General features: G+C 65.7%; 106 protein-coding genes and 2 tRNA genes (1 of these 108 running past the window's edge). 77 read left to right on the top strand and 31 right to left on the bottom strand.

The annotated features are described in order from the left end of the window. The 3 genes from AC6CIE_RS13905 to AC6CIE_RS13895 form a co-directional block, all read right to left on the bottom strand. Positions 1-569, bottom strand: the 5' portion of a protein-coding gene (locus AC6CIE_RS13905; protein WP_175137074.1) for a COX15/CtaA family protein. 469 nt of this gene lie to the left of the window's left edge; only the first 569 of its 1,038 coding nucleotides appear in the window; the start codon lies at positions 567-569; its stop codon lies off the left edge, out of view. A gap of 21 nt (positions 570-590) precedes the next feature. Then, complete coding sequence (locus AC6CIE_RS13900) at positions 591-1,166, bottom strand: SCO family protein (protein ID WP_175123983.1); 576 nt, start codon at positions 1,164-1,166, stop codon at positions 591-593. A gap of 77 nt (positions 1,167-1,243) precedes the next feature. Further along, positions 1,244-2,056, bottom strand: coding sequence for an SURF1 family protein (locus AC6CIE_RS13895; RefSeq protein ID WP_175123884.1), 813 nt, complete (start codon positions 2,054-2,056; stop codon positions 1,244-1,246). Positions 2,057-2,092: 36 nt separating this feature from the next. Here AC6CIE_RS13895 and AC6CIE_RS13890 point away from each other — a divergent pair, with 36 nt between their 5' ends. Next, the gene (locus tag AC6CIE_RS13890; RefSeq protein WP_105236947.1) at positions 2,093-2,293 is read left to right on the top strand and encodes a twin transmembrane helix small protein; all 201 of its coding nucleotides are present in this window, start codon (positions 2,093-2,095) and stop codon (positions 2,291-2,293) included. A gap of 164 nt (positions 2,294-2,457) precedes the next feature. On the opposite strand, the gene AC6CIE_RS13885 is transcribed toward AC6CIE_RS13890, so the two are convergent. The 5 genes from AC6CIE_RS13885 to coxB form a co-directional block, all read right to left on the bottom strand. Beyond that, on the bottom strand, positions 2,458-3,333 hold the full coding sequence (locus tag AC6CIE_RS13885; protein ID WP_175123885.1) for a cytochrome c oxidase subunit 3: 876 nt from the start codon (positions 3,331-3,333) through the stop codon (positions 2,458-2,460). A 36-nt stretch (positions 3,334-3,369) separates the two neighbouring features. Continuing rightward, positions 3,370-3,594: a DUF2970 domain-containing protein gene (locus AC6CIE_RS13880; protein ID WP_056565538.1), complete on the bottom strand. Its 225-nt coding sequence runs from the start codon at positions 3,592-3,594 to the stop codon at positions 3,370-3,372. An 11-nt stretch (positions 3,595-3,605) separates the two neighbouring features. Beyond that, positions 3,606-3,731, bottom strand: coding sequence for a cytochrome oxidase small assembly protein (locus tag AC6CIE_RS13875; protein WP_217467855.1), 126 nt, complete (start codon positions 3,729-3,731; stop codon positions 3,606-3,608). A gap of 30 nt (positions 3,732-3,761) precedes the next feature. Further along, positions 3,762-5,369, bottom strand: a complete 1,608-nt coding sequence (gene ctaD, locus AC6CIE_RS13870) for a cytochrome c oxidase subunit I (protein ID WP_175123886.1) — start codon at positions 5,367-5,369, stop codon at positions 3,762-3,764. A gap of 104 nt (positions 5,370-5,473) precedes the next feature. Continuing rightward, positions 5,474-6,631, bottom strand: coding sequence for a cytochrome c oxidase subunit II (gene coxB, locus AC6CIE_RS13865; RefSeq protein WP_175137072.1), 1,158 nt, complete (start codon positions 6,629-6,631; stop codon positions 5,474-5,476). A 288-nt stretch (positions 6,632-6,919) separates the two neighbouring features. On the opposite strand from coxB, the gene AC6CIE_RS13860 reads away from it, so the two are divergent. After that, a complete protein-coding gene (locus AC6CIE_RS13860) occupies positions 6,920-7,732 on the top strand; it encodes an NUDIX hydrolase (RefSeq protein WP_286896958.1) in 813 nt (270 codons plus the stop codon). A 93-nt stretch (positions 7,733-7,825) separates the two neighbouring features. Here AC6CIE_RS13860 and AC6CIE_RS13855 read toward each other — a convergent pair whose 3' ends face one another. Further along, positions 7,826-10,657 (bottom strand): cation:proton antiporter, encoded by a 2,832-nt coding sequence (locus AC6CIE_RS13855; protein ID WP_498092480.1) that lies wholly within the window; start codon positions 10,655-10,657, stop codon positions 7,826-7,828. 197 nt (positions 10,658-10,854) lie between these two features. On the opposite strand from AC6CIE_RS13855, the gene cpdA reads away from it, so the two are divergent. Further along, positions 10,855-11,694, top strand: coding sequence for a 3',5'-cyclic-AMP phosphodiesterase (gene cpdA, locus AC6CIE_RS13850; protein ID WP_498092478.1), 840 nt, complete (start codon positions 10,855-10,857; stop codon positions 11,692-11,694). Between the two features lie 357 nt (positions 11,695-12,051). Here cpdA and rpoH read toward each other — a convergent pair whose 3' ends face one another. The 3 genes from rpoH to fghA all read right to left on the bottom strand — a co-directional run bounded on the left by rpoH (position 12,052) and on the right by fghA (position 14,730). Next, a complete protein-coding gene (rpoH, locus tag AC6CIE_RS13845) occupies positions 12,052-12,936 on the bottom strand; it encodes an RNA polymerase sigma factor RpoH (protein ID WP_175137069.1) in 885 nt (294 codons plus the stop codon). Between the two features lie 140 nt (positions 12,937-13,076). Beyond that, a complete protein-coding gene (locus tag AC6CIE_RS13840) occupies positions 13,077-13,766 on the bottom strand; it encodes a hypothetical protein (RefSeq protein ID WP_105236942.1) in 690 nt (229 codons plus the stop codon). A 97-nt stretch (positions 13,767-13,863) separates the two neighbouring features. Beyond that, complete coding sequence (gene fghA, locus AC6CIE_RS13835; protein WP_498092476.1) at positions 13,864-14,730, bottom strand: S-formylglutathione hydrolase; 867 nt, start codon at positions 14,728-14,730, stop codon at positions 13,864-13,866. A gap of 238 nt (positions 14,731-14,968) precedes the next feature. On the opposite strand from fghA, the gene AC6CIE_RS13830 reads away from it, so the two are divergent. The 4 genes from AC6CIE_RS13830 (at position 14,969) to AC6CIE_RS13815 (ending at position 23,298) form a co-directional block, all read left to right on the top strand. Continuing rightward, entirely contained in the window at positions 14,969-15,733 is a 765-nt protein-coding gene (locus AC6CIE_RS13830; protein ID WP_175123892.1) for a hypothetical protein, read from the top strand. 505 nt (positions 15,734-16,238) lie between these two features. Beyond that, positions 16,239-20,978 carry a glutamate synthase-related protein gene (locus AC6CIE_RS13825; protein WP_175123893.1) on the top strand — a complete coding sequence of 1,580 codons (4,740 nt, stop codon included), beginning with the start codon at positions 16,239-16,241 and terminating at the stop codon, positions 20,976-20,978. Positions 20,979-20,986: 8 nt separating this feature from the next. Continuing rightward, positions 20,987-22,453, top strand: coding sequence for a glutamate synthase subunit beta (locus tag AC6CIE_RS13820; protein WP_175137066.1), 1,467 nt, complete (start codon positions 20,987-20,989; stop codon positions 22,451-22,453). A 203-nt stretch (positions 22,454-22,656) separates the two neighbouring features. Then, positions 22,657-23,298, top strand: coding sequence for an OmpW/AlkL family protein (locus tag AC6CIE_RS13815; protein ID WP_175123895.1), 642 nt, complete (start codon positions 22,657-22,659; stop codon positions 23,296-23,298). Positions 23,299-23,337: 39 nt separating this feature from the next. On the opposite strand, the gene AC6CIE_RS13810 is transcribed toward AC6CIE_RS13815, so the two are convergent. Then, positions 23,338-24,210 (bottom strand): LysR family transcriptional regulator, encoded by an 873-nt coding sequence (locus tag AC6CIE_RS13810; RefSeq protein WP_239215077.1) that lies wholly within the window; start codon positions 24,208-24,210, stop codon positions 23,338-23,340. A gap of 65 nt (positions 24,211-24,275) precedes the next feature. Here AC6CIE_RS13810 and AC6CIE_RS13805 point away from each other — a divergent pair, with 65 nt between their 5' ends. From AC6CIE_RS13805 to AC6CIE_RS13680, 26 genes are all read left to right on the top strand, one after another. Further along, positions 24,276-25,484, top strand: coding sequence for a YbfB/YjiJ family MFS transporter (locus AC6CIE_RS13805; protein WP_498092473.1), 1,209 nt, complete (start codon positions 24,276-24,278; stop codon positions 25,482-25,484). Positions 25,485-25,510: 26 nt separating this feature from the next. Further along, the gene (locus tag AC6CIE_RS13800) at positions 25,511-26,488 is read left to right on the top strand and encodes a Bug family tripartite tricarboxylate transporter substrate binding protein (RefSeq protein WP_175123898.1); all 978 of its coding nucleotides are present in this window, start codon (positions 25,511-25,513) and stop codon (positions 26,486-26,488) included. A gap of 18 nt (positions 26,489-26,506) precedes the next feature. Beyond that, entirely contained in the window at positions 26,507-27,568 is a 1,062-nt protein-coding gene (locus tag AC6CIE_RS13795) for an NAD(P)H-dependent flavin oxidoreductase (RefSeq protein WP_498092471.1), read from the top strand. Positions 27,569-27,941: 373 nt separating this feature from the next. Beyond that, the gene (locus AC6CIE_RS13790; protein ID WP_175123900.1) at positions 27,942-28,778 is read left to right on the top strand and encodes an ABC transporter ATP-binding protein; all 837 of its coding nucleotides are present in this window, start codon (positions 27,942-27,944) and stop codon (positions 28,776-28,778) included. Beyond that, positions 28,775-29,563 carry a lipid asymmetry maintenance ABC transporter permease subunit MlaE gene (gene mlaE / locus AC6CIE_RS13785; protein WP_175123901.1) on the top strand — a complete coding sequence of 263 codons (789 nt, stop codon included), beginning with the start codon at positions 28,775-28,777 and terminating at the stop codon, positions 29,561-29,563. Before AC6CIE_RS13790 ends, mlaE begins: the two co-directional genes overlap by 4 nt. Before the next feature lie 12 nt (positions 29,564-29,575). Next, positions 29,576-30,076: an outer membrane lipid asymmetry maintenance protein MlaD gene (gene mlaD, locus AC6CIE_RS13780; protein WP_498092469.1), complete on the top strand. Its 501-nt coding sequence runs from the start codon at positions 29,576-29,578 to the stop codon at positions 30,074-30,076. Positions 30,077-30,158: 82 nt separating this feature from the next. Then, positions 30,159-30,968 carry an MlaA family lipoprotein gene (locus AC6CIE_RS13775; RefSeq protein ID WP_175123903.1) on the top strand — a complete coding sequence of 270 codons (810 nt, stop codon included), beginning with the start codon at positions 30,159-30,161 and terminating at the stop codon, positions 30,966-30,968. Between the two features lie 38 nt (positions 30,969-31,006). Beyond that, on the top strand, positions 31,007-31,636 hold the full coding sequence (locus tag AC6CIE_RS13770) for an MlaC/ttg2D family ABC transporter substrate-binding protein (protein ID WP_218342373.1): 630 nt from the start codon (positions 31,007-31,009) through the stop codon (positions 31,634-31,636). 175 nt (positions 31,637-31,811) lie between these two features. After that, on the top strand, positions 31,812-32,624 hold the full coding sequence (locus AC6CIE_RS13765) for an ABC transporter ATP-binding protein (RefSeq protein WP_175123905.1): 813 nt from the start codon (positions 31,812-31,814) through the stop codon (positions 32,622-32,624). Continuing rightward, entirely contained in the window at positions 32,621-33,433 is an 813-nt protein-coding gene (locus AC6CIE_RS13760; protein WP_175123906.1) for an ABC transporter permease, read from the top strand. The genes AC6CIE_RS13765 and AC6CIE_RS13760 overlap by 4 nt, the downstream gene beginning before the upstream one ends. Before the next feature lie 5 nt (positions 33,434-33,438). After that, complete coding sequence (locus AC6CIE_RS13755; protein WP_175123907.1) at positions 33,439-33,684, top strand: BolA family protein; 246 nt, start codon at positions 33,439-33,441, stop codon at positions 33,682-33,684. Then, a complete protein-coding gene (murA, locus tag AC6CIE_RS13750) occupies positions 33,684-34,952 on the top strand; it encodes a UDP-N-acetylglucosamine 1-carboxyvinyltransferase (protein WP_286938356.1) in 1,269 nt (422 codons plus the stop codon). Before AC6CIE_RS13755 ends, murA begins: the two co-directional genes overlap by 1 nt. Next, positions 34,949-35,623 carry an ATP phosphoribosyltransferase gene (gene hisG, locus AC6CIE_RS13745; protein ID WP_175123908.1) on the top strand — a complete coding sequence of 225 codons (675 nt, stop codon included), beginning with the start codon at positions 34,949-34,951 and terminating at the stop codon, positions 35,621-35,623. Before murA ends, hisG begins: the two co-directional genes overlap by 4 nt. Positions 35,624-35,688: 65 nt before the next feature. Beyond that, a complete protein-coding gene (hisD, locus tag AC6CIE_RS13740) occupies positions 35,689-36,993 on the top strand; it encodes a histidinol dehydrogenase (protein WP_498092466.1) in 1,305 nt (434 codons plus the stop codon). Next, positions 36,990-38,093: a histidinol-phosphate transaminase gene (gene hisC, locus AC6CIE_RS13735; RefSeq protein ID WP_498092464.1), complete on the top strand. Its 1,104-nt coding sequence runs from the start codon at positions 36,990-36,992 to the stop codon at positions 38,091-38,093. Before hisD ends, hisC begins: the two co-directional genes overlap by 4 nt. Before the next feature lies 1 nt (position 38,094). Further along, the gene (gene hisB, locus AC6CIE_RS13730; RefSeq protein ID WP_105236925.1) at positions 38,095-38,682 is read left to right on the top strand and encodes an imidazoleglycerol-phosphate dehydratase HisB; all 588 of its coding nucleotides are present in this window, start codon (positions 38,095-38,097) and stop codon (positions 38,680-38,682) included. A 48-nt stretch (positions 38,683-38,730) separates the two neighbouring features. After that, a complete protein-coding gene (gene hisH, locus AC6CIE_RS13725) occupies positions 38,731-39,429 on the top strand; it encodes an imidazole glycerol phosphate synthase subunit HisH (protein WP_175123911.1) in 699 nt (232 codons plus the stop codon). 56 nt (positions 39,430-39,485) lie between these two features. Next, positions 39,486-40,226, top strand: a complete 741-nt coding sequence (hisA, locus tag AC6CIE_RS13720) for a 1-(5-phosphoribosyl)-5-[(5-phosphoribosylamino)methylideneamino]imidazole-4-carboxamide isomerase (RefSeq protein WP_006224535.1) — start codon at positions 39,486-39,488, stop codon at positions 40,224-40,226. Beyond that, positions 40,223-41,044: an imidazole glycerol phosphate synthase subunit HisF gene (gene hisF / locus AC6CIE_RS13715; RefSeq protein ID WP_175123912.1), complete on the top strand. Its 822-nt coding sequence runs from the start codon at positions 40,223-40,225 to the stop codon at positions 41,042-41,044. The genes hisA and hisF overlap by 4 nt, the downstream gene beginning before the upstream one ends. 2 nt (positions 41,045-41,046) lie before the next feature. Next, on the top strand, positions 41,047-41,451 hold the full coding sequence (gene hisI / locus AC6CIE_RS13710; RefSeq protein WP_175123913.1) for a phosphoribosyl-AMP cyclohydrolase: 405 nt from the start codon (positions 41,047-41,049) through the stop codon (positions 41,449-41,451). Beyond that, entirely contained in the window at positions 41,448-41,798 is a 351-nt protein-coding gene (locus AC6CIE_RS13705; protein WP_498092462.1) for a phosphoribosyl-ATP diphosphatase, read from the top strand. The genes hisI and AC6CIE_RS13705 overlap by 4 nt, the downstream gene beginning before the upstream one ends. Before the next feature lie 16 nt (positions 41,799-41,814). Continuing rightward, complete coding sequence (locus tag AC6CIE_RS13700) at positions 41,815-42,183, top strand: histidine triad nucleotide-binding protein (protein ID WP_175123915.1); 369 nt, start codon at positions 41,815-41,817, stop codon at positions 42,181-42,183. Positions 42,184-42,197: 14 nt separating this feature from the next. Then, positions 42,198-42,425 carry a Sec-independent protein translocase subunit TatA gene (gene tatA, locus AC6CIE_RS13695; RefSeq protein ID WP_056320404.1) on the top strand — a complete coding sequence of 76 codons (228 nt, stop codon included), beginning with the start codon at positions 42,198-42,200 and terminating at the stop codon, positions 42,423-42,425. A gap of 75 nt (positions 42,426-42,500) precedes the next feature. Next, a complete protein-coding gene (gene tatB / locus AC6CIE_RS13690; protein ID WP_175137060.1) occupies positions 42,501-43,142 on the top strand; it encodes a Sec-independent protein translocase protein TatB in 642 nt (213 codons plus the stop codon). After that, on the top strand, positions 43,139-43,930 hold the full coding sequence (gene tatC / locus AC6CIE_RS13685) for a twin-arginine translocase subunit TatC (RefSeq protein WP_175123917.1): 792 nt from the start codon (positions 43,139-43,141) through the stop codon (positions 43,928-43,930). Before tatB ends, tatC begins: the two co-directional genes overlap by 4 nt. A gap of 99 nt (positions 43,931-44,029) precedes the next feature. Continuing rightward, a complete protein-coding gene (locus tag AC6CIE_RS13680; RefSeq protein WP_175137059.1) occupies positions 44,030-44,437 on the top strand; it encodes a helix-turn-helix domain-containing protein in 408 nt (135 codons plus the stop codon). On the opposite strand, the gene AC6CIE_RS13675 is transcribed toward AC6CIE_RS13680, so the two are convergent. Next, complete coding sequence (locus AC6CIE_RS13675; protein WP_498092460.1) at positions 44,434-45,591, bottom strand: trypsin-like peptidase domain-containing protein; 1,158 nt, start codon at positions 45,589-45,591, stop codon at positions 44,434-44,436. The genes AC6CIE_RS13680 and AC6CIE_RS13675 overlap by 4 nt on opposite strands. Positions 45,592-45,610: 19 nt before the next feature. Between AC6CIE_RS13675 and AC6CIE_RS13670 the strand changes: the two genes are divergently transcribed. Next, positions 45,611-46,387 (top strand): Nif3-like dinuclear metal center hexameric protein, encoded by a 777-nt coding sequence (locus AC6CIE_RS13670; protein WP_105236918.1) that lies wholly within the window; start codon positions 45,611-45,613, stop codon positions 46,385-46,387. A gap of 95 nt (positions 46,388-46,482) precedes the next feature. On the opposite strand, the gene mscL is transcribed toward AC6CIE_RS13670, so the two are convergent. Continuing rightward, entirely contained in the window at positions 46,483-46,929 is a 447-nt protein-coding gene (gene mscL, locus AC6CIE_RS13665) for a large conductance mechanosensitive channel protein MscL (protein ID WP_105236917.1), read from the bottom strand. 138 nt (positions 46,930-47,067) lie between these two features. Here mscL and petA point away from each other — a divergent pair, with 138 nt between their 5' ends. The 6 genes from petA to AC6CIE_RS13635 all read left to right on the top strand — a co-directional run bounded on the left by petA (position 47,068) and on the right by AC6CIE_RS13635 (position 51,418). Then, positions 47,068-47,709, top strand: a complete 642-nt coding sequence (petA, locus tag AC6CIE_RS13660) for a ubiquinol-cytochrome c reductase iron-sulfur subunit (RefSeq protein WP_063954111.1) — start codon at positions 47,068-47,070, stop codon at positions 47,707-47,709. Positions 47,710-47,780: 71 nt separating this feature from the next. After that, the gene (locus AC6CIE_RS13655) at positions 47,781-49,169 is read left to right on the top strand and encodes a cytochrome b (protein WP_105236915.1); all 1,389 of its coding nucleotides are present in this window, start codon (positions 47,781-47,783) and stop codon (positions 49,167-49,169) included. A 24-nt stretch (positions 49,170-49,193) separates the two neighbouring features. Beyond that, the gene (locus AC6CIE_RS13650; RefSeq protein WP_175123920.1) at positions 49,194-50,045 is read left to right on the top strand and encodes a cytochrome c1; all 852 of its coding nucleotides are present in this window, start codon (positions 49,194-49,196) and stop codon (positions 50,043-50,045) included. Positions 50,046-50,196: 151 nt separating this feature from the next. Then, on the top strand, positions 50,197-50,808 hold the full coding sequence (locus tag AC6CIE_RS13645) for a glutathione S-transferase N-terminal domain-containing protein (protein WP_006388039.1): 612 nt from the start codon (positions 50,197-50,199) through the stop codon (positions 50,806-50,808). 13 nt (positions 50,809-50,821) lie between these two features. Next, entirely contained in the window at positions 50,822-51,274 is a 453-nt protein-coding gene (locus tag AC6CIE_RS13640; RefSeq protein ID WP_175123921.1) for a ClpXP protease specificity-enhancing factor, read from the top strand. Positions 51,275-51,342: 68 nt separating this feature from the next. After that, a tRNA-Thr gene (locus AC6CIE_RS13635) sits at positions 51,343-51,418 on the top strand. A 96-nt stretch (positions 51,419-51,514) separates the two neighbouring features. Here the strand turns inward: AC6CIE_RS13635 and AC6CIE_RS13630 are convergent. Then, positions 51,515-52,903 carry a GntP family permease gene (locus AC6CIE_RS13630; RefSeq protein ID WP_191576268.1) on the bottom strand — a complete coding sequence of 463 codons (1,389 nt, stop codon included), beginning with the start codon at positions 52,901-52,903 and terminating at the stop codon, positions 51,515-51,517. 173 nt (positions 52,904-53,076) lie between these two features. Here AC6CIE_RS13630 and AC6CIE_RS13625 point away from each other — a divergent pair. The 4 genes from AC6CIE_RS13625 (at position 53,077) to AC6CIE_RS13610 (ending at position 56,049) form a co-directional block, all read left to right on the top strand. After that, positions 53,077-53,152, top strand: a tRNA-Asn gene (locus tag AC6CIE_RS13625). A gap of 162 nt (positions 53,153-53,314) precedes the next feature. After that, on the top strand, positions 53,315-54,226 hold the full coding sequence (gcvA, locus tag AC6CIE_RS13620; protein ID WP_498092457.1) for a transcriptional regulator GcvA: 912 nt from the start codon (positions 53,315-53,317) through the stop codon (positions 54,224-54,226). A 118-nt stretch (positions 54,227-54,344) separates the two neighbouring features. After that, complete coding sequence (locus AC6CIE_RS13615; RefSeq protein WP_175137053.1) at positions 54,345-54,818, top strand: RidA family protein; 474 nt, start codon at positions 54,345-54,347, stop codon at positions 54,816-54,818. A gap of 34 nt (positions 54,819-54,852) precedes the next feature. Then, entirely contained in the window at positions 54,853-56,049 is a 1,197-nt protein-coding gene (locus AC6CIE_RS13610; RefSeq protein WP_498092455.1) for an aminotransferase class V-fold PLP-dependent enzyme, read from the top strand. Positions 56,050-56,105: 56 nt separating this feature from the next. Here the strand turns inward: AC6CIE_RS13610 and AC6CIE_RS13605 are convergent, their stop codons facing one another. Beyond that, complete coding sequence (locus tag AC6CIE_RS13605; RefSeq protein WP_175185557.1) at positions 56,106-57,014, bottom strand: DMT family transporter; 909 nt, start codon at positions 57,012-57,014, stop codon at positions 56,106-56,108. A gap of 171 nt (positions 57,015-57,185) precedes the next feature. Here AC6CIE_RS13605 and AC6CIE_RS13600 point away from each other — a divergent pair, with 171 nt between their 5' ends. The 8 genes from AC6CIE_RS13600 to AC6CIE_RS13565 all read left to right on the top strand — a co-directional run bounded on the left by AC6CIE_RS13600 (position 57,186) and on the right by AC6CIE_RS13565 (position 67,963). Then, complete coding sequence (locus tag AC6CIE_RS13600; RefSeq protein WP_495602444.1) at positions 57,186-58,076, top strand: helix-turn-helix domain-containing protein; 891 nt, start codon at positions 57,186-57,188, stop codon at positions 58,074-58,076. Between the two features lie 97 nt (positions 58,077-58,173). Continuing rightward, complete coding sequence (locus AC6CIE_RS13595; RefSeq protein ID WP_498092453.1) at positions 58,174-59,619, top strand: DUF2868 domain-containing protein; 1,446 nt, start codon at positions 58,174-58,176, stop codon at positions 59,617-59,619. Continuing rightward, a complete protein-coding gene (locus AC6CIE_RS13590) occupies positions 59,612-61,000 on the top strand; it encodes a GTPase/DUF3482 domain-containing protein (RefSeq protein ID WP_498092451.1) in 1,389 nt (462 codons plus the stop codon). Before AC6CIE_RS13595 ends, AC6CIE_RS13590 begins: the two co-directional genes overlap by 8 nt. 355 nt (positions 61,001-61,355) lie before the next feature. Beyond that, positions 61,356-62,963, top strand: a complete 1,608-nt coding sequence (locus AC6CIE_RS13585) for an ABC transporter substrate-binding protein (RefSeq protein WP_175123932.1) — start codon at positions 61,356-61,358, stop codon at positions 62,961-62,963. 119 nt (positions 62,964-63,082) lie between these two features. Continuing rightward, positions 63,083-64,054 (top strand): ABC transporter permease, encoded by a 972-nt coding sequence (locus AC6CIE_RS13580; RefSeq protein WP_498092449.1) that lies wholly within the window; start codon positions 63,083-63,085, stop codon positions 64,052-64,054. A gap of 11 nt (positions 64,055-64,065) precedes the next feature. Beyond that, positions 64,066-64,992, top strand: a complete 927-nt coding sequence (locus tag AC6CIE_RS13575; protein WP_175137046.1) for an ABC transporter permease — start codon at positions 64,066-64,068, stop codon at positions 64,990-64,992. Positions 64,993-64,999: 7 nt separating this feature from the next. Beyond that, positions 65,000-66,727, top strand: a complete 1,728-nt coding sequence (locus tag AC6CIE_RS13570; RefSeq protein ID WP_191576257.1) for a dipeptide ABC transporter ATP-binding protein — start codon at positions 65,000-65,002, stop codon at positions 66,725-66,727. Between the two features lie 27 nt (positions 66,728-66,754). Beyond that, positions 66,755-67,963, top strand: a complete 1,209-nt coding sequence (locus AC6CIE_RS13565) for a metal-dependent hydrolase family protein (RefSeq protein WP_498092447.1) — start codon at positions 66,755-66,757, stop codon at positions 67,961-67,963. A gap of 3 nt (positions 67,964-67,966) precedes the next feature. Here the strand turns inward: AC6CIE_RS13565 and AC6CIE_RS13560 are convergent, their stop codons facing one another. Both AC6CIE_RS13560 and AC6CIE_RS13555 read right to left on the bottom strand, forming a co-directional pair. Further along, complete coding sequence (locus tag AC6CIE_RS13560) at positions 67,967-69,418, bottom strand: YdgA family protein (protein WP_498092445.1); 1,452 nt, start codon at positions 69,416-69,418, stop codon at positions 67,967-67,969. Positions 69,419-69,551: 133 nt separating this feature from the next. Further along, positions 69,552-71,024, bottom strand: a complete 1,473-nt coding sequence (locus AC6CIE_RS13555) for a YdgA family protein (RefSeq protein WP_218342388.1) — start codon at positions 71,022-71,024, stop codon at positions 69,552-69,554. A 304-nt stretch (positions 71,025-71,328) separates the two neighbouring features. Here AC6CIE_RS13555 and AC6CIE_RS13550 point away from each other — a divergent pair, with 304 nt between their 5' ends. The 4 genes from AC6CIE_RS13550 (at position 71,329) to AC6CIE_RS13535 (ending at position 75,969) form a co-directional block, all read left to right on the top strand. Then, complete coding sequence (locus AC6CIE_RS13550; RefSeq protein ID WP_498092443.1) at positions 71,329-72,864, top strand: DEAD/DEAH box helicase; 1,536 nt, start codon at positions 71,329-71,331, stop codon at positions 72,862-72,864. Between the two features lie 45 nt (positions 72,865-72,909). Next, positions 72,910-73,539, top strand: a complete 630-nt coding sequence (locus AC6CIE_RS13545; protein WP_175123938.1) for a LysE family translocator — start codon at positions 72,910-72,912, stop codon at positions 73,537-73,539. 110 nt (positions 73,540-73,649) lie between these two features. Beyond that, complete coding sequence (locus AC6CIE_RS13540) at positions 73,650-75,257, top strand: peptide chain release factor 3 (protein ID WP_056565700.1); 1,608 nt, start codon at positions 73,650-73,652, stop codon at positions 75,255-75,257. Between the two features lie 37 nt (positions 75,258-75,294). Beyond that, complete coding sequence (locus AC6CIE_RS13535) at positions 75,295-75,969, top strand: hypothetical protein (RefSeq protein WP_056565702.1); 675 nt, start codon at positions 75,295-75,297, stop codon at positions 75,967-75,969. 101 nt (positions 75,970-76,070) lie between these two features. Here the strand turns inward: AC6CIE_RS13535 and bfr are convergent, their stop codons facing one another. Together bfr and AC6CIE_RS13525 are read right to left on the bottom strand one after the other, a co-directional pair. Continuing rightward, positions 76,071-76,547: a bacterioferritin gene (bfr, locus tag AC6CIE_RS13530; protein ID WP_056327755.1), complete on the bottom strand. Its 477-nt coding sequence runs from the start codon at positions 76,545-76,547 to the stop codon at positions 76,071-76,073. Positions 76,548-76,923: 376 nt separating this feature from the next. Continuing rightward, complete coding sequence (locus AC6CIE_RS13525) at positions 76,924-77,835, bottom strand: DMT family transporter (protein ID WP_239215049.1); 912 nt, start codon at positions 77,833-77,835, stop codon at positions 76,924-76,926. Positions 77,836-77,969: 134 nt separating this feature from the next. On the opposite strand from AC6CIE_RS13525, the gene AC6CIE_RS13520 reads away from it, so the two are divergent. Then, positions 77,970-78,833 carry a LysR substrate-binding domain-containing protein gene (locus tag AC6CIE_RS13520; protein WP_498092440.1) on the top strand — a complete coding sequence of 288 codons (864 nt, stop codon included), beginning with the start codon at positions 77,970-77,972 and terminating at the stop codon, positions 78,831-78,833. Between the two features lie 29 nt (positions 78,834-78,862). Here the strand turns inward: AC6CIE_RS13520 and AC6CIE_RS13515 are convergent, their stop codons facing one another. Then, positions 78,863-79,141 (bottom strand): (2Fe-2S)-binding protein, encoded by a 279-nt coding sequence (locus AC6CIE_RS13515; protein ID WP_056327752.1) that lies wholly within the window; start codon positions 79,139-79,141, stop codon positions 78,863-78,865. A 121-nt stretch (positions 79,142-79,262) separates the two neighbouring features. After that, positions 79,263-80,696 (bottom strand): RNA polymerase factor sigma-54, encoded by a 1,434-nt coding sequence (gene rpoN / locus AC6CIE_RS13510; protein ID WP_498092438.1) that lies wholly within the window; start codon positions 80,694-80,696, stop codon positions 79,263-79,265. 16 nt (positions 80,697-80,712) lie between these two features. Here rpoN and AC6CIE_RS13505 point away from each other — a divergent pair, with 16 nt between their 5' ends. Continuing rightward, positions 80,713-81,351: a hypothetical protein gene (locus AC6CIE_RS13505; RefSeq protein ID WP_175123941.1), complete on the top strand. Its 639-nt coding sequence runs from the start codon at positions 80,713-80,715 to the stop codon at positions 81,349-81,351. A 445-nt stretch (positions 81,352-81,796) separates the two neighbouring features. Continuing rightward, positions 81,797-83,506 carry a 2-isopropylmalate synthase gene (gene leuA / locus AC6CIE_RS13500; RefSeq protein WP_218342391.1) on the top strand — a complete coding sequence of 570 codons (1,710 nt, stop codon included), beginning with the start codon at positions 81,797-81,799 and terminating at the stop codon, positions 83,504-83,506. An 88-nt stretch (positions 83,507-83,594) separates the two neighbouring features. On the opposite strand, the gene AC6CIE_RS13495 is transcribed toward leuA, so the two are convergent. Continuing rightward, on the bottom strand, positions 83,595-84,923 hold the full coding sequence (locus tag AC6CIE_RS13495; protein WP_498092436.1) for an amidase: 1,329 nt from the start codon (positions 84,921-84,923) through the stop codon (positions 83,595-83,597). 319 nt (positions 84,924-85,242) lie between these two features. On the opposite strand from AC6CIE_RS13495, the gene AC6CIE_RS13490 reads away from it, so the two are divergent. The 6 genes from AC6CIE_RS13490 (at position 85,243) to AC6CIE_RS13465 (ending at position 91,282) form a co-directional block, all read left to right on the top strand. Beyond that, on the top strand, positions 85,243-86,256 hold the full coding sequence (locus tag AC6CIE_RS13490; RefSeq protein WP_498092434.1) for a LacI family DNA-binding transcriptional regulator: 1,014 nt from the start codon (positions 85,243-85,245) through the stop codon (positions 86,254-86,256). A gap of 37 nt (positions 86,257-86,293) precedes the next feature. After that, a complete protein-coding gene (locus AC6CIE_RS13485; RefSeq protein ID WP_498092432.1) occupies positions 86,294-87,091 on the top strand; it encodes a phosphodiesterase in 798 nt (265 codons plus the stop codon). A gap of 116 nt (positions 87,092-87,207) precedes the next feature. Then, on the top strand, positions 87,208-88,263 hold the full coding sequence (locus tag AC6CIE_RS13480) for an ABC transporter ATP-binding protein (RefSeq protein WP_498092430.1): 1,056 nt from the start codon (positions 87,208-87,210) through the stop codon (positions 88,261-88,263). Between the two features lie 34 nt (positions 88,264-88,297). Further along, positions 88,298-89,593: an ABC transporter substrate-binding protein gene (locus tag AC6CIE_RS13475; RefSeq protein ID WP_498092428.1), complete on the top strand. Its 1,296-nt coding sequence runs from the start codon at positions 88,298-88,300 to the stop codon at positions 89,591-89,593. Positions 89,594-89,609: 16 nt separating this feature from the next. Further along, complete coding sequence (locus AC6CIE_RS13470; protein ID WP_498092426.1) at positions 89,610-90,485, top strand: carbohydrate ABC transporter permease; 876 nt, start codon at positions 89,610-89,612, stop codon at positions 90,483-90,485. After that, complete coding sequence (locus AC6CIE_RS13465) at positions 90,482-91,282, top strand: carbohydrate ABC transporter permease (RefSeq protein ID WP_076518055.1); 801 nt, start codon at positions 90,482-90,484, stop codon at positions 91,280-91,282. Before AC6CIE_RS13470 ends, AC6CIE_RS13465 begins: the two co-directional genes overlap by 4 nt. A gap of 106 nt (positions 91,283-91,388) precedes the next feature. Here the strand turns inward: AC6CIE_RS13465 and AC6CIE_RS13460 are convergent, their stop codons facing one another. Both AC6CIE_RS13460 and AC6CIE_RS13455 read right to left on the bottom strand, forming a co-directional pair. After that, positions 91,389-91,706, bottom strand: coding sequence for a hypothetical protein (locus AC6CIE_RS13460; protein ID WP_175137033.1), 318 nt, complete (start codon positions 91,704-91,706; stop codon positions 91,389-91,391). An 83-nt stretch (positions 91,707-91,789) separates the two neighbouring features. Next, a complete protein-coding gene (locus AC6CIE_RS13455; RefSeq protein ID WP_175123949.1) occupies positions 91,790-92,137 on the bottom strand; it encodes a DUF1840 domain-containing protein in 348 nt (115 codons plus the stop codon). A 270-nt stretch (positions 92,138-92,407) separates the two neighbouring features. Here AC6CIE_RS13455 and argS point away from each other — a divergent pair, with 270 nt between their 5' ends. The 3 genes from argS (at position 92,408) to AC6CIE_RS13440 (ending at position 95,531) form a co-directional block, all read left to right on the top strand. Then, complete coding sequence (gene argS, locus AC6CIE_RS13450; RefSeq protein WP_175137032.1) at positions 92,408-94,093, top strand: arginine--tRNA ligase; 1,686 nt, start codon at positions 92,408-92,410, stop codon at positions 94,091-94,093. Positions 94,094-94,102: 9 nt separating this feature from the next. Beyond that, positions 94,103-94,819, top strand: a complete 717-nt coding sequence (locus AC6CIE_RS13445; RefSeq protein ID WP_175185540.1) for an SPOR domain-containing protein — start codon at positions 94,103-94,105, stop codon at positions 94,817-94,819. A 79-nt stretch (positions 94,820-94,898) separates the two neighbouring features. Then, complete coding sequence (locus tag AC6CIE_RS13440) at positions 94,899-95,531, top strand: thiol:disulfide interchange protein DsbA/DsbL (protein WP_056565750.1); 633 nt, start codon at positions 94,899-94,901, stop codon at positions 95,529-95,531. A gap of 82 nt (positions 95,532-95,613) precedes the next feature. Here the strand turns inward: AC6CIE_RS13440 and metC are convergent, their stop codons facing one another. Together metC and AC6CIE_RS13430 are read right to left on the bottom strand one after the other, a co-directional pair. Further along, positions 95,614-96,807, bottom strand: coding sequence for a cystathionine beta-lyase (metC, locus tag AC6CIE_RS13435; RefSeq protein ID WP_175185539.1), 1,194 nt, complete (start codon positions 96,805-96,807; stop codon positions 95,614-95,616). A 58-nt stretch (positions 96,808-96,865) separates the two neighbouring features. After that, positions 96,866-97,585, bottom strand: coding sequence for a nitroreductase (locus tag AC6CIE_RS13430; RefSeq protein WP_498092423.1), 720 nt, complete (start codon positions 97,583-97,585; stop codon positions 96,866-96,868). A 105-nt stretch (positions 97,586-97,690) separates the two neighbouring features. Here AC6CIE_RS13430 and AC6CIE_RS13425 point away from each other — a divergent pair, with 105 nt between their 5' ends. Further along, positions 97,691-98,317, top strand: coding sequence for a LysE family translocator (locus tag AC6CIE_RS13425; protein WP_498092421.1), 627 nt, complete (start codon positions 97,691-97,693; stop codon positions 98,315-98,317). Between the two features lie 115 nt (positions 98,318-98,432). Here AC6CIE_RS13425 and AC6CIE_RS13420 read toward each other — a convergent pair whose 3' ends face one another. Continuing rightward, on the bottom strand, positions 98,433-99,500 hold the full coding sequence (locus tag AC6CIE_RS13420) for an MBL fold metallo-hydrolase (RefSeq protein ID WP_175137028.1): 1,068 nt from the start codon (positions 99,498-99,500) through the stop codon (positions 98,433-98,435). 73 nt (positions 99,501-99,573) lie between these two features. On the opposite strand from AC6CIE_RS13420, the gene AC6CIE_RS13415 reads away from it, so the two are divergent. Both AC6CIE_RS13415 and AC6CIE_RS13410 read left to right on the top strand, forming a co-directional pair. Beyond that, positions 99,574-99,954: a MerR family transcriptional regulator gene (locus AC6CIE_RS13415; RefSeq protein ID WP_175123956.1), complete on the top strand. Its 381-nt coding sequence runs from the start codon at positions 99,574-99,576 to the stop codon at positions 99,952-99,954. A gap of 5 nt (positions 99,955-99,959) precedes the next feature. Then, entirely contained in the window at positions 99,960-100,292 is a 333-nt protein-coding gene (locus AC6CIE_RS13410) for a YnfA family protein (RefSeq protein ID WP_175123957.1), read from the top strand. Between the two features lie 155 nt (positions 100,293-100,447). Here the strand turns inward: AC6CIE_RS13410 and AC6CIE_RS13405 are convergent, their stop codons facing one another. Then, positions 100,448-101,419: a Bug family tripartite tricarboxylate transporter substrate binding protein gene (locus AC6CIE_RS13405; RefSeq protein WP_498092419.1), complete on the bottom strand. Its 972-nt coding sequence runs from the start codon at positions 101,417-101,419 to the stop codon at positions 100,448-100,450. Between the two features lie 57 nt (positions 101,420-101,476). Continuing rightward, positions 101,477-102,652: a M20 aminoacylase family protein gene (locus AC6CIE_RS13400; protein WP_498092417.1), complete on the bottom strand. Its 1,176-nt coding sequence runs from the start codon at positions 102,650-102,652 to the stop codon at positions 101,477-101,479. 248 nt (positions 102,653-102,900) lie between these two features. On the opposite strand from AC6CIE_RS13400, the gene AC6CIE_RS13395 reads away from it, so the two are divergent. The 6 genes from AC6CIE_RS13395 (at position 102,901) to AC6CIE_RS13370 (ending at position 112,636) form a co-directional block, all read left to right on the top strand. Beyond that, positions 102,901-104,079 carry an isovaleryl-CoA dehydrogenase gene (locus AC6CIE_RS13395; protein ID WP_056327730.1) on the top strand — a complete coding sequence of 393 codons (1,179 nt, stop codon included), beginning with the start codon at positions 102,901-102,903 and terminating at the stop codon, positions 104,077-104,079. Between the two features lie 22 nt (positions 104,080-104,101). Further along, on the top strand, positions 104,102-106,006 hold the full coding sequence (gene aceK / locus AC6CIE_RS13390) for a bifunctional isocitrate dehydrogenase kinase/phosphatase (protein ID WP_498092415.1): 1,905 nt from the start codon (positions 104,102-104,104) through the stop codon (positions 106,004-106,006). Positions 106,007-106,041: 35 nt separating this feature from the next. Continuing rightward, positions 106,042-107,223, top strand: a complete 1,182-nt coding sequence (locus tag AC6CIE_RS13385) for an acetyl-CoA C-acetyltransferase (RefSeq protein WP_175137022.1) — start codon at positions 106,042-106,044, stop codon at positions 107,221-107,223. A 229-nt stretch (positions 107,224-107,452) separates the two neighbouring features. Continuing rightward, positions 107,453-109,060 (top strand): carboxyl transferase domain-containing protein, encoded by a 1,608-nt coding sequence (locus AC6CIE_RS13380; RefSeq protein WP_218342405.1) that lies wholly within the window; start codon positions 107,453-107,455, stop codon positions 109,058-109,060. Between the two features lie 181 nt (positions 109,061-109,241). After that, the gene (locus AC6CIE_RS13375; RefSeq protein WP_498092413.1) at positions 109,242-111,266 is read left to right on the top strand and encodes an acetyl/propionyl/methylcrotonyl-CoA carboxylase subunit alpha; all 2,025 of its coding nucleotides are present in this window, start codon (positions 109,242-109,244) and stop codon (positions 111,264-111,266) included. A gap of 134 nt (positions 111,267-111,400) precedes the next feature. Next, entirely contained in the window at positions 111,401-112,636 is a 1,236-nt protein-coding gene (locus AC6CIE_RS13370; RefSeq protein WP_452003553.1) for an MFS transporter, read from the top strand. Positions 112,637-112,649: the final 13 nt, after the last annotated feature.

Raw genomic sequence — 112,649 nt, 5'->3', positions numbered from 1 at the left:
AAGGTGACCTGCACCAGCAGAAGTCCGAATCCGACCGCCACCCACGGTTTCCAGCGCACGGCCTGCGCGCTCACCGGGAGGTGCGGACGCTCGCGCGAAGACAGCCAGGTCATCAGCGCCAGCACCGACAGGCCAAAGACCAGATGGGCCGTCACGACGGCGGGCATGAGCTTGTGGGTCACGGTCCAGGCGCCGAACGCGCCCTGCACGCACACGGCGACCAGCGTCGTGATGGCCAGCGCGGGCGAACGGCCCAGTTCGCGGCGATAGCGCCACGCCATGTAGACGATGCCGATGATGAGCATGCCCAGGATGGCGCCGACATAGCGGTGGATCATCTCGATCCAGGCCTTGGACAGCGTCACCGGCCCGAAGGGCATGGCCTGCGAGGCTTCGTGGATGTCGCCCATCGCGCCGATCGGCGTGACGCTGCCGTAGCAGCCGGGCCAATCCGGACAGCCCAGGCCGGAATCCGTCAGGCGCACGAAGGCGCCGAACATGATGAGGTCCAGCGTCAGGAACCAGGTAAAGAAGACGAGCTTGCGATAACGCGCTTTGATGCGTTCCATATTCAAATCAAAAACCTACATTCAACCAATGCGCGAGTTATAGACGAGCTTGCTGATGTCCTTGCGCACCCGCACGCCATCCGCCTCGGCGGGATACTGCATCATCAGGTTGCCCAGCGGATCGATCACCCAGATCGGATCCTGCAGGCCGGGCTGGCCGGCGGCCGTGTCGCGCGCTAGGAGGAACCGCGCCAGCTGATCCGGATCCACGCGCACCATCACCGTGCCCTTGTAGGCCTCCAGCACCTTGTCCGGCACCACCGCGTCATCCGTGATGAACCAGACGCGCGCCAGGCGATCCACGTTCTTGCCCTGGCTGGCGTGGCTGTTGCGCGTGATGAACAGCTTGCGCGCGCAGCTTTCGGGGCAGGCCGCGCCGTCGGCGGCCACCAGCAGCCATTTGCCCTTCAGGCTTTCCAGATCGAAGGGCTTGCCGTCCAGCGTGGTCAGACGCAGTTCGGACGCCGCGGGCATGGGCCGTTGGGGCGACAGCAGCGTACCGTAATTGCTGGAATCGGTGGGCCACCACTGCGGGTTCAGGTAGACCACGAACGCCGCCACGATGGGCGCCAGCGAGCACAGGAACACCAGCACCATGGGCGTCAGCGAACGCTTGACTGCAGGCTTGTTGGTTGGAATGTCGCGAGCCACTTTTTATCCTGGATTAGCGTTGGTCATCTGCGCGCACGCATGCGCGCCTGGGCCTGCTGGTCCACGCGCTGGCGTGAGCGGCGGATGGCGCCCCCCAGCACCACCAGCCATGCAATGGCGGCAATTGCGCCAAAAGCGAACCACTGTACCGCGTACGACGTGTTCTGCTGGAAATCGACAGAGGGCTGGGGCCAGTCGCGCACCAGGCCATCATCGGCCTGGCCGCCTTGGCTCAGCACCGTAGGCAAAAAATTCAGTCCGGTCGCGCGGGCATAGGCGTCCAGCGGCAGGTTCTGCACCTGCGGCACCGTGCCGCCCGCCACCGGCAGCGCCGCGGGCAGGGTGGAGGTTTCCGCGCCGCTCAGCGACCACAGCTCGAACATGCGCGGCACGCGGACCGACAGCTCGCCCTGCACGGTCTGCACGCCCTCGGGCGTGGCCGGCAGTTGCGGCTCGCCCTGGCCTTGGATGACGCGCGGCAGCCAGCCCCGCAGCACCAGCACCGCGCGATTCGTGGCCGCGTCCAGCAGCAGCGGCGTGGCCAGCCAGTAGCCCGGCCGGCCTTCATGGTTGCGATTGTCCAGCAGTACACTGAATTGCGGCAGCCACGTGCCGCTTGCTTGCGCCACGCGCCAGGGCGTCATGTCGGCGGGCGGCGTTGACGGCGTCAACGCCAGCGGCGCTTGCTTGCGGCCCGCTTCGATCGAGGCCAGAATGGCGCGTCGCTCATCGCTGCGGCGCAACTGCCATTGCCCCAGCGACACCAGGACCATCACGGCCAGGCCAAGCAGCAATAAGGCGGCTACCGTGTAGCGGGTGGAATGCGGTCGGGACATCTGTCGTTGCTGAATCTGAATAGTCGGGAGACCACAATGCGCGTTTTCGTCGTTCTGGCCTTCATCGGGATACTGGCCAGTCTGGCATCCGCCCTGGTCTACCTGATGCGGGACAAAGGTACCACCAACCGCACGGTCAACGCGCTGACGGTCCGCATCGGCCTGTCGGTCGCCCTGTTCCTGTTCGTGCTGTTCGCCCATCACATGGGCTGGATCGAAAGCACCGGTTTTAGATAGGCTGCACGGGTCCCGGTTCCCCGGGTCCTGCACCGCATTGCCGGCGCGCCCCTCCAAATAGCCTGAAAGCGCGATGGATGCCGGCTTGCCGCCCAGCCATCCCTTCGCGCTTTCCCGTGCTGCAACCGCAGCCGGCGCCGCCGGCCGCGATCAGAACCACGACGTCAGAACCAGTACACGAACAGGTACAGGCCCAGCCACACCACGTCGACAAAGTGCCAGTACCAGGCCGCGCCTTCGAACCCGAAGTGATGGTCCGGCGTGAAATGGCCGCGGATCAGGCGGATCAGGATGACGGTGAGCATCGTGGCGCCCAGGATCACGTGGAACCCGTGAAAGCCGGTCAGCATGTAGAACAGCGACCCGTACGCGCCCGAGTTGAACTTGAGGTTCAGGTCCTGGTAGGCGTGGATGTACTCAAACGCCTGACAGGCCACGAACACAAAGCCCAGGATGACGGTGGCCGCCAGCCAGAACTTCGCCTTGCCGCGGTGGTTTTCACGCAGCGCATGGTGGGCGATGGTCAGCGTGACGCCAGAGCTCAGCAGCAGGGCCGTGTTGATCGTGGGCAGCCAGAAGGGCCCCACGGTCTGGAACGGTTCCACCACGCCAGCCGGACCGAAGTTCGGCCACGCGGCCTGGAAATCCGGCCACAGCATCAGGCGGTGGTCGATGTCGCCCAGCCACGGCGTCGTGATCGTGCGCGTGTACCAGAGCGCGCCAAAGAACGCCGCAAAGAACATGACCTCGGAGAAGATGAACCAGCTCATGCTCCAGCGGTACGAACCGTCGATGCGCTTGCTGTTCAGCCCGGTCTCGGACTCGTGGATGGCATCGCCGAACCAGTAGTACATGACGATGACCACGCCGATGAACCCCACCAGCACGGACCACTTGCCCCAGTCCGCGCCGTTGACCCAGGCCGCGGCTCCCAGGCCCATGAAGAGCAGTGCCACGGCCATGCGCACGGGATGGCCCGAGTCGGCGGGGACAAAGTAGTACGGTGCCTCTTTACCTTGAACCGAGTGGCTTGCACTCATGGCTTTCTCCCTGGTACAGATTTAGATTTAGGTAATTCAAGTCAGGCTGGAAACGGCCCAACGAACAATTAAAACCAGCACAGTCACAAAGATTGCCGCTGCCAGCAGTCCGGCCACGATGACGTGGACCGGATTGAGCTTGGCGCTATCCTCACGGTAGCCCGCGCCCTTGCGCACGCCGAAGAACCCCCACGCCACCGCCTTCATCGTCTGAAGGAAACTCAGCTTGCGCTGAGACGTTTCGCGAAGGTCGTCGCTCATGGCCTCGGCTCCTAGCCGACGGCCTTGCCGGTCAGCAAGGCCGAACCGCGGATCACCGTCCAGGCAAACACGGCAACGACGAAAACCAGAAGAACCAGTCCTGCGATCTTGTTACGGCGGCGCTGCTCGGGTGTCATTGCTGTGCTACCTGGAACATGGATAGGGATTTACTTCACTTCGGGCGGCGTTTCGAAGGTGTGGAACGGCGCGGGCGACGGCACCGTCCATTCCAGTCCTTCGGCGCCTTCCCACGGCTTGGCCGGGGCCGGTTCACCCTTGCCCATGTAGCAGCGCAGGATCGCAACCAGGAAAATCAGCTGCGACAGGCCGAACCAGAACGCGCCGATGGTGGCGAGCTGATGGAACGTCGTGAACTGCGCGGCGTAGTCGGCGTAACGGCGCGGCATGCCGGCCAGACCCAGGAAGTGCATCGGGAAGAAGGTCACGTTGAACGAGATCAGCGTCGACCAGAAGTGCAGCTTGCCCAGCTTTTCGCTGTACATGCGGCCCGTCCACTTGGGCACCCAGTAATAGGCACCGGCAAACAGCGCGAACAGGGAACCGGCCACCAGCACGTAGTGGAAGTGCGCCACCACGTAATAGGTGTCGTGGACCTGGATGTCGATCGGGGCCACGGACAGGATCAGACCGGTAAAGCCGCCCATCGTGAACACGAAGATGAAGCCGATGGAAAACAGCATCGGCGTCTCGAACGTCATGGAACCGCGCCACATCGTCGCGACCCAGTTGAACACCTTCACCCCGGTCGGGATGGAGATGAGCATGGTGGCGTACATGAAGTAGAGCTGACCGGTCACCGGCATGCCCGTCGTGAACATGTGGTGCGCCCACACGATGAACGACAGCACGGCGATGGAGGCGGTGGCGTACACCATCGAGGCGTAGCCGAAGAGCTTCTTGCGGGCGAACGCGGGCACGATGGCCGACACGATGCCGAACGCCGGCAAGATCATGATGTAGACCTCGGGGTGCCCGAAGAACCAGAACACGTGCTGGTACAGGACCGGGTCACCGCCGGCGGCGGCATTGAAGAAGCCCGTGCCGAAGTGGCGGTCGGTCAGCACCATGGTGATGGCCGCGGCCAGCACCGGCATCACAGCCAGCAGCAGGAACGCCGTGATCAGCCAGGTCCAGCAGAACAGCGGCATCTTCATCAGCGTCAGGCCGGGCGCGCGCATGTTCAGGATGGTCACGATGATGTTGATCGCGCCCATGATGGACGAGGCGCCCATGATGTGGATGGCGAAGATGGCCAGGTCCATGCCAGGGCCCATCTGCAGCGACAGCGGCGCGTACAGCGTCCAGCCCGCGGCGGTGGCGCCGCCCGGCACGAAGAACGAGGCGGTCAGCATGATCGCGGCAACCGGCAGCAGCCAGAAGCTGAAGTTGTTCATCCGCGCGAACGCCATGTCGGATGCGCCGATCTGCATCGGAATCATCCAGTTCGCAAAGCCCACGAAGGCCGGCATGATCGCGCCGAACACCATGATCAGGCCGTGCATCGTGGTGAACTGGTTGAACAGCTCGGGGCGGAAGAACTGCAGGCCGGGCTCGAAGAGCTCGGTGCGCAGCAGGAGGGCGAGCGTGCCGCCCTCCAGAAGCATGACGAACGAGAAGATGAGATACATCGTCCCGATGTCTTTGTGGTTCGTTGCAAAAAGCCACCGGCGCCAGCCCGTGGGCACGCCGTGGTGGTGGTCATCGTGACCGTGGCCGTGGCCCGGCGACACGTGGTCTACAGTGACGCTGCTCATGATGGACTCCTTCCTGCTGAGTGCCAGCCCCGTTCAACGGGGCGGCAGGGTATCTCTGACTAAACGGAACCGGTTCTACCGGTGAAGGAACGGCCCACGCGCAATCAGCGCGCGGGCGTGATGTCCTTCGGAAGAACCGTCGGGTCCTGCCCCTTGCCGGCGTTGCTCCAGGCATGGCGCGTATAGCTGATGACCGCTGCGATCTCGACATCGTTGAGCTGCCCGCCGAACGCCGCCATGGCGGTGCCGGGCTTGCCCTTCAGCACGGTGTTGATCTGCTCCCCCTTGGGGCCCAGAACAACCTTGTCTCCGTCGAGCGGCGGGAAGGAACCGGGAATGCCCTTGCCGTTGGCCTGGTGGCAGGCCACGCAATTTGCCGCGAAAACCTTTTCGCCGCGGGCAACCAGTTCAGCTTCCGTCCACTCTTTATTGGGATCGTCGGCGTTTGCCGCCATCTTCTTCTTTTGGTCTTCAACCCACTTATCGTAGTCGGGCTGCGCCAGCACTTCCACGACGATGGGCATGAAGGCGTGGTCCTTGCCGCACAATTCCGCGCACTGGCCGCGATAGATGCCAGGCTTTTCGGCGTTGAACCAGGTGTCGCGCAGAAACCCGGGGATGGCGTCCTGTTTCACGCCGAAGTCCGGAACCATCCACGAGTGGATGACGTCGGCCGCCGTGAGGACGATGCGGATCTTCTTGTTGGCGGGGACGACCAGGTGGTTGTCCACTTCCATCAGATAGAACTCGCCCTTGGGCTCGCGGTTCTCGATCTGGGCGCGCGGCGTGGAAAGCGTGGAGAGGAACTTGATGCCGGCGGCCGAGCCGTCCAGATATTCGTAGCCCCACTTCCATTGATAGCCGGTGACCTTGACGGTCAGGTCCGCGCTGGAAGTGTCTTTCATGGCGACGACCGTCTTGGTGGCCGGCAGCGCCATGGCGATGACGATGATGAAGGGGATGACCGTCCAGGCGACTTCGACGCCCAGGTGTTCGTGGAAGGTCGCCGCCTTGTGGCCGCGGGACTTCCGGTGCGCCCAGATGGAGTAGAACATCACTCCAAAGACGCCGATGAAAATCACAATACAGATCGTGAGCAGCAACCAATGCAGCCACATGATGTCGCGCGAAATCGCGGTGACGCCTTCATGCAGGTTCAGCTGATTGACCTTCGGACCGCCGGGCATGTTTTGCACCTGGGCACCGGCCACGCCGCCAATCAGCATCGCACAAGCCCCCAGTATCCCTCTCCACTTCTTCATGCTTACCTCGAAATACGGCGCGAAGGCCCATTTGCTGGTGGCGGAAGTCACCGGAATACGGGCAACACGCAATTATTAGATGGCAGGGCGATGCAGGGAGATAGAGCGGCCCTGTCGTTCCCTCTCGAAATCACAAAGAAACTGGCGGATTATAGCGGACGCGCAAACAGATGTAATTTAGTGCTCTTGAATTCATGCGGCCCGCCCCCATGTGCGCTCGCCCCTTGACTACGGGCCGTAAACCGGGTGGCTTAAAATCGCCCGCAACCTCATCTCCTTGGCGCCACGATGCAAAAGCAGTTGCCCGATTTGTATGCCGCCCTGTGCGCCCGCGCGCAGGAGCCCGCCCCAGAAGGCGCGCGCGCTTTATATATAGCGGGGCGCCGCTGCGGCTGGGCCACGCACGCAGCCTGCGACGCGCTGCGCGATGCGCCGCAAACGCACGCGGACGACACGGCGCTGCGTATCGGCGAGGGCCTTGCCCCCGGCAATGCGCTGGACGCCGTGCTGGAACAGGCCGCGGAACTGTTGCGCCAAGCCAACTGCCTGCGCGGCTGGCGCGATGAATTGCTGGACGTTCTGGATGGCGACGAGCCGCTGGGCGTCATCGAACGCGCAGCAGTGCGGCCGCTCGGTCTGTTGACCAAGGCCGTGCATCTGAATGCGTGGACGCCCGACGGCAAGCTGTGGGTCGCCCGGCGCTCGCTCAGCAAGTCGACCGATCCCGGTATGTGGGACACGCTGGTCGGTGGACTGGCAGGAAGGGGCGAGGATCTGGAACTGGCGCTGGTGCGCGAATGCGGCGAAGAAGCCGGCCTGGACGAACCCGACCTCGCGCGCCGCACGCCGCTGCGCACGATTTTGCGCATCCACCGCCGGCTGCCCGAGGGCTATCAGGTGGAAGATGTGCTGACCAGCACGTGCATCCTGGCGCCGGACGCGCAGCCCGCCAACCGTGATGGCGAGGTCATGGAAATCGCCACCGTCGACGTCGCGACGGCCTTGCACCATATCGCCGAAGGCGAGTTCACGCTGGAAGCGGCCCTGGTGCTGGTCGAAGACATCATGCGGCGCCAGGCCGCCGGCGATATCAAGATCTGAATCGTTGAATCGGGCCACGCCCACGGGGCGGGCCCAGTCACCCTCAAATGAAACTGCCGGCACGCGCGCGGTGGCGCGCCCGGCAGAGTGCGGCTAGCGGGACGCTGGTTCCGGCGTTCCCAGCACGGGGTCGCCCGGCGCAGCGGCGCCCGACGCAGCGGCGCCCGGGGCGTTCGCGTCCGGGGCATTGGCGTCCGGCGCGCTGGCAACGGGTGCATTGGCAACCGGGGCCTTGACACCAGGGGCACCGGCGCCCGACGCATTGGCGCCCAGCACCTCTCCGCCGTCAGCCGGCTCGCCGCGCAGTTCACGCGCCGCCCGCAGGTCCTCGCCTTCCGGCGGACCGCCTGCGCCGGCCGCTTCCGCCGCTTCGGCCGCCTGCGCGGAGCTAGGCCCCGCCACCGGCGCGGGCGTGGCCGCCGCCGCCGCGGAAGCCTGCGAAAACTGCTTCCAGACTTCAATCGCCCGCAAACGCTGCTTGGCCACGACCTGAATGCGATCGCGCAGGTTTTCGTCGCGGGCCAGCAGCGCATGGAAATCGCGCGAAGACAGCATCAGCAGCTTGCTGTACCCCAGCGATGTCACGTCCGGCGTCAATTGCTCTTCGCCCAAAAGACCCAGTTCGCCAAAGAATTCGCCGCTGCCCAGCTCGATCATGGTGTTGTCGGGCAGATGGACCGCCACCGCGCCCGACGCCACAAAGCACATCTCCTCGCCGTGCCGCCCCTTGGTCAACACCCGCTGGTCGGGCAGGGCAAGGCGCGGCTTGAGCAGCTTGCTGATGGCGCGCAGGGAGTCGGGCGACAGGCCTTCAAAAAGCGGCACGCGCTTGATCAGTTCGGCCGCACTCATTTCGATGTCCAGCGGCGGATGCTTGTCGATGTGCGCCCAGCGGCTTTTCAGTTGCTCGGTCAGGTCGGCATAGACCTCGCCGCTGATCAGGAACTGCTCAAGCATGTCGCGGTAGCGGATGCGTTCAAGCTCGCGCGCCACGCGGCCCAAGTAACTCTCCTGCAGCCATTGGGCGTACGACGGATATTGCAGGTTCAGCGCCTGCATCGCGTTCTCGATCAGGTCCAGGCGGCGCTGATGCAGCGACACGATGCGCTGCGTGGCCTCTTCGCCCAGCAGCGGCGTGATCTGTTCGCGGGCAAAGCCGATCAGGCGCTGCGCGACCGACCGCTTGCTCATCAGGTTGGCAAAGCGCTGGCCGAGCTCGCGCGCCAGCCATCCCTGGAATCCGAATACGTAATGCAGCCGCAGCGCCAGCCGGAAGCCCGTCGAATAGCGGACGTCGGCAGCAATAGCGCGCTCAAAGCCCTCCACGCCGCCCAGCCGGATGGCGTCTTCCAGCCGCTCGGCCCGCGCCAGCAGCGTTTCCGCCATGCGCCAGTCCACGATCTGCGCCTTCAGGATGTCGAAGAACATTTCCTCTTCGCGCTGCGCCACGATCGCCAAGCCCACGGCCACGCGCTGCTCGTCGGTCATCTGGCTGACCCGGCCGTCGTGCACGCTGGCCAGGCTGGCGTCGAACACCGCACGGATGCGGTCGCGCACTTCGTTGCCGATATGTTCGGCCTTGGCCACTTCCTCGGTCTTGCCCTGCAGGTCTTCCAGCGCCACGGCCAGCACCTGGTTGCGGATGGTGCGCTCGACGGGCGACAGCTGGTTCAGCCCCAGCATCCGGATCAGCGGCCGCAGGCTGATGCCGTTGACGAACAAGGTCATCAGCACAAAGCCCGTGGTCGCCACGGCAATGAACTGGCGCGCCTCTTCAGGCACGCCGGTCTGTTCGGTCACCGCCAGCGCCAGCGCCAGCGACACGGCGCCGCGCAGGCCGCCCCACAGCATCACCACCTTGTACGGATTGCTGACCTTGGTGCCCAGCCGCGTCAGACCCAAGAGCGGCAGCAGCCCGAACACCACAATCGCCCGCGCCACCAGCGTCACCACGAACACCACGCCCACCAGCACCAGCTCCTGCCAATCGGCCGCGGCCATCAGCTTGGGGATCAGCATGGCCGCAAACAGGAAGATGAGGGAGTTGGCCCAGAAGCCAAACTGCTCCCACGCGCTGGACAGATGCTCGAAGGTGGTCGGCGACATGCGCGTGCGGCCGGTGGAACCCACCACCAGGCCCGCGATCACCGTGGCCACCACGCCCGAGACGTTCAGGTAATGCTCGGAGATGAAGAAGGACAGGTAGGCCAGCGTCAGGGTCAGCGTGATCTCGGCGGTAGGAAAGCCGCGCAGCCAGGCAAACAGGAAGCAGGCCAGACGCCCCATCGCAAAGCCGGCCACGCCGCCGCCGATGAAGTGCACGATGAAGTCGTTGAAGATGCCGCTGACGGACAATTCGCCCTTGCCGCTCAGCACCGCCAGCAGCACGGAATACAGCGCGATGGACGCCGCATCGTTGAACAGGCTCTCGCCCTCGACCAGCGTGGTCAGTCGCTTGGGCGCGCCCACTTCGCGAAAGATGCCAACCACCGCCACCGGGTCGGTCGTGGCCACGATGGCGCCGAGCAACAGGCACACCACCAATCCATAGGGCGAGATGGCGTCCAGCGTCACGCCGACCACAACCGTGCAGACAACCACCGCCACGATGGCCATCATCAGGATCGGACCGATGTCGTCCATCAGACGCCGCACGTTCATCGACAGCGCCGTCTCAAAGAGCAGCACCGGCAGGAACACCATCAGGAAGGTCTCTGACGAGATCTCGAAGCGCTCCAGCGAATCGAGAAAGTCGCCGATCCAGGCCGGCGCCCAGCCGTGCACGTGAATCACGATCCCGAGCAGACAGCCAACGATGGCGAGCAGCACCGAATAGGGCAGCTTGACCCGGCCGGCCAGGGGCGGCATGAAGCAGACCAGCGTGAGCAGGCCCGCAAGACCAAATACAAGAAAACCAACATCCATGGGTAGCGCCGCGTCCCGATCGTAGTGCGTGTGGAAAGTTCCACAAGAATAGCGGCTTTTTTCCGGCGCTCGCGGCCGGGACGTGACGGGAATCGAGGAGAATGCACGTTTCGTTACCCCAATGGACGCTTGCGAAACGTGCCGCGCCATGTTTTTTGGGTAATGTGGCATCACGCGAACTTTTGCAGGAGCGGCACGTGGCACGCATCCACACCTTGACCCGGCGCCACGACGCGCCCGCGATGCTCGTCCAGTTGACCGATAGCCATCTGTTCGGCGAGCCAGAAACGTCGATGCTGGGCGTCAATACCGACGCGAGCCTGCGCGCCGTGCTGCGCCAGATCGAGGCCGATGGCAAGCATCCCGACCTGCTGCTCGCCACCGGCGACCTGTCGCAGGATGGCGAGGCCGCGGGCTACCAGCGCTTTGCGCGCATCCTTTCCGAATCGGCCGCGCTGGATCGTGCAACGATCCGTTGCCTGCCGGGCAATCACGATCAACCGTCCGTCCTGCGCCAGGAATTGTCCGACTGGTCGATGCCCGTGACGGACGTGGGCGCATGGCGCGTCGTCACGCTGGACACGACGGTGCCCGGCTCGAACGCCGGCCATCTGTGCAACAGTGAACTCGACATGCTGGAAGCGGCGCTGGCCCAGGCGCCCAACCGCCACACGCTGGTGGCGATGCACCACAACCCGATGCAGATCGACAGCCACTGGCATGACTCGATGATGATCGACAACCCGCAGGCGCTCTTCAAGCTGCTGGCACGGTTTCCGCAGGTGCGCGTGCTGCTGTGCGGCCATGTGCACCACGAGTTCGACCGCCGCCGCCACAACCTGCGCATGCTGGCCACGCCGTCCACATGCTTTCAGTTCAGCATCCGCGACGGCAAGCACATCGTCGACAACATGGCGCCGGGTTACCGGTGGATCAAGCTTTATCAGGATGGATCGATGGCGACCGGCGTGCGCCGCGTGCAGGACGCGCTGTGGCACTCCGCGCTGCAACCGCCAGACAGCGCGCGCGCGGCTTGACCTATCCGAGGACGGCGTCGAAACAGGCGCCGTTTTTATGGGCGCTGCGTTCCGAGCGCGCATAAAAAACGGGGCACCGATATGCTAGGTGCCCCGCAAGCATCCGTCTCATAGGGGAGGGGAAAGAGGAGAAGCCGAGACGGATGACAAGACTGCTAACCGAAGTTCGCGGTCTACATGAAGTTAGGCGGCGCCTTCCTCATTAAGTTTCTGCGAACGCAGAAAATTTGCCCCCGAATTTGTATCAATTTATTGGCCGTCCTATTGTCATCGGCCGGCTGCTGAAAGCGGCGCGCAATGTCAGGCGCCAAAGAAAAAGGCCGCAATGTGCGGCCTTTTTCATGCGCGGGACAGCCATCACGAGGCGAGGTTGCCGCGCATCTTCTTGAGCGCCGCCGCTTCGATCTGGCGAATGCGTTCGGCCGACACGCCGAACTCTTGCGCAAGCTCGTGCAGGGTGGCGCCGCCGTCGTCCTGCAGCCAGCGGGCTTCGACGATGCGGCGCGAGCGCGGATCCAGCGCTTCAAGCGCGGTGGTCAGGCCGGCGCTTTGCAGGTGATCGCGCGCAGCGCGCTCCAGCACGCGCGTGGGTTCCTGGCGGCCTTCGTCGGACAGGTAGGCGATCGGCGCGTAGCTGTCGTCGTCGTCGTCCTGGTTTTCCAGCGACATGTCGCGGCCAGACATGCGGACTTCCATTTCGCTCACGTCTTCGTTGCGCACGTTCAGCTCGCGAGCGATGTGGTCGACCTGTTCGGGATCCAGGGTCTGGCCGTCGGGACGCATGCTGCGCAGATTGAAGAACAGTTTGCGCTGCGCCTTAGTCGTGGCCACCTTGACCAGCCGCCAGTTGCGGATGATGTATTCGTGGATTTCGGCCTTGATCCAGTGAACCGCGAAGGACACCAGGCGCACACCGCGCTCGGGGTCGAAACGCTTGACGGCCTTCATGAGGCCGACATTGCCTTCCTGGATGAGGTCGGCGTGGGGCAGGCCGTAACCCAGATACTGACGGGCCACAGACACCACAAGACGCAGGTGCGAAAGAATCAGCTCGCGGGCGGCGCCCAGATCTTCCTGGTCGCGCAGGCGACGGCCGAGTTCCGTTTCGCGATCCGCGGACAACACCGGCAGGCGGTTGACCGCGGAAATATAAGCGTCGATCGTACCGAGAGCGCCCGGATTGGCGATGGCCAACGCCAGAGCGTTGCCGGAGGCGGTCAACGAGGTACTGGGTTGCTTCATAGCGGGGGTCTCCGGATGGCGAGAAAACGACATGAATTCGATGTTAGCACTCAAGTAATAGGAGTGCTAATTCGACTGTTGCGACGCGTCAAAGTTTCATTTCCGCGACGCGTCCCCGTTTATTCGAGAGCCGGGGCGGTTCACCACCCGAGGCGCTTCAGCCCTTCGGCGGTGGCTTCGCCGTCCGGACGGATGAAGAGCGCGCCGCGCGGGTCCATGAAGACCTGGTAACGGGCCCCGTCGAACAGGGGCATGTAGGCGCCGCTGCCAAATTGGACATCGACAAAGGGGAACCAGTTCGGAAAACTTTTCTTCAGGGATCCGAGGTCCGGCGCGGGCCAGTCGTCCAGGGGATGCACCGAACGCGTGGCCGTCGCTTCGCGGGCGGCATCGCTGTAGCGGCCCGACAGGCGCTCCAGCCGATACAGGGGCGGCACGCCGGCCATGAGCGCCGGCAGTTTCCAGCGCACGACCCGGGCGTCGATCTGCCACTGGTCGCCGTAAAGTACATATTGCTTGTCGCCGATGCCCGGGGCATTGGCATTAACCTGGAACTGACCCTCGGCCTGTTGGCGGATGTCGATGCGGGCGACCGGCTGGTCGGTAGTCAGCCGAACGAACTGCACCAGCGACAGCGCGAGCAGGCCCGATACGCATCCCAGGCACACCAGCAGCAGGCCGCACGCGCGGCGCACCGGCCGGAACTGGAACATGCGGCGTCCGCGTTCGTCGCGGGGACCACCCCTGCCCAGCAGCATGACGATGCCGGGCAACAGGACGATGACGGCGCCCAGCAGGATCCAGGCGAAGGGAGCAATTCCGTTGATCAAATCAGGCGTTCCTATTCAAGCCGCCGCGTCGTACAGCGCGGCGGGCGCAGGAAGCCGCCACCCGCCGCGGCAGGCTTCCCAGTATAGAAGCGCGTCTTCAGGCGACCGGTTTTCCAAGCCGTTCGACGTGAAACCGGATGTGATCCTCGATGAACGTCGAGATGAAGTAATAGCCGTGGTCGTAGCCGGCTTGGCGACGCAAGGTGAGCGGCTGTCCGGCGGCGGCGCAGGCCGCCTCGAATACCTCGGGATACAACTGTTCAGCCAGAAACTGGTCGGCTTCGCCCTGGTCGATGAGGATGCCGCCGGGGAAGGGCTGCTGCAGTCCGCGCATCAGGGCGGACGCATCGTAGGCCGCCCAGTCTTCGGATTGCGCGCCCAGGTAAGCGCCGAACGCCTTTTTGCCCCACGGGCATTGGCTGGGCGCCGCGATCGGTGCAAACGCCGACACCGAACGGAACTTGCCGGGATTGCGCAGCGCCAGCACCAGCGCGCCGTGGCCGCCCATGGAGTGCCCGAAGATGCCGGTTCGCGAGGCATCCCCCGGCAGTGCGCCGCCGGTGACGATGCCGTGCAGTTCCTGCGTGACGTAGCTGTACATGCGGTAGTGATCGCGCCATGCAGTCGTGGTGGCGTCGACATAGAAGCCGGCGCCGGTGCCCAGGTCCCAGCTTTCGTCCTCGCCGGGCACGCCCGCGCCGCGGGGGCTGGTGTCGGGCGCCACCAGCATGACGCCCAATTCCGCTGCCAGCCGCTGCGCGCCGGCCTTAATCATGAACGTTTCTTCGGTGCAGGTCAGGCCCGCCAGGTAGAACAGCACCGGCACGGGGCCGTGCTCGGCCTGCGGCGGCACGTACACGGAAAACCGCATGGGCAGGCCGATCTCGGTGGAGTCGTGGCGGTAGTAGCGCTGCGTGCCGCCGAAGCACCGATGCTGCGAGATGAGTTCGAGGGACGCGGCCATGGGCTTGCTCCGGAGAAGAATAAATCGAGGTGGATAAAACGTCGGCGGGTTAGGGGAATCCACGGTGCGACGTTCCGTCGCCGAATGTTAACCTGCCCCTCAATGAGCGCTCGCCACAAAAAAATACGATTCCGCGCTCAGATTGTGATCACGGCACTTGACCAGCGCCCACCGTGGCACTATTTATATACCGTGTGTGAAGACAACCCGTTCTTCCTGATACGCAAGCCCTGACACTATGGCCCGTCTGCCCCGTTTGTATGCCCCTGGGCTGCCCCAACTGGTGCAGGCCAACTTTATTCAGCCGTTGGCGGCGCCATCGCAACCCGCGCCCGCCGACATCCTGAATCAGCTCGCCACGTGGCTGGGCGAGTCGGCCCAGCGGCACCGCGTATCGGTGCACGGCTGGCTCCTCGCCAACGACCGCATCCTGCTGCTTGCCACGCCCGCAGACGAAGAAGGCCTGCCGCGGCTGATGCAGACGTTGGGCCGCAATCTTGCGGCGCGGCTGCGCGGCGGGCGGGTGTTCGCCGGCCGATACCGGTCGGCGCTGCTGGAACCCGGCGCGTGGGTGCTGCCCTCGCTGGTCTGGCTGGAAACGTATCCGGTTCGCAGCGGGGCTTCGCAGGACCCCGATTCGTGGCCCTGGTCGTCCGCGTCCAGCCATACCGGCAACACCAGCGCCGCGCCGGCCCAATGGCAGTCCGATCACGCCGACTACTGGGCTTGCGGCAACACGCCGTTCGACCGGCAGGCCAATTACCGCAAGCGGCTTCAGGATGGGCTGTCGCGCGAGGAAACCCAACGCATCGACCAGGCGGTCTCTGGCCAGTGGGCGCTGGGCGGTCCCAGCTTTATTGCCAGCCTGGCTCATACGGCCAGCCGGCGTGTGGCGCCCGGCCAGCGTGGCCGGCCCCGCAAGAAGCCGGCCGCGGCGCCCGCGGACAATGAGTCCAGCCCGCCGACGCCACCAACCACCACGCCACCGGTCAACAACTCCTGACCCCCCGACCCGCCATCACGGCGGGTTTTGTTTGTCTGCGTCCGGGCATTGCGGTGCCGCGCTGCCGCCGCAAGGCATTCGGGCAGCCCGCGGAGTCGGCGCCGCAAAAACACGATCTGCTCGTGCGCTTGGCGACATCTGCGCCGCAAAAGCGCGATCCGCGCGTGCGCTTGACTCACATCATCGCGGGACCTGCGCGACGACAAGGTGCAATTTCGCCACACCTGACATTGATCGCGCACAGAAAAAACATTCTTTTAAATAGGGACGTATAGCGTGATTTTGCACCGCTTTGGACGCCCGAGTCACTGCGACAAAAGACCTGCTCCGGCGACAGCCAATAACGGCGCGGCCGTTGTTGTGTCCCTATATTCATGCACTATGACGGCGCACCTATTTAATTAGGGTCATACCCCGTTTGTTCCTGTTGCACCCTACTTGCGTCGGGGGTATTGTCCGACTCCTGCACTGCAACATTAGACGCAGGCCCACTGCGGAGCGCGCCATGCCCCAAATTACCCCGACCGAATCCTGTCCCACCTCCAAGGCAGTTGCCATCGATGCAACCCGCATCGGCCTGCCTTCGGCCCAGGGCCTGTACAACCCCAAGAACGAACATGATGCCTGCGGCGTCGGCTTCGTTGCCCACATCAAGGGCAAGAAAAGCCACGCGATCATCCAGCAGGGTCTGAAGATTCTTGAGAACCTGGACCACCGCGGCGCGGTCGGCGCAGACAAGCTCATGGGCGACGGCGCAGGCATCCTGATCCAGATCCCCGACACGCTGTACCGCGACGAACTCAGCCAGCAAGGCATCATCCTGCCCCCGCCCGGCGAGTACGGCGTGGCCATGGTGTTCCTGCCCAAGGAAACGGCCTCGCGCCTGGCCTGCGAACAGGAACTCGAGCGCTCCGTGCGCGCCGAGGGCCAGGTCGTGCTGGGCTGGCGCGACGTGCCGGTGGATGTCGACATGCCCATGTCGCCCACCGTCCGCGACTGCGAACCCGTGATCCGCCAGCTGTTCATCGGCCGCGGCGCCGACGTGATGGTGCCGGACGCGCTGGAACGCAAGCTCTACGTCATCCGCAAGACCGCCAGCCACGCCATCCAGAACATGCATCTGGCGCACGGCAAGGAGTACTTCGTGCCCTCGGCCTCGGTGCGTACCGTGGTCTACAAGGGCCTGCTGCTGGCCGATCAGGTCGGCCGCTACTACCGCGACCTGGCCGACACCCGCACGGTGTCCGCGCTGGCGCTGGTCCACCAGCGTTTCTCGACCAACACGTTCCCCGCCTGGCCGCTGGCCCACCCGTACCGCATGATTGCCCACAACGGCGAAATCAATACGGTGAAGGGCAACTTCAACTGGCTGCGCGCCCGCGAAGGCATGATGCAGTCGGCCGTGCTGGGCGACGATCTGAAAAAGCTGTACCCCATCGTCTACGAAGGCCAGTCGGACACCGCGACGTTCGACAATTGCCTGGAACTGCTGGTGAATTCGGGCTACTCGCTGGCCCACGCCATGATGATGATGATCCCGGAAGCCTGGGAACAGCACACGCAGATGGACGAAAGCCGCCGCGCTTTCTACGAGTACCACGCCGCCATGATGGAGCCGTGGGACGGCCCCGCCGCAGTCGCGTTCACCGATGGCCGCCAGATCGGCGCCACGCTGGACCGCAACGGCCTGCGTCCTGCCCGCTACCTGGTCACCGACGACGACATGGTCATCCTGGCTTCCGAAGCCGGCACGCTGTCGATCCCCGAAAACCGCATCGTCAAGAAGTGGCGCCTGCAGCCGGGCAAGATGTTCCTGATCGACCTGGAACAAGGCCGCATCATCGACGACGCCGAGATCAAGCTGCAGTTGGCCAACAGCCGTCCGTACCGCCAGTGGATCGAACGCCTGCAGATCAAGCTGGAATCGCTGCCCGCGCCGCGTCAGGTCGCCGTGGCCACGCAATCGGCCGTGTCGCTGCTGGACCGCCAACAGGCATTCGGCTGGACCCAGGAAGACTACAAGTTCATCCTGGAGCCCATGGCATCGAGCGGCGAGGAAGTCATCGGCTCGATGGGCAATGATGCCCCGCTGGCCGTGCTGTCGGACCGCGCCAAGCCGTTCTACAACTATTTCCGCCAGCTGTTCGCTCAGGTCACGAACCCGCCGATCGACCCGATCCGCGAACAGCTCGTGATGTCGCTGGTGTCCTTCATCGGTCCCAAGCCGAACCTGCTGGATATCAACAACGTCAACCCGCCGCTGCGCCTGGAAGTGTCCCAGCCGGTGCTGGACTTCGCCGCCATGGCGCAGATCCGCGACATCGACCAGGTCACGGGCAAGAAATTCCGCAGCTTTGAACTGGACATCACGTACCCCGCCGCCTGGGGTCCCGAGGGCATCGAAGCCCGCGTGGCGGCCTTGTGCGCGCGCGCCGTCGACGCGGTGCGCAGCGGCTACAACATCCTGATCGTGTCGGACCGCCTGGTCGACAGCGAGCGCGTGGCCATCCCTGCGCTGCTGGCCACGTCGGCCGTGCACCAGCACCTGATCCGCGCCGGCCTGCGCACCAACACGGGTCTCGTCGTCGAAACCGGTTCGGCCCGCGAAGTGCATCACTTCGCGCTCCTGGGCGGCTACGGCGCCGAAGCCATTCACCCCTACCTGGCGCTCGAATCGCTGGGCAAGATGAATGACCCCGAAAAGGCCGTGAAGAACTACATCAAGGCGCTGGGCAAGGGCCTGAACAAGGTCATGTCCAAGATGGGCATTTCCACGTACATGTCCTACACCGGCGCGCAGATCTTCGAAGCCGTTGGCCTGCAGAGCGCCCTGGTGAACAAGTACTTCACCGGCACCGCTTCCAACATCGAAGGCATCGGCATCTTCCAGGTCGCCGAAGAAGCGCTGCGCCAGCACCGCGCCGCCTTCAGCACCGACCCCGTGCTTGCCAACGACCTGGACGCCGGCGGCGAATACGCCTACCGCGTCCGCGGCGAAGAGCACATGTGGACGCCGGATTCGATCGCCAAGCTGCAGCACGCGTCGCGCGCCAACAACTACCGCACGTACAAGGAGTACGCGCAGATCATCAACGACCAGAGCCGTCGCCACATGACGCTGCGCGGCCTGTTCGAGTTCCGCTTCGACCCGTCGCGCGCCATCCCGCTGGACGACGTCGAGCCGGCCAAGGAAATCGTCAAGCGTTTTGCCACCGGCGCCATGTCGCTGGGGTCGATCTCGACCGAAGCGCACTCGGTGCTGGCCGTTGCCATGAACCGCATCGGCGGCAAGTCCAATACCGGCGAAGGCGGCGAGGACGAACTGCGCTACCGCGCCGAAATGCGCGAAGGCAAGAGCACCATCAAGGACGGCGACACGCTGGCCTCGGTGCTGGGCACGGACCGCATCGAAGCCGACGTCGAACTCAAGCGGGGCGATTCGCTGCGTTCGAAGATCAAGCAGGTGGCGTCGGGCCGTTTCGGCGTGACCGCCGAGTACCTGTCGTCCGCCGACCAGATCCAGATCAAGATGGCGCAGGGCGCCAAGCCCGGCGAAGGCGGCCAGCTGCCCGGCCACAAGGTGTCGGAATACATCGCCAAGCTGCGCTACTCGGTGCCCGGCGTGGGCCTCATCTCGCCCCCGCCGCACCATGACATCTACTCGATCGAAGATCTGGCGCAGCTGATCCACGACCTGAAGAACGTCAATTCCAAGTCCTCGATCTCGGTCAAGCTGGTGTCCGAAGTCGGCGTGGGCACGGTGGCCGCGGGCGTGGCCAAGGCCAAGGCCGACCACGTCGTGATCGCCGGCCATGACGGCGGCACGGGCGCGTCACCGGTGTCGTCCATCAAGCACGTGGGCACGCCCTGGGAACTGGGCCTGGCCGAAACGCAGCAGACGCTGGTGCTGAACCGCCTGCGCAGCCGCATCCGCGTGCAGGCCGACGGCCAGATGAAGACCGGCCGCGACGTCGTCATCGGCGCGCTGCTGGGCGCCGACGAATTCGGCTTCGCGACCGCGCCGCTGGTCGTCGAAGGCTGCATCATGATGCGCAAGTGCCACCTGAACACCTGCCCGGTGGGCGTGGCCACGCAGGATCCTGCGCTGCGCAAGAAGTTCCAGGGCAAGCCCGAGCACGTCGTGAACTTCTTCTTCTTCATCGCCGAAGAAGTCCGTGAAATCATGGCCCAACTGGGCATCCGCAAGTTCGACGACCTGATCGGCCGCGCCGATCTGCTGGACATGCGTTCGGGCGTTGAGCACTGGAAGGCACAAGGGCTGGACTTCACCCGCGTGTTCCACCAGACGGTGTCCGATGCCGAAGTGCACCAGACCGAAGAGCAGGATCACGGTCTGGCCGGCGCGCTGGATCACCTGCTGATCGAGCGCAGCAAGCCCGCGCTGGAGCGTGGCGAGAAGGTGTCGTTCATCGTGCCGGTGCGCAACCGCAACCGCACGATCGGCGCGATGCTGTCCGGCGCCGTGGCCTCGCGCTACGGCCATGACGGCCTGCCCGACGACACCATCCACATCCAGTGCAACGGCACCGCCGGCCAGAGCTTCGGCGCGTTCCTGGCGCACGGCATCACGATGGATCTGGTGGGCGAAGGCAACGACTACGTGGGCAAGGGCCTGTCCGGCGGCCGCATCATCGTGCGCTCGCCCAACGACTTCCGCGGCTTCGGCCCCGACCACATCATTGCCGGCAACACCGTGCTGTACGGCGCGCTGGCAGGCGAGGCGTTCTTCAACGGCGTGGCGGGCGAGCGTTTCGCGGTGCGCAACTCGGGCGCAGCCACCGTCGTGGAAGGCACCGGCGATCACGGCTGCGAATACATGACCGGCGGCACCGTCGTCGTGCTGGGTTCCACCGGCCGCAACTTCGCGGCGGGCATGTCCGGCGGCGTGGCGTACGTCTGGGATCCGGACCGCACGCTCAAGCACCGTGTGAACCTGTCGATGGTGGAACTGGAATCGGTGGTGCCGCACGCCGAGCAGCAGTCGCTGAACAACATCGACATCTGGCACAGCGCGCAGCGCGGTGGCGAACGCGAGACGGACGAGTCCATCCTGCGCCGCCTGGTGGAAGATCACTTCCGCTACACCGGCAGCTACCGTGCCCGCGAAATCCTGGGCGACTGGGAAGCCTCGCGCGGCAAATTCGTGAAGATCATGCCGACGGACTACCGCCGCGCATTGGGTGAAATGTGGCGTGCAGCCAACCCGCAACAACTGGCTGCGTGAGGGATACCATGGGAAAGATCACTGGATTTATGGAATTTCAGCGTCTGCAGGAGGCCTCCGAGGCCCCGCAGAAGCGGCTGAAGAACTGGCGCGAATTCGTCCTGCACCTGACGGACGATCAGGCCAAGCAGCAGGCGGCGCGCTGCATGGACTGCGGCATCCCGTTCTGCAACAACGGCTGCCCGGTCAACAACATCATCCCGGACTGGAATGACCTGGTGTACAAGCAGGACTGGCGCCGCGCGCTGGACGTCCTGCACTCCACCAACAACTTCCCGGAGTTCACGGGCCGCATCTGCCCGGCGCCTTGCGAAGCCGCCTGTACCTTGAACATCAACAGCGACGCCGTGGGCATCAAGTCCATCGAGCACGCGATCATCGACAAGGGTTGGGCCGAAGGCTGGGTCGCGCCGCAAGTGCCGGCGCGCAAGACGGGCAAGAAGGTCGCCGTCGTGGGCTCGGGCCCCGCCGGCATGGCATGCGCGCAGCAACTGGCGCGCGCCGGCCACTCCGTGACCCTGTTCGAAAAGAGCGATCGCATCGGCGGCCTGCTGCGCTACGGCATCCCCGACTTCAAGCTCGAAAAGCACCAGATCGACCGCCGCATCTCGCAGATGGAAGCCGAGGGCGTGGAATTCGCGCCGTCGACCTACGTCGGCGATCCGAAGGATCCCGTTGCCGATGGCCTGACGGTGCGCACGCCGAAATCGCTGATGGCCGAATTCGACGCCGTCGTGATGAGCGGTGGCTCGGAAACGCCGCGCGATCTGCCGGTGCCGGGCCGCGAGCTCGACGGCGTGTACTTCGCCATGGACTTCCTGCGTCAGCAGAACAAGGCCGTGGCGGGCGACCGCCTCACCAACCAGACGCTGGCCAAGGGCAAGCACGTGGTGGTGATCGGCGGCGGCGATACGGGTTCCGACTGCGTCGGCACCAGCAACCGCCACGGCGCCGCATCGGTCACGCAGTTCGAACTGATGCCCCAGCCGCCCGAGTCCGAAAACAAGGCCATGACGTGGCCGTACTGGCCGCTGAAGATGCGCACGTCGTCCTCGCACGAGGAAGGCTGCGACCGCGACTGGTCGGTGACCACCAAGCTGCTCAAGGGCGCCAACGGCAAGGTCGAGAAGCTGGTCGGCGCGCGCGTCGAATGGTTCAAGGACGACGCCACCGGCCAGATGAAGATGCGCGAAGTCGAAGGCTCGGAGTTCGAGATCAAGGCGGATCTGGTGCTGCTGGCCATGGGCTTCGTGTCGCCGGTGCAGAACGTGCTGGACGCGTTCGGCGTGGATCGCGATGGCCGCGGCAATGTGCGCGCCAACACCGACGACTACCGCACCAATGTGGAAAAGGTCTTCACCGCCGGCGACATGCGCCGCGGCCAGTCGCTGGTCGTGTGGGCCATCCGCGAAGGCCGCCAGTGTGCGCGCTCGGTCGACGCCTACCTGATGGGAAGCAGTGAATTGCCGCGTTGATCGTATTGCGACATATCAACGCCGCCGGTTGCCTCGCGCACCGGCGGCGTTTTTTTTGCCCTTGCGTTGCGGTTAACCGCAGTTGTTGCGACATAACCACTTTCTGAAAACGGTCTTTTCACGAATTGACACACGTCAAGAACGGGGACGGGGCGGTCTGAGAACCTGTCGTCTCACCCCACACGGAAAGATCGGAGAAGAAAATGTTTTCGCTGAACGGGCGTATCCGCGCCACCGCCATTGCCGGTTTGATCGCTGCCGGCGCCTTTGCCGCTCCCGCCCACGCCCACGAAGCGGGCGACGTGCTGTTCCGCGTCGGCGTCACGCAAGTCCGCCCCTCGCAAAACAATGGCACCGTGCTCGACGGCAGCGTCAAGCTGGACGTGAACAACAACGTGCGCCCCAGCTTCACCCTGGCCTACATGGCCACCCGCAACATCGGTATCGAACTGCTGGGCGCCTGGCCCTTCCAGCATGACGTCAGCGGCAGCGGCGGCCTGGGCAAGATCGGCTCCTCCAAGCAACTGCCCCCCACGCTCAGCCTGCAATGGCACATCCTGCCCGACAGCATGATCCAGCCGTACATCGGCGTCGGCATCAACTACACCCACTTCTTCGACACCAAGGCCGAGGGCGCGCTCAAGGGCTCGAACCTGAAGCTGGGCGATTCCTGGGGCGTGGCCGCGCAACTGGGCGCGGACATCAAGATCAATGATCGCTGGTTCATGAACGCCGACATCCGCTACATCGACATCAAGTCGAAGGTGACGCTGGATGGCGAACGCGTCGGCACCGCGCGCATCGATCCGTGGGTGGCCACGGTGGGCGTTGGTTACCGCTTCTGATCGCTGGCCTGACGATGCGCGCGGCCCCGCGCGCATCGCTCAATTCTGCGGCGGCGCAAGCCGGCTGCGCAGCGCCTGCAATGCCGGCGTGTCGTCGTCGGCGCGCCAGATCAGCTGGGTAAGCGCCTGCCCATGGGACCCGGACAACGCACCCACGCGCACCGAATGCTCCGCCCCCAGCACCGCCAGCACGGACCGCGGCACGATCGCCACCCCGGTTCCCGCTGCCACACACGCCACGATGGCGTGATACGACGCAAACTCCATCACCTTGCCGGGCGCAATGCCCTCCTGGTTCAACCACGACTCCAGGATGCGCCGGTATGAGCAGCCCGCCGCAAAGGCGATGACGCTGCGGTTGCCCAGGTCTTTCGGACTGCCGATCGGATCCCACGCCAACGGCGAGATCAGCGCCAATTCCTCCCTGAATGCATCCATCGCCGCCAGTCCCTCTGCGGGGAAGGGTTGCGCCACGAAGGCAGCCTCGATCTCGTAATTACGCACCTTCGCGGCCAATGCGCCCGAGGTGCCGGTGACCAGCTCGATCCGCACCTGCGGCCAGGCCGCGTGATAGGCCGCCAGGATGGGGGGCAGGCGGGCGGCGGCCGTGCTCTCCATGGTGCCGATGCGCAGCACGCCCTGCAGGGCGCCTTCCCGGACGGCCGCCTGCGCCTCATCGGACAGGCGCAGCAGGCGGTCGGCGTAGGACAGCAGCACGCGGCCCTGATCCGACAGCACCAGTCGGCGGTTCTGCCGCCGAAAGAGCGGTGTTCCCAGCGAGGATTCCAGCTGCTTCAGGCGCGTCGACACATTGGACTGCACCCGGTTCAGATGCGCGGCGGCGCGCGCCACGCCACCCTGATCCGCCACGGTCTTGAAGATTTGCAGCGCGTCGAGATCCAAGTTTCTCATTTTGGGAACTCACGTTCTTAATAATTCACTATTCAAGATATAAGTACAGCCGTAGAGTAGGCTCCATGTCAACGCCTGCTTACCCTTCCCCCCGCCCCTCGGCCAGCGCTACAAGCCTGGCCTGGCCCGCGGCGCTTGCGCTGGCGGCGGCCATGGGCATCGGCCGCTTCGCCTTCACGCCGGTATGGCCGCTGATGGCGCAGGAGTCCGGCCTGTCGCTGACACAGGGCGGCTGGATGGCGTCGGCCAACTACGCGGGCTATCTGTTGGGCGCACTGGCGGCGATCGTCTGGCCGGTGCGACGGCTGCGCGTCACGCTGGCGGCCAGCCTGGCCGCCGTGGCCGCGCTGACCCTGGCCATGCCAATGTTGAACAGCGTGGCGGGCTGGTCGGTGCTGCGGCTGGCGGCCGGCTATGCCAGCGCCAATGCCTTCATCTGCGTCGTCGCATGGCGGCCGGTGCCCGCCGGCGACCCGCGCGAGGCCGCGGCTTCGGCGGTGACGTATGCCGGCGTGGGCGCGGGCATTGCGCTGACGGGATTGGCCTGTCTGGCCTTGATGGCCTCGCACGCGAGCGCCGGCGTGACCTGGACCGCGCTGGGCGGCCTGGCGCTGGCGTTGTCCGTGGCGGCGTGGCCCGGACTCAGCCGGCAATCGCCTCCCGTGCGACGGACGGCTGCCGACGCGCCGCAAACCCGCCTGCCGCGCGGCATCGCCGCGCTGTCGCTGCACTACGGTGTCTTCGGGGTCGGCTACATCATTCCCGCCACCTTTTTGCCGGCCATGGCCAAAGAGATCTTTCCCGACCCGGCGATCTTCGGCTGGGCCTGGCCGCTTTTTGGTATGGCGGCGGCGCTGTCGTGCCTGCTGGTCCCGCGGCTGGCGCGCGGCCGAGACGACCGGCAGGTGTGGCGCGGAGCGCAGGCGCTGATGGCGGCCGGCATGCTGACCGTGGCGCTGTGGCACCACATCGCCGCCGTGATCCTGGCAGCGCTGCTGGTCGGCGGCACCTTCATGGTGATCACGCAGGCGGGCATGCTGACCGCGCGCCGCCTGTCCGGCCCGGCGGCGCCGCGGGCGGCGGCCATCATGACGGCGGCGTTTGCGGCGGGGCAGATTCTGGGGCCGTTGCTGGCCTCGTGGGCGGCGCGCTGGGGCGCCGGCCTGCCGCAGGTGCTGGCGGCGTCGGCCTGGGGGCTGGGAAAAGTCACGACAGACGGCAATGGCGCTGGGCATAATGCCATCGGCCCTTCGGGCCAACCACACAGCAATTAGAAAGCAGGTAACGAGGAGTCCCCAGCATGAAAGCACTACGCCCCCTGATCGCCGCCCTGGCCGCCACCGCCGCCTTTGGCGGCGCTGCCCAAGCGCAGACCGGCGAATGGCCCGCCAAACCCGTGACCATGATCGTGCCCTACGCGCCGGGCGGCTTTGCCGACACCCGCGTGCGCCTCTTGGCCCGCAAGCTGGGCGAATCGCTGGGCCAGCCCATCGTTGTCGAAAACAAGGCGGGCGCAGGCGGCGTGGTCGGCACCAACCTCATCGCCAAGGCGGCCCCGGACGGCTACACGATCGGCACGGGCAACCTGGCCCCGATGGCGGTCAACCCGTCGCTGATGAAGGAAATGCCCTACAACCCGCAAAAGGATCTGGCCCCGATCATCCTGATCGAGAACAGCCCGCTGGTCCTGAGCGTGAACAACGAACTGCCGGTCAAGACGCTGGCCGACCTGATCGCACTGGCCAAGAAGGAACCGGGCAAGCTGACCTTCGGCTCGTCCGGCGTGGGCGGTGCGCACCACTTGTCGGGCGAGATGTTCCGCGAGCAGGCCAACATCGACATCGTCCACGTGCCCTACAAGGGCGGCAGCCTGGCTGCGACCGATCTCATGGGCGGCCACATCGCGATGATGTTCGAAATGGGCTATTCCGCGCTGCCCGCCATTCAGGGCAAGAAGATCCACCCGATCGCCGTCACGTCCGCCAAGCGCCTGGACGTGCTGCCGGACGTGCCCACCATGGCCGAATCCGGCCTGCCGGGCTTCGAGTCCTACAACTGGCAGGGCATCGTGGCGCCCGCCGGTACGCCCGCGCCGATCATCGCCAAGCTCAATGCCGAATTCAACCGCATCCTGAAGGACCCGGATGTGCAGAAGGCCATTGCCGACACTGGCAGCCAGGCCGGCGGCGGCACGCCCGAAGAATTCGCCGCCTTCATCAAAACCGAAAGCGACAAGTGGGCGCACGTCATCAAGGCTGGAAACATCCAGCTCCAATAACCTCCCAGGAGTTTTCCCATGGCTACCCCTTTGATTGAACTGCTCAAGCTGACCCATCCCATCATCCAGGCGCCCATGGCGGGCGGCGCCACCACGGTGGACATGGTGGCGGAGGCATCGAAGGCGGGCGCCCTGGGATCGCTCGGCGGGGCGTACATGACGCCCGAACAGATCGAGGCGGCGGCCGAAGGGGTCCGCGCCCGCACGGATCGCCCGTTCGCCATCAACCTGTTCGCATCCGTGCCGCCAGAGCCCATGCAGGGCGATGCGAGCCGGATGCTGGCCCTGATGGCGCGCTATCACGAGCAACTTGGTCTGCCGGCGCCCGAGGCCCCCGGCCCGCAGGCCGATCCGCTGCCGGGCCAGCTCGAGGCCGTGCTGCGCATCCGGCCCGCCGTCCTCAGCTTCACCTTCGGCCGCCTGCCGGCCGAGGCGCTGGCCCGCTGCCGCGAACTCGGCATCCTGACCGTGGGCACGGCCACGACCGTCCGCGAGGCGCAAGCGCTGGAGCAGGACGGCGTTGACGCCATCGTGGCGCAGGGCGCGGAGGCGGGCGGCCACCGCGGCACGTTCCTCGACACGTTCGAGGCGTCCATGATCGGCACCATGGCGCTGGTCCCGCAGGTGGCGGACGCCGTCTCGGTACCGGTCATCGCGTCGGGCGGCATCATGGACGGGCGCGGCATCGCGGCCGCCCTGGCGCTGGGCGCCGACTTCGCCCAAATGGGGACGGCCTTCCTCACCACGGAAGAATCCGGCATCAGCGACGCCTACAAGGCGGTTGTGGCGGCCTCCCGCGCCGAACAATCCCGGATCACCCGCGGCTTCTCCGGCCGCCCGGCGCGCGGCATCGCCAATGCCTTCATGCGTGATGTGGACGCGATCGGCGGCGACATCCTGCCTTACCCGCTGCAGAACGCCCTGACCCGGCCCATGCGCACGGCGGGCGGCAAGAGCGGCAACATCAATGTCCTGTCCCTGTGGGCCGGTCAGGGCGCACCGCTGGCACGGCGGGAGTCGACAGCGGAACTGATCCAGCGGCTGGCCCGGGAAACGGTGGCGGCGCAGGCGCGACGTTGAGTGCTGGCGGCGGTCTGTCCGGAATGGGTGTCTGACACCCATGTAGGAGCCGCGTGTGCCGGGCCAGTGCCTCAAGGGTGTCAGACACCCATGGAGCATCGGCAAACGCCATCAGCACCGAAACGGCGACGACCCGATTGTTCCTGAAGCCGAAAACACTGTTCCACGGGCGGCCGCTCCAATTGTGATTACACAGCGTCGGGCTACAATGGCGCCTCGCCGCCGGGAGCGAACGCTTACGCTTGCCCCGGTATCTGAGTAACAGGGCGCTTCCCGACGCAGTCTGTCTTGCCCGCGCCGGCCAGGTCCTCGGTCCCGCGTGTCGACAGGACAGCAGGGCAAGCTCCGCCGCCGAAACTCCCTTTCGTTGCCCATGCCCGCTCAAACCAGCAGCACCCCGGAATTCGCCCTGCGCCTGGAAGGTGTGGCGCTTGGCTACGGTGATTTCACCGTCTTGCGCGATATTTCCATGGACGTCCGGGCGGGCCAGGTGGTGGCAGTCATGGGCGGCTCCGGTTCCGGCAAGACCACGCTCCTGCGTGCGGCCACCGGCCAGATCACCGCCCAGCAGGGCCGCGTGCTGGCATTCGGCCAGGATATCGGCGCCGCCTCCCGCGCCGAAGTGCAATCCCTGCGCAAGCGCATGGGCGTGCTGTTCCAGCAGGGCGCGCTGTTCACCGACCTGAACGTCTTTGAGAACGTGGCGTTTCCGCTGCGCGAGCACACGCGCATCAGCGAGGCCGAAGTCACCGACCGCGTGCTCGACAAGCTGGATGCCGTCGGCCTGCGCGCCGCCGCGCACCTGAAGGTCTCCGAAATATCCGGCGGCATGGCGCGGCGCGTGGCACTGGCCCGCGCCGTGGTGCTTGAGCCGGAACTCATCCTGTACGACGAACCCTTCGCGGGGCTGGACCCGATCTCGCTGGGCATCACCGCCCGCCTGATCCGCAGCCTTGCCGACCGGCTGGGCTGCGCCTCGGTGCTGATCACCCACGACGTGCAGGAATCCTTTGCCATCGCGGACCAGGTCTATCTGGTGGGCCGCGGCCAACTGGCTGCCGCCGGCACGCCGCAGATGCTGGCCGCCTCGCCGGACCCCTACGTCCAGCAATTCCTCAAGGGCCAGCCGGACGGTCCGGTCGCGTTCCAGTATCCCGAAACGCCCGCCTTCCAGAAATGGCTGTCGCAACAGAAAGGGCGCAAAGCATGAGCGCTTCCAATAACGCCGTCGCCGTACTGGGCCACTGGGTGCGCTCCCGCGTCGCCGGCATCGGCTACTTCACCCGCTTCTTCGGCGCCATGCTGGCGCGCAGCGGCATCGCGCTGTCGCGGCCGCGCCTGGTGTCGCAACAGGTCCACTTCATCGGCAATTATTCGCTGCTGATCATTGCCGTCTCCGGCATGTTCGTGGGCTTCGTGCTGGGTCTGCAGGGTTATTACACGCTGAACCGCTACGGCTCCGAAGAGGCATTGGGCTTGCTGGTGGCCCTGTCGCTGGTGCGCGAACTGGGTCCGGTGGTCACTGCGCTGCTCTTTGCAGGGCGCGCCGGCACCTCGCTCACCGCCGAGATCGGGCTGATGAAAGCGGGCGAACAGCTGTCGGCCATGGAAGTCATGGCCGTCGACCCGATCCGCCGCGTGCTCGTGCCGCGCCTGTGGGGCGGCATCATCGCCATGCCCATCCTGGCGGCCGTGTTCTCCATGGTGGGCATCCTGGGCGGCTGGGTCGTGGGCGTGCTGCTCATCGGTGTGGACGCAGGCGCCTTCTGGTCGCAGATGCAGAACGGCGTCGATGTATGGAAAGACGTCGCCAACGGCGCCATCAAGAGCGTCGTCTTCGGCGTCACGGTGACGCTGGTGGCGCTTTATGAAGGCTGGCAGGCCAAGCCCACTCCCGAAGGCGTTGCCCGCGCCACCACGCGCACCGTGGTCGTGGGCTCCTTGGCGGTTCTCGGGCTGGACTTCCTGCTCACCGCCTTGATGTTTGGAAATTGATACGGATCGATCATGTCACGCGAAAAAACCGACTTCTGGGTAGGCCTGTTTGTATTGCTGGGCGCGATCGCGCTTGGGTTCCTGGCGTTGCGCGCCGGCAACTTGAGCACGTTTTCCTTTGCCCCGACCTATACCGTGACCGCCAACTTCGATAACGTAGGCGGCCTCAAGGTGCGCGCGCCGGTCAAGAGCGCCGGCGTGGTGGTGGGCCGGGTCACGGGCATTTCCTTCGACGACAAGACCTTCCAGGCGATTGTGTCGGTCGATCTGGAGACGGCCTACCAGTTCCCCAAGGACTCGTCGGCGGCCATCCTGACCTCCGGCCTTTTGGGCGAGCAATACCTGGGCCTGACCGCCGGCAGCGAGGAAGATAACTATACCGACGGCGGAAAAATCCGCTATACACAAAGCGCCGTGGTCCTGGAGCAGCTGATCAGCCAGTTCCTGTACGGGTCGGCGGAAAAGCAAGGCACGACCGCCGCGCCGGAATCGGCACCCAAGGCCCAGGACTAAAGGCGCGGCGCCATCAGGCTGTTACAACGCTGCGTCTCGCCGTCGCGATAACAAAAGAATTGTTGATAGGGATACCCGGAACATGAATAAGAAAGCTATTTCCCGAATTGCCACTGTCGCCGCCGCGGGCGCGCTGATGGCTGGTTGCGCCGCCCCCAAGAATCCGGATCCGCGCGACCCCTGGGAAGGCTTCAACCGCGGCGTCTACCAGTTCAACGACACGGTCGACCGCGCCGTGTTCAAGCCGGTCGCGCAGGCCTACACGTTCGTGACGCCGCAGCCGGTGCGCAGCTGCATCCACAACATCTTCAGCAACGTCGGCGACCTCTGGTCCGGCACCAACAGCTTCCTGCAGGGCCGCGGCCACGACTTCGTCAACACGCTGGGCCGCTTCCTGTTCAACACGACCATGGGCGTGGGCGGCTGCTTCGACGTCGCTTCGGCCAATGGCGCGCGCAAGATCCCCAACGACTTCGGCACCACGCTGGGCGTCTGGGGCTTCAGCCAGGGTCCGTACCTGGTGCTGCCGTTCTTCGGCGCCTCCAGCGTGCGCGACGGCGTCGGCCTGGTCGGCGACCTGTACGGCACCACCTACGGCTACATGGGCGTGGACTCGATCGACAACGTGCGCCTGCGCAACTCGCTGTGGGGCCTGCGCATCGTCGACACGCGCGCCAGCCTGCTCGACACCACCGACACCATCGACCGCGTGGCGCTCGACCCGTACAGCTTCGTGCGCGACGCCTTCCTGCAACGCCGTGCCGCCATGGTGCTGGGCCACCGCGTGGACGAGGAAGGCTCGCTGCCCAACTACGAAGACGACGGCGACGACGACACCCCCGCCGCGCCCGCGCCGGCCCCCGTGCCTGCGCCGCAACCCGCGAACAAGTAAGCTGAGGCCTTGCGCTTTCGGTATTTGAAGGAGATTTGATGCGATTTTCCATTCCCTCTCTGTTGCAGCGGCTGGTGTTCACGGGCCTCGTCGGCCTGGCGGCCGCCACGACCGCGAACGCCAAGCCGGACCCCAACGGCCCGCCCGAGCAGTTCGTCCTGGCCGCCGCCAACGAGGCCCTCGCGGTCCTGAAGTCCGACGGCGCGCTGCGGGCCGGCAACACCGCCCGCATCAACGAAGTCGTTGACCAGCACATCCTGCCGTACGTCAATTTCCAGAAGACCACGCGCCTGGCCGCCGGCCGCTACTGGCGCCAGGCCTCCGACCAGCAGAAAACCGCGCTGGCCGACGCCTTCCGCGGCACGCTGATCCGCACGTACAGCGGCGCGCTGACCCGCGTCACGTCCAGCACCACCATCACCGGCCTGCCGTTCCGCGGCGATCCCAAGGCCGACGACGTGGTCGTGCGCACCCTGATCAGCCAGTCCAACAGCCAGCCGGTGGGCGTGGATTACCGCCTGGAAAAGACGCCCCAAGGCTGGAAGATCTACGACATGAACGTCGAAGGCATCTGGCTGATCGAGAACTACCGCAACCAGTTCGCCCAGCAGATCAACCAGAACGGTATCGACGGCCTGATCCAGGCGCTGAACCAGCGCAACAAGTAAAGATTCGCTCAGGCTTGCCTCGGCCCGGCGCGACCCCTCGGGGGTCCGCCGGGCCGATTGTTTTGGGGGACGCAACAGGGCGCCGCCCCCATCGCCACCGGGGCCATCCCCGGTTTCCGCCACATCGCGCTTATATAATGGTCAATTCGCTCTTTTCGGGCCATCTCCCCCCGTCATGTCCGCCGTCAGCCTAGAAAACGTCTCCAAGATCTACTCGCCGCGCCAGCGCGGCTGGCAGAAGCTGCTCGGGCGCACGCCCCGGCCCGGCTTCCAGGCGCTGGACAATGTCAGCCTGAATATCGAGCACGGCGAGTTCTTCGGCCTGCTCGGTCCAAACGGCGCGGGCAAGACCACGCTCATTTCCATTCTGGCGGGCCTGGCGCACGCCACCGCGGGCCGCGCCACCGTCTGTGGATACGACGTCGTGGCCGACTACAAGTCGGCACGGCGGGCGCTGGGCGTCGTGCCGCAAGAATTGGTCTATGACCCGTTCTTTACTGTGCGCGAAACATTGCGCATCCAGTCCGGGTATTTCGGCCTGCGCAAGAATGACGACTGGATCGACGAAATCCTGTTCAACCTGGGCCTGGCCGACAAGGCCAACTCCAACATGCGCGCGCTGTCGGGCGGCATGAAGCGCCGCGTGCTGGTGGCGCAGGCGCTGGTGCACCGGCCGCCGGTCATCGTGCTGGACGAGCCGACCGCCGGCGTCGACGTGGACCTGCGCCGCACGCTGTGGGAGTTCATCTCGCGGCTGAACAAGGCCGGCCACACCATCATGCTGACCACGCACTACCTTGAAGAAGCCGAGGCGCTCTGCAATCGCATCGCCATGCTCAAGGGCGGTCGCATCGTGGCGCTGGACACCACCCAGGCGCTCCTGGCCCGCGTCGGCGGCGTGGACCTGGAAGACGCCTTCGTGCGCATCATGCATCAGGACGACGAGCCCGGCGCACGCGCCCTGCAACCCGAAGAGATCTCATCATGACCCAGCCCGCCACGTCTGCCGGCCAGCCGCTGGTGCAGCCCCGCCTGGACGCGGGTTCCGGCTTTCCGACCCTGCTGCGCAAGGAATTGCTGCGCTTCTGGAAGGTCAGCTTCCAGACCATCGCCGCCCCCGTCATCACGGCGCTGCTGTATCTGTTGGTGTTCGCCCACGTGCTGGAAGGGCGCGTCACCGTGTACGGCACCGTGCCCTACACGTCGTTCCTGATTCCCGGGCTCATGATGATGAGCATGCTGCAGAACGCGTTCGCCAACCCGTCCTCGTCGCTCATACAAAGCCGCATCACCGGCAATCTGGTCTTCATGCTGCTGCCGCCGCTGTCGCACCGCGATATCTTCGGCGCGTACGTGCTGGCCGCCATCGCGCGCGGTCTTGCCGTCGGGCTGTGCGTGTGGGCCGTGGCGCTGTTCTTCGTGCCGCTGTCGCCCGCGCATCCGCTGTGGGTGCTGGTGTTTGCGGTGCTGGCGTGCGGCATCATGGGCACGCTGGGGTTGATCGCGGGCCTGTGGTCCGAAAAATTCGACCAGCTCGCGGCCTTTCAAAACTTCCTGATCATGCCGGCGACCTTCCTGTCCGGCGTGTTCTATTCCATCCATACGCTGCCGCCGTTCTGGCAAAGCGTCTCGCACTGGAACCCCATCTTCTACACCATCGACGGATTCCGCCACGGATTCTTCTCGGTGTCGGACGTCTCGCCCTGGCACAGCCTGGCGGTGGTGACGGCGGTGTTCCTCGCGCTCTCCGCTTACGCGCTGCGGCTTCTGTCCAGCGGCTACAAACTCAGGAACTGACGTCCATGCTTCCCACTCCCGCGCAAGTCCGCCAATACATCGCTGACGGCCTGCCCTGTGAACATCTCGACGTGCAGGGCGACGGTTCGCACTTTGACGCCGTCATCGTCAGCACCGCCTTTGAAGGCAAGCGCCTGATCCAGCGTCACCAGCTTGTCTACGCCGCGCTGGGCGACCGCATGAAGGCCGAGATCCACGCACTGTCGATGCGCACCCTCACCCCCGCCGAATACAACAAAGCGGGCGAATGATGGACAAGCTACGCATCACCGGCGGCGCGCAGCTGCACGGCGAGATCTCGATCTCCGGGGCCAAGAATTCGGCCCTGCCGATCCTGTGCGCGGGTCTGCTGACCGCCGACACGCTGGTCCTGTCCAACGTGCCGCGCCTGAACGACACCGGCACCATGCTGCGCCTCCTGGCCCAGATGGGCGTGCGCGCCGAGCGCGCCGACGACGGCGTGGTGACGCTGCAAGCCGGCAACGTCGACAGCCTGGAAGCCCCGTACGACCTGGTCAAGACGATGCGCGCCTCGATCCTGGTGCTGGGTCCGCTGGTCGCACGCTTTGGCGAAGCCCGCGTCAGCCTGCCGGGCGGCTGCACCATCGGCCAGCGGCCGGTCGACCAGCACATCAAGGGTCTGGCCGCGCTGGGCGCTGAAATCAGCATCGAACACGGCTTTGTCGTGGCGCGCGCCAAGCGCCTGAAGGGCGCCTCTATTCGCACCGACATGGTCACGGTCACCGGCACCGAAAACCTGCTGATGGCCGCCGTCCTGGCCGAAGGCCGCACCGTGCTGGAAAACGCCGCGCGCGAACCCGAGGTCGTGGATCTGGCCGAACTGCTCATCAAGATGGGCGCCCGCATCCAGGGCCACGGCACCGACCGCATCGTCATCGATGGCGTCGACCGCCTGCACGGCGCCGAACACCGCGTCATCTCCGACCGCATCGAAGCCGGCACCTTCCTGTGCGCGGTGGGCGCAGCCGGCGGCGACATCCTGCTCAAGAACGCAGATGCCGGCATCCTGGGCGCCACGCTCGACAAGCTGGCCGAAGCAGGCCTGACCATCGAGACCGGCCCGGACTGGATCCGCGGCGCCATGGACAAGCGGCCCAAGGCCGTGGGCTTTCGCACGCACGAGTACCCGGGCTTTGCCACCGACATGCAGGCCCAGCTGATGGCGTTGAACGCCGTGGCCGACGGCACGTCGGTCATCGTCGAGACCATCTTCGAAAACCGCTACATGCACGTGCAGGAACTGCGCCGCATGGGCGCCCAGATCGACATCGACGGCCACACCGCCATCGTGCGCGGCGTGCCGCGCCTGTCCGGCGCCACCGTCATGGCGACCGACCTGCGCGCCTCGGCCAGCCTGGTCATCGCCGGCCTGGCCGCCGATGGCGACACGCTGGTCGACCGCATCTACCACCTGGATCGCGGCTACGACCAGATGGAAGTGAAACTGCGCGCCCTGGGCGCGAACATCCAACGAGTTACCGGCAAGGAACAGCGATGAACGGTGCGACCGTCACCCCCCTGACCCTGGCGCTGTCCAAGGGCCGCATCTTCGAAGAAACCATGCCGCTGCTGGCGGAAGCCGGCATCGAAGTCCCGGAAAACCCGGAAAGCTCGCGCAAGCTCATCCTGCCCACCAGCGATCCCGGCCTGCGCCTGATCATCGTGCGCGCCTCCGACGTGCCCACGTACGTGCAGTACGGCGCGGCCGACCTGGGCATCGCGGGCAAGGACGTGCTGATCGAGCACGCCAAGGAACAGCCCGGCGGCCTGTACCAGCCCATCGACCTGAACATCGCCAAGTGCCGTCTGGCCGTGGCCGTGCGCAACGGCTTCGACTACGAGGCCGCCGTCCACCAGGGCGCGCGACTGCGCGTGGCCACCAAGTACGTGCACTCAGCCCGTGAACACTTCGCGAGCAAGGGTGTGTACGTGGACATCATCAAGCTGTATGGTTCGATGGAACTCGCACCGCTGGTCGGTCTGGCCGACTGCATCGTCGATCTGGTGTCCACCGGCGGCACGCTGCGCGCCAACGACCTGGTCGCCGTGGAAGACGTCATGCCGATCTCGTCGCGTCTGATCGTCAACCAGGCCGCCCTTAAGACCCGCGGCGACCGCCTGCAACCGCTGCTGGACGCTTTCGCAAGAGCCGCCTCCCGCAACGTCTGATTCCCGACCGTCCGCCGCGCCCGGCGTGGCGGACGTTACCGTTACCCGCTTTGCTCCATGACGCCATGGCCCTGATCAATCGTCTCGACTCCCGCGATCCCGGTTTCAAAACCGCCCTGTCCACGCTGCTGGCCTTCGAGGCCACCGAGGACGAATCCATCGACCGCGCCGCCGCCAGCATCCTGGCCGACGTGCGCGCCCGCGGCGATGCCGCGCTGGTGGAATACACTCAGCGGTTCGACCGCATGCCGGACGCGGCAGCGCATACGCTGGAGATCCCCAAGGCCGATTGGCATGCGGCCCTGGCCGCGCTGCCGGCCGCCCAGCGCAATGCGCTGGAAGCCGCCGCCGACCGCGTGCGCGCCTACCACGAGCGCCAGCGCGCCGAGACCTGGACCTACACCGAAGCCGACGGCACGCTGCTGGGCCAGCAGGTCACCCCGCTGGACCGCGTGGGCCTGTACGTGCCCGGCGGCAAGGCCGCCTACCCGTCGTCCGTGCTGATGAACGCCATCCCGGCCAAGGTCGCCGGCGTGCAGGAACTGGTCATGGTCACGCCCACGCCTGACGGCGCGCGCAATCCCATCGTGCTGGCCGCGGCCGCCATCAGCGGCGTGGACCGCGTGTTCGCCATCGGCGGCGCGCAGGCCGTTGGCGCGCTGGCGTATGGCACCGACACCGTGCCGGCGGTGGACAAGATCGTCGGCCCGGGCAACGCCTACGTCGCCGCCGCCAAGCGCCGCGTGTTCGGCGTCGTCGGCATCGACATGATCGCCGGCCCCAGCGAAATCCTGGTCATCTGCGACGGCAAGACGCCGGCCGACTGGATCGCCATGGACCTGTTCTCGCAGGCCGAGCACGACGAACTGGCCCAGTCCATCCTGCTCTGTCCCGACGCCGCCTTCATCGAGGAAGTCGAAGCGTCCATCGCCCGCCTCTTGCCCACCATGCCGCGCGCCGACATCCTGCGCGTCAGCCTGGCCAACCGCGGCGCGCTGATCCTTGTGCGCGATCTGGAAGAAGCCTGCCAGATCGCCAACGACATCGCCCCCGAACACCTCGAGATCTCCACCGAGCAGCCCGAGGTTTGGACCGCCCGCATCCGCCACGCCGGCGCCATCTTCATGGGCCGTTTCAGCTCGGAAGCCCTGGGCGACTACTGCGCCGGCCCGAACCACGTGCTGCCCACTTCGCGCACGGCGCGTTTCTCGTCGCCGCTGGGCGTCTACGACTTCCAGAAGCGTTCCAGCCTGATCCAGGTCTCGCACGCCGGCGCGCAGACGCTGGGCCGCATCGCCGCCGAACTGGCGCTGGGCGAGGGCCTGCAGGCGCACGCCGCCAGCGCCCAGTACCGGATCGACAAGTCATGAGCGTCGGACCGGCGGACGTCGCCGGCCGCATTAAAAGCACCGTCCGGGCGGACATTCGCGGGTTGGCGGCATACCCCGTCGCCCATGCCGAAGGCTGCATCAAGCTGGACGCCATGGAATGCCCGTACGAGCTGCCCGACGCCGTGCGCGACGACATCGCGCGCGCCGTCCGCGACACGCCGCTGAACCGCTATCCGTCCGCCGACCTGTCGGCGCTTGAGGCTGCCGTCAAGATGGCCTTTGGCGTGCCGGACGCCGCAGACGTGCTGTTCGGCAACGGCTCGGACGAGCTCATCCACCTGATGGTGCAGGCGTGCTGCAACCCGGGCGACGTGGTGCTGTCGCCGTGGCCGTCGTTCGTGTACTTCGACATGGCGGCCCGCTTCGATCATGCGCGCTTCGTGGGCGTGCCGTTGACGGCGGACCTGGCCTTGGATCTGCCGGCCATGCTGGCCGCCATCCGCGAACACCAGCCCCGGCTCGTGTTTCTGGCCACGCCCAACAACCCCACCGGCGGCCTGTGGTCGCCGGAAGACGTCAACGCCATCATCCAGGCAGCGCCGGGGCTGGTGGTGATCGACGAGGCCTACCAGCCGTTCGCCGACTACACGTTCATGCCGCGCGTACTGGATGCGCCCAACGTGGTGGTCATGCGCACCGTGTCCAAGATCGGGCTGGCCGGCCTGCGTTTCGGCTACCTGGCCGGGCATCCCGCGTGGATTGCCGAACTGAACAAGGTGCGCCCGCCCTACAACCTGAACGTGCTGACCCAGGCGACGCTGCGGGCCGTGCTGCGCCACAAGGCCGTGCTGGACGAACAGGCCGCACGGCTGCGCGCGGACCGCGAACCGCTGGCCGCGGGGCTGGCGCAACTGCCCGGCGTCAGGGTATTCCCTTCCGCCGCCAACTTCATACTCGCCCGCTTTTCCGGCAAGCTCGACGGCAACGCCGTGCATCTTGCCCTGAAAGCGCGCAAAATATTGATTCGCAACTTCTCCAATGCCCACCCGCTGCTGGCCGACTGCCTGCGCATTTCGGTGGGCGCCCCGGCCGAGAACGCCGCCTTGCTGGCTGCCCTGCAAGAGATCTTGAGTGCTTAACATGCGTACCGCAGAAATCACCCGCAACACCAACGAAACCCGCATCCGCGTGGCCATCAACCTTGACGGCACCGGCAAGCAGACGATCGACACCGGCGTGCCCTTCCTGGACCACATGCTGGACCAGATCGCGCGTCACGGCCTGATCGACCTGGACATCAAGGCCGAGGGCGATCTGCACATCGACGCGCATCACACGGTGGAAGACGTGGGCATCACGCTGGGCATGGCCATCGCCAAGGCCGCCGGCACCAAGGCGGGTCTGCGCCGCTACGGTCATGCGTACGTGCCGCTGGACGAAGCCCTGTCGCGCGTCGTGATCGACTTCTCCGGCCGTCCCGGCCTGGAATACCACATCCCCTTCACGCGTTCGCACATCGGCAGCTTCGACGTGGACCTCACGCGCGAATTCTTCCAGGGCCTGGTCAATCACGCGCTGATCACCATGCACATCGACAACCTGCGCGGCTTCAACTCGCACCACCAGGCGGAAACCGTGTTCAAGGCCTGTGGCCGCGCGCTGCGCATGGCCCTCGAAGTCGACCCCCGCATGGGCGACGTCGTGCCGTCCACCAAGGGCGTGCTGTAACGCTGTAACGTACGCATTCCACCTTCGCACCGCACCAGGCAGACAGAAGTGACCACTATCGCCATCGTCGACTATGGAATGGGCAATTTCCATTCCGTCGCACGCGCCCTGAAATACGCCGCGCCTGACGCCGACATCCGCATCTGCAACCAGCCCCAGGAAATCGCCGCTGCCGACCGCGTGGTCTTCCCGGGCCAGGGCGCCATGGCGGACTGCATGCGCACCCTGAACGAATCCGGCCTGCGCGACGCCGTCGTGCGCGCCGCCCGCGAGAAGCCCCTCCTGGGCGTCTGCGTCGGCGAACAGATGCTGTTCGAATCCAGCGAAGAGGGCGGCACCGCCTGCCTGGGCCTATTTCCCGGCGTCGTGCGCCGCTTTTCCGGCCCCGGCTTTGCCGACCTGATCCCCGCCGACGACGAGGCCTGCCTGGCCGACACGGGCGCGGCCGGTCTCGTGGACACCCGTCCCGAGCGCCTGAAGGTTCCGCACATGGGCTGGAACAAAGTCCGTCACACCCGCTCTCACCCGATCTGGGACGGCATTCCGGACGACTCGCACTTCTATTTCGTCCACAGTTATTACGCCGATCCGGCCGATCCGGGCCTGACGGTTGGTGAAACCGATTATGGCGTCGCCTTTACCTGCGCGGTGGCGGCAGCTAACATTTTCGCGGTGCAGTTCCACCCCGAAAAAAGCGCCGAGCACGGTTTGCGCCTGTATCGCAATTTTGTAGACTGGCAGCCCTAGGCCTCGAGCCGCGTGCGCCAGCCCGTTCAACCCCACTTTCTTACTCGCTGCCAACCATGCTGCTGATCCCCGCCATCGACCTCAAAGACGGGCGCTGTGTTCGCCTGCGCCAGGGTGACCTGGACGATGCAACGGTGTTCTCCGAAGACCCCGCCGCCATGGCCACCCGCTGGCTGGACCAGGGCGCCCGCCGCCTGCATCTGGTCGACCTGAACGGCGCCGTCGCCGGCAAGCCCAAGAATGAAGCCCCCATCAAGGCGATCCTGGACGCCGTCGGCGACGACATCCCCGTCCAGATCGGCGGAGGCATCCGCGACCTCGACACCATCGAGCGCTACCTCGACGCCGGCATCTCGTACGTCATCATCGGCACCGCCGCGGTCAAGAACCCGGGCTTCCTGCAGGACGCCTGCGGCGCCTTCCCCGGCCAGATCATCGTCGGCCTGGACGCCCGCGACGGCAAGATCGCCACCGACGGCTGGAGCAAACTCACCCGCCACGACGTGCTGGATCTGGCCAAGAAGTTCGAAGACTACGGCTGCGAAGCCATCATCTACACCGACATCGGCCGCGACGGCATGCTGTCGGGCGTCAACGTCGAAGCCACGGTCCGTCTGGCCCAGCACGTGCGCATTCCCGTGTACGCCTCGGGCGGCATCGCCGGCATCCAGGACATCGAGGCGCTGTGCGCCGTCGAGGAAGAGGGTGTCGAAGGCGCCATCCTGGGCCGCAGCATCTACGAAGGCACGCTCGACTTCCAGGCCGCGCAGGCGCGCGCCGACGAATTGGCAAAATGACCACATCCAGCAGCACCCCCGGGGCCGGCGCGTCCGCACAGAACGCGCTGACCCGCCGCATCATTCCCTGCCTTGACGTCACGGCCGGCCGCGTCGTCAAGGGCGTGAACTTCGTCAACCTGCTCGACGCGGGCGACCCCGTCGAGATCGCCCGCCGCTACAACGAGCAGGGCGCCGACGAACTCACGTTCCTGGACATCACCGCCACCAGCGACGGCCGCGACCTGATCCTGCCCATCATCGAGCAGGTGGCCTCGCAGGTCTTCATTCCGCTGACCGTGGGCGGCGGCGTGCGCCAGGTGTCCGACATCCAGCGCCTGCTCAACGCCGGCGCCGACAAGATCAGCATCAACAGCGCCGCGGTAGCCAACCCTGAACTGGTTCGCGCCGCGTCGGACTACCACGGCTCGCAATGCGTGGTCGTGGCCATCGACGCGCGCCGCGTGTCCGCGCCCGGCGAACCGGCGCGCTGGGAAGTCTTCACGCACGGCGGCCGCAAGGCCACCGGCCTGGACGCCGTGGCGTGGGCGCGCCGCATGGCCGCCTATGGCGCCGGCGAAATCCTGCTGACCAGCATGGATCGCGACGGCACCAAGTCCGGCTTTGACCTCGAACTGACCCGCACCGTCTCGGACGCCGTGCCGGTGCCCGTCATCGCCTCCGGCGGCGTGGGCAACCTGCAGCATCTGGCCGACGGCGTCACCACCGGCCGCGCCAGCGCGGTGCTGGCCGCCAGCATTTTCCATTTTGGCCAGCATACCGTCGGCGAGTGCAAGCACTTCATGGCCGAACAGGGCATCGCCGTACGATTGGACTGATTATGAGCAACGAACCCGCCTGGCTGGCCGACGTCGTCTTCGACGAAAACGGCCTGATTCCCGCCATCGCCCAAGACGCCGAAAACGGCCAGATCATGATGGTGGCCTGGATGAACCGCGAATCCCTGGCCGAAACGGCCGCCACCGGCCGCGCCGTGTACTGGTCGCGTTCGCGCCAGCGCCTGTGGCGCAAGGGCGAAGAATCCGGCCACGTCCAGGAAGTCCACGAACTGCGCCTGGATTGCGACGGCGACGTGGTGCTGCTGAAAGTGCACCAGGAAGGCGGCATCGCTTGCCATACCGGCCGCGCCAGCTGTTTCTTCCGCCGCCTGGAAGGCCAGACCGATCACGCGTCCTGGGTCACGGTGGATCCGGTGCTCAAAGATCCGGAACTCATCTACAAATGACCGATCAGACCCTGACCGCGGCCGACATCCTGGCCCGCATCGCAGACACCCTGGAAACCCGCCGTCCGCAGAATGGCGGCGACCCTTCCGCCTCTTACACGGCCAAGCTGCTGGCCAAGGGGCCGGATGCCTTCCTGAAGAAGATCGGGGAAGAAGCCACGGAACTGGTCATGGCCGCCAAGGACGGCGTGCCCGAGCGCATCGTCAGCGAAACCGCCGATCTGTGGTTCCATTGCCTGGTGGCGCTGACGCATTTCAACCTGCGGCCCGAAGACGTGCTGGCTGAGCTGGCCCGCCGCGAAGGCCTGTCGGGCCTGGTGGAAAAGGCAAGCCGCCCCAAGGACTGACCACGGAAACCACCCCATGAGCGACAACTGTCTTTTCTGCAAGATCGCCGCCGGCGAGATCCCGTCCAAGAAGGTCTACGAGGACCAGGACTTTGTTGCATTCCACGATATCAATCCGGCCGCACCGGTGCATTTACTGCTGATCCCTCGACGTCATGTCACATCCATGCAGGATATTACGGGCGAGGACGCAGATTGGTTGGGTAGAATGATGTCGTTGGCGCCGCGGCTTGCCGCCGAGAACGGTTGCCGTCCGGGCCCTGATGGCGGATTTCGCATCATGATCAATTCTGGCGTCGAAGGCGGCCAGGAAGTCCCGCATCTGCATTTCCACATCATCGGCGGCTCGCGTCCCTGGAAAGGGCGCGTGGCCCCCACTGCGTAATTCGGAGAATCATCATGGGTAGTTTCAGCATTTGGCATTGGTTGGTCGTCCTGGTCATCGTTGCGCTGATTTTCGGCACCAAGAAGCTGCGCAACATCGGCGGCGATCTGGGCGGCGCGGTCAAGGGCTTCAAGGACGGCATGAAAGAAGCCAACAGCGACAAGCCCGCTGAACCGGTCACGCAGCAACGCGTCGCCGGCGACACCATCGACGTGCAGGCCAAGGAAAAGTCCAACTCCTGAGCGCCAGCCAGTCTCCCTCCGGGCCAGCCCTGAACGGGCCGGCCCTTATTGCTTCAATTCCCGAGCGGCCGTCGAATGTTTGATGTCAGCCTCACTGAACTGATGGTGATCGGCGTCGTCGCCCTGATCGTCATCGGCCCCGAACGCCTGCCCAAGGTTGCCCGCACCGTCGGCCACCTGCTCGGGCGCGCGCAGCGTTACGTCAATGACGTCAAGTCCGATATCCAGCGCGAAATCGAACTCGACGAACTCCGCAAGTTCAAGACCGAAATGGAAGACGCGGCCCAGGGCGTGCAACAATCGCTGAACGAAACCGGGGCCTCGCTGCAGGAACCCGTGCAGCAGTTCCGCGCCGAACTCGACGAAGTCGCCCGCGAAGCCAGCGGCAAGGCGACGCCCGCGGTTGCGCAGGCGCCGGTGACCGCCCAGGTGGCTGATGCTGCACAAGCGCCTGCCGCAGGTTCGCCTGCCGCAGGATCGCCTGCCGCAGGATCGCCCGCTGCCGACGCGTCCGTCGCTGGCGCATCCGCTGAGCCTGCGCGCACGATCGCACCGCCCAGCCAGAACCACAATCTGGACCTGGACCTGCCTGCCGCCGAGCCCGCACCGCGTCCGGCCGCCGCCCCTCAACCACCCGCCCCGGCGCCCAGCGCGCCTGCGGCCGACGTCGCCGCGCCCGCCGCCAAGCCCGTCTCGCCCTCCGGAACTCCGTCGTGACCCAGGACGCAACCCAAGAAGAAGGCCAGCAAGAGACCTTCATCTCCCACCTGGTCGAGCTGCGCACGCGCCTCTTGCGCGCTGTCGGCGCCGTGGTGGCCGTGTTTATCGTGCTCTTCATCTATCCCGGCGCGTCGGCCATCTATGACGTGCTGGCCGCCCCGATGCTGGCCTCGCTGCCCGAAGGCACCCGCATGATCGCCACCGGCGTCATCACGCCATTCATGGTGCCAGTCAAGGTCACGATGATGGCCGCGTTCATCCTGGCGCTGCCCGTGGTGCTGTACCAGGCGTGGGCCTTCGTCGCGCCCGGGCTGTACCGGCACGAAAAGCGCCTGGCGCTGCCGCTCATCGTGTCCAGCACCTTTCTCTTCATCGCGGGCATGGCGTTCTGCTATTTCGTGGTGTTCCGCACGGTGTTCCACTTCATCGCCACGTTCGCGCCGCAGTCCATCACCCCGGCGCCGGACATCGAGGCCTACCTGAGCTTCGTCATGACGATGTTCCTGGCGTTCGGCATCACGTTCGAAGTGCCCGTGGCCGTGGTGCTGCTGGTGAAGATGGGCGTGGTCGAATTGTCCAAGCTGAAGGCGGCGCGCGGCTACGTCGTGGTGGGCGCGTTCATCATTGCTGCCGTCGTCACCCCGCCCGACGTGGTCAGCCAGTTCATGCTGGCGGTGCCGCTGTGCCTGCTCTATGAAGTCGGGCTGATCTGCGCCCGGATGGTCACACCGAAAGAAGGTGCGTCGACAGATGATGCCGCCGACTCCCTGACCGAACGCCACTGAAATCACGCAGACGGCAGGGTAGAAGGAAACCAGAACGGTCCGCACAATAGCGGACCGTTTTACCTTGTCGGCCCATGACTGCAGTCCTACATTGCAGTCATGTCGCTCTCACAAAGACTGCGCACCCTCATGCGGTGGCGCGGCATCCATAGCCAGAACCAGCTTTCGCGCCTGTCGGGCGTGCCGCAGTCCTGCATCCACCGCATCCTCACCCGCGAAGACCGCTATTCGCCAGCGCGCAACACGGTGGTGCGGCTGGCGCAGGCCCTGGGCACCAGCGCGTCGTGGCTGACGGATGGCGTGGTGCCCGCCACGTCCCCGGGATCTGGACCGCAGGACGCCGCCGCCAACGGCATCGACGGCTATTGCGCCGAAATCTGCGCGCGGCTGGCGCCGCAACCCGACAGCACCAAGCGCCTGATCCTGGCCCTGGTGCGTGAACTCTCCGACAAACCAGACACCGGCGCCACCCCCGCCACCCGTCCAGCGGCGCGCAAATGCGCCTAGCGCGGCTTGCCCGGCCGCGTCCCCACCACCACCGCCAGTTCCGCAGGTTTGCCGCTGCGCAAGATGCCCAGCGTGGCCCGCTGGCCCGGCGGCACCTGCGCAATCTCCGACAGCAGGCCGTTTGTGTCCGCCACCCGCTTGCCATTGACCGACTCGACAATATCGCCCACGCGCAGGCCGCCGCGCGCGGCCGGGCCGTCGCGCATCACCCCGGCAATGATCACGCCCGCCGCGTCGCGCGGCAGCTCGAAGGCCCGCGCCAGTTCCGGCGTCATGTCCTGCGGCTCCACGCCCAGCCAGCCGCGCTTGACCGCCCCGGTCTTGACGATGTCGTCCATGACCTTGCGCGCAATCTCGATCGGCGTCGCAAAGCCGATGCCCATCGACCCGCCCGACTCCGAATAGATTGCGGTGTTGATGCCCACCAGGTTGCCGTAGGCATCGACCAGCGCGCCGCCCGAATTGCCCGGATTGATCGCCGCGTCGGTCTGGATGAAGTTCTCGTACGTGTTCAGCCCGAGGCCATTGCGGCCCAGCGCCGACACGATGCCCTGCGTGGTGGTCTGACCCACGCCGAACGGATTGCCGATCGCCAGCACCACGTCGCCTACGCGCAAGCCTTTGTCGGACGCCAGCGTTGCCGCAGGCAAGTCGCGCAACTTGGACAGCTTGAGCACCGCCAGGTCCGTGTCCGGGTCCGCGCCCACCACTTTGGCGGTATCGCGCCGTCCGTCGCGCAGCGCCACCTCGATGGCGTCGGCGGCCTGCACCACGTGGTAATTGGTCAGCACGTAGCCGTCCGCATTCACGATCACGCCCGAACCCAGACTGGTCGACGCCTCGCGCCGGCTCACGCCGGGCACCTGCCCGAAAAGCTGGCGCAGCACCGGATCATCGGGCAGCGGAATCAAGGGCACGTTCACGTGCTTGGTGGTGAACACATTCACCACCGACGGCGCCGCCTTCGCCACGCCGTCCGCGTACGACACAGCACCCACATCACCCGCGGGCGCGCGGCCCGCCGCGGCAGTGGCTGGCGGGACCGTGCCGGGCCCGTTCACCCGCAGCAGGTCGGGCCGCAACGTCGTCACCACGAATAGAATAGCCAGGCAGACCGTGACGGCCTGAGCAAAGATCAGCCAATATCGGCGCATGTTTCTGATAGGACTAGCAATGAATAAAGTGGACTCCCGCGTCCTGGCCAACTGGCTGGACGACACCCTGCAGGCAGCCCGTTTCAAGGACTACTGTCCCAACGGGATGCAGGTGGAAGGCCGATCCGAGGTCGGACACATTATCACCGGTGTCACGGCCAGCGAAGCATTGCTGCGCGAGGCGGTCGACCGCGGCGCCGATGCGGTGCTGGTGCACCACGGCTGGATGTGGCGCAACGAAGACCGCCGCGTCATCGGCACCCGCCGCACGCGCATGGCGTTGACCCTCAAGAACGACTTGAACCTGTTTGCCTACCATCTGCCGCTGGATGCACACCCCACGCTGGGCAACAACGCGCAGCTGGCACGCGTGCTGGGTCTGACGCCGGCGCTACGCGACGACGGCGCCCCGCGGACCTGCGGGCAGGACGGGCTGATCTGGCTGGGCGAGGCCAGCGGCCTGCAGACGCTGGGCCAACTGGGCGACCAGGTGGCCCAACGCCTTGGCCGCCAGCCGCTCGTCGTGGGCGACCCGGACCAGCCGTTGGGGACAGTCGCGTGGTGCACCGGTGGCGCGCAAGGCATGATGGGCGACGCCGTTGACGCGGGCGCCAGCGTCTACATCACGGGCGAGGTCTCGGAGTCCACGGTACATCTGGCGCGGGAAACCGGCGTGGGCTTCATCGCCGCCGGGCACCACGCCACCGAACGCTATGGCGTTCAGGCACTGGGGCAGGCCGTGGCCGAGCGCTTCGGCATCAAGGTCGAATTCGTCGACATCGACAACCCGGCCTGAATCCTTGACGCCGGCGCGCCGGAGCGCCGGAGCGCCGGACCGCCGGCCATCGACCCGGCAGAAAACAAAAGCGCCCCGATGGGGCGCTTTGCTGTTTACGGCCGCTTCAGCAGGTCGCGAATCTCGCGCAGCAGGGCCACGTCTTCCGGCGTCTTGGCGGGCGCCGGCGCTTCCTCCTGCTTGTTGCGGGCCTTGTAGATGGCCTTGACCATCCAGAAGATCACGAACGCCAGCAAGACGAAGTTGATGATGATGGTGACGAAGTTGCCCCACGCGAACACGTTGGCGCCGGCCTTGGTGAGATCCGCGTAGGTCATCGGCCCGGCATAGCCTTCAGGCATCGACAAGACCAGGAACTTGTTCGAGAAATCGACCGATCCGCCAAGGATGAAATTGACGAGCGGCATGATGATGTCCCGGACCAGCGAGTCGACAATCCTGCCAAACGCCGCACCGATGATCACACCAACGGCCAAGTCGACCGCGTTGCCCTTGACCGCGAAATCTCGAAACTCTTTGACGAAACCAGTCGATTTGCTCATAAATCCGCTCCATTCGTGATACGCCTGGGGTAGGCTGGCCTATAATACGCGGTTGCTATGTTGTTACATATTCCCGCGAACCCGATGCCGCAGAAGTGATGCTACTCGTTGAGCGGGCGCATCAACAAGGATAGGAAGATGAGTCAGGATACGCTGGTGCATGACGATGACGGTGCGGTTGATCCCAACCTGCCACCTGATCCTTCGCGACGTTTCTGGGTTACCACCGCCTGTGCTGTGGGCGGCGTAGCAGGTGTCGCAACGGCAGTGCCGCTTGTGAGCACGTTTTCCCCCTCCGAAAAAGCCCGCGCGGCCGGAGCGCCCGTTGAAGTGGATATCGGCGACATTCCCGTCGGCGCCATGAAAACGGTCGAATGGCGCGGCAAACCGGTCTGGATCATCCACCGCTCGCCCGAGCAGCTGGCCGGACTGAAAGCGCTGGATCCCCAGCTCGCCGACCCGCAATCCAAGCGGCCCGGCTTCACGCCTCCGTATGCCGAAAACGAAGCCCGCTCGCGCAAGCCCGAGATCTTCGTCTGCGTCGGCATCTGCACCCACCTGGGCTGCTCGCCCACCGCGCATTTCGAAACGGGTGGCGGCGGCGGTCTGGGCGCGGATTGGCAAGGCGGATTCCTCTGTCCGTGCCACGGCTCCACGTTCGACCTGGCTGGCCGGGTCTTCAAGAACAAGCCTGCTCCCGATAATCTCGAAGTTCCGCCGTACCAGTACCTCACCGACACCCGCATCATCGTGGGCGTCGATGAAGACAACAAGGCCTGACGCTCGCGTCGCGCTTTTTTCCCGATCTACGTAAGTAAGAACAATACGCCACGTATAGAAGGAGCCGTTACATGGCTGGCGAGAAAACCGTCGAGACGACAGGCCTGTTGGGCTGGCTGGACCGGCGCTTTCCGGTGACCTCCACCTGGAAAGCCCATCTGTCCGAGTACTACGCACCCAAGAATTTCAACTTCTGGTATTTCTTTGGCTCGCTGGCGCTACTGGTGCTGGTGCTGCAGATCGTGACCGGCATTTTCCTGGTCATGCATTACAAGCCGGACGCCGAGCGCGCGTTCCAATCCGTCGAATACATCATGCGCGAGGTCCCCTGGGGCTGGCTGGTGCGCTACATGCACTCGACCGGCGCGTCGATGTTCTTCGTCGTCGTCTACCTGCACATGCTGCGCGGCCTGCTTTACGGTTCCTACCGCAAGCCCCGCGAACTGGTGTGGATCTTCGGCGTCGCGATCTTCCTCTGTCTGATGGCCGAAGCTTTCTTCGGCTACCTGCTGCCCTGGGGCCAGATGTCGTACTGGGGCGCCCAGGTGATCGTGAACCTGTTCGCGGCCATTCCGTTCATCGGTCCTGAACTGTCCATCTGGATCCGCGGCGACTACGTCGTGTCCGATGCCACGCTGAACCGCTTCTTCGCCTTCCACGTCATCGCCATTCCGCTGGTGCTGATCGGTCTGGTCGCGGCTCACCTGGTGGCGCTGCACGAAGTCGGCTCGAACAACCCGGACGGCATCGAAATCAAGCAGGGCCCGAAAGACAAGTACGGCCGCCCGAAAGACGGCATCCCGTTCCATCCGTTCTACTCGGTGCATGACCTGGTGGGCGTGGCGGGCTTCCTGCTGGTGTTCGCGGCCATCGTGTTCTTCGCCCCGGAAATGGGCGGGTACTTCCTCGAGTTCAACAACTTCATTCCTGCTGACTCGCTGAAGACGCCTCCGCACATCGCCCCGGTCTGGTACTTCACGCCGTTCTACTCGATGCTGCGCGCCACCACGGATGAATTCACGTGGGTGCTGGCGGGCGCGTCGGTGCTGGGCGCCATCGTGCTGTTCGCCAAGAGCAACCTGAAGGGCTTCATGCGCATCGCCGTCCCCGGCATCCTGATCGTCGTCGCCGTGCTGCTGCGCGTCATCGACGCCAAGTTCTGGGGCGTGGTGGCCATGGGCGGCACGGTCGTCATCCTGTTCTTCCTGCCCTGGCTCGATCATTCGCCGGTCAAGTCGATCCGCTACCGCCCCACGTGGCACAAGTGGATCTACGGCATCTTCATGGTCAACTTCCTGGTGCTCGGCTACATCGGTACGCAGCCGCCCAGTCCGCCGTTGAACCTGACGTCGCAGATCGGCACGCTGCTGTACCTGGCCTTCTTCTTCCTGATGCCGGTATGGAGCCGCCTGGGCACCTTCAAGCAAGTGCCCGACCGCGTCACGTTCCACGCCCACTGAGCCAACGAGAATAACGGACTAACCATGATCAAGAAGCTGATTGGTGCCGTGGCCTTGATGCTCACGTGTACCGCAACCTTTGCCGCCGGAGGCGGATTCCCGCTGGACAAGGCGCCTTACCGCGTCAACGACATGGCGTCGCTGCAAAACGGCGCCAAGCTGTTCGTCAACTACTGCCTGAACTGTCATAGCGCGTCTTCGATGCGCTACAACAAGCTCCGGGATATCGGTCTGACCGACGAACAGATCAAGGAAAGCCTGCTGTTTTCCGGCGAAAAGATCGGCGACATGATGCACGTCGCCATGACGCCGAAGGACGCCAAGGCGTGGTTTGGCACGACGCCTCCGGACTTGTCCGTGATCGCCCGCGCCAAATCCGTGAACGCCGGCCCCTCGGGATCCGACTACCTGTACACCTACCTGCGCACGTTCTACCGCGACACGTCGCGCGCCACGGGCTGGAACAACCTGGTCTTCCCGTCGGTCGGCATGCCGCACGCGCTCTGGCAGGAACAGGGTCCGCGCGAGCTCACCACCGTCGCCGTTCACGAAGTCGAAGGCAAGGAAGGCGCCCCCAAAACGTGGGAACGCGTCACAACGGTGTACGATGCACAGGGTTTTGCCACGGTGAAGGCCGAGCCGTTAGCCAATCACCATGGCCATGCCACCTTCGATGCCAAATTCAAGGCCGCCAACCCGGCCCAAACCGCAACATACGACAACGACGTCGCTGATCTGACCGCATTCATGTCCTGGATGGCCGAGCCCGTCCAGACACTGCGCGTCCGCATCGGCGTCGGCGTCATGTTGTTCCTGCTCCTGTTCTTCTTTGTTACGTGGCGCCTGAATGCCTCGTACTGGAAACACGTGCGCTAACCGTAACGCCCCGCCAGGTTCCCCAGCCACCCCGTCTATCGGGGACGGAAGAGGCGGATAGGGCTGTAAGCCTATCCTGCCTGGCAATTGGGGCCAGCGCCTGCTAGATTTAGGCGCTGGCCTTTCGTTTTTCAATAAAGGACTTACCGCCATGATGGTGCTCTATTCCGGAACCACGTGTCCGTTTTCGCAACGCTGCCGCTTCGTGTTGTTCGAAAAGGGTATGGATTTCGAGATCCGCGACATCGACCTGTACAACAAGCCCGAAGACATCTCGGTGATGAACCCGTACGGTCAAGTGCCCATTCTGGTCGAACGTGACCTGGTGCTGTACGAGTCGAACATCATCAACGAGTACATCGACGAGCGCTTCCCGCACCCGCAGCTCATGCCCGCCGACCCGGTCATGCGCGCCCGCACGCGTCTGTTCCTGTACAACTTCGAGAAGGAACTGTTCGTTCACGTCTCGACGCTGGAAGACCGCAGCGCCAAGCCCGACGAAAAGAAGCTCGCCAACGCTCGCCAGAACATCCGCGACCGCCTGGCCCAGCTGGCTCCCATGCTGCTCAAGAACAAGTACATGCTGGGCGAGGAATTCTCCATGCTCGACGTGGCCGTCGCTCCGCTGCTCTGGCGCCTGGACCACTACGGCATCGAACTGCCCAAGAATGCGGCTCCGCTGCAAAAGTACGCCGAACGCATCTTCTCGCGCCCGGCCTACATCGAAGCGCTGACGCCTTCGGAAAAAGTGATGCGTCGTTAAGGCTGGCTGTGTAATGGGTGAAACTTCGACCAAACCGTATCTGATCCGCGCGCTGCACGAATGGTGCACCGATAACGGCTACACGCCGTACATCACCGTGCAGGTCGACGAGCACACCATGGTGCCCGTCGCCCACGTGCGCGACGGCCAGATCACGCTGAACGTGGGCACGCTGGCCACCAACCGGCTGGTGCTGGGCAACGAATTCATCGAATTCCAGGCCCGCTTCAGCGGCGTGACCGAAAACGTCTACGTCCCCGTGGGCGCCGTCAGCGCCATCTATGCGCGCGAAACCGGCGCCGGCATGGGCTTCGAGGTACAGCCCTACGAGCCGCCCGAGGCAGGCGCCCAAGGCGCCACGCCGAACCCCGCCGCCCCCGAGGGCTCGGACGCCAATCCCGCCTCCGGCGACGATGACGGCGACGACGACGAACCCAAGCGCCCGCGCCTGACAATCGTCAAATAACGACCCCACAAGAGGGGCTGCATTTTTTTCATTACAATGCAGTCCCTGCGCGTGCCCCGGCACGCATCGCCGGTGTAGCTCAGTTGGTAGAGCAGCTCACTTGTAATGAGAAGGTCGAGGGTTCGATTCCTTTCACCGGCACCAGAGAAATACCCATCAAAAAGGCCGATTCCATGTGGATCGGCCTTTTTGTTTGCGGGGCAGTTCGTGCAAGGCGCGCATCCGCCCCCGCTGTCTTTGTCACCCCAGCGCCGGCAACAAATTAAACAGCAGCACCATCACCAACCCCACCACCGACACGATCGACTGCACGACCGAGATCGTCTTCGTGGCTTCGCCCATCGTCATGCCGAACGATTCCTTCACCATCCAGAAACCGGCGTGATTCGCGTAGTTGAAGAACAGTGAGCCGCAGCCAATCGACAGCGCTAGCAGCGGCAGGTTCAGGTTGGGGTCCGCGCCGGCAAGCGGCGCCAGCAAACCCGCGGCGCCCACGATGCCGACCGTGGCCGAACCAGTCGACACCGACAGCAGCATGGCGATCAGCCAGCCCAGGATCAGCGGCGGGAACGCGAACTGGTGGGTCAGGTGCACGATGGCGTCGCCGACCTTGGCGTTCGTCAGGACCTGTTGAAAGGCGCCCCCGCCGGCGATGATCAGCATGATGCCGGCAATGGGCTTCAAGCTTTGGCCCAGCGCGCCGCGCAGCTTTTCCGGGTCGCCGCCGCGCATGAAGACCAGTGTCACGGCCGCGAACAGCACGCCCAGCAGCATGGCGACGACGGGGTTGCCCAGAAAGCCAGCCACGTGCGTCACGCTGGAGTCCTTGGGCAGCAGCATTTCGGCCACGGCATGGACCAGCATCAGCAAGGCCGGCAGCAGTGCCGCCAGCACGCCCAGGCCGACGCTGGGCGCATTCTGGCCCGCGGGGCTGTCGGTGGAGGCGGTGAACTGTTCAAGCAGCGCCTCGTCCGGCCGCGTCGTCATACGCGGGGCAATGAATGCGCCATACAGCGGTCCGCCGAAGATCATGGCCGGCAGGGCTGCGATGAAGCCGTAGATCATGGTCGGGCCGACCGTGGTCTTGAGCGTGGCGATGGCCGTCAGCGGTCCGGGATGCGGCGGCACCATGCCGTGCATGGCGGCCAGGGCCGAAATCACCGGCACGCCTACGTAGACATAGGCCGAACCCTTGAAGCGCGCCTGGCTTTCCAGCTTGCGCGCCACGCTGAAGATCAGCGGCAGCATCACCACCAGACCCACTTCAAAGAACATGGGGATGCCGATCACGAACGCCACCAGCGTCATGGCCCAGGGAATCAGGCGCGGGGAGGTGTGGCGCAGGATTGCGTTGGCCAGGCGCTCGGTGGTGCCGGAGTCCGCGAGGATCTTGCCCAGCATCGCGCCCAGCGCGATCACCACGCCCACGGCGCCCAGCGTCTTGCCGGCGCCGTCGGTCAGGCTTTTGACGATGGCGCCCGGGGCCATGCCCGTTGCAAAGCCGACGCCGATCGACACGATCAAGAGCGCCAGCAGCGGATGCATGCGTATCCGCGAGACGATCAGTGCGACCAGGACCAGAACGCTCACCAGAGCGGTGAGCAGCAATTGAATGTCGAACGAAGACATATGAGAACCCAGAAAAATCGAGAGAGGTCGCGAGCCCTCTGCGCGCCATCATACGGGATCGGGTTGACGGCAAGCTTGAAAAAAAGGGCCGGTTTCGGCCGCCGAAACGCGCTTTTTCGGCCCCGCTTTGCATTCTTCCGTTTTTTTGTGCATAATTCGCCCCCTCTACCTGTTCCCCGATAGCTCAGTCGGTAGAGCGACGGACTGTTAATCCGCAGGTCGCTGGTTCGAGCCCAGCTCGGGGAGCCAAGAATTTGCAGTACCGCAGTACCCTTAAAAAAGCCCGCAACTTGTTTGCGGGCTTTTTGCATTGGGGCGCGGCGGCTTGCGCGGGATGGCGCACGAGTTGCCAACCCGCGCGCATCGCGTAGCATCACCCGGATCTGCCGCACCTTCCATCCCCGCACAACGATGCGTTCCTCGCGATCCCTGCCGCCCCTGGTCTCCCTGCGCGCCTTCGAGGCCGCCGCGCGGCGGTTGAGCTTTTCGCAGGCCGGAGAAGAGCTGTTCGTCACACAGAGCGCGATCAGCCATCACATCCAGCGGCTGGAAAGGGAATTGGGCGTGGCGCTCTTTGAGCGGCGCACGCGCGCCGTTGCGCTGACCGACGCGGGCCAGGCCTATTACGCCCACGTGCACGCGGCATTCGAGCTGCTGCGCCAGGGCACCGACGAACTGCGCGCGCCAGAGCCCGCGCGCCATACGCTGCGGATCGGCTTGCTGGCGTCGTTCGCCACGCGCTGGCTGGCGACGCGCCTGCCCGCCTTTGCCGCTGCGCATCCCCACATCGATCTGCAGTTGCAGCCCGACATCGCGCTGGCGGATGTGGCGGGTGGCGAGGTCGACGCGGCGATCCGCTATGGGCGCGGTGGCTGGCCCGGCGTGCGCAGCACGTTGTTGATGACGGAACGCCTGTCGGTCGTGTGCGCGCCCGCGCTGGTGGCGGGCAGGAAGCGGCCGAAAACGCCCGCAGACCTGCTGCGCCACCCGCTGCTGGTCTCGCACGCGCGGCAGCAGTTCGAATGGAACGCCTGGGCGCACCGGTACGGGCTGGATCTGGGCGCCGCGCGCACGGTGCGCCTGCACGACTACAACATCGTCGTCGAGGCCGCGCTTGCAGGGCAGGGCTTGGCGATGGGCCGGGAACGGCTGATCGCCGCGCACCTGGCGAGTGGGGCGCTGGTCGAGGCGCTGCCCGGTGCGGTGCTGGAAGATCCGCGCATCGGCTGGTGGTTCGTCACGCCGCGCGGTGCATTCAGCGAACCCGTCCAGGCGTTGCACGATTGGCTGGAGCAGACCGCGGCCCAATCCACCGGCGCCTGACACGTATTAGTTTTACTCATACATACCAAGCAAGAATTGATTGGTCATGCCGCCCCGCGGCCGATAGCATCGGGGAAGCGTCAAGACGCGCTTTCCCATTCTTCATAGGTGATCCGATATGACCCAAAGCATTTCCGCCCGCGTTGCCGAACTTGGCCTGGTCCTGGAAGCGGCCGCCGCGCCGGCCGCCAACTACGTGCCCTTCGTCCAGGAAGGCAACCTGCTCTATATCTCTGGCCAGATCTCGCGCAAGGACGGCAAGGCGGCCTATCTGGGCCAATTGGGCCATCAGGTGTCGGACGCCGACGGCGTCGAGGCGGCGCGGGCCAGCGCATTGGGCATCCTGTCGCAGATTGCCGCCGCCACGGGCGACCGTTTGGATCGCGTGGCGCGCGTCGTCAAGCTGGGCGTGTTTGTTGCCAGCGCGCCCGACTTCAACCGCCAGAGCGCCATCGCCAATGGCGCTTCGGACTTGATGGTCGAGGTGTTCGGCGACGCGGGACGCCATGCCCGCAGCGCCGTCGGCGTCGCCGCGTTGCCGCAAGGCGTGTCGGTGGAAGTCGAGGCCGTGATCGCGCTGACCCCGGCCTGATGCCGGCCGACTGAAAGCCACAACAGGAACCGCCATGACCGCCCCCCTGACCCCGAGCGCCGTCCAGGCGCTGCGCGCCCTCACGCCCGGCGCGCAAAGCACGGTGCACTTCAATCACGCCGGCGCATCGCTGCCGTCAGAAGCCACGCTGCTGGCCATTCATGCGCATCTGAAGCGCGAAGCGGCGCAGGGGCCGATGGAAGCGGGCGTGGCGGCGCGCGATCTCATCGAAGCAGCCCGCACGCTGGCCGCGCAGCTGTTCAATGCGCAGATCGAGGAGATCGCGCTGACAGGCGGCAACTCGCCGGGTTGGGGAGCCGCGTTTGCGGCCCTGCCGGCGTGGCGGCCCGGTGATCGCATTCTGGTCGGCCGCCACGAATGGGGCGGCAACCTGGCCGCCATGCGCCTGATTGCGCAGCGCGCGGGCGCGACGCTGGAAACGATCCCGTCGGACGACAGCGGCTGCGTGGATGCAGAGGCGCTGGAAGCCATGCTGGACGACCGGGTTCGGCTGATCGCGCTGACCTGGTTGCCCGCCAACGGCGGCCTCATCAACCCCGCCGCCGCCATCGGACGCGTGGCGCGCAAGCATGGCATTCCGTACTTTGTGGACGGCGCGCAGGCGGTGGGTCAGTTTTCCATCGACGTGCGCGAGGTCGGCTGCGACGTGCTGAGCGGCGCCGGCCGCAAGGCCTTGCGCGGACCGCGCGGCACGGGGTTGCTGTACGTGCGGCGCGACTTCCTGGATCGGCTCACGCCCGCCTTCGTGGACACGCATTCCGCGCCGCTGGGCACTGACGGCGAGCCCATGCTCCGCGCCGACGCCGCACGCCTGGAATCCGCGGAGAACTCGCTGGCGCTGCGCTGCGGCCTTGCCAATGCCCTGCGCGAAGCACTGGATGTGGGCCTGGACACGATCCGGGCGACCATCGACGCCAACGCCCAGGCGCTGCGCGCCGAACTGGCGGCCATTCCCGGCGTGTCGGTGCTGGACCAGGGCCGCGACAAATCCGGGCTGGTCGCCTTCAACCTCGCCGGACACGACGCGACCGACGTGCAACGCGCGCTGGCCGCGCAGGGCATCACCATCGGCAGCAACGGCGTGCCCTACACCCCGCTGGACATGCAGGCCCGCGGCCTGGACCGGGTCGCACGCGCATCGGTGAGCTATCTGACGAGCGGCAACGAGATCGACCGGCTGCTGGAAGCCCTGCGCAAGCTGGCCTCATAACGGGTGCTGGATCGAGCCGCCCGCGTACGACTGCGCGGCGGCGCCTCCGGCCCGCATTACGCGATCCTGCCCGCCACGCCCGCCCGCTTCGAAAACGGCGACCATTTCGTGAACACGAGCAGATTGCCCAGCATCACCAGCGCCAGGCCGGCGAACGCGTAGGGCGTCCAGCGGTAGCCTTCGACGACGGTCGATATGCTCAGCGCCACGACCGGAAACAGCACCGTGCAGTAGGCGGCCCGCGCCGGCCCCATGCGGCCGACCAGCGTCAGATAGGCGGTAAAACCCACGACCGACCCCAGCACGGCCAGATAGAGCAACGCGCCCACATAGGCCGGCGAGGAATCGAAGCCGAACGGCAGTCCGGCAACCACGCATCCCGCCAGAAGAATCGCCGCGCCATAAAGCATGCTGTACGCATTGCCCGTCAGCGGCCGGATGCCGGCGCGCTGCTGCAGGGACGACAGCATGTTGCCCGTGGAAAAGCAGAGCGTGCCGAGCAGCGCAAAGCCCAGCCCCAGCAGCGTCTCGTGACTGGCCTCCTGGCCCGCCAGTTCCGGCCAGAACAGCAGCACCAGGCCGCAGAATCCCAGCGCGCCGGCCACCATGATGCGCGGCGAGATGCGGGTGCCGAACCAGATCCGCGCGTTCAGCGCGTTCCACAGCGTGGCAGCCGAAAACACGACCGACACCAGGCCGCTCGGAATCCATTGCGTGGCCGAATAGAAGCACAGGAAGTTCAGGCAGAACAGGCACAGGCCCTGACCCACGCACAGCCAGTGGCCGCGCCGGTCCAGCTTCTGCAGCTTGCGCATCGCCAGCAGCGTCACGAACAGCAGCAGCCCCGCCAGCGCGAAACGGTAGAAGATCGACACGGGAATGGCCACCACGCCAAGCTGCAGCTTGATGGCGATCCAGGTGGTGCCCCAGATCAGGACGGTGAGCAGATACAGGAAAAGATTCATGATGCGAGGGGCGCGGTAAAGCAGCCCTGAGAGCCGATTCGGACACCGGCGGCCACCTGGCGCACCGTGCATCCAGTGTGCGCCCCCGAGCCACGCCGCAATTGCCGTTTCTTGCGCTTTTGTCCGGATCGGGCGCGTCACGCGCGCGCGAACGCAGTAGCATTCCTTCCCATGGGCAACACCGCTACGGCCCCGGCCGATTTCTCCGTATTCCGCACGCTGTCGCGCTCGACCGCGACGCTGCAGCGCGCCACGTCGCTGGGCGAGGGCATGGCGATCTCGCAGTGGTCGCGCACCGCCCGCGAAACGCTGGGCTACGAAACGCCCGGCCACCACACGCTGTCGCTGTACCTGCACGGCGGCGACCGGTCGTTTCGCGTGGGCCAGGACTCGCTGCATGGCGGTGCGGGCAAATTCTGCGTGCTGCCCGCCGAGCACCATTCCCGCTGGAGCATGAACGACAACGTGCGCTTCCTGCACCTGTACATCGCTCCGCAGCGGCTGGCGCGCGAAGCCGTCATGCGGCTGGACTGCGAACCGCGCACCCTCGAACTGCGCGACCGCACTTACATCCAGGACGACTCGCTGATCGACGTCTGCCGCCGCCTGCTGGGCGCGGACTGGAACGAACCCGCCGACCGGCTGGCCGCCAGCAGCGCGGCCGAGACCGTGCTGCACCATCTGCTGATGCAGGGCGTAGCGCGCAAGACGCCGCAGCCCGCGCGCGGCGGCCTGGCGCCGGGCGTGCGCCGCCGCGTGATGGACTACGTGGACGCGCATCTGGCCGATCCGCTGACGCTCGACGAGCTGGCTGGCGTCGCCGCGCTGTCCACGTATCACTTCGCCCGCATGTTCCACGCCTCATTCGGCGAGCCGCCCCACGGTTGGGTACGGGGCAGGCGTCTGGCCCGCGCCCAACACCTGCTGGCGGCCGGCAAGGGCGACCTCGCCAGCATTGCGCAGGCCTGCGGCTTTGGCAGCGCCAGCCACCTGGCCCGCGTCTTCCGGGACGCCATCGGCGTCACGCCGGGCCAGTACCGCAGTGCGCACGCCCGTCACTGACACCGCCCATCCGGCATCATGCCGGCCGCAGCGCGCGGTCTACAATGGCGCATCGCCCTAGCGGCTCACCCGCCCCCCTCCCGCCTGCTCCGACGCGATGCCGCTTCCGACCTCTCGCGATACTTCCCCCCTCATCGACAGCGCCGGTCAGCGCCCCTTGCGCGCGCACTGGCTGGCCGAACTCATCCGGTTGCGCGAAACGCACTGGGGGCCGCTCGAAGACGCGCAGGCGGTGCGCCAGGTGCGCCAACTCGATGCCGACCTGCCGTCGCGCATCCTGGCCCGCGCCGCGCTGCTGGCGCAACGCGAAAACCTCAATCCCCTCGTCGACGCCTGGCGCCGCAGCGCCACGGCCATGCTGGCCGCCCTGTTTGTGCTGGCGCTGGTTTCCGGCGCCGCGGCTGCCATGGGCGCGCTGGGCGATGGCACGCGGCCCGTCAACGTGCTGTGGGCTGTGGGTGCCCTGCTGGGGCTGCATGCGCTGACCTTTCTGCTGTGGCTGGCAAGCTTTCTGCTGCGGCCCGGGGCCGTAACCGGCTTTGGGCGGCTTTGGTTATGGGCAACGCGCAAGCTGGCGCGCGGACCCGATGGCGCGTTGGTGCCGCAGGCCTTCCTGAATCTGCTGTCACGCGCCGGCGCCTTGCGCGGCCTGTTCGGCAGCATCAGCCATCTGCTGTGGCTGACCGCGCTGTGCGCCGCGCTCGCGACGCTGCTGGCCGTGCTGTCCACCGCCAGCTACCGCTTCATCTGGGCCACCACGCTGCTCGCGCCCGACACCTTCGTCTGGCTGACGCAGGTCATCGGCTGGCTGCCCGCGCATCTGGGCTTTCCCATGCCCGACGCCGAAACGATCCGCGCCAGCGACGGCACGCAGGTCCTGCCGGCCGGCGCGCAGGCGCAATGGTCGCTCTGGCTGATCGGTGTGCTCGTGGTCTACGGCATCGTGCCGCGCCTGATCGCAGGCGCGCTGTGCGTCGCCGCCACGCTGCGCGCGCTGCGTCGCGTGCGCATCGATCCCGCGCTGGCAGGTTTCTCCCCCCTGCGCGACCGGCTTGAACCGCCCGCGCTGTCCACCGGCATCGACCGCCCCGTCGATCCGCTGCACGAACCGCGGGTGCGTGCGCAGGCGCTGGACGGCCTGGGCGGGCAGCCCGTGCTGCTGGCGCTGGAACTGCCTGCGGACCTGACGTGGCCGCCCGCGGATGTGCCCAGCACCATCCGCCAGGCCGGCAACCTGGATACGCGCGAAGAACGCAACCGCGTGCTCGATGCGCTGGCCCAATCGGCGGCCTCGCGTCTTTTGATTGCCTGCGACGCACGCCAGACGCCCGACCGGGGCACGCTGTCGCTGGTGGCGGACCTGTCGGCCCACGCGGGACAGACGCGTGTCTGGCTGATCACGCCGCGCGCCGGCGACGACACGTCTGCCGAAATCCGCGCCGGCCTCTGGCGCGATCGCCTGCTGGCGCTGGGCCTGCCGCCAGACGCCATCCTGCAGGCGCCCGTCGCACCGCTCGCGTGGCTGGAGTCCGGTCATGGCTGACCCGCTCATCAAGATCGCGCTCGTCGGTCACACCAACACCGGCAAGACGTCGCTCTTGCGCACGCTGACCCGCGACACGACGTTTGGTGAAGTGGCCGACCGCCCCGGCACCACGCGTCACGTCGAAGGCGCGCGCCTGCGCCTGGACGGGCGGCCCGTGCTGGAATGGTTTGACACGCCCGGCATGGAAGACAGCATCGCCTTGCTGGAATACCTGGAACGGCTGGACCGCCCCGGCGAAAGGCTGGACGGCCCGGCGCGCATCCGCCGTTTCCTGGACACGCCCGAAGCGCACGGCCGCTACGAACAGGAGGCGCGCGTCCTGACCAAGATGCTCGATTGCGATGCCGCGCTGTACGTCATCGACGCCCGCGATCCGGTGCTGGGCAAGCATCGCGATGAACTCGCCATCCTGGCCGCGTGCGGCCGGCCCCTGCTGCCGGTCCTCAACTTCGTCAACGCACCCGCGCACCGCGCCGACGAATGGCGCGATGCCATGGCACGACTGGGCCTGCACGCCGTGGTGGAGTTCGACACCGTCGCGCCGCCGCTCGACGGCGAACAGCAGTTGTACGCCAAGCTCGGCGTGCTGTTGGATCGCCACGCGGGCGCGCTGGCGCGGCTGTCGGACAGCCTTGCCGCCCAGCGCCGCGAGCGCCACGCCGCCGCCTACGATCTTGTCGCGGACCTGCTCATTGACGTGGCTGCGTTGCACCTGTCGAGCCCAAGCGATGAAGCCGCGCTGGCCGCCGCGTCCAGCCAGCTACGCGATCAGGTGCGCCAGCGCGAACAGACCTGCGTCAACGCGCTGCTCGCGCTGTACAACTTCCGCGCCACCGATTACACCGACGACGCGTTGCCCCTGCAGGGCGAACGCTGGGGCATGGATCTCTTTCATCCGCAGGCGCTCAAGGACATGGGCGTGCAGGTCGGCATGGGCGCGGCCGCAGGCGCCATGGCCGGCGCCGCCGTGGACCTGATGAGCGCGGGCCTGAGCCTGGGCACCGGCATGCTGATCGGCGCGGCCGCGGGCGGCTTGTGGCAAGGCGTCGAAAAGCTGGGCAAGCGGGTCGCGGGCAAGCTGCGCGGCTATCGCGAGATCAGCGTCGACGATGCCGTGCTGCGCCTGCTCGCCTTGCGCCAACGGCAGCTGATCGAGGCGCTGGAGCGCCGTGGCCACGCGGCCCGCGATCCATTGCGCCTGGACCTTCCCGCCGATGATGCATGGCGCAAGGGCCCGTTGCCCGACGCGTTGAAGGAAGCGCGCAGCCGGCCCGAATGGTCGGCCCTGGGTAAACACTATGAAGACAGCGACCGCCGCAAGCGCATGCTGCACGAATTGGCGAAAACCCTAGCAACCACGCCGCTCCCGGCCGAATGACCGGCGGCCCGCGTGCCCCGCAGGACGCACCATTCACGGCATCCGGCAAGCGCGTGATAACCCCAACCCAAAGCAATTGACGCTTAAACGAATGCGTCGATAAGATTCGATCTGCATCGGCGCGGGTCCGTCCCCGTCATGCCAATCACAAGGGGTCGGTCTATCGTGAAGTCGAAGTCCTGCGCAGTGATTACCGGCATCGCCAACCACGGCCTGCGCGCAGTTCGCGCCGCGCGCCGCCCGGCCCCCATCCTTCCATCGTCGTAAGCAGCAACGCCATGCCCCGGATCCCCTTGGGGCCGGGGCTCTGTCACTTCTGTCGCGCGATCCGCGCACCACACGGAGCATGAGGGCTATGCGTACTTTTCCCCACTTCAAGCAGGCGGCGCTGGCCGCTGCCGTGGCCGCCTCGCTGGCCTTCAGCGCCGGCGCAGCCGCCAAAACGCTGCACTGGTCGTATCAGGGCGACGCCACGTCGATGGATCCGATGGCCCTGAACGAGACCTTCACGCTGGGTTTCCAGGGCAACATCTACGAAACGCTGGCCGGCTACGACGGCAATCTGAAACTCACGCCGCTGCTCGCGGAAAGCTGGGAGAACCCCGAGCCCACCAAATGGGTCTTCAAGCTGCGCAAGGATGTGAAGTTCCATGACGGTTCGCCGTTCACCGCCGACGATGTGATCTTCTCGTGGAAGCGCAGCCTGACGCCCGGCTCGGACATGAAGGGCTACGGCGCCAAGGCCAGCGACATCAAGAAGGTGGACGACTACACCATCGAAGTCACCACGCCCACGCCCAACCCCATCCTGCCGCGCGAATGGGTGTTCCTGTACATCATGAGCAAGAACTGGGCGGAAAAGAACAAGACCACCGAGGCCACCAACGTCAAGGGCGACAACCAGGGCAACTACGCCAACCTGCACGCCAACGGCACCGGCCCGTTCATGCTGACCGAGCGCCAGCCCGACGTGAAGACGGTGCTCAAGCGCTACGGCGGCTACTGGAACAAGAACATCAAGACCAACATCGACGAAGTCGTCTTCCAGCCGATCACGCAGGAAGCCACGCGCGTGGCCGCGCTGATCTCGGGCGAGATGGACGTCGTGCAGCCCGTGCCGGTGCAGGACTGGAAGCGCCTGGAAGACGCCAAGGGCGTCAAGCCGCTGACCGCGCCCGAAGCCCGCGCCATCTTCATCGGCATGGACCAGGACCGCGACGAGCTGCTGTTCTCAGACGTGAAGGGCAAGAACCCGTTCAAGGATGTGCGCGTGCGCGAGGCCGTCGTGCTGGCCGTGGACACCAAGGCCATCAACGAGAAGATCATGCGCGGCGCGGCCAAGCCGCTGGGCTCGCTGATCGCCACGTCCATCAACGGCTACGACGAATCGTTCGGCGCGCCGTACAAGCCGGATCCCGAACGCGCCAAGAAGCTCCTGGCCGAAGCCGGGTATCCCAAGGGCTTCACCGTGACGATGGACTGCCCGAACGACCGCTACGTCAACGACGAAAAGGTCTGCCAGGCCGTGGCCGGCATGCTGGCGCGCGTGGGCATCAAGATCAACCTGCTGGCGCAGACCAAGTCCAAGTACTTCGGCAAGATCCTGCTGCAGGCCGGCAACCAGACCAGCATGTACATGCTGGGTTGGACGCCCAGCTCCACCGACGCGCACAACACGCTGCTGAACCTGACCTCGTGCCGCGACGCCAAAACGGCCGCCGGCCAGTTCAACCTGGGCGGCTACTGCAACAAGAAAGTGGACGAACTGACCAACAAGATCGGCGTCGAAACCGATCAGGCCAAGCGCAACGCGATGATCAAGGAAGCCTTCGGCATCGTGCGCAGCGACTTCGGCTACCTGCCGCTGCACCAGCAGCCCATGTCGTGGGGCGTGAAGGAAAACGTCACCGTCACCCAGCGCGCCGACGACGTGCTGGACCTGCGCGACGTCGTGCTGCCGTAAGCAGCGCGTGATGCAACCCCGGGCGGCACGCGCCGCCCGGACGCGCCCGGCCCAGCCCCCATTCCCGCATCGTGCGCGGAACGCGGCCCGGCGCCGTCCGAACCAGAGGGCTTCCTGACATGCTTTCCTTTATTGCGCAGCGGCTGTTTCAGTCGGTGCTCGTGATGTTGACGGTGGCGCTGATCGCGTTCTCCATGTTCCGCTACGTGGGCGATCCGGTCGCCAGCATGGTGGGGCAGGACACGACGCCCGAACAGCGCGCCCAGTTGCGCGAACAGCTCGGCCTGGACGACCCCTTCGTCGTGCAGTACGCCCACTTCGTCATCAACGCGGTGCAGGGCGACTTCGGCATGTCGTACCGGCACCGCCGCCCGGTCAGCGACCTGCTCGAAGAGCGCATGCCGGCCACACTGGAACTGTCGTTCGTGTCCGCCGTCATGGCGCTAACGCTCGGCATTCCCATGGGCATCTACACCGCGCTCAAGCGCCACGGTGTGCTGTCCAAGGCCTTCATGGCGATTTCGCTGGCGGGCATCTCGCTGCCCACGTTCCTGATCGGCATCCTGCTCATTCTGTTCTTCGGCGTACAGCTGCGATGGCTGCCCAGCTTCGGGCGCGGCGATGTCGTCAGCCTGGGATGGTGGACAACGGGCTTTCTTACCAAATCCGGATGGCTGGCGCTCATCATGCCCGCCATCACGCTGGCGCTCTTTCAGATGACGCTCATCATGCGTTTGGTGCGCGCTGAGATGCTGGAAGTGCTGCGTGCCGACTTCATCAAATTTGCTCGGGCGCGTGGGTTGCCAGAGCGGCTGATCAATTTCCGGCACGCACTCAAGAACACGATGGTGCCCGTCATCACGATCACGGGGCTGCAGCTCGGTTCCATCATCGCCTTCGCCATCATCACCGAGACGGTGTTTCAGTGGCCGGGCATGGGTCTCCTGTTCATCCAGGCCATCAGCATGGTGGACATTCCGGTCATGGCCGCGTATCTGGTTTTGATCGCCTTCATGTTCGTGGTGATCAACCTGGTCGTTGACTTGCTGTACTTCGCCGTGGACCCGCGTCTGCGCGTGCAGAGCAAATAAAGGAATAACGCATGATTGCTCGCATCGCTCCCTTCTTCACGCGCGCCGCCGACAGCGACCTGTGGCACAGCTTCAAACGCTCGCCCGGCGCGATCATCGCCGCGGTCGTCACGCTGGTCATCGTGCTGGGCGCGCTGTTCGCGCCGCTCGTGGCGCCGCACAATCCATTCGATCTCGCGTCCTTGAGCATCATGGACGCCAACACGCCGCCGGCTTGGGAAGAAGGCGGCAGCCCCGACTTTCTGCTGGGCACGGACGACCAGGGCCGCGACATCCTGTCGGCGGTGATGTATGGATCCCGTGTATCGCTGTTGGTCGGCTTTGCCTCGGTGCTGTTCTCGATGGTGCTGGGCGTGACGCTCGGACTCATCAGCGGCTACGCGGGCGGGCGTGTCGACAGCTTCATCATGCGCATCGCCGACGTGCAACTCTCGTTCCCGGCGATCCTGGTTGCGCTGCTGATCGACGGCGTGGCGCGCGGTTTGTTGCCGCGCGACATGCACGACCAGCTTGCGCTCTACGTGCTGATCTTTGCCATCGGGATCTCCGGCTGGGTACAGTACGCCCGCACGGTGCGCGGCTCGACGCTGGTCGAGCGCAACAAGGAATACGTGCAGGCGGCCAAGCTGATCGGCATCGGTCCCATCACCATCCTGCGCCGCCACATCCTGCCTAACGTCATGGGGCCGGTGCTGGTCATCGCCACCATTCATCTGGCAATCGCCATCATCACCGAGGCCACGCTGTCGTTCCTGGGCGTGGGCGTGCCGCCCACCGCGCCGTCGCTGGGCACGCTGATCCGCATCGGCAACAGCTATCTGTTCTCGGGCATGTGGTGGATCTCGATCTTCCCCGGCATCGCGCTGGTGGCGCTGGTGCTGTCAGTCAACCTGCTGGGCGACTGGCTGCGCGACGCGCTCAACCCCAAGCTGCGCTGAGGACGCCATGGCCCTGCTCAACATTGATGACATCCGAATCGAATTCCCCAGCCGCCGCGGCACGCTGGTGGCAGTGGACGGCGTTTCCCTGTCGCTGGAAAAAGGCGAGATCCTGGGCGTGGTGGGCGAATCCGGTGCGGGCAAGTCCACCATCGGCAACGCGGTCATTGGCCTGCTTGAAGCGCCGGGACGGCTGGCCGGCGGATCGGTGCTGCTGAACGGCGAACGCATCGACACGCTGACGCCCGCACAGAAACGCAAAGTGCGCGGCCGACGCATCGGCATGATCTTCCAGGATCCGTTGACCTCGCTCGACCCGCTGCAGACCGTCGAAAGCCAGCTGGTGGAAACGATGCTGGTGCATCTGGACCTGACGCACGACGCCGCGAAGAAGCGCGCCGTGCAGCTGCTGGCGCAGGTCGGCATCGACCAGCCTGAGCTGCGCGTGCAGCAGTATCCCCACCAGTTCTCCGGCGGCATGCGGCAACGCGTGGTGATTGCGCTGGCGCTGTGCTGCGAGCCTGAAGTCATCATCGCCGACGAACCCACCACCGCGCTCGACGTTTCTATCCAGGCGCAGATCCTGGATCTGCTCAAGAAACTGTGCCGCGAAGAACAGGTCGGCATGATCATCATCACGCACGACATGGGCGTGATCGCGGATGTGACGGACCGCGTGGCGGTGCTGTATCGCGGCAAGCTGGTCGAGCAGGGCCCCACGGCCAAGATTCTTGGCGACCCCGACCACGCCTACACGCGCAGCCTGATCTCGGCCGTGCCGCGTCCGGACATCAAGCTCAAGCGCTTTCCGCTGGTGACCTATATCGAATCCGTGCGCACGCCTGCGCAGCCGCTGGACCTGGCCACGCACTGGCTGGGCCAGCGCCGCGACTTCGGCAAGCGAACGGAAGGCCCGCTGGTGCAGGTGCGCGACCTGTCCATGCGCTTTGTGCTCAAGAGCGCCTTCTTCAAGCGCAACCAGCGCACGCTGGACGCGGTCAAGCGCGTGAATCTGTCCATCGGCGAAGGCGAGGTCTTCGGTCTGGTCGGCGAATCCGGCTCGGGCAAGTCGACCGTTGCGCGGCTGATATCCGGGCTGTACACGCCCAGCGAGGGCTCGGTCACGTTCGGCGGCACCGATCTCACGGCGCTCAAGGGCGAGAAGGAACTCAACCCGTTCCGGCGGCAGATCCAGATGATCTTCCAGGATCCGTTCTCGTCGCTGAACCCGCGCATGCGCGTGCTGGACATCGTGGCCGAGCCCATCCGCTTCCACAAGCTTGCCGCCAGCGAAGCCGAGACGCGCCGCATCGTGGCCGACCTGCTGGACGTGGTGGGCCTCGCGGACCGCGCCGCGGAACGCTTTCCGCACGAGTTCTCCGGCGGTCAGCGGCAGCGCATCTGCATCGCACGGGCGCTGGCCACGCGGCCGCGTTTTCTGATCTGCGACGAGCCCACGTCGGCGCTGGACGTCTCCATCCAGGCACAGATCCTGAACCTGCTGAAAGACCTGCAGGAAGAGCTTGGCCTGACCATGCTGTTCATCAGCCACGACCTGCCGGTGATCCGGCAGATGTGCGATCGCGTCGGCGTGATGCGCCACGGCGAACTGCTGGAAGTCGCTGAGACCGAAACCTTGTTCGAACACCCGCAGCATCCCTACAGCCAACATCTGCTCGGTTTGATGCCTCGTCTGCAATCCATGTCCCGCGAAGGGCTGGACGTGGTGGGTTGAGACCGCGCGCCAACGGAGTCCACTGACATGAGCGAGCCACGGCAAACCCTCTTCATCGGCGGCAAGGTTTTCGACGGGGAGGGCAAGACACTTCCCAACCACGGCGTGCTGGTGGAGGGCGCGCGCGTGGCCCGCGTCGCGCCTGCGGGCGAGTTCTCGGGCTACGCGGGTGCAAGGGTCGACACCACCGGCATGACGCTCATGCCCAGCCTGGCGGATTGCCACGTCCATCTGGTCTACACGGGCGGCGCAGACCCCAATGCGCAATTGAGCAAGCAGGGCCCCGCGCAGATCACGCTGACCGCGCTGGAGAACGCGCAGGCCAGCCTGCGCGGCGGCGTGACGGCGCTGCGCGACTGCGGCGGCAAGGATTATCTGGAATTCGGCGTGCGCGACGCCATCGCGCGCGGCGTGTTCCCCGGTCCCACGATCAAGGCGTCGGGCCGCATCATCTGCATGACGGGCGGCCACGGCAACCGCATCGGCCGCGTGGCCGACGGTTGCGAGGAAGTGGTCAAGGCCGTACGCGAACAGGTCCACGCGGGCTGCGATCTGGTCAAGATCATGGCCACGGGCGGCGTCATGACGCCGGGCGTCAGCCCCATGGATGCGCACTACAGCTTCGACGAAATGAAGGCGGGCGTGCACGAGGCCAAGCGCTTTCGCAAAAGCACGGCCAGTCACGCGCAAGGCACGCAGGGCATCCTGAACGCGGTGCGCGCCGGCATCGATTCGATCGAGCACGGCATCTTCATGGACGACGACTGCCTGCGCGAAATGCTGGAAGCCGAAACGTACCTGGTGCCGACCATCGCCGCCGTGCGCAACATCATCGCCAACGCCGACAACGGCATTCCCGCCTACGCGGTGGAAAAGGCCCGCGCGGTGGAGCAGCGCCATCGCGAGTCGTTCCAGATGTACTACAAGCCCGGCGGGCGCATCGCGCTGGGCACCGACGCGGGCACGCCGTTCAACCTGCACGGCGAGAACGCCATGGAACTGGCCTACATGGTGGAGTTCGGCATGACGCCGGTGGACGCGTTGATCGCCGGCACATCACGTGGCCATGACCTGATGGGCATGACCGATCACGGCGTGATTGCAGAGGGCAAGGTGGCCGACCTGCTGCTGGTGCAGGGCGACCCCGCCGAAGACATCATGAAGGCCGCGGACAAGCGGTTTCACGTCGCCGTGCTGCGCAACGGCGAACTTGCGGCGGGGGCCTTGCCGTTCTGACCCTCAGGGCGCCGGCGCGGCGCCCGGCGACTTGCGCATGAACATCTGGCCCAGGAACATCTCGACGGGGATGCGCTTGCCGTTGATGTCGACTTGACCATCGCGGTAGTCCGCCTCGAACTGGATCACGCCGTCCTCGATACGGGCCCAGGTCGTTGCGGCGACCAGGCCGCGCAGCCCTGCGGCTTCCCGCTCGGCCGCCGACCGGGCCGCCTCACGCGTGGCGCCCTTCAGTTCCGCCCGCGCCGCGATCACGTCGGCCAGGTTTTCCGGCGACAGCTTCAGCCGCACGCTCAGGTTGCGCACGACTTCCTTGGCGACGGCGATGGGGTCGTGTTTCCAGAATGACGGCGAATCCAGGCCGATATCCAGGCTGAGCGTCGATGTGCCACGCGCCGTATCGACCTGCAGCGTCGACAGCGTGAAGCTGGGACGGGCTAGAAGAAATTTCAACATTTGCGACGCGGCAAGCATCCCCTCGCCCGAAAGGGGATCGGCCTTTTTCGCGTTTAACGGCGTGCTTGTGGTGGCGTCCTGAAACGCCTTGAGCGCCGCCACGTCCATATCCTTGCCGCCCGCCTCCATCCGCAGCTTGGCCACATGCAAGTGGCGCACGCTGATGCTGCCGACATCGAGCGTCATTTTGCCGGCCATGCGCTCAGGTGTCCCTTCCGAACCCAGCGTCAGCGCAATGTCCTTCAGGCCCAGCGGCAGCTTGTCCATATCGGACGCCCAATGCTTGACCGTCAGCGTCGAGCTGCTCGTGGAGGACGCCGCGGTGCCGGACAATTCATGCGACACCGCCAGATCATCCAGGGTCAGCGTGTTGGGATTGCCCCTGATCACTTCGGTCAGCGAGGCCTTGTTGACGGCGAGTGACACCGTGTCGTGCGTGCCGTCGCCGGCATGTTTGACCTGCAGCTGCAAGCCCGAGAAGTCGAACGTGATCGGAGCGTCGGCATACTTCACCGGCGCCAGCGCCAGATCGCCCGAGAAGTCGCGGTCATATGCGATCAGGAAGTTCGCCGTCACCGGCGCCGACCCACCCGCGGCCGCGAACCAGGCGGCTGCGTCGGGCGTCTCCGTCATATGCAGCCGGCCCGCCGCCATCACGGGCGCGACAGCGCCAGACGCAAGCCGAGAGGCGGGAAACGGACCGTGCTCTATCTTGCTCGTGAACGCGAATGTCTTTTCGGCCGGCTTGCGTCCGGACTGCACGTTGACCTTCACCCCGAACCGCGCATCGGACGAAAACACGCCGCGTTCGAACGATTGCAGTTCGAGCGTCACGGGCACGCCCAGCTTTGCACTCAGGCGCTGCGCCTCTGCATTCAACGCCTGCACATCCTGCGCCAGCCGGGCTTCGATCTGCTTGCCGGTGTACCACGCGGTGCCGACCCACGCCGCGGCCACCACCGCCAACACCACGCCACCCGCCACGATCCGCTTGTTCATGATGCCTCTGTCCGTTTGAGATACGCCGTGATTGCCGCAAGGGGCGATCATAAAGAAAAACGGGCTGTCGCAAGGACAGCCCGTCGCAGGCGACGCCGAGAGAATCGCGGCGTGCCAATCGTGTTGCGGCAGCTTAGCGCATGCCGCCCAGCACGCCGCCCATCGCCATCATCAGGAACTGCTGCAGCGGCATCTTCTTGCCGTTGAAGTCGACCTGGCCGTCGGCGTAGTTCAGGTACGAGACGATGTTGTTGTTTTCGATCTTGCCCAGACCCATTGCCGTGGCCATGGTGCCGACCATTTCAACCTGGCCCTTGGCGGTCTGCGCGGCCTGCTCGGCCGCCACACCGCGCATTTGCGGTTCGATGGCCATCAGGTCCGCCAGGTTGCCCTTGGACAGCACGAGCTTGGCATCCAGCTTCTTCAGGGCCTTCACCGCCATGTCGGACGCGTCGCCTTCCAGCTGGGCCGGCTTGACCAGCGCCATGTCCAGGTTGAACGTCGACGTACCGTTAGCGGTGCGCACTTCAAGCGGCGCGACGGCCAGCGTCGGGTTGCCGGCCAGCAGTTGCTCGACGTTGGTCTGGATCAAGGCCTTTTCTTCGTCCGTGAATTGCGGCGTCTGCTCTTCGCCCTTGCTTTGCAGCATGCGGCGCGAGGCGGCCTCATAGATGTCGTTCAGCGACTTCAGCGCCTTGGAGTCCATGTTCTGCGCGTCGATGACCAGCTTCAGGCCGGCCATGTCCTTGGCCTGCACGTTGATCATGCCGAAGTCGACGGCCATCTTGGCGCCCATGGCCGCACCGTTCTCGGTCATGTCCACGGCGATCGACGTGTCCTTGAGCTGGACGGGCGGCTTTTCGCGCGACGTGATCGTCCAGTCCTTGAGCGTCACCTTCTGGCTGCCCACGTACATCTCATTGGCGGCCGGCTTCAGGTCGCTGGTCAGGGTGATGCCCTTGACCGCCATGGCGGTGATGTCGCTGTTGTCGGACGGGCCCGACAGCTCCAGGCTGTCGACGGCCACGTCGAAGATGCCGCGCTTGGTGGAAGTGGCGTAATCGAAGTCGCCCTTCATGCCCGAGAACACGAGCTTGGTGGTGTCCTTGGCGACTTCGACCGGGGCCATGTTGAACGTGCCGGTGATGTCCTTGCCGTAGCTGACGCTGTAGTGGCCCGACAGCGGCACCGCGCCCTTGGCGGCGGCGAACCACTCCTTGACCGTCTCGCTTTCTTCCAGCGCGAAGTCGCTGGCCACCATGGCCGGCATGAACTTGCCCGACTTCAGGTTGGAGAACGGCAGGGGGCCGTGGCTCAGGTGCTCGATGAAGACCACGTCGCGCTCTTGCGCGGGCTTGCCTTCGGCGGCGGGCGTGGTGAACTTGATGCGGTAGCGGGACGTCGAGGTGAAGACGCCGCGGTCGAACGAGACCAGCTCGGCGACGGCATTGATGCCCCATTTGTCGGCGACCTTCTTGAGCTCGACGTTCGAGTCCTCGATGGCCTGCTTGACGAATGCTTCGGCCTTTTGGCCCGTGTACCAAGCCGTGCCGGTCCAGACCGCGCCCAGCGCGACGACGATGCCAACCAATGCCGATTTCTTCATTGCATCCCTTTTATTTTGAATAGATGAAAGCCGACGGATTATAGGGAGGGCCGACTAGGGAAAACACTTATTTTGTTCTAATTTAATTCAAAATATTGCTTAATGATTCTATAGAGACCTTTTGAGCGCTTGCTGCGCCGCCACATCAGCTACAATCCGTTCCGTGCGCCAAGCCAATCTGCGCACGTCCGCTCGGCCCTTCGCCGCCAAGCTTCGCCCTGATGGGCGCTTCCCCTTTTCTCCTTATTCGACCGCCTGGATTGGAGTCTCTCAAATAGAGCGACAGGCTGCCGCTGGAGCTGTTTTGACTACCACTTCCCCTTTCGCCGACCTCGGGCTGGCTGATTCGCTGTTGCGCGCCATTGCCGACACCGGCTACACCGCGCCCACGCCCATTCAAGCCCAGGCCATTCCCCAAGTGCTGAAAGGCGGCGACCTGCTTGCAGCCGCCCAGACCGGCACCGGCAAGACCGCCGGTTTCACGCTGCCGATCCTGCACCTGCTGTCGCAGAAAAAGCCCGAGGCCCGCAAGCCCGGCCGCCCCCGTTGCCTGATCCTGACCCCGACGCGTGAACTGACCGCGCAGGTCGCCGAATCGGTGCAAACCTATGGCAAGTACACCTCGCTGACGTCCATGGTGATGTTCGGCGGCGTCAACATTAACCCCCAGATCTCCGCGCTGCGCAAGCCGCTGGACATCCTGGTCGCCACCCCCGGCCGCCTGCTGGACCATTGCGGCCAGAAGACGGTCGACCTGTCGGGCGTCGAAATCCTGGTGCTGGACGAAGCCGACCGCATGCTGGACATGGGCTTCATCCGCGACATCCGCAAGATTCTCGCGCTGCTGCCCAAGCAACGTCAGAACCTGCTGTTCTCGGCCACGTTCTCCGACGAGATCCGCACCCTGGCGCGCGGCGTGCTGAACAATCCGGGCGAAGTCTCGGTCACCCCGCGCAACACCGCCACCGAGCTGGTCACGCAGACGGTGCACATCGTCGAGCAACACCACAAGCGCGACCTGATCAGCCACATCATCCGTGAAAGCGGCTGGCACCAGGTGCTGGTCTTCACGCGCACCAAGCACGGCGCCAACCGCCTGGCCGAAAAGCTCGTGAAGGACGGCCTGACCGCCGCCGCCATCCACGGGAACAAGAGCCAATCGGCCCGCACGCGCGCGCTGGCCGGCTTCAAGGACAGCAGCGTGACCGTGCTGGTCGCCACCGACATCGCCGCCCGAGGCCTGGACATCGACCAGTTGCCGCAGGTCGTGAACTTCGAGCTGCCCAACGTGCCGGAAGACTACGTCCACCGCATCGGCCGCACGGGCCGCGCGGGCGCCACCGGCGCCGCGGTCTCGCTGGTCGACAACAGCGAAATCAAGCTGCTCAAGGACATCGAGCGCCTCATCAAGAAGACGATCGAACGCAAGCCCGTGGAAGGCTGGACGCCGCCCGCCACCAGCGCAGCCGCCTTCGAACGCCAGGAACGCGACGAAGACTCGCGCAGCATGCGCGGCGGTCCCCGTAATGGCGGCCGCGGCGGCAACGGCGGCTCGGGCCGCTCCTCGCGCCCCGCCCAAGGCCAGCCGCGCGCAGCGGCAGGCGGCCGAGCCCCCGCGCCGGCCCGCGCCGGCGAAGGCCGTGGCAACGGCGGTTCGCGCGATGGCAAGCCCGCCGACCGTCCGGCTCACGCCGGCCGCAATGAGGGCCGTCCGCAACAGAATCGCCGTCCCGAAGGGTCGTCGCGTCCGGCCGGCAATGCTGGTTCGGGCCGCCCGGCCGAGGGACGCGCCGGCCAAGGGCGCAGCGGCGCGCCGCGTGCCGCGTTGCTGAGCAAGTAATATCTCCCGCAACCCCGACACTGCGATCCACGGACCCGCGCCATCATGCCCTTATCCACCTGGTTGACGTTCTTCCTGGCCTCCTGGGCCATTTCGTTCTCACCGGGCGCCGGCGCCATCTCGGCCATGTCGTCCGGCCTGAAATACGGCTTTGCGCGCGGCTACTGGAACACGGCAGGCCTGATCCTGGGCATCCTGTTCCAGTTCGTCGTGGTCGCCGTGGGGTTGGGCGCCGTGCTGGCGACGTCGGAAATGGCGTTCAACGTGGTCAAGTACCTGGGCGTTGCCTACCTGATCTACCTGGGCGTGCGCCAGATCCGCACGGATGCCGCGCCGGTCGCGGTGGATGCCGGCGATCCGCGTCAGGCGTCCATTCGTGACCTGGTCCTGCGCGGGTTCCTGATCAACACCATGAACCCCAAGGGCACCGTGTTCCTGCTGGCCGTGGTGCCGCAGTTCGTGGATCCGGCGCTGTCGCTGACGCCGCAGTATGCGGCCTTGGCGGCCACGCTGGCGTTCACCGACCTGGTGGCGATGGGCGTGTACACGCTGCTGGCGGCGCGCGTATTGCGCCTCTTGCGCGACGCCAAGCACATCCGCTGGATGAACCGCACCTTCGGGTCGCTCTTCATCCTGGCCGGCGTGTTCCTGGCAACCTTCCGCCGCCACAACTGAAATTAAAAGCGTGGGGCACGGGCCGGCAACGGCGCGTGCCCCACATGTTTTCGTGCATGACACCGGACCGCACCGGCCTGAAAAGCGGCGTTAAGTAGAATCCTCCGATCATGAGCATTTCCAACGAAGTCGCACGGCGCCGTACGTTCGCCATCATTTCCCACCCTGACGCGGGCAAGACCACGCTGACGGAAAAACTGCTGCTGTTCGCAGGCGCCATTCAGATCGCCGGCAGCGTCAAGGCGCGCAAGGCGTCGCGCCATGCCTCGTCCGACTGGATGGAAATCGAAAAGCAGCGCGGCATTTCCGTGGCGTCCTCGGTGATGCAGATGGAGTACCGCGACTGCGTCATCAACCTGCTCGACACCCCGGGCCACCAGGACTTCTCCGAAGACACGTATCGCGTGCTGACGGCGGTGGACGCCGCGCTGATGGTGATCGACGCGGCCAACGGCGTCGAGCCGCAGACCATCCGCCTGCTGCAGGTCTGCCGCGCGCGCAACACGCCGATCATCACGTTCATCAACAAGATGGACCGCGAAGTGCGCGAGCCCCTGGAACTGCTGTCCGAAATCGAAGGCCACCTGGGCATGGACGCCGTGCCGTTCTCGTGGCCGGTGGGCATGGGCAAGTCGTTCGGCGGCGTGTTCGACATCCGCCGCGACCGCATGCGCGTGTTCCGTCCCGGCCAGGAGCGCCGTTCCGACAACGACGACTTCATCGAAGGCCTGACCAACCCCGAGATCGCCAAGCGCTTCGGCGGGGCGTTCGACCAGGCCAGCGGCGAGATCGAGCTCATCAACGAGGCGGCGCCCGCCTTCGACCGCGACCAGTTCCTGGCCGGCAAGCAGACGCCCGTGTTCTTTGGTTCGGCCATCAACAACTTCGGCGTGCAGGAAGTGCTGGACGCCCTGGTCGATCAGGCGCCGCCCCCGGGCGCACGCATGGCGCTGCAACGCGAGGTGAAGCCCGAAGAGCCCAAGTTCACCGGCGTGGTGTTCAAAGTGCAGGCCAACATGGACCCCGCCCACCGCGACCGCGTCGCCTTCGTGCGCGTGAGCTCCGGCCGCTTTGAGCGCGGCATGCGCCTGAAGGTCGCGCGCACCAACAAGGAAATGCGCCCCAACAACGTGGTGTCCTTCCTGTCGCAACGCCGCGAACTGCTGGACGAAGCCTATGCGGGCGACGTCATCGGCATTCCGAACCACGGCGTGCTGCAACTGGGCGACGTGCTGACCGAAGGCGAGACGCTGCAGTTCACGGGCCTGCCGTTCTTCGCGCCGGAACTGTTCCAGGCGGTCGAAGTGAAAGACCCGCTGCGCACGAAGCAATTGCGCACCGGCCTCACCCAATTGGGCGAGGAAGGGGCCATTCAGGTGTTCCGTCCCGAGGTCGCCGGCGGCTCGCTGCTGCTGGGCGCGGTCGGCCAACTGCAGTTCGAAGTGGTCGCGCACCGCCTGAAGACGGAGTACGGCGTGGATGCCCGGATGCTGCCTTCGCGCTACACAATGGCACGTTGGATTACGTCTGAAAACCCCAAGGCGCTGCGCAAGTTCATGGATGCCAATGCCGCCCATATCGCCTATGATGTCGTCGATGCTGCGGCGTTTTTGATCGGTTCTCCCGCGCAGTTGCGCGTCGCCGAGGAATTGTATCCCGATGTGAAATTCCACGCCATGCGGGAGCACGGCGGCAAGGTTTTCGGAGACAAGGCGTAGACCCGTTCGGGTTCCGCACGGCAGATTGAGGGTAGCAATGTCTTGGCGTTTTTTATTCGCAACGCTCCTTATCGCGCTCGGCGCGTCGGCATGGGGCGGAATTCAACTGGGTGACTGGCTGGTGGCGCATGCGCCGGCGGCCGCGCCCGCTCCTGGGCAGGACGCAGCCGCGTCACAGCAGCCCGTGCTGGACGCCAATGGCCGTCCGTATGTGGCACAGCCGCCGCAGCCGCGCATCGACGGCACGTTGGGCGTGCCCGACAAACCTTCCGATCGCGAATGGCAGGTCAACACGGTGTCGCTGTTCGACACCGTCAGCGATCCCGCCGTCCAGATCTCGCGTGAACGCATCAGCCCCGAACAGGCGCGCGAAATCGCCGCCTCGTCTCAGGTGCCGCTGCCGTCGGGCAATTCCGACGTCAGCACGATGGACCTGCTGGTGCCCGGCACCTCCACCGCCATCAACGGTGGCGTAGCCGCCGGCGGCAGCTACGGCACGCCGCAGATGGTGCAGGCGCCCCCGCCGCCCCCCAACACTGCGCCGGCAGCCGGCGCGCAAGGCTGGCAGGACGCGCTGCGGCGCGAACTGGCCCAATGCGCCACGCAAGGCTTCTTCGAACGCCCCTCGTGTTCCTGGAACGCGCGCAACAAGTACTGCGCGCCGAACCGCGCCTGGGGCACGATGGCCGAATGCCCAGCCCGTCCGCAGTAAGACGTCTGCAATAAAGACGTCACCTCGACAACTCCACACGCAGTTTCACGGCAAGAAAAATGGCGCCCCGCGGGGCGCCATTTCTTTTGCAGCCAGCAGCCTTACTCAGGCACGGACATCTGGCTTTGCAGGTAGTTCTGGATGCCGACCTTGTCGATCAGGTCGATCTGGGTTTCCAGATAGTCGATGTGCTCTTCGGTGTCGTCCAGGATGTCCTGGAACAGATCGCGCGACACGTAGTCCCGCACCGATTCGCAATACGCAATGGCTTCCTTGACGGTCGCCTGAGCGGCCGTTTCCAGCTTCAGATCACAGGCCAGCAGTTCCGGCACGTCTTCGCCGATCAGCAGCTTGTGCAGGTCTTGAAGGTTGGGCAGGCCGTCCAGCATGAAGATGCGGGCGATCAGACGATCGGCATGCTTCATTTCGCCGATGGATTCTTCGTACTCGTGCTTGCCCAGCTTGTCGAAGCCCCAATGGTTCAGCATGCGGGCATGCAGGAAATATTGGTTGATGGCCGTCAGTTCGTTGGTCAGTTGCTTGTTGAGAAACTGGATGACGGTTTTGTCGCCTTTCATGATGGACTCCTTGCAGTCAGGCGCGACGCGAGCGCATCGCGACAAAGGAGCGCACGATGCCGCGCGTACGCAACCCATGCAGACTACCATTGGCCGCAGGGCCGCGCCTAGCCTTGCTCTGCATTTGGTAAACGGCTTTAGGAGCGCAACAAGAAAGCGACAAGCTAATGAGAATGAGTATGTGTGTCTGAGGCCTTGCATGCGTGGCGACGCAACGGCGCGGGCTGCAGACGCGAGTCGCGCTGAAATGGCTTCGCGATTGTCCCCATATATGTTGCGCGGCGGCCCATGCGCCGCGTCATTCTGCGCTGCCAACGCGTCACGCCGGCTCGTTGCATATCAGCAACCGGATGAGGACGCGTTGACCGTCCTCAATTCACGCGGTGCGCCGCGTCGCAAGCCAGATGCCAAATGCGATGGGCACGATGCCCAGCAGGTCCAGCCACGAGACGGGCTCACGAAGCACCACCCAACCGAACAACAGGCCCAGCGGCGGCATCAGAAAATGCAGTGCGCTGGCCGAGGTGGCGCTGGCGCGGCCTAGGATCATGAACCACAGGTAATAACCGCCCATCGACACCGCGACGATCATGTAGGCCATGCTCCAGATCAGGCTGGACGTCAGACGCGCATCGCCGAGGCTTTCCGTGGCCAGGGCGAACGGCAGCAATGCCGCGGCGCCTGCCAGCGACTGGATGCCCGTCGACGTCCACAGACCGGAGGTGGGCTTGAGCATCTTGTAGAGCAGGGTGCCGGCCACCAACGCAATCAGGCCCCCGGTCACAAGCAGCGTGCCGTGCAGGTCTTCCTGCATGCCGGTCAACCGCGATCGCAACACCAGCGCCACGCCCGCCAACCCCAGGCACAGCCCCAGCAGTTTGCGCCAGCTCAGCCGCTCACCCAGCAACGGACCCGCCAGCACGCCGATGAGCAGCGGGTTGGTGCTGATGAGCACAGCGGTGAACGCCGACGACACGGTGGTCATGCCCGACCAGCTCAAGCCCAGGTACAGCGCGTTGTTGAGCGCCCCCAGCAGGACCAGCGCCGCCAGGTCGCGGCCCGAAGGCAGCTTCCAGCGACCGCTGGCCGCCGCCAGGCCCAGCATCAACGCGCCCGCGATCAGGAACCGGATCGTCAGCAGGGTCAGCGGCGGACAGTCGCGCACGGCGATCTTGGCCGCGGCAAACGCCGAACTCCATAGAAAGCAGAACGCGGCGATCGGCAGGAGGCTGATGCCCGGGCTGTCGGATGCGGGCAAGGCAGGGGCAGGGGTCGAAAGGGCCTTCATGGTTGATCCGGCTTCGTAGATCTGCAACCGCATGCGCGGCGGGATGGGAGGCATTCTGCGCGCCGGGCCATCCATTGACAAACTCTTTATTCGGATCGAAAGTATTTGAAATTCGAATACTTGAAGGCGCCGTCATGCTCGATCTCGATCTCCTGCACAGCTTTGTCTCGGTCGTGGACGCTGGCGGCTTCACCGCCGCGGGCGAACGCGTGCATCGCAGCCAGTCCACCGTCAGCCAACAGATCCGCAAGCTGGAAGAGACGCTGGAATGCCCGCTCTTCCTGCGCGAAGGCCGGCAGGTCCAGCTCACCGAAGAAGGCGAGCGCCTTCTGGGTTACGCGCGCCGAATGCTGGCGTTATCCACTGAGGTCCGTGAGGCCGTCAGTGGCCGCAAGCGCGTGGACGTGATCCGCCTGGGCATTCCGGACGACTTTGCGGTGGACGCGTTGACTGCCGTCGTCGCCGCCTTCTCCAGAACGAGGCCCGCGGTGCAGCTGTCGGTACGTTGTGACCTGACGGCGGTCCTGACGCGCAGCCTGGAGCGGGGGGATCTGGACGTGGCGCTGCTCAAGCGCGAGCCCGGCGCGGGCACGGCGCTGGCCGCGTGGCCCGAGCGGCTGCACTGGATTGGCAGCGCGTCAGTGCAGGCGCCGCTAACGCCGGAGGCGCCCGTGCCGCTAGTGGCGTTTCCGCAGGGCTGCATCTACCGCAACCGCGCCATCCATGCGCTGGAGGCCGCCGGACGCCGCTGGCGCATCGCCTACGAAAGCCCGAACCTGTCGGGCGTGCAGGCCGCGTTGGCGGGCGGGTTGGGTATCGCGCTGCTGGAACGCCGCTGCATCGCGGACGGGCACCGGATCCTGGACGTGGGCCTGCCCGCCGTCCCGCCGTCCGAATTGGCGCTATGCGTGGCCGGCAACGCGCGCGAACCGGCACGTCAACTGGCGATGGATATCAGGGAATTTTGCGAGAAGGAAATGACGCGGCTCGCCGCATGAAGGCAGCGAGCCGGAATTGACACCAATGCTCAGGCGATGGCGACCAGCGGAATCGGGAAGCTGCTGTTGGCAGCCGGCGTGTCCGATTCGACGAGGGCGGGAGCATTGACCGGAACTGCGATGGAGCGCACGTCGCACACGCTGGAGCAGCGGCCGCCCGGCAGGTATTCGGCGGCGGTTGCCGCGCAGCAGCCACAGCACGTGGCCACGCCCAGCTCGAACTGCAGGTCGGAAAGCGTCGTCGCGCCCGCGTCCACGCTGGCGCGGACTTGGCGTTCGGTGATGGCATTACATACGCAAATGTACATGCGAATGATTATCGAAAATTATTTAGGCCCTGGCAAGCCCTGTGCGCAAATAATTTTGCAACCGAAGTGTCACGCAAGCCATTGAAAATAGGGACAATTTTGCCGAAGCTTGTCCCTTATTTCAACGCGCCGCGGCTTGCGCCTTGCGCAGCGCGGCCGGGGCAATCCGCAGCGCTTCGCGGTACTTTGCCACCGTCCGGCGGGCGATCACTATCCCCTGATCGGCCAGTTTTTGCATGATTTGGCTGTCCGACAACGGCTTGGCGCGATTCTCGTCGGCCACCATCTGGCGGATGTAGGTCTGCACCGCCGTCGCCGACGTGGCGTCGCCGCCTTCGGTCGAAACGCCCGTGCCGAAGAAGCGCTTGAGCTCCAGAGTACCGAACGGAGTGAGCATGTACTTCTGCGTCGTGGCGCGCGAAATGGTCGATTCGTGAAGACCGAGTTCGCCGGCGATGTCTTTCAGGATCAGCGGGCGCATCGCCGCCGGGCCCTGGCTGAAGAATGCGGTCTGGCGTTCGACGATGGCCTGCGAGACGCGCAGGATGGTGTCGAAACGCTGCTCCACGTTCCGGATCATCCATTTGGCCTGCTGCAATTGCGCCTGCAGCCCGGCGTGCGCCGATTCCTTCTGGTTGCCCAGCATCTGCGCGTACAGACCGTTGATCTGCAAGCGCGGCACCGCGGCGCTGTTCAGCGTGGCCTGCCAGCCGCGCCGCGTCTTGCGCACGATGACGTCCGGCACCGCATATTCGGCGGCCGGCACGGTCCACGCCCGTCCGGGGCGGGGCTCCAGGCGCAGGATCAACGCATGCGCCGCGCGGAACGTGGGTTCGTCGCAACCCAGCGCCGCGCATACGCGCGCGGCGTTGCCGGTTGCCAGCAGCGGCAGGTGTTCGGCGCAGATCCGCCGCGCACAGGCCAGCACGGCGGAATCGGCCGCCTCGGGCAGCCGGCCGAGGTCGGGATTGCGCAACTGCAGGTGCAGGCACTCGGCCATGTCGCGCGCGCCAATCCCCACGGGATCGAACGACTGCAGCAGCGACAGCGCCGCGCGCAGCTCGTCCATGTCTGGCTCCATTTCTGCCGGGAGCCAACTAAGAATCTCGTCCAGCGGCGATCCGAGGTATCCGTTTTCGTCCAGTTCGTCGATCAGCAGGGACGCCAGCGCGGCATCGCGCGGCGCCGCCCGGGTCAAGGCAAGCTGGCCCAGCAGATGCTCGCGCAAGGTGTCCGGACGCGCCGCCTCGGGCAGGCTGGCGTCGTCATCGGGGTACACGCCGCCCGAACCCGGCATCTCGTCGATGGGTGTCTCGCGCTCGGCCGCCGGCTCGTCGTCCTGCACCGAGGACTCGCGTTCGGACTCTGCCCGCGACTCCGCCTCGGCCGACGACGGCTCGTCCTCCCGGTCCAGCAGGGGATTTTCGGCCAGCACTTGCGAGATTTCCGCTTCAAGGTCGAGCGTCGACAGCTGCAACAACCGGATCGATTGTTGAAGTTGTGGGGTCAGCGTCAGGTGCTGGCCAGGCCGCAGTTCTAAAATTGGACGGGTCATAGGTACAATATTTTGCATGATGAATCTGACTTCGCCCGCAAGCGTTCGCCAGGACTGCCGACTGATCGGCCAGACCCTGCTCAAACTGGCGCTTCCCCGACTCGTTTTGCGCGCGATCGTCATCGCTGTCGCGATCGTTGTCTGGTATCTGGTTGCCTCCTGGATACTCGATTTCGGCAAGCGCATGAACTACGACTTCCTGCACACGCTAGGCCAGCCCACCCAGGACATGGCGCAGCGGATCAATCCCTACCTCTGGTGGGTGGTTGCCGGCATCTGGACCCTGATCGTCTTCTTTTCGGTGCGCGCCTGGTTCTACGCCAGCCTGGCCTCGGGTGCCGCGACGCCGGTCGGCACGGATACGCTGGCCGAACTGGCGCCCAATCTGTCTGAAGAATCGCTAGGCGTGCTGCGCTGGACCTGGGGCGACCGCCAGGAACCCTTCACCGTCGGCGACCTGCGCCGCTCGCTGTCGGAATTGCGCCACAACCGCATTGGCAAGATCGACATGGTGGCCGAGCAGGCCCGGATCCTGGAAGCGGGCGCCAACCGTCCCGGCCGCGATCCGCGCGACGACGGCCGGCGTGACGACGTCCGCCGCGACGCGCCGCGCGAACCGCGCTATGTCGAACCCCGCATCGGCCCGGCCCGCTAGGCCGCATCCAGCACTGCCAAAAGGCCGCCGCAAGGCGGCCTTGCTGTTTCCAAAGGCCCATTCGTCAGCCTCCGGAAAAGACCACGATCTGATCCGTCCCTTGCTCTTTCCGTTTGCGCTTCCCGAAAAAGTATGTTTGACTAGCACCCCATGGCCGCTTACCGCACCCCCCTCGCGATTGCCACCGGACGCTCCGCCGCTCCGGTCGCCGGCCTGCGCGTTCAATCCTCCTTCATCGCGCTATCGCTATTGCTACCGATCGGTTGCCGGGCCTAGTGTCCCCGTGGTAGCTCGGCAGCCACGTTTGCCACACGCGATTTCCCCTTTTTATCTCTGAATCCTGCCGGCCATCCCGGCAAACCCTGGCACAAGACCGTCATCCGGTTGCGATGCCGACGAGCGCAAAACGCGCCGGGATTCAAAAGAAACCGATCGAGGTGTAGTGATGATGCTTGCCAACCCCGCCACCAAATACGTCCCCTTCGCGCCCTTTACCCGCGATTTCTCCGAACGCACCTGGCCCAGCCGCCGCATCACTAAGGCGCCGATCTGGATGAGCACGGACCTGCGCGACGGCAACCAGGCGTTGATCGAGCCGATGAGCGTGGAACGCAAGGTCCGCTTCTTCGAACAGCTGGTGAAGATCGGCTTCAAGGAAATCGAAGTCGGTTTCCCGTCCGCGTCGCAGACCGACTTCGACTTCGTGCGCAAGCTCATCGACGAGAAGCGCATCCCCGATGACGTGACCATCATCGTGCTGACCCAATCGCGCGAAGACCTGATCAGCCGCACCGTGGAAGCCGCCGCGGGCGCCAAGCAGGCCATCGTCCACATGTACAACGCTTGCGCACCGGCCTTCCGCAAGGTGGTGTTCAACATGTCCAAGGACGAGATCAAGAACATCGCCACCACCGGCACGCGCCTCATCAAGCAGTACACGTCGCAGCGTCCCGAAACCAAGTGGAGCTACGAGTACTCGCCCGAAGTCTTCAGCACGACCGAACCCGAATTCGCGCTGGAAGTCTCGAACGCCGTCGCCGATGTCTGGCAGCCCACGCCGGACCACAAGATGGTGCTGAACCTGCCCGCCACCATCGAGGCGACCACGCCCAACCTGTACGCCGACCAGATCGAGTGGATGCACAAGAATCTGGCCCGCCGCGACAGCATCGTGCTCAGCGTCCATCCGCACAATGACCGCGGCACCGCCGTGGCCGCCGCCGAGTTTGCCGTGATGGCCGGCGCCGACCGCATCGAAGGCTGCCTCTTCGGCAGCGGCGAGCGCACCGGCAACGTCGACCTCGTCACGCTGGCGCTCAACCTCTACACGCAAGGCGTGCATCCCGGCCTGGACTTCTCGGACATCGACGAAGTGCGCCGCTGCGCTGAATACTGCAACCAGCTGCCGGTCCATCCGCGTCATCCGTACGCGGGCGACTTGGTCTTTACCGCGTTCTCGGGTTCGCACCAGGACGCGATCAAGAAGGGTTTCGCATTGCAAAAGGCCGACGCCGTCTGGGAAGTGCCGTACTTGCCGATCGACCCCGCCGATCTCGGCCGCAGCTACGACGCCGTGATCCGCGTGAACAGCCAATCGGGCAAGGGCGGCGTGTCGTACCTGCTTGAGCAGGAACACGGCCTGGTGTTGCCGCGCCGCTTGCAGATCGAATTCAGCCGCGCCATCCAGCGCGTCACCGACGAGACGGGCCGCGAAGTCACCGCCGACGACGTGCACACGATCTTCAACCGCGAATACCTTGAGCAGAAGGCGCCGTGGAAGCTGATCCGCCATCGCATCGACGGCGATCCGTCGGCCGGTGAAGGCCAGCACTTCAGCATCGAAGCCGAACTTGAATTCAACGGCGAACGCCGCATCGTGAGCGGCAAGGGCGACGGCGCGATCTCCGCCTTCGTGGCCGCGCTGGATGTGCCCGTGCGCATCATGGACTACCACGAGCACGCCATCGGCACCGGCACCGGCACGCGCGCCGCGTCCTATGTCGAACTGCGCGTCGGCGAATCCGCCACGGGCTTTGGCGTGGGCATCGACCGCGATATCGTGACGGCCTCGTTCCAGGCCGTGCTGAGCGCCGTGAACCGCCACATCAATTCCGGCGCCGTCACCGCCGAACAGGAAGCCGCCGAAGCCGTGTGATCCACGACCAGGCCTGAAGCCCCCGACAACGGGGCACGAAATGAAGCCCGCCTTATCCGGCGGGCTTTTTCATTGCGGGTGATTGCAATCAGCCGCGCGGCCACATGTCGGACGCGCCGATATCCGGCGCATTGGCGGCCAGCAGGCGCGCATGGATCCATGCGCCGATGGCGAGCAGGCGGTGGTCCTCATATCGCGCGCCAACGAGCTGCAAGCCCACCGGCAGGCCCTGCGGGCCGGTCGCGAATGGCAGGTTCAGGCAAGGCAGCCCGAACAGCGTCCAGGCCCGCGAGAACTGCGGATCGCCCGTGCCCAAATCGGCAAACGGCGCCTCGCCGCTGGCGCTGGGGGCAATCAGGACGTCGTATTGGTCGAACCATGTGTCGACCCGCGCGCGCGATTCGGCGGCGCGTTCCAGGTTCTTGATGTGCTGCTCCGCGCTGATCTGCGCGCCGGATTCCAGGATGGCCTGTAGCTTGGGACTGAGCTGCGCGGCATGTTCCACGCGTTCGTACGCCAGCGCCTGCGAGGCCTCGAACGCCATGATGTCCGAATGCAGTTGCACCAGCACGCAATGCTCCGGCGGCAGCGGCACTTCTTCGACCTTGGCGCCCGCGCGCGACAGGATCGCCGCGGCCTGCGCGAAGGCCTCTTTGGTTTCGGGCTGCGCATGGCGCCATTGCAGGCTGCGATACATGCCCACGCGCGGCGCGTCGTGATAGGACAGATCCAGCATGCGCGGATCGCGCATCAATACCGACGAGAACAGCGCCACGTCTTCCACCGAGCGCGCGAATCCGCCCACCGTATCCAGCGATTCGGCCAGGCTTTTCACGCCGGCGCGGGAGATCCCGCCGAACGTGGGCTTGAAGCCGACCACGCCGCAATAGGACGCGGGCCGGATGATGGAACCCGCGGTCTGCGAGCCCAGCGCAAAGGGCACCATGTCGTCGGCCACCGCGGCGGCCGAGCCGCTGGACGAGCCGCCGGGCGTGTAGGCCTCGTTGCGCGGATTGCGCGTGGGGCCGGCCTGATAGGTGGCGAATTCGGTGGTGACGGTCTTGCCGATGACGATGGCGCCCGCGCCACGGCACAGCGCCACCGAGGCGGCGTCCAGTCCGGGATGATGGCGGTCGTAGATGGGAGAGCCGTAGCGGGTGGGCAGGTCGGCAGTATCGAACAGGTCTTTCACGCCGATGGGCAGGCCGTGCAGCGGACCGCGCAGCGCGCCGCGGTCGAGGGTCTCGGCGTGGTCGAGCGCAACCTGCTTCTGCAGGGCCGTCCAGGCATGAACGGTGTTCTCGCGCTGTTCGATGCGCGCGAAGCAGGCGCGCACCAATTGCACTGCGGTCAATTCACGCCGTTGCAGCTTGCGCGCGGCTTCGACCGCGCCCAGTCTGTTCAAGGCAGTAGACATGATTCTTTCCTCTTTGCCGGTGCCGCGACGAGCGCGGAAAAACATACTGCGCACCCGGTCCCCTTGACCGAGGGTATGCCCGGCGTGGCTGCCTGCCCGTGAAAGCAAGCGTCATGCCCGGCACACCGACCCCGCCGTTGTACGTGTTGCGTCAATTGGGAAAAACACCGAAAGAACGGGGTTTCCGCCGAATAACGCGCTGCGCCATGGCTTTGTGCTGTTGCGTTCGCACCAGCATAGCGCAAACCCGTGCAATACAAAGTTCATATTCCTCAAGTAAAGTGAAATCGTTTTCAGCAAACTTGCATCGATTCCATCAATGGCTACGCGCCCGTCGCCCCGCTTTTCCATCATCGAAGTGGCTCGCAAGGCGGGGGTTTCGCCGGCGACGGTGTCGCGCGCGTTCAATCAGCCGGAGATCGTGCATCCCGACACGCTGGCGCACATCCGCAACATTGCCAAGCGCGCGGGCTTTCGGCCCAACCGCGTGGGCCGCAGCCTGCGTTCGGGCAGCACGCGCACCATCGGGTTGATCCTGCCGACGCTGTCCAATCCCGTGTTTGCCGAGTGCTTCGAAGGCGCCGAACGCCGCGCCCGTGAGTCGGGCTACAGCGTCATGCTGACCGCCACCGGCTACGACCCCGCCGTGGAATCCGCGGCCGTGCAGGGCCTGATCGACCATCAGGTCGACGGACTCATCCTGACCGTGGCGGACGTCGGCAAGAGCGCCACGCTGGACGACCTGGACCGCAGCGGCATTCCTTACGTGCTGGTCTACAACGAATCCAATGATCATCCGTTTGCTTCGGTCGACAATCGCGCCGCAGCAAGCGACATGGTGGCGCATCTGGCCGCGATGGGGCACAAGCGCATCGCGCTGGTGACCGGCCCGCTGACCGCCTCGGACCGCGCGCGCCGTCGCCTGATGGGCGCGCGCGCCAGCGCCAAGAAGCTGGGCCTCGATGCCATCCAGCACATTTCCATGAGTTCACATACCGGCAGCGACGTGGACGCGCTGAAGGCCGCGCTTCGCGGCAAGCAGGCGCCCACGGCGCTCTTCTGTTCCAACGACCTGCTGGCCACCGCCGTCATCGCCGACCTGGTGGGACTGGGGTTGTCGGTGCCCGCCGACATTTCCGTGTGCGGCTTTGACGGCATGCGTTTTGGCGCGTTGCTGACCCCGCCGCTGACCACCGTCGCGCAACCCAGCGACGGCATCGGCCAGTCCGCGTGCTCGAACCTGCTGGCGCAGATTCATGGCCAGCCACCGCAATCGAACCGCCTGCCGCATTGCATCGTCGTCGGCGGCACTGCGGCATCCGTGCGCCGCTAAGCCCGCTACCCACCATTCAGACAACTTCCAGATCGCCATGCTCATCGCACAAATCACCGACCTCCACATGCGCACCCCGGGAGACAAGGCCTACGGCATCATCGATCCGGCCGCGTTCCTGGCGCCGGCGGTGCGCGCCCTGAACGCGTTGACGCCGCGCCCCGACTGCGTGCTGATCACCGGCGACCTGACGGACCTGGGCAAGCCCATCGAATACCAGACGCTGCGCGAGCACCTGCAGGCGCTGGAAATTCCGTATTTCCTGCTGCCCGGCAATCACGATGATCGCGCCGAACTGCGCGCCGCGTTTCCCGACCATGCGTACCTGCAGGACGGCGGCCAGTTCGTGCAGTACGCCATCGAAACCTATCCGCTGCGCCTGCTGGCGCTGGACACCGTGGTGCCGATGAAGAGCCATGGCGAACTCTGTCAGACGCGGCTGGACTGGCTGGCGGAGCGCCTGGCCGAACAGCCCGGCCGTCCCACGCTGGTGTTGATGCACCACCCGCCGTTCCTGACGGGCATCGAACACATGGACGACATCGGCCTGCTGGCCGGTGCACCGGAACTGGAACGCATCGTCGCCCGCTATCCCAACGTCGAACGTGTGCTGTGCGGCCACCTCCATCGCACGATCTTCCAGCGCTTTGGCGGCACGATCGCATCGACCTGTCCGGGCACCGCGCACCAGCTTGCGCTGGAACTCGGTCCGCGCCCGACGCTGCAATACATCATGGAACCGCCCGGCTATCAGCTGCATTGGTGGCAGGGCGGCAATCTGGTCACGCATCACGCCGTCATCGGGGATTACCCCGGCCCGTATCCCTTTGGTTGAAACCGGCGCGGGGAACCCCGCGCATTGCCACATATCCGTCATGTTTGCGCTGCACAATGAAAAGGTTTTCATAACAGGCAACAATGCGGATCTAACAATTAGATCTTCGAGACAGCATGTCATCCATCGTTCTGGATAACCTCACCAAACAGTACGCCGGCGCGGCGGCGATCCAAGGCGTGAGCTTCACGGTTCCGGCCGGCAGCTTCACCGTTCTGCTGGGTCCGTCCGGTTGCGGCAAGTCGACGACGCTGCGCATGATCGCCGGCCTGGATACGCCCACGTCGGGCACCATCCGCATCGGCGACCGCGACGTCACGCAACTGCCGCCGGCCAAGCGCCGCATCTCGATGGTGTTCCAGTCGTATGCGCTGTTTCCGCACCTGTCGGTTCGCGAGAACATCCTGTTCGGCCTGAAGGTGCGCAAGGAACCGGCAAAGGACTTCGACCGGCGCTTGAAGCGCGTGGCCGACCTGCTGGGCCTGTCGCACCTGCTGGACCGCAAGCCGTCGCAACTGTCCGGCGGCCAGCAGCAGCGCGTGGCGCTGGGCCGCGCCGTGATTTCCGAAGCGCCGGTCTGCCTGATGGACGAGCCCCTTTCCAACCTGGACGCCCAACTGCGCCACGAAATGCGCCGCGAGATCCGCGCATTGCAGCAAAGCCTGGGCATCACCATGGTCTACGTCACGCACGATCAGACCGAGGCCATGAGCATGGCCGATCAAGTGGTGCTGCTGCGGGGCGGCCAGATCGAACAGCACGACACGCCCGATGGCCTGTATGCGCGTCCGGCCAGCGAGTTCGCGGCGCGCTTCATCGGCACGCCGCCCATGAACCTGATCAACCTGGCGCAGCAAGCAGGCGCCACGGTGACCGCCGGCACGCAAGGTCCCGCTATCGCGAACGCGCCCGCGGGCGCCGTAAAGCTGGGCGTGCGTCCTGAACACATGCGCATCGACAGCAACGGCATCGCCGCCACTGTCGAAAGCGTGGAGTACTTCGGCGCGGACTCCATCGTGGTGTGCCGCATCGGCGACACGGGCGGCGTGGCCGTGCGTGTCGGCGGCCACCTGCGCGCCAGCGCCGGCGAGTCGCTGCGCCTGTCCTGGCCGGACGGGCAACAGCATTTCTTTGCCGCCGATTCGGCGGTCATCAACACCGACGGGCGCTAGAAAAAATAGCCCACACACAGGAAAGGAACATCCCATGCGACGCATCGTACTCAAGACCCTGGCCGCCAGCCTGGCCGCCGCCTGCCTGTCTCTGCCTGTGCAGGCGCAGAACAAGCCCGTCGAGGTCGAGTTCTACTACCCGGTTGCCGTCGGCGGCCCGATCACCAAGATCGTCGACGACATGGTGACGGATTTCCAGAAGGAAAATCCCAACATCAAGATCAAGCCGATCTACGCCGGTTCGTATCAGGACTCCATCGCCAAGGCGCTGACCGCGCTCAAGGGCGGCACCCCGCCGCAGCTCGCGGTGCTGCTGTCCACGGACATGTTCACGCTGATCGACGAGGACGCCATCGTTTCGATCGACAGCCTGGCCAAGACCGACGCCGACAAGAAGTGGCTGGGCGGATTCTATGACGCCTTCATGCAGAACAGCCGCACCGGCGGCCACACCTGGGGCGTGCCGTTCCAGCGTTCGACCATCGTCATGTACTACAACAAGGATCTCTTCAAGGCCGCCGGCCTGGATCCCGAAAAGCCGCCCAAGACCTGGGCCGAGCTGGTCGAGTACGGCAAGAAGCTGACCAAGCAGGACGCCTCGGGCAACACGACGCAGTGGGGCATCGAGATCCCGTCGGGCGGCGCATTCGCGTATTGGCTGTTCCAGGCGCTGACCACGCCCAACGGCGCGATCCTGATGAACGAAGCCGGCAACGAGGTCTACCTGGACAAGCCGGCGGTGGTCGAAGCCGTGCAGTTCTGGCGTGACCTGTCGGCCAAGCACAAGATCATGCCGACCGGCACGATCGACTGGGGCACCACGCCCAAGGACTTCCTGGAAAAGAAGGCGGCGATGGTGTGGACCACCACCGGCAACCTGACCAACATCCGCAAGAACGCGGACTTCCCGTTCGGCGTGGCGATGATGCCGCAGCAAAAGCGCGGCGGCAGCCCCACGGGCGGCGGCAACTTCTACATCTTCAAGAGCGGCACGCCGGAGCAGCAGGCGGCGGCGCTGAAGTTCGCGCAGTGGGCCACCACGCCCGAGCGCGCGGCCGACTGGAGCATCGCTACGGGCTACGTAGCCGTGACGCCGGCCGCCTGGGAAACCGAGAAGATGAAGAAGTACGCGCAGGAAGTGCCGGCCGCCACGGTCGCGCGCGACCAGCTGGAAGTCAGCGTGGCGGAATTCTCGACGCACGAGAACCAGCGCGTCACCAAGACCCTGAACGACGCCCTGCAGGCGGCGCTGACGGGCTCGAAGACCCCGCAGCAGGCCCTGACCGACGCGCAGCGCGAATCTGATCGCATACTGCGTTCCTACAAGTAAACCGACCGCACGCACGATGAGCCGCTCTTTGAATGCGCTTTATGGCTGGCTGCTTCTGCTGCCAGCCATCGTGCTGCTCGCCGCCTTCACGCATTACCCGGCGGTGGCGACGCTTTGGCACAGCTTTTTCTCCACCCCAAAGGGCGCGCGCCCGGCCCGCTTGGTCGGGCTGGACAACTATGCGGTCATGCGCGACGACCCCGTGTTCTGGCAGTCGCTGTGGAACAACCTGTGGTTTGCGCTGGGCACCATTCCCACCTCGATCGGCATCGCGCTGATCATGGCGCTATGGGTCAACCGCAACCTCACCGGGCGCGGGTTCCTGCGCATGGCGTACTTCACGCCGACCGTGCTGCCCATGGTGGCAGTCGCAAACATCTGGCTGTTCTTCTACACGCCGCAGTACGGGCTGATCGCGCAGGTGATGGGCTGGTTCGGCGCGCCGGGTCCCAACTGGCTGGGCAACCGCGAGACCGCGCTGCCCGCGCTGATGCTGGTGACCGTCTGGAAAGAGGCCGGCTTTTTCATGATCTTCTATCTGGCGGCGCTGCAGACCGTGTCGCCGTCGCTGCGTGAAGCGGCCATGCTGGAAGGCGCCTCGCGCTGGCAGTATTTCCGCCGCATCCTGTGGCCGCTGCTGATGCCCACCACGCTGTTCGTGCTGATCAATGCGCTGATCAACGCGTTTCGGCTGGTCGACCACGTGGTCGTCATGACACGCGGCGGGCCGGACAACGCGAGCACCTTGCTGCTCTATTACATCTACCAGGTGGGATTCAGCTTCTGGGACACGGCTTACGCCGCGACCCTGACCGTCGTGTTGCTGGTGGTGCTGGCGCTGACCGCGCTGATCAAGTTCCGCTGGCTGGACCGCAGGACGCACTACCAATGAAAGACAAGCTCGATACCCTGGGCGCGTGGGCGCTGGGCCTGTTGTGGATTTTGCCTCTGGCCTACGCGATGTGGGCGGCGTTCCATCCGCCCGCCTACGCCACCCGCTTCGATCTCTTCGCGCCGCTGACGCTGGATAACTTCGTCCGTGCCTGGAATGCAGCGCCGTTTCCGCGCTACTTCCTGAACACGTTCGTGCTGGTCACCATGGTGCTGGCCGCGCAGCTTGTGCTGTCGACGCTGGCGGGCTACGCGTTCGCGCGCTTCGAGTTCCGCGGCCGCGATTTCGTGTTCATGCTGGTGCTGTTGCAGCTGATGATCATGCCCGACGTGCTGCTGGTGGAAAACTACCGGTCGATGAGCCTCCTGGGCGTACGCGACACGGTGTTTGCGATCGGCTTGCCGTACTTCGCCTCGGCCTTCGGCATCTTCCTGTTGCGCCAGACCTTCAAGACGGTTCCGCGCGAACTGGAAGAGGCGGCCCGCATGGAAGGCGCGAACGCGCTGCAAGTGCTCTGGAAGGTGTACGTGCCGCTGGCCAAGCCGATCTACGTGGCCTACGGGCTGGTGTCGGTGAGCCATCATTGGAACAACTTCCTGTGGCCGCTCATCATCACCAACTCGGTGGAATCCCGGCCGCTGACGGTCGGCCTGCAGGTGTTCTCGTCCACGGACCAGGGCATCGACTGGTCGGTGATCACCGCCGCGACGCTGATGTCGGCCGCGCCGCTGCTGATCGCGTTCCTGCTGTTCCAGCGCCAGTTCGTGCAGTCGTTCATGCGGGCGGGGATCCGGTAGGAATCCGTTCGCACGGTGCGCTGCACACATCGCGCCGCCGTGAACGCAGCGCACAAAAAACCCCGCCCAGGCGGGGTTTTTCACAGGTGGCGGAATGTTCGGCCGTTCAATACCCGACAGTCAGGCCCGGCAGGTCCACGGTGATGCGCGGACGCTCCAGCGCCAACGCCAGGTGCTCGGCGAACTCCCGGGCTTCCTTTTCGTCAGACGACAGCGTGTCGTAGCCCAGCGCGTCGGCCACGCCCAGCACCTTGTCCAGCAACAGGACCTTGCCGCTGGGCCGCAGCGGTTCGCAGCCCAGGGTTTCCCAGGCGCTGTCAAACCAGTCGCGCGCATCGGCCTGGCGTTGCGGGGAGGTTTCGACGTTCGCGGAAAGGTCCAGCGAACGCCGGGAGTCGAAAACAATGGTGATGTCGCTGCGCATGGGAATAAGGCTCCGTCAGAGGGCGTCAGGCCAACAGGGTAGGCAAAAAAAGCCGGACAGATTGTCCGTCCGGCGACATAGTCCTACCAGCCCCGCGAGACTTCCCAGGTGACCTCGGCGCCTGCGGCCTGCGACTGGCGCATCATGTCCAGCAGGGGGAAGGCACGCTCCTTCAGACCGACCGCGCGCGCCATCGGGGCGACAGGCGCCTTGTCCTCGTCGTCCTCGTCCGGGCTTTCGTGGGCGTGCTGGTACTCGTCGATCGCGCGTTCGATGCCGCTGATGGCCGGTCCAAGCTGCTCCACGGTGAAGACGCCGCGCTCGGGGATCTTGTCGCCGACCGGCTTGCCGGCCGCCTGCAACAGGGCGCCCGCGTGGTCGGTCAGCATCAAGACTTCGGCCACGACCTTGGAGTGAAAAGTGATCAGCATATTCCGGTCTCCTACTTTGATTACCTTAGCTCCGTACACTACCCCAACGCCCCCATGATGCCAACTGGCGCCCCCAAATCAACTATGATTCAGGGGTTTCCCGTGACAGCAGGCGCCGCGCCGGGCCCCAGATTTCCGGCACATGCGCGCCGGCTTGCCCGCCGCCGCCGGACAGAACCGCGAGCCCGCCAGCGGGCACGGCGCGGATCGCCGGCAGGCCGCAAGCGCCGTGCCGCCGTCGTCACTCACTCAGAACCACGCCAGACGCCCATGCTCCTCGAGCAACAAAAACAGCTTATCTCCCTGATCCAGGCCGCCGTCGCGCAGAGCCTGCCCGACGCCCAGCCCAACGTGCTGCTGGAGCGCCCCAAGGTTGCCGCCCATGGCGACGTCGCCACCAACGTGGCCATGCAGCTCGCCAAACCCGCGCGCCGCAATCCCCGCGAACTGGCCCAGGGCATCGTCGACGCCGTGATGGCCAATCCCGACGCCGCCGCGCTGGTCGAAAGTGCTGAAGTGGCCGGTCCCGGCTTCATCAACCTGCGCATCACGCCGGCTGCCCGCCAGGCCGTGATCGCCGCGGTGGCTGAGCAGGGCGATGCCTACGGCCGCGCCGCGCGCCTGGGCGAGAAGATTTTGGTCGAATTCGTGTCGGCCAACCCCACCGGTCCGCTGCACGTGGGCCATGCCCGCCAGGCCGCGCTGGGCGACGCGCTGTGCCGTCTGTACGACGCCGTGGGTTGGGACGTCACCCGCGAGTTCTATTACAACGACGCCGGCAACCAGATCCAGAACCTGGCGATCAGCGTGCAGGCCCGCGCCCGCGGCCTGACCACCGATTCCCCCGACTGGCCCGAAGACGGCTACAAGGGCGACTACATCGCCGACATCGCCCGCGACTTCCAGGACGGTAAGACCATCCAGGCGTCCGACGGCGAGCCCGTCACCGCCACCGGCAACATCGACAACCTGGACGACATCCGCGCCTTTGCCGTGGCCTACCTGCGCCGCGAGCAGGACCTGGACCTGCAGGCCTTCGGCCTGGCGTTCGACAATTACTACCTGGAAAGCTCGCTCTACACGTCCGGCCGCGTCGAAGCGACGGTCAAGGCGCTGATCGCCGGCGGCCACACGTACGAGGAAGGCGGCGCGCTGTGGCTGCGCACCACCGAATTGGGCACGGGCGACGACAAAGACCGCGTGATGCGCAAAAGCGAGGGCGGCTACACCTATTTCGTCCCCGACGTGGCCTACCACAAGGCCAAATGGGAGCGCGGCTTCCATCGCGCCGTGAACATCCAGGGCAGCGACCACCACGGTACCGTGGCTCGCGTGCGCGCCGGCCTGCAGGCCCTGGAAGAGGGCATCCCGAAGGACTATCCGTCCTACGTGCTGCACAAGATGGTCAAGGTGATGCGCGGCGGCGAAGAGGTCAAGATCTCCAAGCGCGCCGGCAGCTACGTCACCATGCGCGACCTGATCGACTGGGTCGGCCGCGACGCCGTCCGCTACTTCCTGATCCAGCGCCGCGCCGACACGGAATTCGTGTTCGACGTGGATCTGGCCCTGTCCAAGAGCGACGAGAACCCCGTCTACTACATCCAGTACGCCCACGCGCGCATCTGCTCGGTCATCAACAACGCGGGCATGCCCGCCGCCGACGTGGCCCAGGCCGACGCCGCGCTGCTGACGGCGCCGACCGAATTCGCGCTGATGCAGCGCCTGGCCGAGTTCCCGCAAGTGGTGGCGCTGGCCGCCCAGGACCTGTCGCCGCACCACATCGCGTTCTGGCTGCGCGACTGCGCGTCGGACTTCCACGGCTGGTACAACGCCGAACGCGTGCTGGTCGACGACACCGCCGTCAAGCTGGCCCGCCTGCGCCTGGCCGCCACGACCCGCCAGGTGCTGGCCAACGGCCTCGCGCTGTTGGGCGTTTCCGCGCCCGAGCGGATGTAACATCGGTTCATGGCAACCAAGCGCAAATCCACCCGCCGTTCCTCCGGCGAAAGCGGCAGCACCCTGTACGGGGCGCTGGCCGGTCTGCTGATCGGGCTGATCGTCGCCGCCGTCGTCGCGTTCTATGTCACCAAGGCGCCCGTTCCCTTCGTGGACCGGGCCAGCCGCCAGGGCGATACGGGCAAACTGCCCGATCCGCGCTCGGCGCCGGACCCCAACGCCGGCCTGTACGGCCGCGACGGGGCCGCGGGCGCGCCCCCCACCGGTCCCACCGCCACCGCGCCGGCCCCGCTGCCGGGTGCGGGCGCGCCGTCCAAGGGCGACGAAACGCCCGCCAAGCTGGACGACTTGGGCGCGTTGATCGCCACGCTGCCGACGTCCCGGGCGCCGGCTGCAGCGCCGTCGGCGCCCCCCGCAACGGCGTCCGCGCCCACGCCCATCTCCAAGGCCGCTCCCACGGCGACGGCAGCCGCCAAGCCGTCTGCGCCCGCCGCCAACGGCACGTACTACCTGCAAGCCGGCGCCTTCCGCGGCGAGAACGACGCCGAATCGCTCAAGGCGCGCATCATCCTTTTGGGTCTGCCGGTCGCGGTACAGAAGGCGGAATTGAACGGCAAGCCCATCAACCGCGTTCGGGTCGGTCCGTTTGCCCGCCTGGACGACATGAACCGGGCGCGCGGACGCCTGGGCGAGAACAAGATCGAAACCGCCGTGGTGCGCCAATAGCGCTACGCGGCGGATCGTTTTGCATTGAACTATTCCGGCCCCGGGCCTGTCTGTAGCCTTTTATTCAGGAACCTCACCCATGCTGTCCCCCAAGCTCATCCGCATCCTGGCAGCCGCCGCGCTGACCGCCACGGCGTTCTTCAGCCCGGCCAGCCACGCGCAAGGCGCCCAGCAGTACGTGCCGATCAACCCGCCGCTGCCGTCGGACACCCCGGGCAAGGTCGAGGTCCTGGAATTCTTCGCCTACACCTGCCCGCACTGCGCCGCCATGGAACCCATGGTCGAAGACTGGGCCAAGACCGCGCCGTCCGACGTCGTCTTGAAGCAGGTCCCCATCGCCTTCAATGCCGGCATGAAGCCGCTGCAGCAGCTGTACTACACGCTGCTGGCCCTGGACCGTCCCGACCTGCACCCCAAGGTCTTCACGGCCATCCACGGCGAACACAAGCGCCTGTTCGACAAGAAGGCCATGGGTGAGTGGATTGCGACCCAGGGCGTGGACCGCGCCAAGTTCGACTCGGTGTTCGATTCGTTCAGCGTGCAGACCCAGGTGCAACGCGCCAACCAGCTGGCCGAGGCCTATCGCATCGAAGGCACCCCGTCGTTCGCCGTGGGCGGCAAGTTCATGACCTCGCCGGTCATGGCGGGCAACAGCTACGAAGGCGCGCTGAAGGAAGTCAACGCGCTGATTCCGATGGCGCGCGCGAAGTAAACCGCGCCAAGCGCTGCAATGAAAACGCCCCGAGCCTTTCCAGGCCGGGGCGATTTTCTTCAGGCGTCTCGCAGCCGCGCGGCTATTCCTTGACCGCCGCAGCCTGTTCAAACGCCTGAGTCAGGTCCGCAATGATGTCCTCGGGCGACTCCAGCCCGATGTGCAGGCGCACGACCGGATTCTCGCCTTCGCCCCAATAGCCGTGTTTGGACAGATCCTTCGGCGACACGAGCTGCACCAAGCTTTCATAGCCGCCCCACGAGAAGCCGATGCCAAAGAGCGTCAGCGCATCGACAAAGCGGCGCGCGGCGGCCGGGGACAGGGCCAGTTCGGCCGACAGCATGCCGTTCGAACCCGTGCAATCGCGTTTCCACAATTCGTGGCCGGGATCCTTGGGCCAGGCCGGATGGAACAGACGCACGGTTTCGGGACGGGAATCCAGGAACTCGCACACCTGCATCGCGTGGCGTGCATGCTGCGCCATGCGGATGGGCATGGTGCGCACACCGCGCAGCGCCAGCCACGCGTCGTCGGCGCTGATCGAATACCCCATCGCATACTGCGTGCGGTTCAGCTTGCGGGCGATGCCTTCGTCGTTGGTGACCACCGCGCCCAGCATCAAGTCCGAGTGTCCGCCCACGTATTTGGTGCCAGCAATGACCGAGACCTGCGCGCCCAGCGTCAGCGGCCGGTAGATGTAGCCGGAACCCCAGGTGTTGTCGGTGGCCAGCACCAGCCCGTGGCGCTGCGCGATGGCGGCCATGGCGCCCATGTCCAGCATCTCGAACAGCAATGAGCCGGGCGATTCCACATACAGCAGCTTGGTGTTGGGGCGCACCAGCGCATCGACATCCTCGCTGGCGGCAAAGTACGTGATCTCGATGTTCATGCGCTTGAGCACCGCATCGTCCAGCTCGCGCATCGGGCCGTACACGCTGTCGGAGATCAGCGCATGGTCGCCGGCCGAGCACAGCGCCATCATCACCATCGTCATGGCCGACAGACCCGAGGACGCCAGGTAGCAATGCGTGCCGCCTTCCAGCTGCGTGAAGACCTCTTCCAGCGCGGCATGGGTGTCCATGCCCATGCGCCCGTACGTGGACGCGCGGCCGCCAGCCGCCTTGCTGCGCTGCGCGTTTTCCAGCGCGGCGATATTGGCAAAGCGCACCGTGCTGGCCCGCATGGGCGGCAGCGGCACCGGCGCCGTGCCGGTCTCGGGATTGAACGGGGCGGTGCCCGCGTGCTGGAGGACCGTATCGATGTGTTTGGTAGGCATCTTGTAGAGGTGCGTCAAAACCGGGAAAACCAAACCATATCAGGACGCGGCCGGAATTTCAGCCGATCCATTGAACCGTCTCGGACAAATCCGCGCGCCGGGTGCGATAGCTGTTGGCCGGATGCGCCGTGTCTTCGAAGCCGAACGAGATGCCGCAGACTACGCGCCGGCCAGGTGCGATGCCCAGCAGTTCGCGCAAGACCTCGGGATACATCGCCAGCGAGGCTTGCGCCACGGTCGCCACGCCATTGGCCTGCGCCGCCAGCAGAAAATTGGCGACATACCCGCCGCAATCCATCGCGCCGTATTCGCCCAGCGCCTCGTCGGTCGTGATGATCGCGACATGCGGCGCGTCGAAGAGGGCGAAGTTGCGCATCTCCTGGCGCCGGTAGGCCTCGCGGTCGCCGCGCGGCACGCCGACGGCGCCGTACAGCTGGAAGCCGGATTCGCGGCGGCGGGCCAGGTATTCGTCGCGGTATTCGCGCGGGAACGGGAAATCCGGCTTGAAGCCTTCAATCTGCGCGCGGCGCTCCAGCGCGTCGCGCAGCCGCTTCGTGCCGTCGCCCTCGGTAATTGCCACCTGCCACGGCTGGCAGTTGCACCAGGACGCCGTGCGCTGCGCCAGGGTCAGGATGCGTTCAATGGTGGCGCGGGGCACGGGCTGCGGCAGAAAGGCGCGGCAGCTGTGGCGGGCGAGCAGCCAGTCTTCGAGCGCGGCATCGGGTAGGGCGTCGTTCGCGTTTTTGGTGTTATCAGCGTTCTGAGCGGCAACGGTCATGATCAGTCTGTCTCCTGTCGTGGTCGGCTTTGCCCTTATCATGCCACTTGCTGTCCGCCACCGTCCCGCCCGTCGCACCCGCTGCTCCGATACCGAAGAGACTCCATGCTGCCCCTCGACACCCTGATCGCATTCTTTGGCATTGCCGTACTGCTGGCGCTGACGCCGGGGCCGGACAACCTGTTTGTGCTGATGCAGTCCGCCATCTGGGGACGCAAGGCGGGCATGTTCGTGGTGCTGGGGTTGTGCACGGGACTGCTGGGACACACGGCGGCGGTTGCGGTTGGCTTGGCCGCGGTATTTGCCGCGTCGCCCGTGGCGTTTACGGTGCTAAAGCTGGCGGGCGCGGCCTATCTGGCGTATCTGGCTTGGCAGATCCAGCGCGCCCCCGTCGAATCCGAAGACGGCAAACGTCCCGAACCCATGCGGCCCAGCGCGTTGTATCGCCGCGGCATCGTCATGAACCTTACCAATCCGAAAGTGCTGCTGTTCTTCTTCGCCTTCCTGCCGCAGTTCACGTCTCCGCGGCTCGGGCCGGTCGGATTGCAAACCATGCAACTGGGCGCGGTGTTCATCGTGTCGACGCTGCTGGTGTTCGGGGCGATCGCGTTCTTCTCGGGTGCGTTCGGGGAATTGCTGCAGCGTTCGGTCACGGCCAAGCGCTGGTTGAATCGCATTGCCGCGCTGGTGTTCGTCGGGCTGGCGGTCAGGCTGGCGACGGGTTCCCGCTAGACACCGCTAATCGTCGCGCTGGCGCTGATCACCAGCGGCGGCACGCGATCAGCGGGACACCGGCAGCCGGACACGAGCAGCGACGCTCGCATCCCCCGGCCGCCCATCCTGCCAATCAAACCGCCTTGAACCGCACGATGCCATCGGCATCCTGCGCGCGCGTCAGCTTGCCTTCGAAGTACAACGCATGCAGATGCGCCAGCGCCTCGCCCATCGCGAAAGTCAGCTGATGCAGATCCAGCTTGCGCTTGAACAGCACGGGCACGATGTCGGATGTCGATTGCGGCTTCACGGCACAGGCTTCCAGCACCTCGGCCAGCCGATCCCGATGATGCTCGTGCTGCTGCGTGATGCGCTCATGCAGACCCTTGAACGGGCGGCCGTGCGACGGCAACACCAGCGTATCGCGGGGCAGGCCGTCATAGCCGTGCAGCGACCGCAGATACAAGGGCAAGGGATTCGCGTCAGGTTCGTAGTCGAACACGCTGACGTTGGTGGAAATGCGCGGCAGCACCATGTCGCCGGAAATCAGCACGCCCAGGTCGGGCGAGAACAGCGACGCGTGTTCCGGCGCATGACCGTAGCCCACAATCACACGCCAATCGCGCCCGCCGATGCGCACCTGATCGCCGTCCATGATGCGCGTATAGCGCGACGGCACGGCAGGCACCAGGTTCGGGAAATAGCTGGCGCGCTGGCGGATCTGTTCCTGCGCGTCCGGGTCCGTCAGGCCGTGACGGGCGAAGTGTTCGACCGCCGATTGGCCGCCCGGACCCGCGCCGGCATCCGTGCGGCGCGACGACCACAGCGACGCCACCATGTAGTCCGTCATCGTCATCCACAGCCGCGCGTTCCAGCGCTCGCACAGCCAGTAGGCCAGGCCGATGTGGTCCGGATGCATGTGGGTCACCAGCACGCGCAGCACGGGCAGGCCGTCCAGCTCGTTCTTGAACACGTCTTCCCACAGCGTCTTCACTTCGTCGCGTGAAATTCCGCAGTCAACGACCGTCCAGCCCTCCTGGCCGTCGATGTTGTCGCGCAGCAGCCAGAGGTTGATATGATCCAGCGCGAACGGCAGCGGCATCCGGATCCATTTGACGCCCTCCGCCACCGCATGCGCGCGGCCGGCCTCGGGCTGAAAATCGGCCCAGGGATACTGAAGCTTCTGTTCGTTGGGGTTCATTGCCTCTCGCTCCACGCTTGACGATCACGTCAAGTCATCATAATTTACGTTTACGTAAACTGCCACACGTCGCATGTCCCCGTCAACCTGGACCATCTCCGAGCTCGCCCGCGAGTTCGACGTCACGCCCCGCACGATCCGCTTCTACGAAGACCAGGGGATCGTCAGCCCGGCGCGCGAGGGCCGCAACCGCATCTTCGGACCGCGCGACCGCACGCGCCTGAAACTGGCCCTGCGCGGCAAACGGCTGGGCCTGCAACTGTCCGAGATCCTGACGCTGATTGACATGTATGACGGACCCGGCGACACCGAGGTGCAGTTGCGCCAGTATCTGTCCGTGCTGGAACAGCATCGCGTCACGCTTGAGCAGCAGCGTCGCGACATCGACGATACCCTTCAGGAAATCAGCGAGCAGGAACGCCAGTGTCGCGTCTTGTTGGCGCAGAAGCCGTAGTCCGCATGGCTGTTTTTCAAACCATCGGGCTTTTCGTCCTGACCGCCCTGGCCGAGATCATCGGCTGCTATCTGCCCTACCTGTGGCTGCGCAAGGGCCATTCCATCTGGCTGCTCGCGCCCGCCGCGCTGAGCCTGGCGCTGTTCGCGTGGCTGCTGACGCTTCACCCGACGGCGTCTGGTCGCGTCTATGCCGCGTACGGCGGCGTGTATATCGGCATGGCGCTGCTGTGGCTGTGGGCGGTGGACGGCGTGCGGCCCAGCGCTAGCGACTGGATCGGCGTGGGCCTATGCCTGGCCGGCATGCTGGTGATCATGTTCGGGCCGCGCGGGACCTGAACCGGCCTGCCAGACGGGCAAGAAAAAAGCGCGCGTTCCCGTGAAGGGCCGCGCGCTTTGCATTGGTGCCGGTCTTTTGACGCAGGCTGCGTCTCGGCACATCTCGCGCGGCGGATCGACCGCCGCCACGCTGATTTGCCACCTCAACCCCCCGGTCACTCCGCCTTGATATTGCTTTCCTTGATGATGCGGGCGTTGTTCGTGAACTCGGCCTGCACCTGCTTGGCAAACGCCTCGCCCGATGCCGTACCCGGCTGCAGGAACGACTTGGCCAGCAGTTCCTGGAACTCGGCGCTGGCCACCGCCTTGGTCAACGCGGCCTGCAACGGCTGCGACACCGTCGGCGGCAGATTGGCCGGCGCGAAGATGCCGAAGTTCGAGTAGTACTGCGCCTGCGGCAGCTTCAGTTCGGCCATCGTCGGCACATCGGGCCACGCGGCCAGACGCTGCGGCGCCATCACCGCCAGCGGCTTGAGCGCGCCGTTGGCCACGTGCGGCAGCACGACGTCGCTGTTGACCACCAGCAGCTCCACCACGCCGCCCAGGCCGTCGGTCAGCGCCTGGCTGTTGCCGCGATACGGCACGTGCAGCATCTTGGTGCCGGTCTGCGCGGTGACCGCCGCCATGCCGATATGCGCGACCGTGCCCTGGCCCGGCGTGCCGTAGCGCACGCCTTCGGGATGCGACTTGGCGTATTCCACCAGGCCCGCAAAATCCTTCACCGGCAACGCCTTGGTCGCCACGATGGCCACCGGCGCGACGGCGACGCTGGCCACCGGCGTCAAGTCCTTCATCGGGTCATAGTTGGTCTTGGCCAGATGCGGAAAGATCGTCAGCGGGCTGGTCGAGGCCAGCAGCAGCGTGGTGCCGTCCGGCTGCGCGCGCGCCACGTAGTCGGTGCCCACCGAGGCGCCCGCGCCGGGCTTGTTCTCAACGATGACCGTGATGTTCGCTTCCTTGCGCAGCGCATCGCCCAACCGGCGCGCGATCGCATCGGCGCTGCCGCCGGCCGTGTAGGGCACGACCACGGTGACCGGCTTGGCCGGCCAGTTCTGCGCCATCGCGCCGCTTGCCATGATTGCCAGGGCCGCCCCCGCGGCCTTGATGAACAACGTCCTCTTTTTCATATCGTCCTGGTGATTTGCGTAGCACTGCGTGGGTGAAACGGATTGCGGTAAAGCCCATCAGGCGAGGTAGCGTTGCGCCAGGCGAACCCAGTACGACGCCCCCGCCGGAATCAAGGAATCATTGAAGTCATAGCTGGCGTTGTGCAGCATGCACGGACCCAGGCCGTGGCCCGCCATGCGATGCTCGCCGTCGCCGTTGCCCAGGAACACGTAGCAGCCCGGCTTTTCCTGCAGCAGGAAGGCAAAGTCTTCTGAGGCCATGGCCGGTTCGATGGTGAGTGCGCGGTCCTCGCCCACGACCTCGCGCATCACGCCCATGCAGAATTCCGTCTCGGCCACGGTGTTGACCAGCGCCGGGTAGCGGCGCTCGAAGTACACCTCGGCCTCGCAGCCGTGCGCCGCGGCGATGCTGGGCGCAATCTCCTGCATGCGCCGCTCGATCAGGTCCACCACATCGGTGCTGTACGCGCGCACCGACCCGCCCAGCCACGCGGTATTGGGAATCACGTTGATGACAGTGCCGCCCGCCTGAACCTGCGTGATCGACAGCACGGCGGCATCCAGCGGGCGCTTGCTGCGCGTCAGGATCGTCTGCAACGACTGGCCGATGGCAAAAAGCGCCGGCACCGGATCATTGCAGTCCTGCGGCGCGGCGGCATGGCCGCCCTTGCCCTTGACCGTGATCTTGAAGCCATTGGCCGCCGCCATCATGGGGCCGGCACAGACGCCGAATGCGCCAGCCGGCAGGCCTGGCCAGTTGTGCATGCCGAACACGGCCTCGCACGGAAACCGCGTGAAGAGACCATCCTGGATCATGGCCCGGCCGCCCGCGCCGCCTTCCTCGGCCGGCTGAAAGCACAGGTACACGGTGCCGTCGAAGCCGCCCGCTGTCTGCAAATGCTGCGCCGCAGCCAGCAGCATCGCGGTGTGGCCGTCATGGCCGCAGCCGTGCATCTTGCCGTCGTGACGCGAGCGGTGCTCGAACTGGTTCTCCTCCTGCATGGGCAGCGCGTCCATGTCGGCGCGCAGCATGATGGCCCGGTCCGACGTGCCCCGTTTGATAACGCCCACCACGCCCGTCTTGGCGATGCCCGTATGCGTTTCGATGCCCCGGCCGCGCAGCGTGTCGGCCACCACCTTGGCCGTGCGGTGCTCTTCGTAGCAAAGCTCCGGGTGCATATGAATGTCACGGCGCAACGCCACGATGTCGTCCAGATTGGAAAGTTCGAGCACAGCTGACTCCGTCGGATATTTCAGGATTAAAGGGTCATATCAAGTATTGCCCATCGTCCCTGTCGCAGCGGTGCGCAACGCGCTAGGGATAACCCTCATCCAATTTACGTTTACGTAAACGTAATATTTGCACTGCATCATTGCGCAGCGCCGGATGAACGGCGCATCATGGATCACCCCCGCGACGGCGGCCAAGACACGCCCGCGCAGATCCATGAATGTAAGTACCTACTATCACGGAGACACTGATGAATCTTCCCGGCCTGAACTTCGACCTGGGCGAAGACCTGGACATGCTGCGCGACGCCGTCCGCAATTTCGCGCAGGCCGAGATCGCGCCGCGCGCCGCGGAAGTCGACCGCAGCGACCAATTCCCCATGGACCTGTGGCGCAAATTCGGTGACCTCGGCGTGCTGGGCATGACCGCCGACGAGGAATACGGCGGCGCCAACATGGGTTACCTGGCCCACATGGTCGTCATGGAAGAAATCTCACGCGCCAGCGCCTCCATCGGCCTTTCGTACGGCGCGCACTCGAACCTGTGCGTGAACCAGATCAACCGCAACGGCACCGCCGCCCAGAAGGCCAAGTACCTGCCCAAGCTGATCTCTGGCGAACACGTCGGCGCGCTGGCCATGAGCGAACCGGGCGCGGGCTCCGACGTCGTCAGCATGAAGCTGCGGGCCGACAAGAAGGGCGATCGCTACGTGCTGAACGGCACCAAGATGTGGATCACCAACGGCCCGGACGCCGATACGCTCGTCGTCTACGCCAAGACCGATCCCGAAGCCCACCAGCGCGGCATCACCGCCTTCCTGGTCGAAAAGGGCTTCAAAGGCTTTTCCGTGGCGCAGAAGCTGGACAAGCTGGGCATGCGCGGCAGCCACACCGGCGAGCTGGTGTTCCAGGACTGCGAGATCCCCGAAGAAAACGTGCTGGGCCAGGTCAACGGCGGCGTGAAGGTGTTGATGAGCGGCCTGGACTACGAACGCGCCGTGCTGTCCGGCGGCCCGCTGGGCATCATGCAGGCCGTGATGGACGTGGTGGTGCCCTACATCCACGACCGCAAGCAGTTCGGCCAGGCCATCGGCGAATTCCAGCTCATCCAGGGCAAAGTCGCCGACCTGTACACCACGCTGCAGGCCAGCCGCGCCTTCTGCTATCAGGTCGGCAAGAACCTGGACAAACTGGGGTCCGACCACGTGCGCCAGGTGCGCAAGGACTGCGCCGCGCTCATCCTGTACACCGCCGAAAAGGCCACCTGGATGGCGGGCGAGGGCGTGCAGATCCTGGGCGGCAACGGCTACATCAACGAATACCCGGTCGGCCGCCTGTGGCGCGACGCCAAGCTGTACGAAATTGGCGCCGGCACCAGCGAGATCCGCCGCATGCTGATCGGCCGCGAACTCTTCAACGAAACCGCCTGACGCCTTATCCACAGCTCGCGCCATGATCCGCACGTCCGACATCCAGCACATCGAGCAGGCGCCCGCCCCGGGCCCCTCGCCGCTGGAGGTCGCGCGCCTGATCCTGGCCGGCTTTGACCGGCACTACGCGCTGTTCCGTTACAGCGCACAGCGTGCCAAGGCGCTGTTCGAATCCGGCGACTGGCACGGCATCCAGCATCTATCGCGCGAACGCATCGAGTACTACGACATGCGCGTGCGCGAATGCGCCACGCAACTGGAAGGCGTGCTGCGCGGCCGGCCAGAGGGCGCGGTTGGCACTACGGTTGGCAATACGGGCAACGGCGCAGAGCACGCCCCCAAAAACGGCAACGGCGCCGCCGCCCCGTCCCTGACCGACGCGCAGACCGCGTACTGGCAGCAGATCAAGCAGGAGTTCGTCGGCCTCTTGGGCGAACACCGCCAGCCCGAATGCGCCGAGACCTTCTTCAACTCGGTCTCGTGCCGCCTGCTGCACCGCGACTACTTCCACAACGACTTCCTGTTCGTACGCCCGGCAGTCGCCACCGACTACCTCGACAGCAGCGTGCCGTCCTACCGCGTGTACTACCCGGTGACCGACGGCCTGGAAAAAAGCCTGATCCGCATGGTGGCCGACTTCGGCCTGGCGCTGCCTTTCGAAGACCTGCCGCGCGACACGCAATTGCTGGCGCGCGCCGCGGTGTCCAAGCTGCGCGCGGTCCTGCCGCGCCACGTCGGCCGACGCATCGCCACCGACTGCCAGGTCCACGCGCTGGGGTCGCTGTTCTTTCGCAACAAGGGCGCGTACATCGTCGGCCGCCTGATCAACCAGACCACCGTCTATCCCTTTGCCATCGCGCTGACGCGCAATCCGGCGGGGCAGGTGACACTGGACGCGCTGCTGCTGGGCGCGGACGACCTGAGCACGCTCTTCAGCTTTACCCGCGCGTATTTCCTGGTCGACATGGAAACGCCCGCGGCGGTGGTGAATTTTCTGTCGAGCCTGTTGCCGCGCAAGCCCAAGGCCGAGCTCTACACCATGATCGGCCTGCAAAAACAGGGCAAGACGCTGTTCTACCGCGACTTCCTGCACCACCTGGCCCACTCGCGCGACGCCTTCGACATCGCCCCCGGCATCAAGGGCATGGTGATGTGCGTGTTCACGCTGCCGTCCTATCCGTACGTGTTCAAGCTCATCAAGGACCGCATCGACAAGGACGGCATGGATCACGCCACCGTGCGGCGCAAGTACCAGATGGTCAAGCTGCACGACCGCGTCGGCCGCATGGCCGACACTTGGGAATATTCACAGGTGGCCCTGCCGCGCGCCCGCTTTGCGCCCGCGCTGCTGGACGAACTGCGCCGGCTGGTGCCCAGTCTTATCGAGGAAACCGGCGACACCGTCGTCATCCGCCACGTCTACATCGAACGCCGGATGACGCCGCTGAACCTGTACCTGCAGCAGGCGCCGGACGCTTTGCTGGACCACGCCGTGCGCGAATACGGGGACGCCATCCGGCAATTGGCCGCGGCCAATATCTTCCCCGGCGACATGCTTTACAAGAATTTCGGCGTCACGCGTCTGGGCCGCGTCGTCTTTTATGACTACGACGAAATCCAGCGCATGACCGAGATGAACTTCCGGCGCATCCCGCCGGCCCCGAATGAAGAAGCGGAGATGGCGTCCGAACCCTGGTACGCCATCGGCCCGAACGACGTCTTCCCCGAGGAATTCGGCCGCTTCCTGCTGGGCGATGCGCGCGTGCGCGGCGCCTTCATGCGTCACCATGCCGACCTCCTGGAACCGGACTGGTGGCAGGCCTGCCGCGCCCATGTGGCGCAAGGCCGGATCGAAGAATTTTTCCCTTACGATAAGGACAGACGCTTGCGTGCAGACCGCCCTTCAAACGGCAACGCGGTGTTGTAACCCAATCGCTGTCCCGACCCTCACAGGAGCAAGTCATGTCAGATCCCATCGTCATCGTTTCCGTCGCCCGCACGCCCATGGGCGGCATGCTGGGCAACCTGTCCGGCCTGGCCGCGCACGAGCTGGGCTCGGTCGCCATCAAGGCCGCCGTCGAACGCGCCGGCATCAAGCCCGAGCAGGTCGACGAAGTCATCATGGGCAACGTGCTGCAGGCCGGCCAAGGCCAGGCGCCCGCCCGCCAGGCCGCGCTGGGCGCCGGGCTGCCGCTGGGCGTAGCGTGCACCACCATTCACAAGGTTTGCGGCTCGGGCCTGAAGGCCGCGATGTTCGGCCATGACCTGCTGGCTTCGGGGAGCGCCGAGATCGTCGTCGCCGGCGGCCAGGAAAGCATGAGCAACGCGCCGTACCTGCTGCTCAAGGGCCGCCAGGGCTACCGCTACGGCCACAACACCGTGTACGACCACATGGCGCTGGATGGCCTGGAAGACGCGTACGACAAGGGCAAGGCCATGGGCGTCTTCGCCGAAGACTGCGCCGCCAAGTACTCGTTCACGCGCGAACAGCAGGACGCGTTCTCGCTGGAATCGCTGCGCCGCGCGCGCGCCGCTTCGGAAGACGGCAGCTTCAAGTGGGAAATCGCGCCCGTCACCGTGGCCGGCCGCAAGGGCGACACCGTGATCGACACCGACGAAGCGCCCACCAAGGCCATGCCGGAAAAGATCCCGACCCTCAAGCCCGCGTTCAAGAAAGACGGCACCGTCACCGCCGCGAACTCGTCGTCCATCTCCGACGGCGCCGCCGCCATGGTGCTGATGCGCGCGTCCACCGCCGAAAAGCTCGGCGTCAAACCGCTGGCCCGCATCGTCGCGCACTCGCAGCACTCGCAGGAACCCAACTGGTTCACCACCGCCCCCGTCGGCGCGCTGAAGAACCTGTTCAACAAGACCGGCTGGAAGGCCGAGGACGTGGACCTGTACGAGATCAACGAAGCCTTCGCGGTGGTCGCCATGGCCGCCATGACCGACTTCAAGCTCTCGCCTGAAAAGGTCAACATCCACGGTGGCGCCACCGCGCTGGGCCACCCGATCGGCGCCTCCGGCGCACGCCTGGTGGCCACCCTGATCGGCGCGCTGCGCAAGACCGGCGGCAAGCGCGGCGTGGCCACGCTGTGCATCGGCGGCGGCGAAGCCGTCGCGATGGCCATCGAAATGGTCTAAGCCGTTGCCTGCTTGAGACACGGGCTTCGGCCTGTGCCTCAAGCAGGATTTCGCTGCGCCTTTCTGGCATTGCAACCACCGCGACGGGTCGGTCGCGGGCCATGCAGGAAAGGCGCAACGAAATCCTGATTTACCAAATCGACAAGAATGCCCGGCCCACCGGGCAGCGAGACAACCCGCTCACACCGAGCGCCTTCAAATTCCAATCAAGCAGGACGGGTGGTACCCCATGCCCATCATCGAATCCCGCATCAATCCGCGGTCGCAGGACTACATCGACAACGCCAGCGCCATGCAGGCGCAACTGGACGATCTGAACCAGCAACTGGCGCAGACGGCCTTGGGCGGCAGCGAATCCGCCCGTGCCAAGCACACCGCGCGCGGCAAGCTCCTGCCGCGCGACCGCGTCGAAAACCTGATCGATCCCGGCACCCCGTTCCTGGAACTGTCGCCCATGGCGGCGCACGGCATGTATGACGGCGACGCGCCCGGCGCGGGCGTCATCACCGGCATCGGCCGCGTGTCCGGCACCGAGTGCGTCATCGTCTGCAACGACGCCACGGTCAAGGGCGGCACCTACTATCCGATGACGGTCAAGAAGCACCTGCGCGCGCAAGAGATCGCCGCGCAGAACAACCTGCCGTGCGTATATCTGGTGGACTCCGGCGGCGCCAACCTGCCGCAGCAGGACGAAGTCTTTCCCGACCGCGACCACTTCGGCCGCATCTTCTACAACCAGGCGCAGATGTCGGCGCAAGGCATTGCGCAGATCGCCGTGGTAATGGGTTCGTGCACCGCCGGCGGCGCGTACGTGCCCGCCATGAGCGACGAGTCCATCATCGTCCGCAACCAGGGCACCATCTTTCTGGGCGGCCCGCCGCTGGTCAAGGCGGCCACCGGCGAAGAAGTCAGCGCCGAAGACCTGGGCGGCGGCGACGTGCACACGCGCCTGTCCGGCGTGGTCGACCACCTGGCCGCCAACGACATGCACGCGCTGCAACTGGCGCGCAACGCCGTTGCGCGCCTGAACCGCAAGAAGCCGCAACCGCTGGCCACGATCCCCGTGCGCGAGCCGCGCTTCGATCCCAGCGAACTGAACGGCATCATTCCCGCCGACACCCGCAAGCCCTACGACGTGCGCGAAGTCATCGCGCGCATCGTCGACGGTTCCGAGTTCGACGAATTCAAGTCCCGCTTCGGCCCCACGCTGGTCACCGGCTTTGCGCACATCCACGGCATGCCCGTCGGCATCGTCGCCAACAACGGCATCCTGTTCTCCGAGTCCGCGCAGAAGGGCGCGCACTTCATCGAACTGTGCGCGCAGCGCAAGATTCCGCTGGTCTTCCTGCAGAACATCACCGGCTTCATGGTTGGCCGCAAATACGAAAACGAAGGCATCGCGCGCCACGGCGCCAAGATGGTGACGGCCGTGGCCACCGCCAACGTGCCCAAGTTCACCGTCCTGATCGGCGGCTCGTTCGGCGCCGGCAACTACGGCATGTGCGGCCGCGCGTATTCGCCGCGCATGCTCTTCATGTGGCCCAACGCCCGCATCTCGGTCATGGGCGGGGAACAGGCGGCAAGCGTGCTGGCGACGGTGAAACGCGACGGCATCGAAGCGCGCGGCGGGCAATGGTCGGCGGACGAAGAGACGGCGTTCAAGGCCCCGATCCGCGAACAGTACGAGCGTGAAGGCCATCCGTATTACGCGACTGCGCGGTTGTGGGATGACGGCATCATCGCCCCCGCCGACACGCGCCGCGTGTTGGGGCTGGCGTTGTCCGCGGCGTTGAATGCGCCCATTGAAGACACCAAGTTCGGTGTCTTCCGGATGTGAATGGGACCCACCCCCTACGCGCTTCGCGCGCCCCCTCAAAGGGGCGGCACTGGCGGACCGGCGGAGCCGGATCCGCGGTGCCCCGATAGGGCCGGCGCAGGCGGGGAACGGTTGTTAGAAATTTAGCGGCAGTGCCCTCGCCGCACCGCTGTCAACAAACAAACTCAGCTTGGATAACGCAATGTTCGATACTGTGCTGATTGCCAACCGCGGCGAAATCGCCTGCCGCGTCGCCGCCACCGCCCGCCGCATGGGCCTGCGCACCGTCGCCGTCTATTCCGACGCGGACGCCAACTCGCGTCACGTCGCCGCCTGCGACCAGGCCGTGTACATCGGCGGCTCAGAGCCGCGCGCCAGCTACCTGCGCGCCGACGCCATTCTGCAGGCCGCGCGCGACACCGGCGCCGGCGCCATTCACCCCGGCTACGGCTTCCTGTCCGAGAACGAAGCTTTCGCCCAGGCCGCGCAAGATGCCGGCATCGCCTTCGTCGGCCCGCCCGCGTCCGCCATTGCCGCGATGGGCAGCAAGTCCGCCGCCAAGACCCTCATGGAGAAAGCCGGCGTGCCGCTCGTGCCCGGCTACCACGGCGACAACCAGGACCCGCAGTTCCTCAAATCGCAGGCCGACGGCATCGGCTATCCCGTCCTCATCAAGGCCAGCGCGGGCGGCGGCGGCAAGGGCATGCGCATCGTCGAATCCTCCGGCGCGTTCCTCGACGCACTGGCCTCCTGCCAGCGCGAAGCCGCATCCAGCTTCGGCGACGACCGCGTGCTGATCGAACGCTACCTGCAAAAGCCGCGCCACATCGAAATCCAGGTCTTCGCCGACACGCACGGCAACTGCGTGTACCTCTTTGAGCGCGACTGCTCCGTGCAGCGCCGCCACCAGAAGGTCATCGAAGAAGCCCCCGCCCCCGGCATGACCGAAGAACGCCGTCGCGCCATGGGCGAGGCCGCGGTCTCGGCCGCGCGCGCCGTCGGCTACGTCGGCGCGGGCACCGTCGAGTTCATCGCCGAGCCCGACGGACGCTTCTACTTCATGGAAATGAACACGCGTCTGCAGGTGGAGCATCCGGTCACCGAAATGATCACCGGCCACGACCTCGTCGAATGGCAACTGCGCGTCGCCGCCGGCCAGCCGCTGCCCGCGCGCCAGGAAGACCTGCGCATCAACGGCCACGCCATCGAAGCCCGCATCTACGCCGAGAACCCCGAGAAGGGCTTCCTGCCGTCCATCGGCACGCTCGCCTACCTGGGCCTGCCGCCGCACACCGCGTTTGCCAACGGCGACATCCGCGTCGACGGCGGCGTGCGCATGGGCGACACGATCACCCCGTTCTACGACCCGATGATCGCCAAGCTCATCGTGCACGGCGCCGACCGCGACCAGGCCCGCGCCCGTATGCTACAAGCCTTGGCGCAAACGCAGGCCGTCGGCGTGCAGACCAACGTCGCGTTCCTGTCGCGCCTGATGAAGGACAGCGCCTTCGCGGCCGCTGATCTGGACACCGGCCTCATCGAGCGCCAGCGCGCCACGCTGCTGCCTGACCCGAAGCCCGCCGACGCCGACGCACTGGCCCTTGCCACCGCGGCCGTGTTGGTTCGCCAAGGACTGGCTCAACCGGGCGCGCAAGGCGCGGGCAAAGGCCCCGCCGATCCGTGGGACGCGCGCGACGGCTGGCGCTTAGGCGGCCAGTATCGGCGTCAACTGCAATGGACCGACAACGGCGAAGCCCGTCACGTCACCGTGGCCCGTCAGGGCGGCGCGTGGACGCTGGACACCGGCGACGGCGCGCGGCCGTTCTTGTGGCGCTCGCATGCCAGCGCCAATCCCAACCTGGCCTACGGCCTGCGCATCACCCTGCAAGGCCATGAAAGCGCCGGCACCGTCGTCCTGCACGGCGACCGCGCCTACGTCTTCCGCGAGGACGGCTCGCACGTCCTGGAGCTGTATGACGCGCTGACGCACTCGCAGGACACGCAGGGCGACCACGGCGCGGGTCTGGCCGCGCCCATGCCCGGCAAGATCATCTCGATCTCGGTCAAGGCCGGCGACAAGGTGGAGAAGGGTCAGCCGCTGCTCGTAATGGAAGCGATGAAGATGGAACACACGATTTCTGCCACCGCGGACGGTACGGTGGGGGAAGTGTTTTATGGGGTCGGGGATCAGGTGACGGAAGGGGCCGAACTCGTCTCGATCGAGTAACGGCGGTTTGAACGTACCCGACGGCTTCCGGCGGTATCGCCGGGAGCCGTTTTGTTTTTGCGGCTCGCGCGGGTTTAGCTGTCCGTCAGCGCCCCTCGCCTAGAATCGGCGCTTCCCCCCGCGCCACGCCCACCATGTCCGCCGCCGACACGCCCAGTCCGCTTTCCCGTCCGCCGTTCCTGCATTTCCTCTGCGGCCGCGTCGCGGCATCGCTGGCATTCCAGATCGTCTCCGTCGCCGTGGGCTGGCAGATTTACGCGCTGTCGGGCAGCGCGCTCGACCTCGGCCTCATCGGCCTCGCTCAGTTCCTGCCGATGGCCGCACTCACGCTCGTTGTCGGCCACGTCGCCGACCGCTACGACCGCCGCAAGATCGTCGCCGTCTGCATGGCACTCGAAGCGCTGGCTACCCTAGTGCTCGCGATCGCCGCGCTGCACGGCGTCGGCGGCAAGACGCTCATCTACGCCACGATCATCATCATGAGCTCGGCACGCGCCTTCGAAGCGCCGACGCTCTCCACGCTGATCCCCGCCGTCGTCCCCCGCGAATGGCTGCCGCGCGCCACCGCGCTGTCCTCATCCGGCGGCCAGATCGCCCAGATCGCCGGCCCCGCGCTCGGCGGCGTCGGCTACAGCCTCGGGGCAGGGTGGATCTACTGCGTCGCCGCCGCGTTGTATCTGACGGCCTTCATCGCCATTGCGACCCTCGTCATCGAACGCGCACCGCCGCGCAAGGAGCCGACCACGTGGCGCACGCTGTTTGGCGGCATTACGTTCATCTTCCGGCGTCGGTTGCTGCTGGGCACGTTGTCGCTGGATCTGTTTGCGGTATTGCTGGGCGGGGCAACTGCGCTGCTGCCGATCTTTGCGAAGGACATTCTGAATGCTGGGCCTTGGGCGCTTGGTGCTTTGCGTGCGGCGCCTGCCTGCGGCGCGGCGCTGATGTCGTTGACGCTGGCGCGATTGAGCCTCGGTGAAAACGTCGGCCGGCTGCTGTTCGGCTCGCTGATCGTGTTCGGCCTGGCGACCACGGTGTTCGGGTTGTCGACCTCAATACCGCTCTCCATCGCCGCGCTGGTCGTGCTGGGTGCGGCGGATGCGGTCAGCGTCGTCGTGCGGTCATCGCTGGTGCAGTTGAATACACCCGACCACATGCTGGGGCGGGTCAGCGCCGTGAACACCTTGTTCGTCGGCGCGTCGAATCAGCTGGGGGAGTTTGAGTCTGGGCTCACCGCGCAATTGTTCGGCGCAGTGCCCGCCGTGGTGATCGGCGGGGTTGGGACGATTGCGGTCGCCGCGCTGTGGATGCGATGGTTTCCGGAGTTGAGGCGGCTTCGGACGTTGAATGGGAATGAGGTGGCGCAAACTTGAGGCAGCGCCCATA

The sequence above is a fragment of the Achromobacter sp. GQ309 genome (genome assembly GCF_059759315.1).
The sequence above is the reverse complement of the archived record's forward strand: the minus strand, read 5'-3'. Positions and strand labels throughout refer to the sequence as shown.

Bases quoted from the DNA above. Each gene is read 5' to 3' on its own strand.
- AC6CIE_RS13900 (WP_175123983.1), bottom strand. From the start codon at position 1,166: ATGGTGCTGGTGTTCCTGTGCTCGCTGGCGCCCATCGTGGCGGCGTTC.
- AC6CIE_RS13895 (WP_175123884.1), bottom strand. From the start codon at position 2,056: ATGTCCCGACCGCATTCCACCCGCTACACGGTAGCCGCCTTATTGCTG.
- AC6CIE_RS13890 (WP_105236947.1), top strand. From the start codon at position 2,093: ATGCGCGTTTTCGTCGTTCTGGCCTTCATCGGGATACTGGCCAGTCTG.
- AC6CIE_RS13885 (WP_175123885.1), bottom strand. From the start codon at position 3,333: ATGAGTGCAAGCCACTCGGTTCAAGGTAAAGAGGCACCGTACTACTTT.
- AC6CIE_RS13880 (WP_056565538.1), bottom strand. From the start codon at position 3,594: ATGAGCGACGACCTTCGCGAAACGTCTCAGCGCAAGCTGAGTTTCCTT.
- AC6CIE_RS13875 (WP_217467855.1), bottom strand. From the start codon at position 3,731: ATGACACCCGAGCAGCGCCGCCGTAACAAGATCGCAGGACTGGTTCTT.
- ctaD (WP_175123886.1), bottom strand. From the start codon at position 5,369: ATGAGCAGCGTCACTGTAGACCACGTGTCGCCGGGCCACGGCCACGGT.
- coxB (WP_175137072.1), bottom strand. From the start codon at position 6,631: ATGAAGAAGTGGAGAGGGATACTGGGGGCTTGTGCGATGCTGATTGGC.
- AC6CIE_RS13860 (WP_286896958.1), top strand. From the start codon at position 6,920: ATGCAAAAGCAGTTGCCCGATTTGTATGCCGCCCTGTGCGCCCGCGCG.
- AC6CIE_RS13855 (WP_498092480.1), bottom strand. From the start codon at position 10,657: ATGGATGTTGGTTTTCTTGTATTTGGTCTTGCGGGCCTGCTCACGCTG.
- rpoH (WP_175137069.1), bottom strand. From the start codon at position 12,936: ATGAAGCAACCCAGTACCTCGTTGACCGCCTCCGGCAACGCTCTGGCG.
- fghA (WP_498092476.1), bottom strand. From the start codon at position 14,730: ATGGCCGCGTCCCTCGAACTCATCTCGCAGCATCGGTGCTTCGGCGGC.
- AC6CIE_RS13830 (WP_175123892.1), top strand. From the start codon at position 14,969: ATGGCCCGTCTGCCCCGTTTGTATGCCCCTGGGCTGCCCCAACTGGTG.
- AC6CIE_RS13825 (WP_175123893.1), top strand. From the start codon at position 16,239: ATGCCCCAAATTACCCCGACCGAATCCTGTCCCACCTCCAAGGCAGTT.
- AC6CIE_RS13820 (WP_175137066.1), top strand. From the start codon at position 20,987: ATGGGAAAGATCACTGGATTTATGGAATTTCAGCGTCTGCAGGAGGCC.
- AC6CIE_RS13815 (WP_175123895.1), top strand. From the start codon at position 22,657: ATGTTTTCGCTGAACGGGCGTATCCGCGCCACCGCCATTGCCGGTTTG.
- AC6CIE_RS13810 (WP_239215077.1), bottom strand. From the start codon at position 24,210: ATGAGAAACTTGGATCTCGACGCGCTGCAAATCTTCAAGACCGTGGCG.
- AC6CIE_RS13805 (WP_498092473.1), top strand. From the start codon at position 24,276: ATGTCAACGCCTGCTTACCCTTCCCCCCGCCCCTCGGCCAGCGCTACA.
- AC6CIE_RS13800 (WP_175123898.1), top strand. From the start codon at position 25,511: ATGAAAGCACTACGCCCCCTGATCGCCGCCCTGGCCGCCACCGCCGCC.
- AC6CIE_RS13795 (WP_498092471.1), top strand. From the start codon at position 26,507: ATGGCTACCCCTTTGATTGAACTGCTCAAGCTGACCCATCCCATCATC.
- AC6CIE_RS13790 (WP_175123900.1), top strand. From the start codon at position 27,942: ATGCCCGCTCAAACCAGCAGCACCCCGGAATTCGCCCTGCGCCTGGAA.
- mlaE (WP_175123901.1), top strand. From the start codon at position 28,775: ATGAGCGCTTCCAATAACGCCGTCGCCGTACTGGGCCACTGGGTGCGC.
- mlaD (WP_498092469.1), top strand. From the start codon at position 29,576: ATGTCACGCGAAAAAACCGACTTCTGGGTAGGCCTGTTTGTATTGCTG.
- AC6CIE_RS13775 (WP_175123903.1), top strand. From the start codon at position 30,159: ATGAATAAGAAAGCTATTTCCCGAATTGCCACTGTCGCCGCCGCGGGC.
- AC6CIE_RS13770 (WP_218342373.1), top strand. From the start codon at position 31,007: ATGCGATTTTCCATTCCCTCTCTGTTGCAGCGGCTGGTGTTCACGGGC.
- AC6CIE_RS13765 (WP_175123905.1), top strand. From the start codon at position 31,812: ATGTCCGCCGTCAGCCTAGAAAACGTCTCCAAGATCTACTCGCCGCGC.
- AC6CIE_RS13760 (WP_175123906.1), top strand. From the start codon at position 32,621: ATGACCCAGCCCGCCACGTCTGCCGGCCAGCCGCTGGTGCAGCCCCGC.
- AC6CIE_RS13755 (WP_175123907.1), top strand. From the start codon at position 33,439: ATGCTTCCCACTCCCGCGCAAGTCCGCCAATACATCGCTGACGGCCTG.
- murA (WP_286938356.1), top strand. From the start codon at position 33,684: ATGGACAAGCTACGCATCACCGGCGGCGCGCAGCTGCACGGCGAGATC.
- hisG (WP_175123908.1), top strand. From the start codon at position 34,949: ATGAACGGTGCGACCGTCACCCCCCTGACCCTGGCGCTGTCCAAGGGC.
- hisD (WP_498092466.1), top strand. From the start codon at position 35,689: ATGGCCCTGATCAATCGTCTCGACTCCCGCGATCCCGGTTTCAAAACC.
- hisC (WP_498092464.1), top strand. From the start codon at position 36,990: ATGAGCGTCGGACCGGCGGACGTCGCCGGCCGCATTAAAAGCACCGTC.
- hisB (WP_105236925.1), top strand. From the start codon at position 38,095: ATGCGTACCGCAGAAATCACCCGCAACACCAACGAAACCCGCATCCGC.
- hisA (WP_006224535.1), top strand. From the start codon at position 39,486: ATGCTGCTGATCCCCGCCATCGACCTCAAAGACGGGCGCTGTGTTCGC.
- hisF (WP_175123912.1), top strand. From the start codon at position 40,223: ATGACCACATCCAGCAGCACCCCCGGGGCCGGCGCGTCCGCACAGAAC.
- hisI (WP_175123913.1), top strand. From the start codon at position 41,047: ATGAGCAACGAACCCGCCTGGCTGGCCGACGTCGTCTTCGACGAAAAC.
- AC6CIE_RS13705 (WP_498092462.1), top strand. From the start codon at position 41,448: ATGACCGATCAGACCCTGACCGCGGCCGACATCCTGGCCCGCATCGCA.
- AC6CIE_RS13700 (WP_175123915.1), top strand. From the start codon at position 41,815: ATGAGCGACAACTGTCTTTTCTGCAAGATCGCCGCCGGCGAGATCCCG.
- tatA (WP_056320404.1), top strand. From the start codon at position 42,198: ATGGGTAGTTTCAGCATTTGGCATTGGTTGGTCGTCCTGGTCATCGTT.
- tatB (WP_175137060.1), top strand. From the start codon at position 42,501: ATGTTTGATGTCAGCCTCACTGAACTGATGGTGATCGGCGTCGTCGCC.
- AC6CIE_RS13680 (WP_175137059.1), top strand. From the start codon at position 44,030: ATGTCGCTCTCACAAAGACTGCGCACCCTCATGCGGTGGCGCGGCATC.
- AC6CIE_RS13675 (WP_498092460.1), bottom strand. From the start codon at position 45,591: ATGCGCCGATATTGGCTGATCTTTGCTCAGGCCGTCACGGTCTGCCTG.
- AC6CIE_RS13670 (WP_105236918.1), top strand. From the start codon at position 45,611: ATGAATAAAGTGGACTCCCGCGTCCTGGCCAACTGGCTGGACGACACC.
- mscL (WP_105236917.1), bottom strand. From the start codon at position 46,929: ATGAGCAAATCGACTGGTTTCGTCAAAGAGTTTCGAGATTTCGCGGTC.
- petA (WP_063954111.1), top strand. From the start codon at position 47,068: ATGAGTCAGGATACGCTGGTGCATGACGATGACGGTGCGGTTGATCCC.
- AC6CIE_RS13655 (WP_105236915.1), top strand. From the start codon at position 47,781: ATGGCTGGCGAGAAAACCGTCGAGACGACAGGCCTGTTGGGCTGGCTG.
- AC6CIE_RS13650 (WP_175123920.1), top strand. From the start codon at position 49,194: ATGATCAAGAAGCTGATTGGTGCCGTGGCCTTGATGCTCACGTGTACC.
- AC6CIE_RS13645 (WP_006388039.1), top strand. From the start codon at position 50,197: ATGATGGTGCTCTATTCCGGAACCACGTGTCCGTTTTCGCAACGCTGC.
- AC6CIE_RS13640 (WP_175123921.1), top strand. From the start codon at position 50,822: ATGGGTGAAACTTCGACCAAACCGTATCTGATCCGCGCGCTGCACGAA.
- AC6CIE_RS13630 (WP_191576268.1), bottom strand. From the start codon at position 52,903: ATGTCTTCGTTCGACATTCAATTGCTGCTCACCGCTCTGGTGAGCGTT.
- gcvA (WP_498092457.1), top strand. From the start codon at position 53,315: ATGCGTTCCTCGCGATCCCTGCCGCCCCTGGTCTCCCTGCGCGCCTTC.
- AC6CIE_RS13615 (WP_175137053.1), top strand. From the start codon at position 54,345: ATGACCCAAAGCATTTCCGCCCGCGTTGCCGAACTTGGCCTGGTCCTG.
- AC6CIE_RS13610 (WP_498092455.1), top strand. From the start codon at position 54,853: ATGACCGCCCCCCTGACCCCGAGCGCCGTCCAGGCGCTGCGCGCCCTC.
- AC6CIE_RS13605 (WP_175185557.1), bottom strand. From the start codon at position 57,014: ATGAATCTTTTCCTGTATCTGCTCACCGTCCTGATCTGGGGCACCACC.
- AC6CIE_RS13600 (WP_495602444.1), top strand. From the start codon at position 57,186: ATGGGCAACACCGCTACGGCCCCGGCCGATTTCTCCGTATTCCGCACG.
- AC6CIE_RS13595 (WP_498092453.1), top strand. From the start codon at position 58,174: ATGCCGCTTCCGACCTCTCGCGATACTTCCCCCCTCATCGACAGCGCC.
- AC6CIE_RS13590 (WP_498092451.1), top strand. From the start codon at position 59,612: ATGGCTGACCCGCTCATCAAGATCGCGCTCGTCGGTCACACCAACACC.
- AC6CIE_RS13585 (WP_175123932.1), top strand. From the start codon at position 61,356: ATGCGTACTTTTCCCCACTTCAAGCAGGCGGCGCTGGCCGCTGCCGTG.
- AC6CIE_RS13580 (WP_498092449.1), top strand. From the start codon at position 63,083: ATGCTTTCCTTTATTGCGCAGCGGCTGTTTCAGTCGGTGCTCGTGATG.
- AC6CIE_RS13575 (WP_175137046.1), top strand. From the start codon at position 64,066: ATGATTGCTCGCATCGCTCCCTTCTTCACGCGCGCCGCCGACAGCGAC.
- AC6CIE_RS13570 (WP_191576257.1), top strand. From the start codon at position 65,000: ATGGCCCTGCTCAACATTGATGACATCCGAATCGAATTCCCCAGCCGC.
- AC6CIE_RS13565 (WP_498092447.1), top strand. From the start codon at position 66,755: ATGAGCGAGCCACGGCAAACCCTCTTCATCGGCGGCAAGGTTTTCGAC.
- AC6CIE_RS13560 (WP_498092445.1), bottom strand. From the start codon at position 69,418: ATGAACAAGCGGATCGTGGCGGGTGGCGTGGTGTTGGCGGTGGTGGCC.
- AC6CIE_RS13555 (WP_218342388.1), bottom strand. From the start codon at position 71,024: ATGAAGAAATCGGCATTGGTTGGCATCGTCGTCGCGCTGGGCGCGGTC.
- AC6CIE_RS13545 (WP_175123938.1), top strand. From the start codon at position 72,910: ATGCCCTTATCCACCTGGTTGACGTTCTTCCTGGCCTCCTGGGCCATT.
- AC6CIE_RS13540 (WP_056565700.1), top strand. From the start codon at position 73,650: ATGAGCATTTCCAACGAAGTCGCACGGCGCCGTACGTTCGCCATCATT.
- AC6CIE_RS13535 (WP_056565702.1), top strand. From the start codon at position 75,295: ATGTCTTGGCGTTTTTTATTCGCAACGCTCCTTATCGCGCTCGGCGCG.
- bfr (WP_056327755.1), bottom strand. From the start codon at position 76,547: ATGAAAGGCGACAAAACCGTCATCCAGTTTCTCAACAAGCAACTGACC.
- AC6CIE_RS13525 (WP_239215049.1), bottom strand. From the start codon at position 77,835: ATGAAGGCCCTTTCGACCCCTGCCCCTGCCTTGCCCGCATCCGACAGC.
- AC6CIE_RS13520 (WP_498092440.1), top strand. From the start codon at position 77,970: ATGCTCGATCTCGATCTCCTGCACAGCTTTGTCTCGGTCGTGGACGCT.
- AC6CIE_RS13515 (WP_056327752.1), bottom strand. From the start codon at position 79,141: ATGTACATTTGCGTATGTAATGCCATCACCGAACGCCAAGTCCGCGCC.
- rpoN (WP_498092438.1), bottom strand. From the start codon at position 80,696: ATGACCCGTCCAATTTTAGAACTGCGGCCTGGCCAGCACCTGACGCTG.
- AC6CIE_RS13505 (WP_175123941.1), top strand. From the start codon at position 80,713: ATGATGAATCTGACTTCGCCCGCAAGCGTTCGCCAGGACTGCCGACTG.
- leuA (WP_218342391.1), top strand. From the start codon at position 81,797: ATGATGCTTGCCAACCCCGCCACCAAATACGTCCCCTTCGCGCCCTTT.
- AC6CIE_RS13495 (WP_498092436.1), bottom strand. From the start codon at position 84,923: ATGTCTACTGCCTTGAACAGACTGGGCGCGGTCGAAGCCGCGCGCAAG.
- AC6CIE_RS13490 (WP_498092434.1), top strand. From the start codon at position 85,243: ATGGCTACGCGCCCGTCGCCCCGCTTTTCCATCATCGAAGTGGCTCGC.
- AC6CIE_RS13485 (WP_498092432.1), top strand. From the start codon at position 86,294: ATGCTCATCGCACAAATCACCGACCTCCACATGCGCACCCCGGGAGAC.
- AC6CIE_RS13480 (WP_498092430.1), top strand. From the start codon at position 87,208: ATGTCATCCATCGTTCTGGATAACCTCACCAAACAGTACGCCGGCGCG.
- AC6CIE_RS13475 (WP_498092428.1), top strand. From the start codon at position 88,298: ATGCGACGCATCGTACTCAAGACCCTGGCCGCCAGCCTGGCCGCCGCC.
- AC6CIE_RS13470 (WP_498092426.1), top strand. From the start codon at position 89,610: ATGAGCCGCTCTTTGAATGCGCTTTATGGCTGGCTGCTTCTGCTGCCA.
- AC6CIE_RS13465 (WP_076518055.1), top strand. From the start codon at position 90,482: ATGAAAGACAAGCTCGATACCCTGGGCGCGTGGGCGCTGGGCCTGTTG.
- AC6CIE_RS13460 (WP_175137033.1), bottom strand. From the start codon at position 91,706: ATGCGCAGCGACATCACCATTGTTTTCGACTCCCGGCGTTCGCTGGAC.
- AC6CIE_RS13455 (WP_175123949.1), bottom strand. From the start codon at position 92,137: ATGCTGATCACTTTTCACTCCAAGGTCGTGGCCGAAGTCTTGATGCTG.
- argS (WP_175137032.1), top strand. From the start codon at position 92,408: ATGCTCCTCGAGCAACAAAAACAGCTTATCTCCCTGATCCAGGCCGCC.
- AC6CIE_RS13445 (WP_175185540.1), top strand. From the start codon at position 94,103: ATGGCAACCAAGCGCAAATCCACCCGCCGTTCCTCCGGCGAAAGCGGC.
- AC6CIE_RS13440 (WP_056565750.1), top strand. From the start codon at position 94,899: ATGCTGTCCCCCAAGCTCATCCGCATCCTGGCAGCCGCCGCGCTGACC.
- metC (WP_175185539.1), bottom strand. From the start codon at position 96,807: ATGCCTACCAAACACATCGATACGGTCCTCCAGCACGCGGGCACCGCC.
- AC6CIE_RS13430 (WP_498092423.1), bottom strand. From the start codon at position 97,585: ATGACCGTTGCCGCTCAGAACGCTGATAACACCAAAAACGCGAACGAC.
- AC6CIE_RS13425 (WP_498092421.1), top strand. From the start codon at position 97,691: ATGCTGCCCCTCGACACCCTGATCGCATTCTTTGGCATTGCCGTACTG.
- AC6CIE_RS13420 (WP_175137028.1), bottom strand. From the start codon at position 99,500: ATGAACCCCAACGAACAGAAGCTTCAGTATCCCTGGGCCGATTTTCAG.
- AC6CIE_RS13415 (WP_175123956.1), top strand. From the start codon at position 99,574: ATGTCCCCGTCAACCTGGACCATCTCCGAGCTCGCCCGCGAGTTCGAC.
- AC6CIE_RS13410 (WP_175123957.1), top strand. From the start codon at position 99,960: ATGGCTGTTTTTCAAACCATCGGGCTTTTCGTCCTGACCGCCCTGGCC.
- AC6CIE_RS13405 (WP_498092419.1), bottom strand. From the start codon at position 101,419: ATGAAAAAGAGGACGTTGTTCATCAAGGCCGCGGGGGCGGCCCTGGCA.
- AC6CIE_RS13395 (WP_056327730.1), top strand. From the start codon at position 102,901: ATGAATCTTCCCGGCCTGAACTTCGACCTGGGCGAAGACCTGGACATG.
- aceK (WP_498092415.1), top strand. From the start codon at position 104,102: ATGATCCGCACGTCCGACATCCAGCACATCGAGCAGGCGCCCGCCCCG.
- AC6CIE_RS13385 (WP_175137022.1), top strand. From the start codon at position 106,042: ATGTCAGATCCCATCGTCATCGTTTCCGTCGCCCGCACGCCCATGGGC.
- AC6CIE_RS13380 (WP_218342405.1), top strand. From the start codon at position 107,453: ATGCCCATCATCGAATCCCGCATCAATCCGCGGTCGCAGGACTACATC.
- AC6CIE_RS13375 (WP_498092413.1), top strand. From the start codon at position 109,242: ATGTTCGATACTGTGCTGATTGCCAACCGCGGCGAAATCGCCTGCCGC.
- AC6CIE_RS13370 (WP_452003553.1), top strand. From the start codon at position 111,401: ATGTCCGCCGCCGACACGCCCAGTCCGCTTTCCCGTCCGCCGTTCCTG.